We start from the raw sequence: 106,561 nt of genomic DNA, 5'->3' as shown, positions 1-106,561 counted from the left end.
GAAGATGTTGGTGCTTGTCTGCTCGATCAGCGTGTTGGAGGCGCGCGAGCGGACGATGTCGGCCGCCGACTGCGTGCCGAACCCGATGATGCCGTTCTGCTTGCGGATCGTCTTGAGCTTATCGCGGATGAAGAAGGCGAACACCTCGTCGTCGAGCAGCCGCCAACCCTCGTCGAGGAAGATCATGACGGGGTCGCCGGTCAAAAGCTCGTCGGTGCGGTGGAAGATGTACATCAGGGCCGCCGTGCGGATGACGGGGTCGTCGAGCACGCGCGTCATGTCGAAGCCGAAGATGCTCGAGATCGCGAACTGGTCCTCGTCGTTGTTGAACAGCCAGCCGCGCTGGTCCGGCCGCATCCAGCTCTCGAGGCGGGCCAGCAGGTCGCCCTCGCCCGCCCTGATGCGGCCGCGCAGCAGGGTCGAGAACGCCTTGAGCGTCCGCCCTTCCGGCCCCGCCGCGAGCGCGGCGGCGATCGCGTTGCGGATCACCTGCTCCTCCGACGCGGAGAGGTCGCCGCCCTTGGCCGGCCTCAGCATGAACGCGAAGAGCTGGTAGAGGAATTCGCGGTTCGCGGCCGAGTCCGGCAGCGACAGCGGGTTGAAGCCCGTCGGCTCGCCGGGGACGAGCGCCTCGTACTGGCCGCCGAGCGCGCGGATGAAGATCTCGGCGCCGCGGTCCTTGTCGACGAAGACGACCTTCGGACGGGGCTCGATCCGCTGCGTCTGCGCCGCGATGAAGGAGAGGAACACCGTCTTGCCGGAGCCCGTCGGGCCGACGACGGTGAAGTTGCCGATGTCGCGGACGTGGTGGTTGTAGTAGTAGGCCGTCTGCGATGTGGTCTCGAACACCGAGATCGCCGGCCCCCAGTGGTTTCCGTCCGGCTTCCCGCTCGGGTAGTTGTGCAGCGACGCGAAGCCGGCGAAGTTCTTCGACGAGATCACCCCCTTGCGCGCGATGTAGGCGAAGTTGCCCGGCAGCTGCGCCCAGAACGCCGGCTCGCAGTTCAGGTCCTCGCGCACCCAGATCACCGAGCGGTCGGTCAGCGCGGCGCCGGCGGCGGTCACGGCTGCCCCCACCTCCGCGAGGTCGCGGCCGAGGCACATCACCGTCATGTGGTGCTCGCCGTAGATCGCCTCGGAGGCGAGCAACTCGTCGCGCGCCTCGTCGAGGTGCTCCGCCACGATCGAGCCAGCCTCGTCCGACATGTCGACCTGCCGCGACACGCGGTCGATCTGCTTGGCGGCGACCGGCCGGTCGACGATGGCGAAGGTCTGCGTCGCGATGAACTCGTGCGGGACGCGCAGCAGGTTGTCGAACGAGCCCGGCCCGCTCTGCGCCGGGTACTCGCGGATCGAGATCATCGCGGCGAAGCGCGTGTCCTCTGGCCCCGCGCCGCGGACCTCGATGGCGTTGCGGCCGAAGAAGACGCGCTTCAGCGACAGCGCGTCGGCGAGGTTCATGCGCGGCAGGTGCATCGGGCGAGGCAGCCCGCCGTCGACGATCTGGACGAGGAACTCGAGCGGCTCGGAGAACCACACGCCGTCGCGCCGCACCACGCCGAGCTGCCGCGCGCCGTAGGCGGCGAGGTTCTCGCGCACGGCTGTCGCCGCGTCCCTGAGCTCGTTGAGCGCGGTCTGCATGGCGACCGACTCGCCCGCCGCGTCCCTGCGGCCCAGCGCCTTCGTCATCAGCGCGTCGAAGGTCCCCGCCTGCCCCTGCAGCGGGCGGCGCACGATGGTGAGGTAGATGTCGTTGACGAACATGCGCCGCTTCGACAGCGCGGCGTCGTAGCGCTCGTCGATCTCGCGGCAGAGCGCGTTGTCGAAGGTCGAGGCGATGCGCGGCTGCACCTCGCGGCGCACGATGTGGGACGCGAGCGCGAAGCGGGAGTTGGCGAGCGTGCGGACGATGTCGTTGCGGCCGAGGAGCCTCGCGTTGACCTCGCTCATGTCGGAGGTCTCGAACGAGTAGCCGTCGAGCTTGAGTACCGTCAGGACCAAGCCGTCACGCGTCTTGACGATGTTGTCGTCGACGTGGCGCGTGTAGGGGATGTGGGACGCGACCGGCCGCTCGCGCCGCGACACGGCGCCGAAAGTCAGTTCGTCCAGGAGCGCGCGCGCGACCATCGGCGCCTCACGGGGAATAGCTGTCGGCGCCCCAGAAGGCGCGCGTGCGCGGCGGGCACTTCGTCGAGCGCACGAACAGGATCTCGAAGATCCTGTCGTCCCTCAGCGTCATGACGTAGCCGAACAGGTGCAGCGGGATGGCGACCAGCAGCATCAGCAGGTTGTGGGTGACGAGGAAGCAGACGCTCGACACCACGCCGTTGAACATGAAGTACATGTACGGCACCCCCATCAGCGTCGGCGCGCGCGTCAGCGCCTTGACCAGCGGCGTGATGAGCGGGTCGTCGAGCTCCTCCCCTGTCATTGGCCCACCGCCGACTGGAAGAACTGGACGATCTGCGCCGATCCGAACACCAGCACGATGCCGAAGATCACGCTGCCGGCGATGCCCCAGGTCAGCCGGCCCGACCACGCGAACAGGCCGCAGGCGATCACGGCCAGTGTCGCGAGCGCCGTCGCGATCGGTCCGGTCAGCGCCTGCACGAGCTGCGTCAGCGTCGACTGCACGGGCTGGAGCGTCCCGCCGGACTGCGCCGCGGCGTCGACGGCGCTCAGCGCCAGCAGTGCGAGCGCGGCCGGCCCGCGCGAAACCAATCGCCTCATAAAGTCCTCCCTGTCAGTCGACGTGCATGACGAAGCCATCGCTCCACTCCCCTTTTCCTGGCGGTTTGCTTGAGGCCGGGCGAGGAAGCTCGTCCTTGGGCCTGACCTCGACCACGTCGGGCTGCGCGGCCGCGAGCGTGCCGGCGGCACCGCGCTCGGGCGCGCCGGGGCCGGGCCAGCCGTAGACGTCGTTGACGACCTGGGCGACGAAGCGGACGGTCTCGGGATATGGCGGCACGCCGCGGCTTTTCGCGACCGCGTCCTCGCCGGCGTTGTAGGCGGCGAGGACGAAGAACGGGTTCTTGTACTTGTCGAGCAGGCTGCGCAGGAATCGGACGCCGCCGCGGACGTTGCCGGCCGGGTCGCACAGGTCGACCTTGAAGCGGTCGGCGGTCTGCGGAAGCAGCTGCATCAGCCCGAAGGCGCCCTTGTCGGAGAGGGCGACGGAGTCGTAGTGGCTCTCGCTCTTGGCCACCGCCTGGACGAGGTCGGGGTAGAACCCCTCCTCCCCGGCGATCCGCGCGACGAGCGCCCTCGCGTCGCCGGGCGCCATCGCGCTCGCGGCCGGGCACGGTCCTGCCGCCGCCGGAGCGGCCACAAGTCCGGGTGCGTCGAGAGGCACGACGCGGCCCGAGGCGTCGACGGCTGCGAGGCGCGGCTGTCTCGGCAAGTCCTGCGCCCGCGCGCCGGCGCAGACGGCGAGAACGCCCAACCCGATTGCAGCCACCCCCACGCGCATGCCAGCCTCCACTTTTCAATAGACAATATATTAGATGTTGTTACCTTGGCAACAGCTTGTTGCCCGACGTCCCCAGTTCGATCGGGAGGGATGGATGAACCGCTTCGCAGCCTTGTCGGCCTTGCTTTGCCTCGGCCTCGCGCCCGCCGCCGCCCCGCCGGCCGCGGCGCAGGACGCGTCGTTCGGCTGCAAGGTCCTGCTGTGCGCGGCGGCGAGCAGCCCGGGCTGGTCCGGCATCCCCTACTGCGTTCCCGTGATGCAGGAGCTGTTTCACCGGCTCGCGCACGGCGGCGGCTGGCCGTCGTGTTCGGAGGGCCACGCGAGCGGGCCGGGCTACGAGCCCTACCAGGCCTGCCCGGCCGGGCTGACGGCCGCCACGGGCACTGCGGGCGGCGCGGTGACGCCCTCGCCGGACGGCGAGCTCTGCGCCGACCTGTCCAAGCCGCAGAACGCCTGCGGGGGCGGCGACGGCGGCTGCACCACGACCTATCCGGCGACGCCGCGGGAGCGCCGCACCGACCCCTACTTCGTGGACATCAGCACCGCGAACGGGGTCCAGCGGTTCTACTTCTCGCTGCAGGGCTATTAGGGTGGCGCGCGCGACGGCCTCGGCGGCAGTCTTCGCGGCGCTCCTCTTCGCCGCGTCGGCGGCCGCGCAGGGGGCGTCGCCCTGGTTTCCGATTCCGGACGACGCCGTCTACCTGACCGGCGACAGCTGGTCGTCGTCAGGCGTCACCTACCGCCTCTACGGCGTGCAGGCCTGCCTCAGGGGGACCGACTTCACCAATGCCCACGGCCTCAAGCGCGACTGCGGCGAGGCCTCCCTCGCCATGCTCGCGGCGCTCGCCCGCGACCTGCGCCCGCAGTGCTACGACGCGGCCGAGTCGCGCCGGCTCCGGACCGTCTTCGTCTTCTGCCTCGCGAACCCGACCAAGGGCGCGGCCGCCGGATCGCGCATCGACCTCGGCACGGCGCTGATCTCGACGGGCTTCGCCTTCGCCGCACTGAAGCCCGACGGACAGCCCGTCCACACGCCCTACTTCGTCGCGCAGCTCGTCGCCCAGCGCGCCAAGGCCGGCTTCTGGGCCTTCGCCGACGTGCCCGACCCCAACGCGATCATCCTGCGCGCGCTGCGTCAGGACCAGGCGGGCGCCGAGCCAGCGGCCCCGCCGGATGCGGCGAAAAAGCCTTGAGCCACCACTGCAAACCAGAGGAGCGAGCATGCGAACCACAAACCTTTTCATCGTCCGCGGTTTCGTCGGCCAGGCGCCGAAGGCCTTCAACAAGTCGGCGAAGGTCAACATCGCCACCGACCGGGCGTGGACCGACGGCAAGGGCGAGCGCCACGAGGAGACGGACTGGGTCACCGTCAGCATCCTCAACGAGAAGGCCGCCGCCTGGGTCATCGCCAATGTCGCGAAGGGGAACCCCGTCTACGCGGAGTGCCGCATCGCCGACGGGTCGTACAAGAAGGACGGCGAGACGGTCTACACGACCGACATCATCGCCAGTGTCTTCAACAAGCTCGACCTCGGCGCCCGCGACGATGCCGCGGCGTGACCGCGTGCTGCTGCTGACAGCCATCCTACTCGCCGCGGCGGGAGGCGGCGTGGCCGCCTCGCAGCCGGCGGAGCGGGACGCCGGCATCTACGCGCCGAAGATCCCGCCGCAGTCTCCGCCGCTGCGCGTCGAGGTCGTCGACGGCCAGCGCTTCCGCGACATCGAGACGGGCCAGGCCTACCGGCTCTACGGCATCGACACCTGCGCGCCGGGCCAGTCGGCGCGCCTCGGCCGCCAGCCGTGGCCGTGCGGGACGATGGCGACGGCCTGGCTCGTCACCGCGACGCTCAACGCGTGGCTCGCCTGCGCGACGCTGCGCGAGGAGGCGGGCGAGCGCCTCGTCCGCTGCGCGACGGCGGGCCACCCCGACCTCGCGGCGGACATGCTGCGCGCGGGCGTCGCCGTCGCCAAGCCCGGCACCGACGCGGACCCGGCCATCCGCGCCTACGCGCTGGCGGAGCAGGAGGCGCGCAAGGCCTACCGCGGCCTCTGGTCCAGCACCTTCCAGATGCCGTGGGACTGGCGCGCCAGCTATCCGGCATCGTCCCCCGCGCGCAGCGAGGCGACGCGATGACCCGCTCAGCCTTCGCCCTTGCCGTTCCCTTGGCGCTGTCGCTCTGCGCCTGCGCCGGGCCGCGCCCGCCGGCGGCCGAACCAGGCCCGCCCTTGCCGGAGCCGATGTACGCGCCGGCGCAGGTCAAGCCCGGCCGCCTCGAGTACGCCCCCGACCGCTCGACCTTCGCGCCGATCCTGACCGAGCGTTTCCCCTATCCGACCCAGCCCGAGGCGAACGCGGCGTACCGCCGCCTGCTCGCCTCGGCTCCGCCCGACCGCACGTACCCCGTGTCGGTCTGGCTGTTCGGCTGCAAGCCCGGCGCGCTCGACGCGCAGACGGCGCGCGTGACCCGCTACGGCGGCCCCGTCGTGCACTGCGCCACCGACTTCCTCGACGCGGGCGGCCGCCGGGTGCGGCGCGAGACGGCGAACTTCTACTACTACGCGGACGTGTGGAACATGCAGCCGGCGTACCCGCCGCGCACCGCGGTGCCGTGGCGCAACCGCGAGCGCTCGCCGAAGGACTTCTGGTGGTGGGTCCCGGGCCGCGACCGCTACGAGTAGCGGCCTGTGCCATGCGGACGCGATTGGGGTTGAGACAGTATATTAGATGTTGTAAGATACGACAGGCGTTTGCGCGGAAGGCTGCGCTCGCCTCGTTCTTGCTGGCTGGGCTCGCTATGTCGGACGTTCGATCTCTCGCGCAATCGGTGACGCCCGACCCGGGCGCCTGGCGGCCGATGTCCTACGCCGACCTGCAGCGCCCCTCCCCTGCGACCGCCACCTACGCCGACATCTGGAAAGAGGCAATCGAGCGCAACAACGAAGGCTACCGCGCGCGGGGCGACCGCCGCTTCGCCGGCGGCAACGCGCCCGTCACCGAGGCGCACTTCGTAATCTGGAGCAGCCGGCGCTCCGTCGTCCTCAGCGTCCTCGACACCGCGATCGGCTGCACGGTGAAGTCGGTTGCGCCCGACGCGCGCGCGACGGTGAAGCTCTGCCCGCTGCGCATCGCGGTGTACGAGGGACTGCAGGTCCGCACCATGGACGGAGGCCGCGCCTGCTTCCTCGAGCTCGCCCCCGGCGCGCCGCCCGACCCAGACGCGTCCGCCGCGTACGCGTCGTACGACGTGCAGACCCGGACGCTGAGGACCGGGATGATCGTGAACCACAAGGCGGTGGACGGCTGCTCGCTCGCCATACCGCTTGCGCCGCTCGCGCCCGCCGCGGGTCCGCAGTGAGAAGGAGACCGCCCATGCGAAGCCACGCCATCCCGCTGCTGGCGGCTGCATTCCTTACCGCCGGCGCCGTCGCCCCGGCTTGCGCCGCCGACGCCGCCTTCGCCTACAAGACCACCTACCGGAACGTGGAGCACGACCCCGACAAGGTCTGGGCGGACGACGCGCTCGCGGGCGGTCCCGGCGGCGCGACGATCCACGAGTACGAGCTGCGCAGCGCCAAGGGCGACCTCCTCGTCTCGCAGGTCTGGAACGACGACTGCTCGTCGAGCACCTGCCCGACGCGCCTCGTGCGCATCGGGCCGGGTGGCCGCCGCACGGTGCTCGTCGACGACATGATGCACCAGGTCATCCCGCCGGACGACCCGCGCTTCGCCGGCCTGTCGAAGACGGGGCCGGCTGCGGCGTTCGCCGAGCACCCCTTCCTCCTCAGCGCCGACGGCAAGACCCTGGTCAACGGCGACTTCAAGTTCGAGGTGGGGGCGGGCAAGCCATGAGCCGTGCCGTCAAATCGGTTTTGTTCAACGCAGGCGTCGCGCTCTGCCTGTCGGCGACGCTCGCGGTCGCGGGCGAGTCGGCCGCGAGCCTGACGTCGGCGGGCATCCCCGCAAACTGCGCCGACTTCGCCGCCAAGGTGTCGAGCAGCGAGGGGAATTTCGGGTCGGTCAACCAAGCCGGCTGCCTCGGCGCCTTCCAGTTCTGCCCGGGCACGTTCGAGCGCTACTACAACGGCAGCGCGCAGAGCTTCCTCTCCAACCCGCAGGCGCAGACGGTCGCCTGGACGCAGTACGAGCAGAACTCCTGGTCGCAGGCGCAGAAGAACGGCCTCACCTCGCTCGTCGGCCAGCAAGTCTGCTCGGGCGGCCGCTGCGCGACGATCGACCAGTCCGCGATCCTGATGGCGTGCCAGTTCGGCTGCGGCAAGAACGGCAAGCTCGCGAACTACGCCGCGAGCGGCGACTGCAACGCGCGCAACGTGAAGGACGGCAACGGCGTCAGCGTCTGCAGCTACCTCATCCGCGGCGCCGGCTACGACGCGTCGTGCTTCACCGGCAACCAGCCGGCGGTGTGCCAGGAGAGCCCGAGCGGGCCGGGCGACTTCCCGACCTCGACCGGCATCGCCGTCAACCCGCCGACGGCTTCGAGCGCGTCGATCGTCGTCAACCCGACCGACGTCTAGACGACCGCGCTCAGTTCACCTCCGAGGGGTCGGGCACGATGAAGGACGCGAAGAAACGCAGTTGCTCTTCGGTGGAGGCGCACAGCTCTCCGCCGCAGTAGTGCGCGTGGACCAGCGCCCAGAACACGACCTCGTCCGAGCGGCCGGCGAACAGCGCCTTCTGCATGGTCCTGCCGATCAGCGTGACGGCCCTGAGGTGGTCGTAGCGGGCGTGGAGCTCGTGGGCGACGATCTTGGTGTCGGCAGTCCGGATCACAGGCATCTCCTCGGTTCGAGTCGGTTGTTCACGCGGCCTCGGCGAGGACGGGCTCGCCCGTGCCGCGCGCCGCCTGGATCGCGTCGAGGGTCTCGCGGTTGAAGGACATACGCAGCGCGACTACCTCGTCGCGGCCGATCCGCTTCGGGAATCCGAGCGGCCGCACGAAGAAGCGCAACTGCATGGCGATCACCATCAGCCGCCAGTCGATCGCGACCGTGACGGTGTCGACCTTGCTCGCCATCCCCCACTCCACGACGCCCTGCGCGAGCTCGAGGAAGGGGCTCTCACCGCACGGGCGCACCTCGCGGTGTCCCCGCGCGACGCAGAAGCGCGTCCACTCGAAGACGCGCGGGCCGCGCGGCGGGCGCCGCCGGCACAGATCCCCGAGCACATCGGTCAGCAGGTGCGGGCGCGTCGTCGGCAGCAGGCGCTGGTAGCCGACGATCTCGTCGCCGCGCATGCAGAGCTGGTGGACCGCGTGCGCGTCGTCGAACCTGTCGCGCTCGAGCCCGTCAGGCTGGCGCAGGTCCTCCCAGCCCTTCTCCTCGACGAACACCGCGTGGCGGAAGCGGAAGGCCCGGTCCATCAGCGCCGCGTGGCGGCTGACGTCCGAGCCGGTGATGACCAAGAGCATGGGCGTCTCCTCGGCTTGCTGGACGAGCCGAGTTGGCCATGCGTTGCGCAGCGCCGGTATGGTCAGAAAAGACCATTGCCGTGCGGAGCCTTGGATTCGACCGGGATTGCGAGAGTGCGCGCAGGCTCGGCGGGGGCGCAACGGCAGCCAGCTCGCGGAGGCGATCTTAGCGGAGCGCCGTGACAGCCCGATGACGGAGGGGCGGACTCGAGGCGGCCGCTAGTTTCCGCGCGCCGGGCACTCTGTGGGCGGCAGGGCGACCCCGTGCCCCCTGGGCACGTAGCCGAGCTCGTCGCACAAGTCGCGGAACACGACGCGGCGGCGCTCCTTCTCGGCCTCGGCGAACGCGCAGCGCGCCGCGTGCTCGCTGTCGGTCGCGTCTCCCGCCCGGCAAGCGGGGCAGTTCGCGGCGTGGAACGCGCGCTCCCACTCTGCCAGCGCCTCGACGTAGGCGCGGTGGGCGTCAACTGCCTGCGACTCGAGCGAGCTGCTGGCCACTCGAACTCTCCCCGAAGAGAACAGTGTCTGCGGTACGCCCCCGCAAACGAACCCTCTCTGACTGGTGATCGGGGAGTTCGAAACCGTACGAGACGGCCCTATGGCCTTTAGTTCGGGTGAACCTGTTGCATACGCCACAGGCTCCCCGACCATAGGTCAAGGAGTGCGGCGCCGTAACGGCCGGCACCAAACCGCTCGTAGGGGTTTCGACGCCCCAGGGCAGCGCGTACTGCCCCAAACGACTCATAACCCCTTGCCGCGCCGTGTTCCAGATGGATTCGCCTGCAGATCTCCCGGCGCGACGCGCAAGCAAGCGTTTGGGCGGGCGGGAGAATCCGGCGAGGCGCCAAGCAATCTGCCGGAGAAGCTGCGAGACGGGTCAGCGAGTCTCACGTGCTGCGCAGCGCGGAAGGCCTGGGCGTCGCCCCTGCGGGGCCGGGCTGGCGGCTGCGCTGGAGCCCCGCCTCGCGGGTCTCCCCCCAGAGGGCTGCCATCCCTGACGCAAGCGAGCCGGCAGGCGATTGGATTCAGGCCCGTCGAAGGTAAACTCTGCTCTCGGCGGACGATTCGCCTTCAGCCGACGCAGGTTCGCCAGACGATCGCAGACACCGACAACGGGGCTAACGGGCAAGGAAACGTGGCAGAAGCCGCACTCAAACTCAGGGCGCCGGACGCGCCCGCTTCCCGCGAGCTCCCGCAGAACATCGAGGCGGAGCAAGCGCTGCTCGGCGCCATCTTCATCAACAACGACGCGTTCCACCGCGTCGCCGACTTCCTCAAGCCGAACCACTTCTTCGAGCCGCTGCACGGCCGAATATTCGAGATCGCCACCGACCTCATCGGCTCGAACAGGATCGCGAGCCCGATCACGGTGAAGACGTTCCTGCCCGCGACGCTCGACGTCGCCGGCCTGACCGCCGCGCAGTACCTCGCGCGGCTGGCTGCGGAGGCGACGACCGTCATCAACGCGCCCGACTACGCCCGGACCGTCTACGACCTCGCGGTGCGCCGCGAGCTTATCAAAGTGGCCGAGGACATGCTCGCCACCGCCTTCGAGGCGGATGTCGACAGCGCGCCGGCAGACCAGATCCAGAATGCCGAGCAACTCCTGTACGAGATCGCGGAGACGGGCCGGTACGGCGGCGGGTTCGAGACCTTCGACGCCGCGATGGACACGGCGATCGACCGGGCCGCGCAGGCCTACCAGCGCGACGGCCGCCTGTCGGGGCTCGCCACGGGCCTCAAGGACCTCGACGCGAGAATGGGCGGCCTGCAGCCCACCGACCTCGTCGTCATCGCGGGCCGGCCGGGCATGGGAAAGACCTCCCTCGCCACCAACATCGCTTTCAACGTGGCGAGCGCCCGGCAGCAGGCGACGCAGGCCGGCGCGACGGCAGACCCGGCAGGCGGCATCGTCGCGTTCTTCTCGCTCGAGATGTCGTCGGAGCAGCTCGCCACGCGCGTGCTGTCGGAGCAGGCCGAGGTCTCCTCCTCCAGCATCAGGCGCGGCGAGATCGCGGAGGCGCAATTCGACAGGCTCCTCCACGCTCGCGAGAGGATGCGCCGGCTGCCGCTGTTCATCGACCAGACCGGTGCGCTCTCCATCGCCCAGCTCGCGGCGCGCGCCCGCCGCCTGAAGCGGCAGCGCGGGCTCAACCTCGTCATCGTCGACTACATCCAGCTCATGCAGGGAAAGCCGCAGCGCAGCGCGCAGAACCGCGTGCAGGAGGTCACGGAGATCACCACCGGCCTGAAGGCGCTCGCCAAGGAGCTCAACGTCCCGGTCGTGGCGCTCTCCCAGCTCTCGCGAGGCGTGGAGAACCGCGACGAGAAGCGGCCGCAACTCTCCGACCTCCGCGAGTCGGGCTCGATCGAGCAAGACGCCGACGTCGTCATGTTCGTCTACCGCGAGGAGTACTACCTCAAGAACAGGGAGCCGAAGCCGGGCACCGAGGAGCACCTCGCCTGGGAAGCCGACATGCGCGACGCCCGCGGCAAGGCCGAAGTGATCATCGCCAAGCAGCGGCACGGCCCGACGGGGACCGTGGCGGTGACGTTCCAGGGCGAGTTCACCCGCTTCTTCGACCTGGCGAGCCAGAGCCACCTGCCGGAGCGGGCGGAGTAGCGGAGGCGCGGGCTTCCCCGCGCCGCGGGCGTCTCGCCCGGCAGCCGACGTCGACGCGGTGAGGAAGGCACACGCCGCAACGCGAACGAGACGGCGGCAGACCCGGCGGGGCCGAGGCGGCGACAACCGCGCCCCCATGCGTCCGGGGAAGGACCACCCCGCTCTCGAATAGGCTTTCCTTGGTCCGGCCACGCCCTTCCACGATCAACCCGCGAGGGGTTCGCTACGCAAGCGTGCGACCTCTGCGGCTGCGCCTGCGAGGTGACCGCGGCCGCGCCCGGACACGTCGGCGCCTGTCGAGCGGGGATGGTCCCCGCCCCAAGACGGGAGCCCAACGATGTCGCAGAACCTCAACCTCGCCCAGGAGAACGCCTTCAACCTCGCCCGCACCCTGATGGTCCCCGTGGTGCTCTTCCAGGTCGACGACGCCTTCGGCGTGATGGTCTCGAGCGAGTACGACGGCGACGAGGACACCATCGTGCACGAGTACGACCCGTGGTCCCCGGCTCACTGAGCCGGCCGGTGCCGCTGGCGCTGCGCCCGATGCAAGGGAGGCTGCGCCGCGGTCGACTCCGAACCAGCGCAAAGGGTTGCCATCGCGCCCTTGCATCCGGCACGCTTCGCGGCAGGCGGGTGGCGTGCCGTCGGTGTGGAGACGGGCGTCAACCGAAGAAAGGACCGGGCTGGGAGCCCGCGCAGTGAAAACCATGGAGAAGACTGAAATCGAGGAGTTGAGAGGCAGGGTCGGCTGCGCCGCCCTGCTGGAGCACGACGGCTGGAAAGTCGACGTGAAGGAGAGCACGCGGCGCGCCGTGAAGTACCGCCGCGACGCGAGGATCGTCATCGTGATCCACGACGGCCGCGGCTGGTTCGACCCGCTGTCGGCGGCGAAGGGCGACGTGTTCGACCTGGCCGTACACTTGGGCGCCCACGGCTTCGTGGAAGCCTCGGCCCGCGTCGCCGCGCTCGCGGGGTTCGTCCCCACGGCGCCGGCGTGGGAGCGGCCGAGCCGCCCGGCGCCCGTCCACACCGTCACCGCGCGCTGGTCCCGCCGCGCAAAGCCCCGTGCGGGCACCGCGACCTGGCGATACCTGACGGGGGAGCGCGGAATCCCGGAGTCGGTCGTCGCCGCCGCGGTCCAGCAGGACGCGCTACGGGAAGGGCCGCACGGCAGCATGTGGGCGGCACACCGCGACGGCGGCGGCTTGCTCCTGGGATGGGAGGAGCGCGGCCCGCAGTGGCGCGGCTTCTCCACCGGCGGCGCCAAGGAACTGTTCCGGCTCGGCCCATCGGCGGCAGCGCGGGTCTGCGTCACCGAGGCTGCGATCGACGCGATGAGCCTCGCCGCAATCCAGGTTCTGCGCCCCGACACCCTCTACGTCAGCACAGGCGGCGGCTGGTCGCCCGCAAGCGAGCACGCCATCCGCCGGCTCGCCGAGCGGCCGGGCACCCGGCTTGTCGCCGCGACGGACAACAACCGCCAAGGCGACGTCTACGCCGACCGCATCCGCCTAATCGCGTCCGAGGCTGGCGCGGCCTTCGCGCGCTCGCGGCCGCGCGCCGGCGACTGGAACGAAGACCTGAAGGCGCTTCTCGCGCGCATCGACAGCGAGCCCCTGGCCAAGGCGGGATAGCGGCATCGGCGGAGCACGCGGCGAGAAGTCCAAAAGACGGTGCCGCGCGTCCACGCGGCGATGCTCCCGCTAGGCCCGCGCGCTCTCATTGTGCAGTAGGGATTCCTAGATTGTTTTCGGGACCCCTCCGCGCCCGGCGACCGTCACTTGCAAGGAGAATCCAGACCGAGCCGGCGAGCAGAGAGGACGTCGCGACGACTGCAGCGCGAACCTTGCTCTGTGCGATGGAGGAAGCGGCCCATGGATTCGTTCGAGATCAACAAAATACTCGGTGCCCTGCTCGGGGCCGCCTTCGTCGTCTTCACGATCTCGCTTCTGTCCGACGCGATCTTCGCCAATCCCCCGCCGCGGACACCCGGCTACATCCTGAAGGCGGCGGCGCCGACAGGTGAGAGCGCTGCGGCCGCTGCGCCGAAGCGCGTCGCAATCAGCGCGCTCCTCCTGTCGGCCGACGCCGCGAAGGGCGAAGCGATCTTCAAGCGCTGCCAGGCCTGCCACGACGGCACCAGGGGCGGCCCGAACAAGGTCGGCCCGAATCTCTGGGGCGTGATCGGGCGCGCGGTCGCCTCGCATCCCGGGTTCAACTACTCGCCGGCGATGAAAGCCTTCTCGATGGGCGGGAAGGCTCACTGGGACTACCAGATGGTCAGCGACTTCATCACTGCGCCGCGGGACTACGTGAAGGGCACACTCATGACATTCGCGGGCCTGCCCGACGGGAACGACCGAGCGAACGTCATCGCATTCCTCCGGACGCTCTCCGACGATCCGCTTCCGCTCCCGAGGCAAGCCTCGGCTGCCGGCAAGTAGCGCCCGTCGCGAGAAGCAGCGCGGCGACCGCCGTCCAAACAGCGTGAAGGAACGAGCGAGACGAAGAAGGAGATGCCGGCAGAGGGTGTCCGCTGCCGCATGCCCGCCGGCCGCGTCAAGGGTGGAGCTTCGCCCGCGTCCCGCGGCCCTTGACCCGGCCGGGCGGAGAGGCGGCCGCCGAGGGTGTCTTGAACACCCGAAGGAAAGGGACCGCCAATGCCTGTCTACACAATCGAGACCACCTACCGCCTGCCCGTCTTCCGCCAGCGCAGCTACGACGCGCCGACCCTCGCCGAGGCGTGCCGCCTCGCCATCGAGGACGACGATTGGGAGAAGGAGGCGCGCGACTACGAGTCCGCCGGAGAGACCTACGTCACAGGCGCCTGGGAAGGCGCGGACACGGCCTACAGCGGTCCAGCGCTGCAAGTGCCGTCGCACTACGACGAGACCCTGCAGCGCAAGGCTGACCACTTCGAGGTGCTGCTCGGCCTGGTCAAGGTGCTGGCCGGCACGCACGACGCGGCGGCCCGCGCCTACTGGGCAGACCGCGCGGCGCTCGCGGCCGCCAAGGCCGAAGCGATCCTCGCCGGCGCGCGGGACCCCGATGTCGACGCGACCCAGCCGCGCGCGCACATCCTCCTGTCCTTCGACGAGCAGGAGGCGCGCGCGGCCGTCGAGGAAGTCATCGCGAACGACGACGCCGTCACGATGTCGCCGGCTTCCGTCGCCGACTCGGACGTCCACGCCGCCTGCGTCGCTGTAGCGGCCGCGTCGGACCTTTCGGAGGAGCGCGGCTCTGCGCTGTTCAGGGCTGCGCTCGCCGCCATCCGGAGCGCTGAGCAGCGGCTTGCGAGAGTGAAGGAGGGAGAAAGACGGGGAAGGGAAAAGGAGGAGTGACCTGCCGCATGCCCGGCCGGCGCGTCAAGGGAGGCTTCGCCCGCGTGCCGCGGCCCTTGACCCGCCGGACCGGAGAGGCGGCCGTGAGGGAGGGTCAGAAGGGCTGAAGAGGATGGCGAGCCGAAGGAGGCGAGCCGCGCTCCAGCCCGACGAGGCTGAAAGGAGCCCGCTCATGACCCTCACGTCCATTCGCAAGGTCTACCAAGGCATAGCCGACCGCCGGCAGATGTTCAGCATGTTCGACCGCCACGCGCAGCGGCCGACCCGCTGGCAGAACGATGACAGCGCCCTTCACTGCGGCGAGTGGTTCGAAGTCGGCCAGGCCGAGTACGACTACATGCTCGAGATCCTGCCGCCGCGGTGGATGCGCGCCGACATGTTCGCGATGCGCGAATTCCTCACCGGCAGCGTCACCGGCGTCTTCTTCTCCCTGACGATCGATGGCCGCCAGCGGTTTTTCCACGGCTACTGCGATCTCGCGGACCGGGCCTCCCCCGACCGGATGCGCGCCGTCATCGTCGACCGCGAGTCGCGGCCGGTGAAGGCGATGACGCGGGAGGAACGGCTCGAGCACATCTGGTCGAGCACGCACGGCGACTACCGCGGATACGCAGGCGAGAATTGGCCCGCGCATCTGCGCGGGCTGCGCACGGTGCTGGTCTACGGTGGAAAGCAGGGCACGGTCGCGAAGCTGCTTGACCGCCTGACCGACGCGGAAGTCTCGGCGAAGCTGCCCGTGCACTTGCGCTACCTCCCTGACGCGATCGCAGCGTGAGGAGGATGCGCCATGGCCGACTACCACTCACCCACCGTCGTACAGCCGAGCATACCAGCTGTCGACATCACGCCGCTGGAGCGGCTGATCCTTGGTCTCGCCTTCGACACGGAAGACGACGCGGGCGGCGTCTACTTCCATTCGTGGTGCGGGCCGAGCGACGTCGTGACACTCTCGGTCGACGATCTGCGCACGGCGCTCGAGGCGTCTCGCACGGAGACCGAAAGCTGCATCGCCAAGCACGTCGGCATGCTCCTCGCGCGCCACGACGAGGATGCAGGCGACGATCCGCCTGACGACATCGACGTCGACCTCACGGATGGCGATGCCGGTTGGGACCGGATGCTCCAAGACATCGTGCGCCGGTCCACTACGACCGCCGAGATCGTCGTCACGACCGCCTTCACCTGCACGAAGATGCGGCCGGACGGATTCGGCGGCAGTGTCATGCTGATCACGGCCGAGGCTGTCCGCTACCGCTCCACGACCGACATCCTCGAGGAGTTCTGGAACGAGGCCGCAAAGGCTTCCCCGGAGTCGCAGCCTCCGTCGCCTGGAGCGACACCCTAGGCGGCACTGAGCCACACCCACGACAAGCCCGGCCGCGCGCCGGTCTTCGCGTTTCCGGGCCGGACGATCGTCCGGCTTCTCCATCCACCCTCACTGCGACTGCCAGAGCCTGCCGCCGGCGGGCCGATGGCGCGCGCCCTCACCACAAGGAGACATTCCAATGGCGCACGACGATCCCTTCACCCTCGATCTCTTCAACAACACCGTGCTCTCGTCGGGCCTCGGCCTCGGCGTGACCGCATTCGCCGGTGACATGCCCGTCGAGCCGGACGATGACGATCCCGATCCGTCGACGCCAGCACCCGCGCGTCCGGCTGCGGCCGTCGGCCGTTCGATCTCGACCGCGCACCGGACGAGAAGCGCCAACTTCCATCTCGCCGGCGATCGCGTCCTGGCGAAGGGGTGGAAAAGTCGCGCGCGCGACAACATCAACGCGATCCGGCTCGCCGCCGCGATCATTTCCGAGGATCGCCCCGCCAGCCCCGAAGAGCAGGAGCAGCTTATCCGCTTCACCGGGTTCGGCGCTTCGGAGCTCGCGAACTCCGTCTTCCGGCAGCCTGGCGAGCCCGGCTTCCGCAAGAGCTGGGAGGCGATCGGCGAGGAGCTGGAGGAAGCGGTCGACGATCTCGACCACGCCTCGCTCGCCCGCTGCACGCAGTATGCGCATTTCACGCCCGAGTTCATCGTCCGCGCGATGTGGGCAGGACTTCAGCGTCTCGGCTGGCGCGGCGGCCGCGTGCTCGAGCCCGGCGTCGGCACCGGGCTGTTTCCGGCGCTGATGCCCGAAGAGCTTCGAGCCACCTCGCACGTCACCGGCATCGAGCTCGACCCGGTGACGGCGCGCATCGTGCGCCTGCTGCAGCCACGGGCACGCATCGTCACCGGCGACTTCGCGCGCACCGAATTGCCGGCGGCCTTCGACCTCGCCATCGGCAACCCGCCCTTCTCCGACCGCGCGGTGCGGTCCGATCGCGCCTATCGATCGATGAGCCTGCGGCTGCACGACTACTTCATCGCGCGCGCGATCGACCTCTTGAAGCCCGGGGCGCTCGCGGCCTTCGTCACCTCGCACGGCACAATGGACAAGGCGGACTCCTCCGCGCGCGAGCACATCGCCAGGTCGGCGGACCTCATCGGTGCAATCCGTCTGCCGGCGGGCAGCTTCCGCGCCGCCGCCGGCACCGACGTCGTCGTCGACCTCCTGTTCTTCCGCAAGCGCAAGGTCGGCGACGCAGAAGGCGATTTGTCGTGGCTCGACCTCGAGGAGGTCCGGTCCGCGGCCGATGACGAAGGTGCTATCCGCGCCAACCGCTGGTTCGCGCTGCACCCAACATCCGTGCTCGGCGCGCACGCGCTCACCTCAGGTCCCTTCGGCGAGGCTTACACGTGCCTGCCGCATCCGGATGTCGATCTCGATCAGGCTCTCTCCGCATCGATCTCTCTTCTCCCGGAAGCCATCTACGACGGCGAGCCCGACGCGATCGATCCCGAGTTGGAAGACATGGGTGGTCTCGGGGACGTCGACCTTCCTTCCTGCGCCCAAGTGCGGGAGGGCAGCTATTTCTTCGACCAGTCCCACGGTCTGATGCAGCTCCTCGACGGCGCCGCCGTCGCCGTCAAGGCGCGGAAGGGGCGCAGCCCGGACGGCATTCCGGAGAAGCACGTCCGCATCATCCGGAAGCTGATCCCGGTCCGCGACGCCGTGCGCGAAGTGTTGAAGTGCCAGGAGCTGGACCGGCCGTGGAAGGACGCGCAGGTCCGCCTGCGCATCGCGTGGTCGGGCTTCGTGCGCGACTTCGGCCCGATCAACTTCACCACGGTCTCCATGACGGAGGACCAGGAGACGGGCGAAGTGCGCGAGACGCACCGCCGGCCCAACATCCAGCCCTTCCTCGACGACCCCGACTGCTGGCTGGTCGCCTCGATCGAGGAGTACGACCTCGAGACCAACACCGCGAAGCCCGGGCCGCTCTTCACCGAGCGGGTGATCTCGCCGCCGGCGGCGCCGGTGATCTCCAGCGCGGCCGACGCGCTCGCCGTCGTTCTCAACGAGCGCGGCCACGTCGACGTCGAGCACATCGCTGAGCTGTTGCACCGTGATCGCGACAACGTCGTCGCCGAGCTCGGCAGCGCCATCTTCCGCGATCCGGCCGACGGCTCATGGCAGACGGCCGACGCGTATCTCTCGGGGCCCGTCCGCGACAAGCTGACGGCGGCGGAGGCGGCCACGGCGCTCGACCCCGCCTACGAGCGCAACGTCACCGCGTTGCAGGGCGTGCAGCCTGCCGATCTCAAGCCGTCCGACATCACGGCGCGCCTCGGGGCGCCGTGGATTCCGGCCGCCGACGTCGTCGCCTTCGTCAAGCAGACGATGGATGTGGAGATCAAGATCCACCACATGCCGGAGCTCGCGTCGTGGACCGTGGAGGCGCGGCAACTCGGCTGGTCCGCCGCGGGCACATCGGAATGGGGCACCGACCGGCGGCACGCCGGAGAGCTGCTCGCCGACGCGCTCAACAGCCGCGTGCCGCAGATCTTCGACACGATCAAGGACGGCGACAGCGAGCGTCGCGTCCTCAACGTCGTCGACACCGAGGCCGCGAAGACGAAGCTCTCGAAGATCAAGGACGAATTCCAGCGCTGGATCTGGTCCGATCCCGACCGCACCGACCGCCTGGCGCGCGTCTACAACGACCGCTTCAACAACATCGCGCCACGGGCCTTCGACGGCTCCCACCTGAAGCTTCCCGGCGCCTCTGGCGCCTTTTCTCTTTATGGGCACCAGAAGCGCGGCATCTGGCGCATCGTCTCGGCCGGCTCGACCTACCTCGCCCACGCCGTCGGCGCCGGCAAGACCATGACGATGGCGGCTGCCGTCATGGAGCAGCGCCGGCTCGGCCTGATCGCGAAGGCGATGCTCGTCGTGCCGGGCCACTGCCTGGCGCAGGCCGCCCGCGAGTTCCTGGCGCTCTACCCGAACGCCCGCATCCTCGTCGCCGACGAGACGAACTTCACCAAGGACAAGCGGCGCCGCTTCCTGTCGCGCGCCGCGACCGCGACCTGGGACGCGATCATCATCACGCATTCGGCCTTCCGCTTCATCAGCGTGCCGTCGGCGTTCGAGCAGCAGATGATCCAGGACGAGCTGGAGCTCTATGAGACGCTGCTGACCAAGGTGGAGAGCGACGACCGCGTCTCGCGGAAGCGCCTCGAGCGTTTGAAAGAGGGCTTGCAGGAGCGGCTGGAGTCGCTGTCGACGCGCAAGGACGACCTGCTGACCATCTCGGAGGTTGGCGTCGACCAGATCATCGTCGACGAGGCGCAGGAGTTCAGGAAGCTCTCCTTCGCCACGAACATGTCGACTTTGAAAGGCGTCGACCCGAACGGCTCGCAGCGCGCCTGGGACCTCTACGTGAAGTCGCGCTTCGTCGAGACGAAGAACCCGGGCCGCGCGCTCGTGCTCGCATCCGGCACGCCGATCACCAACACGCTCGGCGAGATGTTCTCGGTGCAGCGCTACCTCGGCTACGCCGCGCTCAGCGAGCGCGGCCTGCACGAGTTCGACGCGTGGGCGTCGACCTTCGGCGACGTCACGACCGAGCTCGAGCTCCAGCCGTCCGGCAAGTACAAGCCGGTCACGCGCTTCGCCACCTTCGTCAACGTCCCGGAGCTCATCGCGATGTTCCGCTCCTTTGCCGACGTGGTGATGCCTGAGGACCTGCGCCAATACGTCAGGGTGCCGGCGGTCTCGACCGGCAAGCGGCAGATCTTCACCGCGAAGCCGTCGGCGGCGTTCAAGCGCTACCAGACGCTGCTCGGCGAGCGCATCAAGGCGATCGAGGAGCGCGACCGGGCGCCGGAGCCCGGCGACGACATCCTGCTCTCGGTCATCACCGACGGCCGGCACGCGGCGATCGACCTGCGCCTCGTCGACCCGGACAACGACAACGAGGCCGGCAACAAGCTGAACCAACTCGTCGGCAACGCCTTCCGCATCTGGAGTGAAACGGGGGAGAGCATTTATGTGCGCTCCGACGGCAAGCCGTTCGAATTGCCCGGCGCGGCGCAGATGATCTTCTCCGACCTCGGCACCATCAGCGTCGAGAAGTCGCGCGGCTTCTCGGCCTACCGCTGGATCCGCGACGAGCTCGTCCGCATGGGCGTGCCGGCGTCCGAGATCGCCTTCATGCAGGACTACAAGAAGTCGGAGGCGAAGCAGCGCCTGTTCGGCGACGTGCGCGCCGGCAAGGTCCGCTTCCTGATCGGCTCGTCGGAGACGATGGGCACCGGCGTCAACGCGCAGCTGCGCCTGAAGGCCCTGCATCACCTCGACGTGCCGTGGCTGCCGTCGCAGATCGAGCAGCGAGAGGGGCGCATCGTGCGGCAGGGCAACCAGCACGACGAGGTCGACATCTTCGCCTACGCGACCGAGGGCAGCCTCGACGCGCAGATGTGGCAGAACAACGAGCGCAAGGCCCGCTTCATCGCCGCGGCGCTGTCGGGCGACACCTCGATCCGACGGCTCGAAGACATGGGCGAGAGCCAGGCGAACCAGTTCGCCATGGCGAAGGCGATCGCGTCAGGTGACCCGCGGCTGATGCAGAAGGCCGGACTCGAGGCGGACATCGCGCGGCTCGAACGGTTGCGCGCCGCGCACATCGACGACCAGCACGCGGTGCGACGGCAGATCCGCGACGCCGAACGCGACATCGAATATTCGACGCGCCGCATCGGTGAGATCGGCCAGGACATCGCGCGTCGCACCCGGACCTCGGGCGACGCCTTCGCAATGACGGTGACCGGAGAGACCTACGCCGAGCGCAAGCTCGCGGGCCGCGCGCTGCTGAAGGAGATTCTCACCCTCGTCCAGCTTCAGCAGGAGGGGGAGAGCACCATCGCGTCGATCGGCGGCTTCGACCTCGAGTACTCCGGCGAGCGCTTCGGCCGCGATGGATACCGCTTCGCCACGATGCTTCTGCGAACGGGTGCGGAGTACGAGATCGAACTGCCGGTGACGGTGACGCCGCTCGGCGCGGTCGCTCGCCTCGAGCACGCGCTCGACGACTTCGAGGGCGAGCGGGAGCGCTACGGCCAGCGGCTGGCCGACGCGCGCAGGCGGCTCGCCTCCTACGAGTCCCGCGACGCCGGCGACTTCGCCTTCGCCGGCGAGCTCGCCGACAAGCGCCGGCAGTTGGCCGAGGTGGAGAAGGCACTGGCGGAGGACGACGGAAGCGCCGGCGGGATGCAGGCAGCGGCCTGAAAGGAAAAAGAAAAGAAGAAGAGCGGGAGAAAAGCCCGCTCGCAGATCGGGCGGGCCGCTGCCGCTGCGCTCAACCGCCGCCTGCGCGATCCCGGCCCGTCGTCCTGCGCAGGGCTTCGGCCCTGCTGGTCCAGCCGGGCAGGGATGCTCGGCCGCAGTTGCTCCGGCCCGACCGCTCCGCGGGCCGGGAGGTGTCTTCGGGAAGAAGACGAGAAAGGGCCGGGGAAGCCGGTCCGCAACCCCAAAAGGAGCACTTCCATGCAACTCATCAAGGTCGACCCGCGCGCGCTGAAGGAGAATCCCGACCGCATGCGCCAGACCAAGTCGACGCCGCAGGCCGACGCGCTGCTGCTGGCGACGATCAAGGCCGTGGGCATCGTGCAGCCGCCGGTGATCACGCCGGAGACCGGAGGCGGCAACGGCTACGTCATCAACGCCGGCCACCGCCGCGTAAAGCAGGCGATCGCCGCCGGGCTCGGCGAGATCGACGTCCTCGTCGACGACGCGGCGAACGACAACGGCGCCATGCGCTCCATGGTCGAGAACATCGCCCGCGAGGCGCTGAACCCGGTCGACCAGTGGCGGGCGATCGAGCGCTTGGTCGCGCTCGGCTGGACCGAGGAGGCGATCGGCGTCGCGCTCGCGCTGCCGGTGCGCCAGATCAAGAAACTCCGCCTGCTCGCCAACGTACTTCCGGCGATGCTCGACCACATGGCCAAGAGCGACATGCCCGACGAGCGCCAGCTCCGCACCATCGCGGCTGCGTCGCTCGACGAGCAGAAGGAGGTTTGGAAGAAGCACAAGCCGTCGAAGGCCGACCCGCAGGTCTCGTGGTGGAGCGTCGCGCAGGCGCTGCAGAAGACACGCATGTTCGCGCGCCACGCAAGCTTCGGCGACGACCTCGCGCAAGCCTACGGCATCGCGTGGGTCGAGGACCTGTTCGCCCCGGCGGACGAGGACAGCCGCTACACCACAGACGTCGAGGCCTTCCTCGGCGCGCAGCAGGAGTGGATGACGGCCAACCTGCCGAAGAAGGGCATCATCGCTGAGGCCACGCATTACGGCGAGGTGAAGCTGCCGCCGAAGGCCGAGCGCGTCTACGGCAAGCCGACGAAGTCGGACTGCACGGCGATGTACCTCGACCGCGACGGCCGCGTGCAGAGCGTGCACTACCGCATGCCGGCGGCGAAGAAGCCGAAGGGCAAGGGCGCAACCAGCCCGGACAACGCCGCCGACGACGTAGGCGAGGTCTCGAAGCCGCGTCCCGACGTGACGCGCAAGGGCGTCGAGATGATCGGCGACCTGCGCACCGACGCGCTGCGCGAGGCGCTCGGCCGCGCGCCGATCGAGGACGACACGCTGATGGCGCTGCTCATCCTCGCCTTCGCCGGGCAGAACGTCTCCGTGACGACGGGAGGCGGCGGCACCTACTATGGCCACAGCCGGCTGGCGAAGAACGCGGCGGTGCTGTTCGACGCCGACGGCAAGCTCGCCTTCGACATGGACACGCTGCGCGTCGCGGCGCGCACCATGCTGGTCGACGTCTTCTCGTGCCGCGAGAACGCCACCAACAGCGGCGTCGTCGCCCGCGTCGCCGGCGAGGTCGTCGGCGCGGACGCCTTCCTGCCGAACATGGGCACCGAGGAGTTCCTGGCCTGCCTCTCGCGCCCGGCGCTCGAGGCGTCGTGCAAGGACACGCCGGTCCTGCCGCGCCAGCGCGTGAAGGACACGCGCGCCGCGCTGGTCGAGCACTTCAAGAAAGGACACTTCGTCCACCCTTCCGCGCTCTTCGCGCCGGACCCCGCGAAGCTCGCCGACTGGCTGTCGTCCGGCGCGACGTCGGCAGACGACGAGGCGGATGGCGACGCCGAAAACGTCGACGACGGCCTCTCCGATGAAGAGGCCGAGGCTTTCCAGGAAGCTGCCGAGTAGCTGTCCGCTCCCTCTTCCGAACGATCCGCCGCCGCCGGCCACGCCGGCGGCGGCTCTGTCTCAACGCTTGCGCAAAAGGAGCACACCATGTCCGCGCACACCATCTTAGACAATGCACCGATCGGGTCGCTGATCGCCTGGTCCGACGGTACGCCGCGGCCGCCGGCGCGCTTCAACAAGAAGCTGGCCGCCTGGCGGACCAACAACAGCCGCGGCCGGCTGATTCGGAAACAGGGCGCGCGCGGTGTCGGCAACATCTCGTTGTCCGCGTGCTTCACGCTGCACGAGGCGGACTACGGCGCTGGCGGCGTCATCGCGATCCGCGTCCACCGGACGTTCTCGCTAGACTCGGGACTGGCCTTCACCCTCGTCGAACGGCCGGCGATCGGATCGGTCCGCGTTTTCGATCGCGCCGGCGCCGGCGCCGAGCTCGTCTATCTCGGAGCGAACGAGGCGGACGCGCGCGAGTGGCTGACGGGCCACGGCTATCCGCACGCCGCGCTCCAAGAGGTGGCGGCCGATGAGGCCGGCGCCGATGTCGTCGAGGGGAGGACCGCGGCATGAACGCGCCATCTCCCCTTCCCGACCACGTCTCCTTCGGTCGGAGCGCCGACGGTCTTCTCGTCGCGCTCGTCGGCGACACGGCGTTCGCGATGGCGCCGGCGAGAGACGGACGGCACTTCCTCGTCACCGGCTGGCGCATCCGCCGCCCGATGGAGGAGTGGAAGCGCGACGATTTCTACGGCCACTCCGGCGAGCTCGCCGACGAGGCGGCGTTTCGCGCCCGGGTGCTCGAAAACGCCGAGCACCAGCGCGAGCGCAGGATGCTGGGTCGCGTCGAAGAGCATTCGCGCGCGCACACGCCGTGGGGCGCCTCGCAGGGCGCGACGGTCTACGCCGAGGGCGTGACCTCGCATTCGACCGCCGGACACGGCGGCATCAAGCTCTCGGCCGCGCGCAATCGCAAGGTCCATCCCATGCTCCGCTCGAAAGGCGGGTGGTACGAGGAAGATGCCGAGTGGGCGATCGTCGCGATCACTTTCTCGCACCTCTTCACGGCGTTCGAGCGGCGCTGCGCGGAGCGAACCGTCAAGGATTCGTGGCCGGACGCATGGGAGGCGATCTTCGGTACGATCCTCATGCCGGGGGAATCGCGCGAGAAGGATCGCCGTGCCTTCGAGGCGGCTCACGCCAACGATTGGGTCGTCGCGTCGGCCATCACATCGAAGCTCGAGCCCGGCTTCGTCGAGGTCGTCGCCACGCTCGGCGGCAAGCGCGGGCCGGGGACTGAGGAGCGCCGCTTCCTCGTTGCGTGCGACGAGTACCACGTCGGCCGCTTCGGCTTCGTGATCGACGAGGCCCGCCACCAAGTCTACGGCGGCCCCTCCGACTTCGCCGGGTGGAGGTGACCATGCCCTGGCGCCTCATTGCCAAAGCCTTCGGCTGGCGAACCGCATTCGACGAGGAGTGCGAAACGCCGCTCCTCGTTGTCTGGCATCCGCGCCTCAGACGGCACTTCACCGGCTCCGACGCATGGAGGCGCGCGGTGCGCGTCTCCGTCCGCGCGCCGGAGCCCTATCCCGCCGACGCAGACGCAAAAGAGGTGCGGTCGTGAGAGCGTACCTCGTCGCCGTAAACCTCCTGGTCAACGCGCACCACAATCCAGAGAGCGCCATCGCCGAGGCGCTCGACGGCATCCTGACGCCCGACATGCGCAGGCACGCGAGCGACCACGCGGCGCTGATCGACTGGGCGGTCGCCGGCGACGACCTCTCTTCATCCATCGCGGGCGTCTCCCTCCCCGACGACTACACAGCAGACGAGTCCGCCTTCCCCCTGTGGCCAGGAGCAACGGTGCGATGACCGGGCCATCGCACAGCGGCCTCACGATTGCGCGCATGGAAATTTCGAAGGCCGAGACCCAGCGCCGTCTCGGCGTGATCGAGCGACAGATCGCAGCCCGCGCCGAGCGGATGACGGTCACGGAGCGGGCGAAGCGCCGGCGGCACGGCCGCAGCGCGTCGAGCTGGACGAACGCTGACGAGCGCCTGCTTCAGCAGCACCTCGCAGGGCTGGCCCTCGCCCGCCAGGGCGAGATCGACGCGCTGACGCGCACGCTCGACCGGCAGGAGACGGCGATCGCCGAGTTTCTGGCCCGAGACCGCGTTTCCGCTGCGGGGCAATGAGAGACCGAGCCCCTCACCATCTCGACGGCTAGCAAGGACCCGACGCGCGTCGGCGGCGGGGATCGGTCGGATGGCCTGCGGTGAATTCCCCGGTTTCGGTGGCGGGTGACCCTTTGCCGTCGCCCCCTCGGTTTGTGCTGCGGTCTGAACCGTCCGCGGTCCGCTTCAAGGGCAAGTCGCGAAGCGATCGGCGGCCGCCGTCTCGCGATGGGGTGCCGCGTCCTTCGCAGGCCTGAGGGCCCGCTTGTCCGCAACCCGCCCATGCTCGCCCTGGCAGCCGCCGCCCCCTGAAGCGGCCCGCTGGGGCCGGTTCTGGTCGACCGCACCCGAGGGAGCGACGGCAAAGGGCCGACAGCTCCCGAGGTGAAACCGAGAAAGGATCACACCATGACCAAGACCGCCCGCTCCCCTCGTTCCGCCGCCCGCGTCATCCCGCTCCGCCGCGGCACGACCCTCGAAATGGTCCGCCTCGCCTGCCCCGACGCAGCGCAGACGCTGCGCATCTCCGAGAGCTTCGGCCTGGCTGTCCTCGACAGCGACGGCATTCGCGACCTGCACGAGCGGCTCGTCGTCGAGACCGCCGACGCCCTGAAGGACGGGCTCAGCGACCGCGCGATGGAGATCCACCTCCAACGCATCGTCGGCTCCTACGTCGGCTCCGCGCACGGCGCCGGCCAGTTCTACTCCCGCGCCGTGACCGAGGCTCGCGAGGCCACTGCAAAGCTTGCGAACGACGCCCGCGACGAAGACCTCGACGGCCCCGTCGGCTTCGACAGCCAGGCGCAGCGCAAGCGCGAGTTCGCGGCCGACATGGGCCTTCAGGCGCACGCGCTCCGCATGGCGGCCGAGGGCGCCGTCGCCGCCTACGAGCAGGTCATCGGCGAACCCTGGAAGCCCTTCGAACGGCAGGTCGAACACGCCGGCGAAACAGTCTCGAAGAAGGCCGCAGCGGCCCAGATGTCGGCTTTCGAATAAGCCTCAGGGCGGGGCTTCGGCCCCGCCTTTCACTTTGCTCTTTAAGGGCCGGTCTTGCGACCGGCCTTTTTCGTGTCGCCGATAAAACCAAGAAGACCATGAGAATGAAGAGAGCGGCGCTCCGCGCCCGCGGCCCCTCCCGGTTCGGGGTCGATGCGGCGGATGCGACGCACGCGCAACGGCTGCGCCGTCCTCCGCTCCGCTGCGGCCCGATGGGTGCGCGAGCGCGCGGTGCCGCCGCCGCGGACCCCCGTGAGGGGCCGCGACAGGCGCGGCCTCCGAAACGGAGGCTACTGAAATGAGCAGCAGAGAAGAGAAGCCGCGCGCCGGCGTCTACGCGCGCATCACTGATCGCATCGTCGCCGACCTGGAGCGCGGGGTTCGGCCGTGGGTGAGGCCGTGGAGCGCGGCCAACGCCGCCGGCCGTATCACGCGGCCGCTGCGCCACAACGGCATGCCCTACCAAGGCATCAACGTCGTGCTCCTCTGGTCGGAGACCGTCGCGCGAGGCTTCGCGTCGTCGACGTGGATGACATTCAAGCAGTCGCTCGAGCTCGGCGGCCACATCCGCAAGGGCGAGAGCGGGACGATGGTGGTCTACGCCAGCAAGGTGAGCAAGACCGAGACGGACGACAACGGCGACGACGTCGAGCGGACGGTGCCTTTCCTGCGCGCCTACACGGTGTTCTGCGTCGACCAGATCGACGGGCTCCCCGAGCAATACTACAAGCCCGCGACTTCTGCTCTTTCCACGCCGCCGGCGCAGCGCATCGCGCGCGCCGACGCGTTCTTCGCCAACACAGGCGCGACGATCCGGCACGGCGGCGACAAGGCTTACTTCGCGCCGTCGCTCGACCTCATCCAGATGCCGCCGTTCGAGAGCTTCCGCGACGCGGAGAGCTACACGGCGACCCTCGCGCACGAGTGCGTGCACTGGACCGCGCCGGCGCACCGCGTCAACCGCGACCTCAGCCGCTACAGCAGGGATCGCAGCGAGCGCGCCCGCGAGGAGTTGGTCGCCGAGCTCGGCGCCTGCTTCCTCAGCGCGGACCTCGGGATCGTGCCCGAGCTGGAGCCGCGCGCCGACCACGCGAGCTACCTCGCATCGTGGCTGGAGGTGCTCTCCAACGACAAGCGCTTCATCTTCTCGGCGGCCGCGCACGCGCAGCGCGCGGTCACGTACCTGCACGGCCTTCAGCCGAAAGCGGCCGACGTCGACCAGGCGGCGTGATCGAGACCGGCCCGCGCTGCGAAATCTTTGCGTTACGCCGCTCGCCTTTCACGAGCCCACCAAGGCCCCGCCTCGCGGCGGGGCCTTCGCATGTGAACCACTGCAGATGCTCGGCGACCGGAATGGCGAGGCTTCCTCGCCACCTGCCCTGACGCGTGGCAGGTCGTGGCGCGACAGGCCGGCACTTGCAGCCCGAGGCGATCGGGTTCGGCAGGCCCGGCGTCTTCCGGAAGCGGCGAGAGCTCGGGGAGCCGCGAAATGCTTTTGTTGGGCCTTTGCCCGTGCATTGGCCGCTGGGGTGTCCTTCCTGCAAGGTGCGCGGTTCGTCTTCGGGATGCCGGCCGTAGCCGTGGTAGAGTTGCCGTCGCCAGTTATATCCTTTCGGTGGCAGCCGCGCCCAGTGCGTCCTCGATTTGGCATGTCTAACCGAAGGCCGTCGTCGCTGCGCTCCGCCTCGATTCCAAGACCGCAACGGCCGTTCTCCGCTTTCTTCCCCTGTTCGCTGCGCGCCCATTCCTCGCGGGCCAAGAAAGCCTCGCCCTGGCCGCCCTCTACTGCGTGGCGGCCCTTCGGGTGCGGTCCAATCGCCTCCGGTCAACGACAGCCATCGAGGCCGCGGTGGTCGCGGCCCGAGAACCGAAAGAGGATACGAACATGGCTACCATCGGCAACTTCACCGTCAACGGCAACGGCTTCGTCGGCTCCGTCAAGACTCTCGCCCTCGGCACCGTGAAGGCCAAGATCGTCCCGGCCGAACGCTCGTCGGACAAGGCCCCGGACTTCCGCATCTTCGCCGGCACCATTGATTATGCGTAGCGCGGGATTATGCGGAGTCGTTGGCTGGTAGCTGCGGTTTTCCAGGGCTTTTGCCGCTGTGTCGCTCCGCATAATGACGGGGCGCTGTCCGCGGCGCCTCGCACGAGGTGAGGCGCCGCAGCGGCGCGGGTCAGCGCGACCAGACCAGCGCGTAGCCGTCATCAACCGCGACGAGGTTAGCATAGATCGGCGCCGGGAAGGACGGGTCGTCGAGCTTGACCGAGTGGTAGACGGTGTTGTTGTCCTTGGAGGTCCGCTGCCACGCGGCACCTATCTCGACATTACCGACCACCACTCGCAAGTTCGGAGCCTTCTCGTTCTCGGAGGGTTCGGCAGGAAGAAAGCGCGCCTTGAAGTTGAGTGAGAGCGTCTTGATGGTACCGGTATATGAGCCGTCTTCGGCGCGGGTGAAGGTGCCAATCTGAGCCATGGTAATCTCCTGTTGCTGTTCCCAAGCCCGCGACCATCGCGGCCTTGATGGCGATCTCTGAGCGCCGCAACGACCGGCCCGCAGCCTCTGGCCCGCAGCGCAGCGGAGGATGGCGGGTTGAGCGATCTTGTTGCCTCGCGAGGAATGCCGCCGCTTGGCGGCAGGGGAAGAAGATCGCGAACAAGCCATTGCGGGTAAAGGTCGGCGAGCGCAGTGAGCGTATTGTGGCGCGTGATCCGCCAGCAAAAGGCCGGTATGGACGTGGGCCAAACAGCCCGACAGGAGAGTAACGGCTCAAAGGCCTCACCACCGCCGCGACGGCGACACCATCACGGCAAGCGCGATTGAGCCACAGCGCTTTGCTTCGCCGATCCCAACCTAATGGAGAAGCGCTCGGTAGCTCGTGCGGCACGGGGCGGTGATGCCGCGACGTCACAGCGCATCAAAGGTATTTCGTCGTAACGATCGGCTGCCCGACGCCTCTCACCCTGAAGGCAGAGGTGCTTTCTCCAACAGCGAGGCAATCAGCGCGTCTGGTGCCTTGAACCGTCCACGCCGCAGCGCCGGCGGAATGACCGCTTCCACCGCCTCCAGCTTTTCAGAGGGATTCATGCGGAGATAAATCTCCGTGGTGCGGATATCGGCGTGGCCAAGCCAGAGCGCGACCTTGCGGATGTCGCGTGTGGCCTGCAACATCAGCACCGCACAACTGTGCCGCAGAAGGTGTGGCGATAGCGTGCGGCTGCTCAGGGTCGGGCATCGAGCCGCGGCGGCCTTTGCGTGCTTTTCGAGGATATACTCAAAGCCGGCGCGGGTCATTGCCATCCCTTGGGCGTTGACGAACAGCTCTGTCGCTGGCGGCTTTCCTCGCACTGATAGCCAAGCGCGCAGGTCGCGAGCGGTTTCCTTCCATAGCGGAAGGCTGCGTTCACGCCGGCCCTTGCCGAACACCAGGATGCTTGGCCTCGGTTGCAGCGTAACGTTTTCCAGGGTGAGGCCGATCAACTCGGAGACGCGCAGGCCGCCGGCGAAGCACAGATGCAACATCGCCCGATCCCGTAGTCCGAGGCGTGTCGTCGCGTCGGGAGCATTGAGCACGGCGCGGATCTCGTCCATGGTCAGATGGCGGATGAGCTTCTGGTCATGACGCTTGCCTGGGATCGCATTGATCTGGGCGACCTGCTCCAAGGCGCCGGGATGCCGCAGCTCGACGTAGCGCATGAACGACTTGATCGCGGCGAGCCGCAGGTTGCGAGTCGCCGGACTATTGCCGCGGTCATGTTCGATGTGATGCAGGAACGCGACCACCATGTCTGCATCGATCTGCTCGAGCTGGAGCAGAGAGGGGCGCGTGTGCAGGCGCCGGGCGACGAACGCCAACAATAGCCGGAAGCTATACGCATAGGTCTCGCAAGAATGCGGACTGTAGCCGCGCTGCTGCGGCATGTGCTCTCGCATGAAGTTGGTGATGAGTGGGGCGATCGGCGTCATGCGACCTCCCCGGCGATCAGCGCCTCGGCAGCACCTGCAATATCGGCCATGAGGTCCGGGGTGGCTTCCATATACCAGTAGGTATGCCGGATGTCCGCATGGCCGAGATAGGTGGAGAGAGCGACGAAGTCGCGCGCAACATCATCACGACGCATCGCGCATTGCTCCAGCACGCGCGTCGCGAAGGTGTGGCGCAGATCATGGATTCGCGGACGTCGCGATCGATTCTGACCGACGTCAGCCTTGCGCAGGATCACATAGAAGTTGCTCTGGGCGGTCCGAAGCGACATCGGCTTGGCATCCACGGACAGGAACACATGGTCATCCATTCCGGCGAACCGCCGCCGGACCTCAAGATAGGCCTGCAGCGCCTCGACCACGCTGGGGTGCATCGGCACGAGTCTGCTCTTGTTGAACTTGGTCAGGCGGATGTGCAGCACGCCGTCGGGCAGCAGATCGTCCAACCTCAGGTTCAGAGCCTCGGAGATCCGCAGACCCGTCGACGCCAGCAGCCCGATCAGCATCACATAGATGTGGCGCCTGAGCGGGCTGGGCTTTTGGCGCCGCAGATTGCCCGCAGCGTCGAGCATGCGAGCCAGTTCCTCTGGCGTGTAGATATAGGGCGCGGGACGTGTTGCAGGGCTGCGGGGATGATGCGGCACTTCATGCTCGCGATCCTCCGCGTAGAGGAAGCGTGCAAAGAGCGCGATCTCCTGAAGCCGTCGCTGGTGACTGCGCGGCGTCGACGAGACGGCCGCCGCCCAGGCGATCGCGGTCTCGCGGCGAACATGGGTATCGCCCCGGTCGACGGCATAGCGCGCGAACGCGGTGAGGTGTCGGGCCGTCTTTGCGAGCTTGAAGCCGAGCGAGCGGCGCAGCTCGATGTAGCGATCAACATCATCGATCAGCATGGCGACCTCCCCGGCCAAGGCTGCGCGATGGCCGATAGCAGCGCGATATCGACCTTGGCGTAATGCGCCGTCATCGCCTGCGACCGGTGGCGCAGCACCGTGCTTACGCCCGGCAGGCTGACGCCGTGGCGGAGCATCGCCGTGGCCGCAGAGTGGCGTAGGATATGCGCACCCTTGTAGCGGCTCTGGACGCCCCCACGCTTGAGCGCGCGCTTGACCAGGTCTTTGACCGTGATGCGGTCGATTGGCCGCAGTGGCGCATATTCGGTGATGAACAGGGATGGTATGGCCAATGCCGGCCGTCCGCGTTCTATGTAGGCGAGCAGCGCGTCGCCGATCTCCTGGGTGAGCGGCAGCAGTTCCTCGCGCCGGCCCTTGCCGCACAGGCGGATGCTGCCCTGCCGCCAGTCGATGTCGTCGAAGCTGAGCCGCGCCACCTCGCTCGCCCGAAGCCCGAGCCGCACCAAAAGCAGGATGATAGCGCGATCGCGCAGGCGCCGCTCTCCGTTGCACGCACCGATAATCCGCGCGATATCAGCATCAGGCAGGAACCGGGGGATCGATGCTAGCCGCCATCCCGCAACATTCGGCATGGCGTGGTCGAGTCCAGCCGGACATCGTCCTGTCGCGATCAGGAAGCGAAGGAATGCGCGGATGCCGACCGATATGCCCTTCATGCGCTCGACCGATACGGCTTTCGTGTGATTTTTCGTGGAATGAGGACCCTGTTTAAGGGGTGATTTTCGTCCAAACGGGCCCCCTTAATGTGGGGTCATCAAGATGCCCTCCGGTTTGATCGGAGGCATTTGTGTTTTGGATGTTGATCGTGGAGACGATTGCAAAGATACGCCGGCTGTCGCTGGTTCAGGGGAAGTCAATCAAGGCGATCTGCCGAGAGTTGGGGATTTCCCGCAAGGTTGTTCGGAAGGTTCTTCGGTCGGACGAGACCGAGTTCCGCTACGAGCGCAAACGCCAACCTTATCCGCGGATGGGAGCCTGGCGCGAGAAGCTGGATGAGTTGCTATCCGCGAATGCGTCGAAGCCGCAGCGTGAGCGTCTGACGCTGATCCGGATCTTCGAGGAACTCCGTGGCCTCGGCTATGACGGCAGCTACAGTTCGGTGTGGCGGCATGCGCGGGATTGGGAGGAGCAACGCGGCAGCGCCGCTGCCGAAGCCTATATCCCGCTGAGCTTTGCGCCTGGGGAAGCCTACCAATTCGATTGGAGCCACGAGATCGTCCTGCTGGATGGCGTGACGGTCACCGTGAAGGTGGCGCATATGCGGCTCTGTCATAGCCGCATGTTCTTCGTCAGGGCGTATCCGCGCGAGACGCAGGAGATGGTGTTCGACGCGCATGACCGGGCGTTCGCCTTCTTCCGCGGGGCCTGCACGCGCGGCATCTATGACAACATGAAGACGGCGGTGGATGCGATCTTCATCGGCAGGGATCGCCGCTATAACCGCCGCTTTGCGCAGATGTGCGGGCATTACCTTGTCGAACCGGAAGCCTGCACGCCGGCGTCGGGTTGGGAGAAGGGACAGGTCGAGAACCAGGTCGGGCTGGTGCGCGAGCGCTTCTTCACGCCAAGGCTGCGCTTCAAGACGCTGGAGGACCTGAACGGCTGGCTGGCCGACAAATGCGTCTCATACGCCAAGGCACACCGGCATCCCGAACAGGTCGCGCGCCCGATCTGGGAGGTGTTCGAAGAAGAGCGGGCCAGCTTCATTCCCTATGCCGGACGCTTCGACGGCTTCCACTGCATCCCCGCCTCTGTCTCGAAGACCTGCACGGTGCGCTTCGACAACAACAAATACTCGGTGCTGTCGAGCGCCGTCGGCCGGCCGGTCGAGATCCATGCCTATGCCGACCGCATCGTCATCCGCCAGGATGGCGCGGTTGTTGGAGAACATGCCCGCTGCTTCGGCCGCAATGAGGTGATCTACGATCCCTGGCACTACGTGCCGGTGCTGGCTCGCAAGCCTGGCGGGCTGCGCAACGGCGCCCCGTTCCGGGACTGGGTCTTGCCGGCGGCCATGGAGAAGGTGCGCCGCAAGCTCAAAACTGTCGATGATGGCGACCGGCAGATGGTGTCGATCCTCACCTGCGTGCTGAGCGACGGATTGAATGCGGTCGAGGCTGCCTGCCAGGAAGCCATTGAGCATGGCGTCTCCTCGTCGTCGGTGATCCTCAACATCCTGGCCCGCGGCCGCGACCCGGCGCCGGGCGCGATCCTTTCCATTCCCCAGGCGCTGAAGCTGGCTCATGAGCCGATCGCCGACTGCGCTCGCTATGACAGTCTCAGGAGGACGAGCAGCCATGGAACGCATCGAAGTGCTGGAACTGATGGGAGCGCTGAAGCTCTACGGGATGCGCTCGGCCTATGACGAGATCATGGGCGTCGCCATCAAGCGGCAGCACGAGCCTCCAAAGATCGTCGGCGATCTGCTGCAGGCCGAGATATCGGAGAAGCAGGCGCGCTCCATCAAATACCAGCTCACCGTCGCGAAGCTGCCGCTGGCCAAAGATATCGACGACTTCGACTTCACCAGCACGCTCGTCAACGAGGTCCTGATCCGTGACCTCGCCGGCGGCGCCTTCGTCGCCGATCAGCGCAACATCGTCCTGGTCGGAGGCACTGGCACAGGCAAGTCTCACCTGGCCATCGCCATTGCCCGGGCGCTAATCCGCAACGGCGCGCGCGGCCGCTTCTTCAATGTCGTCGATCTGGTCAACAGGCTCGAGACTGAAGCCCGCGCCAACCGTCAGGGCCGCATCGCCGACTATCTCACCCGGCTCGACTTCGTCGTCCTCGACGAACTGGGCTACTTGCCTTTCGCCCAGGCCGGAGGGCAGTTGCTCTTCCACCTCGTCTCAAAACTCTACGAGCGCACCAGCATCATCATCACCACCAACCTGGCGTTCGGAGAATGGCCAACCGTCTTCGGCGACGCCAAGATGACCACCGCGCTGCTCGATCGCCTGACGCACCATTGCGAGATCGTCGAGACCGGAAACGAATCCTGGCGCTTCAAGAGCCGCTCACAGAACTAAGGCCGTAGTAGCCAATCACACGCGCCCGATCAGGCTGCGCAACCCTGACCAGCTTCGCCTGATCGGGCGCTAGCCAATGCGCCTTTCAAAACAGGGGTCCCTTTTGCGCGAAAACGCAGGGGCCCAATTCCGCGATCATTGACAGGCTTTCGCGCGTTCGATCATGTATGCTCGGATCGAAACGGCGTCGTAGGCCGTCGGGATATCCCCCAGCGCATCGACGAAGGGAGTAATCGTCCCGAGATACGTGGCCAGCGTCGTTTCAGCCAGGCCGCGCTGCTCGCGGGCCCAAGCCGCAAACTCGACAACCAGTGGCGCGGCCGGCTTAGCCGGCAATCGCGTCATCACGCCCTGATCCTCAAGGTAGGCGATGAACAGCTTGGCGCACTCGACCGCGTCCTTGTTGAGGTCGCCGCGGAAGCGCGGCCGATGTCCCGCTTCGATCAAGGCGAACGAGGCCGCGTGCGCCTCACGGATTGCAGCCAGCCTGTAGCCTTCCTCGCGCGCCCAGTGCGTCCAGCTCGCAAGCAGCCGTGTCCTCTCGACGATGGTAAGTGGCGTGTATCGGCGCCCGCGGAGCCATTGAGCAAAGTCGGCCGCGTGGTCTGCGGCCATTCCCGCCTTCAATCGGTCACAGACCGCGTTCTGACGGACATAGACACCTGTTGGCATGTCGCCCCCTTCTGCATGTGGAGGCTGGACTATGGTCGAGGTGGTTGCTGTTCGGAACGTCAGTCAGCGGTTGTGTTGGGCGCGCTCGTGCCGTGCGTGTCCGATTGGAGCCGGGTGGTTCTCCGGGCGTGCCGTGATGCCCTGCGACCGACGGACCTTGCTGGGCGGATCTGCCCCGAGATGCGGTCTGCGACCCGGCCTGTTCCCCGCAACAGCGTGCCGGCGATCTTCTTCCCCGCGGCTGCGCCGCTCCTCGCGCAGCAACAAGATCGCCGCACGCCGTCCTTCGCATGCGCTGCGGCCTGACGGTGCGGGTCGGCCGTCCCGGGGCTTTCGATCGCCACAAGGCCGCGATGGTCGCGGGCTTGAACACAGCACAGGAGATCCACCATGTCCCAGATCGGTTCGTTCACCCGCAGCAACGATGGCACCTACACCGGCACCATCAAGACGCTCGCGATCGATGCCAAGGCGCGCATCGTCCCCAGCGATCCCGCCTCCACCAGCGACAAGGCGCCAGACCTGCGCGTGATCGTCTCAGGCGTCGAGATCGGTGCCGCCTGGCGCCGGACTTCGAAGGACAACCGCTCCTACCACTCGGTCAAGCTCGACGATCCGTCCTTCACGGCGCCCATCTACGCCAATCTCTTCGAAGGCGACGATGGCGAGTGTGCGCTGATCTGGTCGCGCTGACCTGCACCGCGGCGTCTCGCAAACACGCGAGGCGCCGCGGACAGCGCCCCGTCATTATGCGGAGCGACACAGCGGCAAAAGCCCTGGAAAACCGCAGCTACCAGCCAACGACTCCGCATAATCCCGCGCTACGCATAATCGGTCTTATGCGGTGCACCGCATAACGCGGAGTTCGGCGCCGCCTGGAAGAAAAAGTCGCAGGAGCAGAACCGCGACTACCTCTCGGTCAAGCTGGACGACCCGAGCTTCGCGGCTCCGATCTACGCCACGCTGGTCGAGGTCGAAGGCGAGGAAGGCCACTCGCTCATCTGGTCCCGCCCGAACCGCGACTGAGGTTCGGCGACGAAGGCCCCGCCGCGAGGCGGGGCCTTCGAGCGTGTGCGGAAAGGAGAACGCAAATGTGCAAAGTGTTGAACGCGCGGAACGTCGGCAAACGCTCGGACCGGTCGCGGGTCTACATCGGACGGCCCAGCAAGTGGGGCAATCCGTTCGTGATCGGGCGCGACGGCTCCCGCGCGGACGTCATCGCGAAGTACCGCGCCTGGATCGTCGCGCAGCCGGATCTGATGGGCGCGCTCGAGGAGCTGCGCGGCCGCGACCTCGTCTGCTGGTGCGCGCCGCTCGCCTGCCACGGCGACGTGCTCGCCGAGCTTGCGAACCGGCGTTGAGCGGTCTCCACTAGATGAAAGGCTTGCCGCCCGTCACCGCGACCGTCGTTCCCGACGTGTAGCTGGAGAGCGGGTCGGCAAGCATGACGTAAGCAGTCGCCAATTCCGCCGGCTGCCCGGGCCGTTTCATCGGCACCTGCTTCCCGAACGACTTTACGGCGTCCTCGGGCATCGTTGACGGGATGAGCGGCGTCCAGATCGGCCCCGGCGCGACCGCGTTCACGCGGATGCCTTTCTCCGCCAGCATCTGCGCTAGGCCGCCGGTGAAATTCTGGATGGCGCCTTTGGTGGTCGCGTAGGCGAGCAGGATCGGGTTCGGCATGTCGGAATTCACCGACGCCGTGTTGACGATCGCACTGCCCGGCTTCATGTGCGGGACAGCGGCCTTCGCGAGATAAAACATCGCGTGGATGTTGACCTCGAACGTCGTCTGCCACTCCTCATCGCTGATATCGCCGATGTCCTTGAAGGTCGCCTGATGCGCGGCGTTGTTGACGAGGATATCGACGCCACCGAGTTCGTCGACTGCGCGCTTGACGATCGTCCTGCAGTGCTTTGGATCGCGGATATCACCAGAGATGAGGACCGCCTTGCGTCCCTCTTTCTCGACAAGCGCCTTCACCTCCTGCGCGTCGTCATTTTCGCTGAGATAGGCGATCAGGACATCAGCGCCCTCCCGGGCGTAGGCGATCGCGACTGCCCGCCCGATGCCGCTGTCGCCACCGGTGATGATGGCCTTCAGGCCCTTCAGCCTGCCCGACCCCTTGTAACTCTCTTCCCCGTGGTCGGGCCGCGGGTCCATTTTGCCGGTCGAGCCCGGCATCGGCTGCTTCTGCGACGGGAACGGCGGCTTCGGGTGGTCGGACGTCATTTCAAATCACTCCGGTTGTCCGGCTTCGCCAAGCTGGCGCTGCCGCTATTCGACGGTGAGCACGACCTTGCCTACCGAGTGGCCCTTCTCGACGTCGCTCAGCGCCTGGGTGCTCGTTCGAGAGAAAACGTCTTTGCGACGTGCGGCTTCACCTTCCCGGCAGTCACCAGCTCTGCGATCTCCGCGAGCTCGGCGCCATCGGCCTCAACCGTATAGCGCAATGCGCGCACACCATGCTGCTTGGCCTTGTCCTGCGAGGGATCGGTCAGAGTCGACACGAGCACCCCTCCCCGTTTGAGGAGCGGCCAGGAGCGCTCGCGCGTCTCGCCGTCGATTAGGTCGAAGACCATATCGAGGTCGGACGCGTGGTCCTCGAAGCGCTGCGTCTTATAGTCGATCACGACGTCGGCGCCGAGCGACCGCGCGAAGTTGACGTTGTCGGTTGAGACTGTCGTCAGCACCCGCGCGCCTTTCGCCTTGGCGAACTGCACGGCGAAGTGGCCGACGCCACCGGAGCCGCCGTGGATCAAAACGGACTGGCCGGCCTTCAGCTGGCCGTGGCGAAACAGGCCTTGCCACGCGGTCTGTCCCGCGAGCGGGATGGCCGCAGCGTGGACGTCGTCCAGCGCGGCTGGCTTGCGCGCCAGTCCCTTTTGGTCGAGCACGGCTTTCTCGGCGTAGCCGCCGCCGTTGATGCCGACCATGCCGAAGACCTCGTCGCCGACCTTGAACGCGGTCGCCTGCGCGCCGCACTTCTCGACGACACCAGAGACGTCGCGCCCCAGTGTGTAGGGCAGCCGGTCTTCCTTCACCGCCGGGTATTTGCCGTTCCGGATCTTGAAGTCGACGGGATTGACGCTCGCCGCTTTCACCGCGACCAGCACTTGCGAGGCATCTGGAAGCGACGGCTCGACCTCGTCGGCCTGGAGGACCTCGGGGCCGCCGAAGCGGTGGATGCGGAATTCGCGGATCGCAGTCATTGATCTACCTCACGACTTGACCATTAACTTGCGGGCCGACCGGTGCGTTCCGGAACTAGCCTGCTCTGCTTCCGTTTTCTCTAGATGCTCTGAGAACAGGAGGCCGAAATGGCTGAATCCGCACGGCAGAAGCGCATCACCGGCCGCGTGATGCACGAGTTCAAGCACGGCGAGCTGAAAAGCGGTCCCGGCGGCAAGGGCGGCCCGGTCAAAAGCGGTAAGCAGGCGATCGCGATCGCCTTGGAGGAAGCTGGCGATTCCAAGTACGAGAGCGAGGGGCGCAACAAGCGCAATCTGCGCCGCACCGAGAAAAAGGAAGCCGAAGGCAAGACCGGCCAGCAGGAGCGCGAAGGCAAGTCCCGCGTCGGCGGGTCTGGGAAGCGCGAGAGCACGCGGTCGATGGGCGGCAAGGACGCGCGCAAGACGACGGCGCGCGGCGAGAAGGCTGCCCGCGCGCGAGCGCATTCTGCCGACGGGCACACACGCGACGAGCTCTACGCGCAGGCGCAGCGACAGCACATCGCCGGACGGTCAAAGATGACGAAACGGCAGCTCGAGAACGCGCTCGGCGTTCACTGACCGCCGGAATTCTGCTGCGGATCGGCGTCGATCAGCGCGATGCCGAGCGCGGGGCGCTTGCGCCGCCGCAGCTTCGCCGGCGTCTCGGTGAGCACGACCTCGAGCGTCGGGTGGACCGTCCCCTTGAGCAGGTGGCCGCCGCGCGTCGACCCGTCCGACAGGCCGAGCACGACGTGGACGTGCAAGCTCGCCTTGCCGTCGTCGCCCACTGCGACGTCGCCGATCGCGCTCAAGACTTCGCACTGCTCGTCGACGGCGATTTCCTTGTAGGACTTGCTGGCGAAGTCGAACCAACCAACGGTCGCGCGCGAGAACGCGCCGATCGCCGTGAGCGAAGCGGCGGACACGCCTTCCTTCCGAGCGAACTCCTGAAGGCGGGAGAACGCGTCCTCGCCGTCGTCGAGCACGACTATAAGCGTCTCGCCCCTGCCCTCTTCTGCTATCCGCTGGCTTCTCATGGCTGCCTCACGCCGCCATCGCGCTGCAGGATTTCGCGCAGGCGCGGCACGCAGCGACGCAGTCCTCCATCCCGTCGAGCCGCTCGCAGTCCTTGGCGCACTCGGTGCAGATCTCCGCGCACTCCCGGCAGGTGTGCTTGTGGTGGGGCGAGGAGATCAGCATGAAGTGCGCCGAGGTCCGGCACATCTCCGCGCAGGCCATTATCAGTCGGAAGTGCGGCGGCGCGACGTGCTCGCCGCCTGTCTCCAGGCAGTGGTTCATCGCCATGCCGAGGCACGTTTTGTAACAGTCGAGGCAGGCGTCTACGCACTTTTGCATTTCCGGGGACAGGGCCATGTCACACCTCGCACGGGTTTGAACAGCAACGCGACGCAACTCGGCTCGTTCCCAGCTGGGACTGCCTGACGCGAGCAGGGGGAAACCGGCCGGCGCCGTGGGCGCTGAACGCCCTTTCTGGTTGCGGCACGTGCACGAGTCTTTTTTCTGATAAAAATCGGTGCCGCTGCCGGTTCAAGGTAGGTTGAAGCGCCTTAATGCTCGAGCAAGTGCACGACGCGCTGTGGATCGCCGAAGGGGAGAACGTCAGCTTCTATGGCGCGCCCTACCCGACGCGCTCCGTCATCGCCCGATTGGAGAACGGCGATCTGTGGGTTTGGTCGCCCGTCAGATTGACTGTGGATCTGCGCGCCGATGTTGACCGTCTGGGACCGGTCCGCCATCTCGTGAGCCCCAACAAACTCCACCATCTCTACCTGAAGGAGTGGAAGGCGGCCTATCCGGAGGCGGCGCTATGGGGGCCGCAGTCGACAATCAAGAAGCGATCCGACTTATCGTTTCGCGAGCCGCTCACGGACAATCCGCCGCACGACTGGCATCCCGACATCGACCAGGCCTGGTTTCGCGGCTCGTTCGCCATGGACGAGGTTGTGTTCTTTCACCGGCCGTCGGGCACTGCCATCGTTGCCGACTTGGTCCAGACTTTCAGCGATCGCTTTCTCCGCAAGCACTGGGGTTGGTTTCGCTTCCTCGCGCGCCTCGACGGCCTCACGCAGGACCAGGCCTGTGCGCCGCTGGAATGGCGGTTGTCGTTCATCAACCGCGCACCAGCACGAAAGGCGCGAGGGAAGGTGTTCAGTTGGAATTGCCAGCGCGTCATCGTGGCGCATGGCGAGTGGGTCCGTACGGGCGGGCACGCCCTTCTTCGGAAGTCGTTTCGCTGGCTCGGCGCTTGATGGCGCTTTGCTTCATCGGATGGTGCGAGCGGGCGCAGCACGATCCCGAAGTTGATCATCTGGTGGCTGCAGATTCTAGCTTGCGATTTGCAAAAGATGTTGTGAACACGTGGCTAACCGCCTTGCTGATCCAATCGCGCCAGGCGGTCCGGCATGTCGAGCAGCTTCATCGCCGCGGCGGCGATGGCTTCACCAACTGTCGGATAGGTTTCGTCAGAGCTGATGGAGACGCCGTCGGGAAATGTTACGGTCGCTTGATAGCCATTGCCTTTGGGCGTTGCTGAAAGCTGGATGGTAGGCATTTCACGAATCGTCCCTGGTCGTTGCCAATGTCCACGCTAGGCCGACCCTTCTACGTCGATTGCCCAGCGGAAATTTCTTGAAGGAATCTAGCCAATATCACTTCAAGCGCGTCGTGCGCGAGAGGCGCCGCTTGGACTCAACGCTCGACGCGGCTGCCAAGAGTGCGCTCCACGTGTCTGGAGGGTTCCCGCGATCCAACATCTTCCTGAAGACAGCGTAAGCGTCCGTTGCGCTCTCGTAGGCCCGCAGCGTTGTATCATCGTTCACCCATGCGAGGACGATGATCTTGGCATTCTCTGATTGTTGGTAGCGAAAGAAGAGGCGGAACTGCTGAAGGAATTTGGCGCGAAACCAGTGCTTATAATCGTCGCCGAGCGTGCTCCCCTGTCGATAGACGTCGCGAGTGGGGTCGCCGGGAACATCCTCGAACGCAATCTTCAAGACGGCCGCAAGAAGTTTCGCCGCGCGCTTTTTCTTATATGTCTTCGGGTCCTTCTGCCGGGCCTTTTCGACCGCTTCGATCATCGCCTCGAGCTGGTCGAGAAACAGCGGGTGCGCGTAAATCGTCCACCCGTTGATCTCAACGATCTCTTCGCTCATGCGTCGTCGTCCGGGAGGGCTGCATCAAGGTTGACCTTGACGCCCTTAACCAAGGCCTTGCCTCGCGTGAGCAGAGAATTCGGCACGGGCCGAATCCGTGCGGGTACGTCGGTCATATCTCGCGCTAGGAATGCGAGAAACTTCCCGATTACGGGATCACCCTCCTCCGCGCGCACCTCCTTCTTCGAGATCATGACGGTGCCGTCCGCCAGTCCGCGAAATACGACCTGGTCGCGTTTGCCAAGGGCGAGCATCTTGCGGATGGCGGCGGGCACAGTGGTCTGGCCGCGGTCTGTGATGGTCGCGGGGATCTCGAGGATTTCGGCGGTCTTGGCCATAGCCGGCTCCTTGCGTCGTCACGCTATCCCATGTAATGCATTTGCATTGTAAGTCAAGACCGTCCGCAGAGGACACGGGGATTTGGGCCCGGACTGCCGGGGACCACCGGTTCCCTGCACGTTTTGGTGGCCAGCGATCTTGGGGGAAATGGTATGGCGCTGGTTCGGGTACTTGAGATCGAAAACTTCCGGGCGGTCAAAGGCCTTCGCTGGCTACCGGGATCGGGGATAAATTGCCTGATCGGGCCGGGAGACAGCGGCAAGTCAACCATCCTTGATGCGATCGACCTTTGTCTCGGCGCTCGGCGGTCGCTCTCCTTCACTGACGCCGACTTTCACGCTCTCGATTTCGGTCATCCCATCCGCATTGCACTTACTCTCGGCGCTTTGGACGATCCCTTGAAGAACATTGACGCCTACGGCGACTTCCTCGTGGGCTTCGATGTGGCTACCGGGTTGGTAGAACCGGAGCCGGGCGCCGGCCTCGAAACCGCGCTGACTCTGCAGCTCACTGTCCAGGACGACCTTGAGCCGGAGTGGACGCTCATCTCGCCGCGCGCACAGGCTGCAGGTCGGGTCCGAAACCTCAACTGGGCAGATCGCACACGCATCGCTCCCGCAAGGCTGGGCGTCACCGGCGACACGCATCTGACTTGGCGACGCGGATCCGTGCTGACCAAACTCACCGACGGCAAGACAGACGCATCGAAGGAGCTGACCCGCGCGGCGCGTGAGATGCGCGACACCTTCGACCAAAAGGAGCTCAAGGAGCTCGAGGAGCCGCTCAAGATCGTCAAGGCAGCCGCCGGGGATATGGGTGTACCCGTTGGCGCCGCTGTGCAGGCGCTAATCGATGCCGGCTCGGTCACCTTCACGGGCGGGACCATCTCTCTCCATGACGAGGAGGGCGTGCCGCTACGGGCGCTCGGCCTTGGTTCGTCGCGCCTACTGATCGCCGCCTTGCAGCGCAAAGCAGCAAAGAACGTTACCACATTTCTGATTGACGAGCTGGAATACGGACTCGAGCCGCACCGCATCATACGACTACTCGCTGCACTGGGCGCGAAGGAAGAGAACTCGCCGCTGCAGGTCTTTGCGACGAGCCACTCGCCGATCGCCGTCACCGAGCTGAGCGCACACCAGCTTCAAATCGTCCGCGCGAAGAGCGGACAGCATACTGTCAGCCGCGCGAGCGATGCTGGAGATGTGCAAGGTACGATCCGCGCTCACGCCCACGCGTTGCTCGCGTCTTCGATTGTGGTGTGCGAGGGCGGAAGCGAAATCGGCCTGATGCGCGGTCTGGACCAGCACTTCACCGCGAGCGGGGAGACGTCACTGTCCGCCTGCGGTGCGGCCTTGGTCAACGGCAACGGCGACGAAACCTTCAGCCGCGCTCTCGCTTTGCAGTCCCTCGGTTATCGGATCGCCATTCTAAGAGACAGCGACAAGCCCGCTCCAACAGCGGCCGAGGCAGCTTTTATCAGGGGCGGCGGCAGGGTCTTCGCATGGGCCGCCGGGCGCGCGCTCGAGCAGGAGCTGTTCGCTGCACTGCCGGACGGTCCTGCGAACGAGTTGCTTGAGCTCGCTATCGAGACGAAGGACCGCGCGTTGATTGAAGCGCACATCAAGTCGATTTCCGGAGGCTCCAAGGCGCTGGGCGATCTGGAGACGGAAGCAGTTATAGACGGCCTGTCTCCCGACAGCCGCGCTCTTTTGGGGAACGCCGCAGCGCGCTTTGGATGGCTAAAGACAATCAGCACGATGGAGACGGCAGGGCGGACCATCGTGGGCCCTGCCTACGCCGCTGCCGACGGCAGCCTCACCAGCGTCATGGACGGCGTTCTTGACTGGGTCGAAGATGGCAGCCGCTGAAATCGACTTGCGTTCGATAAGCCGCGGGCTGGTGGTCGCTCCGGCGGGCTGCGGCAAGACCCAACTCATCACCGACGCTCTCGCGCGACACGCCGGGTCAAAGCCGATCTTGGTGTTGACGCACACCAACGCGGGGGTCGCGGCGCTCCGTGGCCGCCTCGATAGAGTTGGCGTGAGGCCAAGCGCTTATCGCGCCACCACACTCGACGGCTTCGCCATCAGGCTGATCTCAACGTTTCCGCAACGCGCGGCGCACGATCCTCGAATCATCAACGCAGTCCGGCCGAATTACGAAGCAATCCGCGACACGGCAGCGCGGCTCGTCGCTGCCGGCCACTTGAACGACATCCTCGCTGCGAGCTTCTCGCACCTATTCGTCGACGAGTACCAAGACTGTTCGATCCGCCAGCACTCCCTCGTAACATGGCTGGCACAAAGCCTGCCTACTGCCATCGTCGGAGATCCCTTTCAGTCGATTTTTGGATTCGGCGGCGATCCGTTGGCGAACTGGCAGACAGACGTCGTGCCGTTTTTTCCGGTTGCGGGAGAACTCGCGACCCCTTGGCGATGGATCAACGCGGGCGCCGACGACCTGGGAAATTGGCTGCTGGCCATACGGCCCGGTCTGGCGACCGGCAAGCCGATCGACGTTCGGGCCGCGCCCAGCGGCGTCGAATGGGTTCAGCTCGACGGCCGACGAGACGATTCGCTGCGGCAAGCGGCCGCCGCTGTGCACGCGCCGGGTGAGATGAAGGTCTTGATCATTGGTGACAGCACCGACCCCCGCGGGCAGCGCCGCTTCGCTCGGCAAGTCGAGGGAGCGGTGACCGTGGAGGCCGTTGACCTGCGCGATCTGACTGATTTCGGCGGCGCGCTCGATCTCGCCAGCCCGGGTGCGCTCTCCGTCGTGGCCGATTTCGCAGAGAATTTGATGAGCGCCTTTTCCGCAGACGACCTCGTGCGGTCGGTCGCGGCAGCGCGCGCAGGCAAACTCGGCCGGGCCCTTTCCGACATCGAGCAGGCGGCCGTGAAATTCGACGCATCGCAATCGCTCGCGGGGGTCGCCGATCTCTTCGCCGCGATCAATCGTGCGGGCGGCGTCCGATGCTACCGCCCCGCGGTGCTGGCGGCCGCGCAACGAGCGCTGCAACTAGCGGCCTCGGCTGGGGGACCATCGTTCCGAGACGCGACGGTCACGATCCGGGAACAGTCCAGGCTGATTGGCCGGCCGCTTGCCAGGCGTTCCGTCGGAAGCACCCTGTTGCTAAAGGGTCTCGAAGCCGACATCTCGGTCGTCCTCAACGCCGGCGTGCTCAACGCGCGCAATCTCTACGTCGCGATGACACGCGGCTCGCGCCGGGTGGTTGTCTGCACTCCGACACCAATACTGAATCCGCCCTGGTGACGCTACGTGCGTTCGATCCAGGATACTTGGCCTGGGGTCATGTAGACGACGGCACCCCGTTCCACATTCGTGACGCGAAGGTAGTCGCGCAGCTGCGCTACGTGCGCGCCATGCGCCCCCGGGGTCGGATTTACGTCCGATTTCCAGTCGACGATGAGCGCAATGCGGCCCTCCTTGATCGCGGCCGCGTCTGCGCGCCCGGCGAGGTAGTGCGGTGGATTTGCCGCCCAGACCGGAATTTCGGGAACAAGTTGGTGGAGAAAGGGTGCGAGCTCAGGGAGAGCCAACGTGCGCAGGGCCGTCTCCGCCATTTCGAGCGCGTCGGGTCCTCCTTCATCCGGCTTATCGCGGACGTTCGCTTTCAATTGGACGAGCAGCTCGGCCGCGCGTGCTGCCGCCTGGTCTCGGGTCGATCCAAGCTCGCCAGTGAGGAGTTCTTCCATAAGCTTGTGCAGGATCGAACCGCGCAGCGCGCCCGCGCCATCGATCTCCGGCAGCGCATGCGGCGCGTCGTCGATAACAAACGCGTCCACGATCTCGGCGCCGCGATCCGCATCGCGTTCGCTTGGTCGGTCCCATATGATCGGCGGTGACGCATCTGCCAACGTCTCCCCTTGGGCCGCGAAGACGGTCTCAGTCTGATCATTGGCGATGCGCTGCAGAACGCTCGGGACGGGATCAGGCAAGATGTCAGCTTGGATTTCGGGAAGCTCCTTTTGCCCGAGATTCATGACCCTCGACCATGAGCGTGAGGGTGCGCCCGGCAGCTCCGGGATCACCAGCAGATCGCGAGCGCGCGTCGTCGCGACATACCAGAGCCGTTCGCGCTGCCGTGCCTCGTTAAACTCCTCCTCTTCGCGGGCTGCTGCGAGCGCAGGCGGTTCGATGCCTCCAACGATCCAGTGGATCGTATCGTCGGATTGCCGATATACAAACTGGTCCTGAGGCTTGAAGCGGGTCGATGAGTTCACCGTAATGACAACGGGCCATTCGAGACCCTTTGAGCTGTGCATGGTGACAATTTCCACCGAGTCTTCGGACGCGTCGACCCTTCCCTCCGGATGGCGACGTTTGCCCTGCCACCCGCGTTGAAGATCGAGCGCGAAGGCGCGAAGACCAGCTACGTTGTAGGGTCTGGCGAGTTCGACGATAGCGTCAAGGTTCGCGAGCGCACGCGCGTTCCGCTGGCTGTGCCGTGCGGCCATGACCACTCGCAAGTTAAGGCGCTCGATCGCGAAGGCGACGAGCTGCATCGGCGTGAGTTCTGCGGCAAAGCGATGAAGCGCCTGAAGCTTCACCAGAACCTCCCTGGCGAGGGGATGGACCACCTCGTCCGACGGCGTGCGGAGCTGGAAGCGCCGGCGACCGTCCTGGTCGGGAGAGAGCGCCGCCGTGATATCGAGGAGGTCTTCGTCGCGTAGCCCGACCACGGGACCTCGCATGAGCGCCCCGAAGGCCAGCGTATCCAATGGATCCGAGATCGCGCGAATAAGTACGAGGACGTCCTGAAGCTCCTGGCGCCGGAATAGCGCGTGGCCCGCTTGAGAAGCCACCGCAATGCGCCGGCCTTCAAGGGCACGCTCGTAGCGCCAAAGGTCGGTGTGTGTCGGCGCGAGCAGCGCGATGTCGCCTGCGCGCAAATACCGCTGCGTCCCGTCCGGCCGACTGATCTTCAGTGCGCCGATCAGGCGCACGCACAGCTCGGCGACGGCGGACGCTTCCGCTTCGCGCTGTTCCTCAGCGTTCGCGTCTCGCTGAACGTCGATGGTCAGTTTCGCGGCCGCCGCGAAAGGCAATGCCGGCAGTTCGAGGGTCGGCGCGAGCGGTACGAATCCCGGCTGGCCTGCTTTCTCCAGAACGTCCTGAAACACGCGATTCACGTGCGCGATAATTTCCGGGCGGGACCGGAAGTTCGCCGTGACCGCAAGCAGGCAGCCATTCTTAGCCTTCGTAATGACGGACTTGGCGAGCGCGTAGGACTCCACGTCAGCGCCGCGAAAGCGATAGATCGCCTGTTTGGGGTCACCAACGAGGAACAGCGCACCGGGTCGCAAGACGGCGCTGCTCCAAGTCTCGGGCTGGGATTGCGCGGCGATGCAGAAAACGATTTCCGCCTGCACGGGGTCGGTATCCTGGAATTCATCGACCAGCAGGTACGCATAGCGGCCGGCGAGCCAGGCGCGAATATCGGGGTTCTCGCAGATCAGCGCGCGCGCCTGCCGCAGCAAGTCATCGAAGTCGAGGACGGCCGCCTCGCGCTTGCGCCGATCATAAGCATCGATCACTCCGGTTAGATGCGCAGCCAGTTCGTGCACCAACTTTTGCGCAATGGAGCCAATCAGGGTTCGGTAAGCCTCTCGTACCTCTTCGTAGCGTTCCGCTGCTTCCTGTCCTCGACGCCGCCCGTCTGATTCGCCGAGCGCCTGCCTCCAGGCGCGCATTCTGTCGTAAGGCAAAAGGTCGATGCTCTTCTGCCGCATCATGTTGATGCGCGGCGGTTTAGTCAGGCGCCAGAGCGCAGAAAATCCGGCATGCGCGTGATCGCCATTGAAAAACGCAGCGAGGCGCTCGAGATCTACTATGAGATCCGCTGTCCCGGTCTCTCTGGGTCCCGCCGCGTGCCAGCGGGAAAATGTGCTGACGGCGTCGGCGAACGTGCGGTCCGGCCGAGTCGAGAAATCCGGCGATGGCGCTGTCGCGGTGCGATGCTTTCGGCGAAGGTCTGCAAGCTCGCGCAGCCGCTCAACCACGCCCAGTGGATCGTCCTTTGCAAGAACCGCCACCGGACCGTCCTGTTGGGCGCCGCGCCCCAGCATCTCCCTCAGCCAGGTCGCAAGCACTTCATCAAAGAGGGTATCGGCAATGGTCTCATCGATCACGCGCGAACCGGGGTCCAGGCCGGCGTCGATCCCGTGCGAACGAAGGATGCCTTGGCAAAACCCATGGATCGTCGTTGCCGTGATCTCTCCGATGCGTGGTGTGGCCAAATCGAGATGCGCGCTTGCAGCTTTGTCCAGGGGCAACGAGACAATCCCGGATAGGGCGGGCGGCAGCCGTCCATTGCGGAGCTCGTCGATGGTCCAGCGTATCCGCGCCTCAAGCTCGCTCGCCGCAGGCTCGGTGAAGGTGATCGCGGCAATCTTTGAAGGATCAATCCCGTTTGCGACCATCATCGCGACGCGGGCGGCCATCAACGACGTCTTGCCGGTGCCCGCGGCGGCCTCGACCAGCATGTTGGATTCGAAATCGGTGAGTACGCGCCTGCGGGCGTTGAGATCGGGCACGCTCACGGGCTGCTCCAGAGCTTGTCGAGCGCTGCGTTCGCCTGGGCAAACACACGGCGCTTCACACGACGGTACGTATCCACGTCCGTCGGCAGAGCAATCGAAAGCGGATCGAAGAACACCGGCGCTGGACCGGGGGCGATCTGGCCACTGCGTTGCAGGTGTACACCTGCCGCGGTGAATGCGACGGCGTGGTCGATGGCGTTTTCAAGCTCTTCGTTCATCAATCTGAGGGTGCGCGCAGGGTCGTGCTTAAGGTACGTCAGCTGCGAACTCACGTTTCGAGCATCAGGAAGAAGGGACCGCACCGCAAGCGCATAGAAGACCCGCTGAAGTTCAGCACCACGATCGAACACAACTGGCTTCTTTCGCTCAGGCGCTGCTCCAACCTTATAGTCAGTAATGACGACTGCGCCGCGCGCCGTATCTTGGTCAAGGCGATCGATCCGCCCTCGGAAGGAAACACCGGTTTGTCCGATAGCGACGGGCGCCAGTGTGGTCCATGGATGAGGCTCGTTCCGAGGTTCACCGAAGGAAAGCTCTGTCCAGGCCGCTCCGCGATCTTCGCCCAGAGCGTCTGAGAGCCCTCGAAAAGCGCGCTCGCGGGCCATTGCGATGGTGTGCTCCCAAAGAAGGCCCGGTGGGACGGCCCTAATTATCGGCCAGGTTCCGGTCAGGAGCGCCGCCTCTCGATTCAGGGCGATCCCAATCTCGTCGCCGGTGCGGGGGACGCCGCCCCGCAGCACGCCTCCGATGAGCGCATGAACAAGTTCGCCAAACGAGCGATGATCGAGCGCAAGCGGCTGCGGGTCGAGGTTCTGCGCGCGCCAGTGAAGCGCGTATTCCCAGACGAACCCCAGCGGATCGCAGAGAAGCCGGTGGAGCGACGTCGTGGATTGAACTTCGGCGAGGGCCTCGACGATAAGCGGGTGGTCGGGACGGACCCGCCCGTCATGTGTGGTGTGCTGCTCGCCGTCCCACCATGCGTGCCAGCAGGCACGACTTGCGCGCACCTGCGAGTCCTTACCGGCGTCAACGGGGCGCGCGTAGAGACGATCGCTCTCGCTGAAGGCGTGTGCAGGGATCGCGCTGCGCCCCACAACCCGCTCGCGATCCTTCGGCCACAATATACTCGAGGCCTGCAGGGAGCCCGTCGCACTTCTGTAAGCGCGCGACAGCGTGTAATTCTGCGATTGGTCGATGATAATGTCATGCATCACCTGGTCGCCTTCGGCTGCGTCCGCAGACGGAAGTCGGAGGTGTCCGAGAAGGTGCTGCGGTAACAATGCATTCTCGCTCGACCGTCTTGGCCACGCGTTCGCGTCGAGCCCAATGAGGCGAACATGAGCGCGTGGCGCGGCCGCGACGTGACGGGCAGGTCCCCACGCGATCGAATTTCCTGGCTCGCGTCCATCGGCGACGCGTAGAGCCTGCAAGGAGAGCTCGATGGCTTGCGGGGGAGCCATACGCAAAGCGTCCCGCCACAAGGTGAGTGCCGATCCCTTCAAGAGACGGCGTCCGACCATGTCTGCTGATGCAATGCCGCGGGCCAATTCGTCAAGAATCGGCAACAATGCGCGTTCGGCAAGGTCGCCATCGACGCGCTCGCCGCGCGTCTGCTCAAGCGCATGCCGCCAAAGCCCTGGGCTTGTCAGCGCCGCGCTCCGGCGCAAGCCTTTGGCCCAGTCAGCAGGCAGGTTCTGTTTGGCTGGGTTACGCGGGAGACGGGCAAACAGAAGTCTCACACGCTCCTGTGACAGCCCACGTAAGAGGATGTCCGCGAGGGCAGCACAGGTCTGTCCTTCGCGGGTCGCAAGCGCTGGGATTCCGTGTGTGAAATGCACGGGGAGCCCGGCTTCGCGCGAGAGAACCAGAAATGTATCGTCCCAGGCCGTGGGCGAAGCGGATGAGATGGCAATCTGATCGGGAGGGACTCTCTCGGTCGTCACCAGCATGCGTGCCCAGCGCAGTGCTTCCCGCACTTCGCTTCGTGGGTCGGCACAGAGATCGACGGACAGAAGCGAAGCTGCTCCTGGAGGGTGCGTTTCGATCTCTCCACTAAACCAGGACCGTCCGCTGTGTCGCGATGCAATCCATCGCACCGGCACGACATCGCCGAGCGCCGCGATGAGCGGACGCCAAATGGGCTTGACGTCCGGAACGCCTTGTATGGTCACCGCTCCGACCAACTTTGGCGCGAAATGAACGCGCTCCAGGGCTGCTTTCACCAGATCGGGTGGTGACAGCATTCCGGGCGGCAGCGCGCCTCGCACGCGGTGCTCGAGCAAGGTGAAGTCTCTGAGACGCGCATTGTCGGGCAACGAGGCTGGGACCTCCATGTCCCACCAGTCTCGAAGCGCGGATAGCACAGCTGCGGGCATACCAGGCAATTGGCAAACCTTATCGATGTCCTCGTATCCGCCCGCCTCCAGCGCCTGCCTTATGGCCGGATATAGGATTTCTTGCGTCGCCGGCGCGATAAATCCCCCAGCAAGCCTCGCGGCGAGAAGAGGAAGCGTCAGGATCTGGCGGCCGGTGGCGCCCGCGCGAGCGGCATCGAGCCGCCGCATTCGCAGCGCCAGCGGGCCGTCAACAACCTCTGTTTCTATCCGCATCTCGCCTCTAATGCCCGGCGCTCTGACCTATCGGTGTTCCGGGCTCGGAGCCGCCTTCGTCTGCGCGCTCGCCCTTCGCCGCGGACGCGCTTGGGACTGATTTGCCGCACGCATCGCCACAAGCTCGCGCTCGGCCCGCCGCAAGTTGTCGAGCCCCAAGAAATGTCCGGTCACCCATCGGTCGATATATTCGCGTAAGTCCCATGACGCTCGGTCCTCGACGAGCGCAAGCACCAGGGCCCAGTCGTTACTCCGAAAACGGGTCAATTGCTCCAACAGTATGCCTGTTGCCCGCATGGTTCGAAGCTCAGCGGCAGTGCCGTTCCGCCATATCTGATGCAGGAACGCGAGAGAGACCGAGAGATGCGACATGAGATCGGCATTGCGAGTGCCGATGAATGCGCTGGCAGCCCGGTAGTCGGCAAGCTCCACGCTTGTATCCGCGTGCAGTACGTTCAATAATGTTTCGGCGTCGAGCGAGAGGTGACTGTGCCGCCGCCAGGCCAGCTTAACCGTAATTTCGGCTTGGCGCTTCGCGTCGATCAGTGACGCCTTCCTTGCAAAGGCAAAGATTGGCTGGAGCCAGACTGTCTTGATTTCGCTGCTGACAGCCGCCGTCGCCGCTTGTCGATAGTACATATCCTCCGATACGAGGACGTACCCCTCCAGCGCGACATACGCCTCGTCAAGTACGTCCGTTCCGAACGTCTCGGACAGCATCGAAGCAAGTTCAGACATTGTATCCGGGGCTGCGCCGGGAATGATCGCGCAATGTTCCTCGATCTTTGCGATCTGAGCAGAAATGAAGTTTCGTCGCGCCTCTACGTCCGCGCGGGTATGCTCTTGCCGAACATACTGTCCGTCGTGCCAGGCGATCGTCATCGACCGGTCCTCGCCGCCGAACTCGTTGTTGTCGCGGAGCGCGCGAAGCTCATCGATGCAGGACCGCGGAATCACCACCTTCCCGAAGACCGCGATCAGAACGTCGAATGCGTCTAGAGTCGCGACGGTCCAGGCTGTGTACGTATCCAAGACGACGCCGGCCGCACGGTGCTGCGCGATCACTTCCTGAGCGGCGTCGCGTTCCTGTGCTGTGCCAACGCAGGCAGCAATGTCGTGATCGAGCGATCGGACATAGTCGGCGAAACTAATTGCGTCACCTCCGAGTCGGCTCGCCACCATGCCCATCGGCAAGTGCTGCAGCAGATAGAGATCAGCGAGCTTTCTATTTCCCTCGGAGACCCTCTTGATCTCATCCAGCGCAGGCTGAACATCGCCCTCTTTCATTTTGAGGGTGTAGAAACCCTTCGCGTCGGGGAAACGCGTTTGAAAAGTTTCCATGACGTCGTGCAGCGCGTGCAGGTATTTGTGCTTTATCTCCGCCACACGCCAAACCGCGTCCGTGCCGAAGGCGGCCTTGACGGTGAACTCCTCCCCGACCTTTAGGCCCATGGCTGCAGCCGCAAGCTGGTGTTTGGGACTCACCACGCGATCTGCCGGCCGATCCGGTCCGTCGGCGATCACGAAGTCTGTTGACTCGCCATGGGTGCCTCCCAGCCTAACCCAAGCGTCCAGCCCGACCACCGTCGGTCGCGGCGTTTCACGACCGTTGAGATCAAACATCATCAGTCCGAAATAGCGCAGTGCGGCATCGGGATCGTTTTTGGCCGATTGCAGCACGCCATACGCAAATTCAAGCGCCGGCCTATGAAGGCCCTCAGCGAACATCGCCTGGGCGAGGTACATCTTCTGACCGGCCGTCCCTTTCACAGTAGAGAGATCGATCCCTTCCAAAATGGGCTTGATCTCGCCACGGCGATCCTGTCGCCGGAGCGTGGAGAAGAGCGTCAGGTAGTTCGTCAGATCTGCACTGAGTGCTATCGCTTGTCGAAGGCACGTCTCCGCCTCCTTCAGCGCACCGCGGTTGTAGTGCAGAAGGCCCTCTGCATGGAGATAGAACTCGAGGCTCTTGATCGTGGCCGGAAGCCTCTCGAAGAAGCGGATCGCTCGCTGCCGGATCGGACTGTCATTGACGAGGGCCCGAGCGAGCGATCGGAGTGCGTCATTGTCGTGATCTTCCGCAACATGCCCGTCGAGCAGGTCCGCGACGATATCGGCATCGCCACGGCGCGCGGCGTGCATTGCAACCATCAGCCGTGCGGATATGTGGCTGTCCTTCGAGATCAACTGCAGCGCCGAACGAAAAGCAGAGTCCGCGACGGCCTCCAAGCCCTCCATGTGCGCAAAGTCTGCGACGACGATGCTGGCGCGCGCATCATCGTGGGCCTCTTCGGCGATCGCTGTGATCTTCGCTTCTAGATCGTCCGGCCGCTGAATCTTCAGCTCTGCCAGTCGGCAGGCAGTCACAACAAGTCTACGCTCCACATCGGGAATGGAGTCGCTCTGGTCACGACCTATCCGTGCGACCTCGCTCCAGTGGCCGCGCGCCGCGTGGTAGCGAAAACCGAGAATGGTCGCGTCAGGTCCGGCAGGGAGGCGCCCAAGCAGATCGCGCGTGAGTTCGTCATCGTTCCCTTCGACGGCTGCCAATGCGGCGCGCTTCGCGAGCTCCACGTCCTGCGGTGCCGCCGCGAGACCCTGCCGCGCGGCTTCAAGAGCAGCGGGAAGATCATCAAGGGCGATGTACGCCACAACGAGATTGCTGCAGACAGCGGCGTCTTCCGGCCGCACGGCGCCTTCAGAGGAGCGAGCCCGGTCCCACTCGCCGCGTAAGACACCGGTTCCTGCCGTGACCCGCGCTCGCTGCTCAAGCGTCAGCAGATGGCCGTGCTGCACTTTCTCGTCACGCAAAATCTCATCGAGGTCCGCGTCTGCCGCAAACAGCCGCGCATGGCGATCATCCGGATGCGCGGCGAGCGCCTGCCGCGCGGCCTCCCACCACGCCGGCATCATCCCCCTATGGCGAAGCGCGTCGACGCGACCGACTGCGACCGCGGCTGTTCCCCTCAACTGGGGCGGAATGAGGTCAATCGGATCACCAATGGAGGCATCGAAGCGCGCAGCTTGGACAAGGTAGCCGGCGACGCCTTCGTTGGTGGGATCGGCATCCAGTGCGCCTTTCCCGAACGCCAACATCTCCTGCCACCGGCCTTGCAGCAGAAGCGAAAACGCTTTGTTGGCGACCGCTTTCGGCTCCGTCGGCGCATGGTCGTATGCATCAGACAGTAGCCGCGCTGCTTTCTCGTCGTCGCCCAAGGCCAACACGCACGAGCCGATGTTTGCCTTGATCCGAAACTTGATACGGCCGGACGCCGTGTGTTCGACGCGCGCGAGCAGGCGTTCCAGCAGTGGTAGCGCGGTGCGCGGTTTGCCGGCGTTGGCAAGGTCGCGGTATTCGCTGATCTCTGCATCCAGCTGCGCTTCGAGCGCGCTCGTGCCGCTTGTCGAGTCGCCCGGCGCGAGGCGAATGCTTTCCAGTCTCGCAAATCGGGCGTCGAGACGGGAGAAACCGGTTTCGAAAGTGGCCTTCGTCTCTTCCTGGACGAGCGCGACCTTTTCAACCTGCTCGAGAATGCGCTCGCTGAACGCGCCGTAGTCCGGATCGAACTGCTTGCGCGCCTCTGCATTTTCGCTGATCCGCTCCTCGAGCGTGTTCCAGCCCCAGACGTAGATCAGGATGGCGCGGCCCTTGGCCTTCTGCTCAAGCGCGAGTTCGCGCACCAATTCCTGGAGCGCAACGTCATCAGGGGAGGTCGTGATGATGAAGTATTCCCGGAGATCCGGCCTGAACGTCAGCGCTTTACGGACCTCCTCGCGGACCTCGTCCGCGGTTAGCGCGTGGCCGTCGCTTTTCAATTTGCATTGAATTCCGACGTGATGGGCCGGATCGCCGTTTCGCACCCCGAACAGGTCAACGCCGTTCTGGCGCTGACCGCGACGACCGTTTCGCTGGACGTTGGGGTCATCAAGAAGGCCGCGCCAAAGCACGATTGAGGCGCGCTCGAACGCCTGTTCGTCAGCGGGTTTTGGGATTTGGGTGGCGGCGAGCAATGACATTTCGAATCACACTCTACCGCCGTCGACTTTGTCGCGTGTAGTTCTTCAAAGTATTCCCCACGCCCGATATCGTCCCCTGCCGGTCGCCTCGCGCAGGCCGAGCTCCGCGACCATGTCCTGGACGGCACGCGGCGTGACTCCCAATTCCTCTGCGATCATGCCGGCAGATGCGATCGGCCGCGTCAGCACGTAGTCGAGCAGCGCCGGCAGCCGGGACGTGGAGCGGCGGCCGGCGAGCTTGCGGGCGAGCAGAGTGCGGGCGGTCAGCCAGCGGTCGTGGTCCTTCAGGCCGGCCTTGGCTCCCGCGGCGATGGCCTCGAGCTGGACCACGAGGCGGCCAGCGCGATCGTGCGGCTTGCGCCGCTCGCGCGGGATCGCCTTCAGGCCGTCGTGCAGGCAAGCAAGGTGGGCGCGCGCCTTGCCGCGTTCCCGCAACAGCGCGGCCGCCAGAAGTCGGCCGAGCCACGGCGTGTGCTGCAGCGGCTCGATCGCGGACCAGGCGTCGGCAGCCACCGCAGCCGCCAACGTCGGTGGCAGCGTGCGGGTCTGCTCGACGACGGCGCGCCACGCGTCGAGCCGTTCGTCCTCGTCCCAATCGAGATCATAGACCAGCGGGTCACGCTCCCGTGTGCGCCGCGCCCGCGTCACGGCCTCACCGGCCAGCGTGCGGTCGGTCTGGGCGATCGCGGCGTCGACCGCGGCGAAGACCTCTGACATCCGCTCGTCCGCGGCCGCTAGGCGGAGCGGCTCGGGCGCATTTGCCGCGTCATCCCCGTCATCGAGGCGAAGCCCATCGTCTCCATCATCCCGATCGCTCGTCTCGGCTTCGCGGGTGCGCCCTTCCCTGCCCCGCAATCCGGCGAGGCCTGTTGCCGACAGCGCCCAATCGGGCTTTGCCTCGGCGATGCGTCGACGGGCGCGGAGCACGGCGTGGGCGCGGGTCAGCTCGTGGGTCGGCGTGCGGACGTCCATGCCGGCGTCGTGGAGAACGAGGTCGTCGAGGTGGACGAGCTCGCCTTCCAGCCACAGACTGGCGCAGGCATCGGTGAAGTGCGTGCGCGCGGCCCAGCCCTCGCGGATTGGGCTTTTGGCGAGGCGCTCATCCAGCCGCGCCACAGAATCCTCGGCGGCCGCCAGCGGTCCGGCGACCTGGCTCCAGGGCAGCGCGTCGGGGATTTGGTAGGCGTGGCTCAACGCTTTGATAACCTTAACGGGAATCGCGGAAACGGAAGCTAACACGACTTTCGCTTCCGTCATAGCGATGCCTTTTGGCGCACGTTTCTCACTATCGATAACAACCCCTTATCGATAGTGTTGGACATAGAATCGCAAATCAACGATTCTGGCCGCGCTCAGCCCGGCACATCACGCCCGCCGGGCCTCCGATCGACGTGAGGACACGCTGCCAGCCCCCTGCCCTCTTCCGGACGCCGTCGGCCGCCGCAGGCAGCCGTCACTTGGTGCGCGGCACTTGGCGCAGCCGGCCGGCCTTGGCGAACTCCCGCAGTTTTTCCCGCGCGGCCGTCGCCAGCTTGGGCGGCAGCGGCCCGTACCAGACGCTCGGCGGCGTCTGGCGCCCGGCTGCGCGCAGGTCCGGACCCGGCCAGGCGAAAACGTTCGCCTCGTTGCAGACGATCCACGACCGCTCTGCATCGAGCCCGAGGCGCGCCTTGGTCACGGCGGGGATCTCGATCGCGGTTGCCGGGTCGGCCGGCGGGCTGTGCGTCACCGGCACCACGATCGCGACGATGCGGTCGCCGTCGCGGCGGGTCGCTGCGACGAGTGCGCAGGGCCGGTTCTTGATCCCCTCCTCCGCGCCGCGCTTGTGTTCGTCGGCCCAGAGGTAGCTGTAGCTGAGGAGCCAGCCGACCTTCGGCTCAAGGCTCACTTCGCCTCGAGCTCGGCGTTCAGGTGCTCATACCCCGGTGCCATCTCGCTCGCCTCGAGCGCGGCGATGTCCTCGTCGGTCAGGTCCTCGGCCTTGACCGCGCGCCGGTCGCGGGCGCTGAGCCGCTCGTATTCGTCGTACGACAGCACGACGTTGCGCGGCCGGCCGTGCTTGGTGATCAGCACCGGCTGGCTGAGCGAGCGGTCGAGCGCCTCGCCGACCCGGTCCTGGAACTCGCTGGCGCTGAGCGTGACGGGTGCCATGAGAAATCTCCGTTTCCGCCAAAATAGCGAAAATCGGGATAAAGTTCAAGCGCGGGTCTCCGAGGCACCCGCTCTAGTCTTCGTCTTGCTTGGCGGCGGAGGGAGCGGGATGTTCGGGGTCCGACGCCATCTCGGCCGCTTCGATTGCGGCGATCTCCGGCTCGGTGAGCTCGATAGTGCGCTGGACGAGTCGATCCCGCCTGATCGCGCGCGTACCCTCCCTAGATGCCTCGCCCGCTGTCCGTGTGCCCATACGGCGCTCTCCTTCATCCTGAAATGTGCGGAAATCCCGCTAATCCCGCAAGAGGTCCTGCCATGACCCCTCCTCCCGTCCGCCTGCCCGACTCGGCCTCGATCCAAGCGGCACTGGCCGGCCTCGACCCGGCCTCGATCGACGCCGACCTCGTCCCCGCCCTCGCCGCCGCCTTCCCTGGCTTCGACTTCAGCCTCGCCCGGGTCGACGACGACTACTGGCGCGACACCCGATCGGTCATCCAGCCGGACGGCACGCGCGTCGGCGAGCTGCGGCCGTGGATGACGGGCGAGCTCGCCAAGGATGGCGGCGACGTCAAGGCGACCTGGGAGCGCCTGAAGGACACCGGCCTGCAGATCACCGAGTGGCGTGGCGCCAGCGCCTTCGTCTTCGCGCCGACCGGCCCCGCTCCGGCCGACTACATTCAGATCGCGCTCGGCCGCGAGGTCGAGTGGCGCGCCGGCCCGGTCGTCAACCCGGACTACCGCCCGTGGGGTGAGCAGGAACTGCTCGACCCGAGCTGGCCGCGCCGTGATCCCCTGCCCGACACGGACCGCCTCGCCGGTCCGGTCTACCGCCTCCTCGACCGCGCCGGCGGCGCTTTCGTCCACGTCCGCAGCTTCCTCGACCGCTGCGGCCGCATCGAGCGCGAGAAGCGCGACGCCAAGCGGCCCGAGATGGAGCGGCGCGTCGTCCGGGAGACCGGACCGGGCGGCGCGACGCGCGAGACCCCCTTCCTCGACCTGGTGCCGGACTACTTCGAGTTCGTGCCGCGCGAGCTGCGCTTCTTCCGAGACTGGGAGGACTCGAGCGCCCGGTCGCAACGCGTCTTCGCGCACTGGGCGCTCGACGCCCGCGACTACACTCACAAGGGCGAGCGCGAGGTCGGCTTCATCCCGCGGCCGCTGAGGATGCCGAAAGAGCGCCTCCTGATGACGCCAGAGACGTCGGTCCATCAGCTCATGGACCGGATCGAGGCGGTCGACGGTGAGGTCGGCCTGCCCTTCGGCTGGTTCTTCCTGATGACCCACGGCCACTGGGTCGAGCCGGATGTCGGCCTCGCGATCGCGGAAGGCCTCAAGGCGCAGCGCGTCCGCCTTCCTGACCCGGACGCGGCGGTGCTGCTGCGCTGGGCCGAGCGACCTTACGGCTTCTGAGGCTCACCATGGACGACATCGCCAAAGGCCGATCCCTCGACGCCGAATCCCGGCGCGCCCTGGACCTCGACACACTCTCGGCCATCCTGCCGATGGACCGGCGCGACCGGCTGGCGCAGCTCCTCACCGACGACGACGTCGCGACACTCAAGCACCTCGCGCGCGAGGGCATGGGCGAGAACAGCCTGCGGGCCTTGGCGTCCGACCTGGCGTACCTCGAGGGCTGGGCGGTAGCTACGACCGGAGCTCCTCTGCCGTGGCCGGCGACGGAGGCCTTGGCGCTGAAGTTCGTGGCGCACCACCTGTGGGACCCGGCACAGCGCGAAACCGATCCGCGGCACGGCATGCCGGTGGACGTCGCGGCGGCGCTCCGTTTGGAAAGTCTGCTGCGCAGCACCGGGCCGCACGCGCCGAGCACCGTGAAGCGCCGCCTGGCGAGCTGGGGCACGCTGCACCGCTGGAAGGGAATCGAGGGACCGTTCGGCTCTCCGGCCTTGCGCTCGGCCGTGCGCCTCGCGGTGCGGGCCTCGCCGCGACCGCGCCGGCGAAAGAGCAAGCGCGCCGTGACGCGCGAAGTCCTCGACCGGCTGGTTGCGACGTGCGCGACGGACCGGCTCGCGGACACCCGCGACCTCGCCGTCTTGCTGCTCGCCTTCGCCTCCGGTGGGCGGCGTCGCAGCGAGGTGGCGCGGCTGCGGGTCGAGCAGCTGAGTGACGAGCCGGCCGTCCCGCTCGATCCGACGGACCCGAAGTCGCCGGCGCTGCCGTGCGTCTCGATCCAGCTCGGCCGAACCAAGACCGGCGACGCCGACGACGAGGGCAGGGTGTTCCTGGTCGGGCCGCCGGTCGAGGCGCTGCGGGAATGGCTCGAGCGGGCTGACATCCGGAAGGGTCCAATCTTCCGCGCGATCGACCGCTGGGAGGCGATCGAGGAGCGGGCGCTGACGCCGCAGTCGATCAATCTGGTGGTCAAGCGGCGGTGCTTGATGGCCGGGCTGGACCCGAAGGACTTCGCCGCCCATGGGCTCCGGTCGGGGTATCTCACCGAGGCGGCGCGGCAGGGCGTGGCGTTGCCCGAGGCGATGCAGCAGTCGCAGCACCGGTCCGTTCAGCAGGCCGCGAGCTACTACAACGAGGCGGAGCGCGCGCAGGGGAGGGCGGCTCGGCTCGGCTTGTAGGGGGCCGTTCGATGCGGTGGCTCCTAGGAGCTTGGGGCCGACGCGGCTTCGGCGTGTTCTCCCGGAACGCGGATCGGGCCGGCAATCGATCTTCCGGCGACGCTAGTGTTGGCGGCATTTAGGCCGGCGGAACGATTGTCAGCTGACAATTCGTTCCTGCTGGGCAGTCCGTCGGACGAGAGAAATTGTCAGCTGACAATTTTCCCGGAGCGACGCTCCGCTGGCGTTAACCTTTCGTTTACCCAATAATCCTTGACGTACGGCCCCGACTCGCGATCATTTGCGGTAAATGAAGTGATTCGCCTCAGAAAGCGTGAATGTCGATGTCGAGCCCCAAACACGCTGTTGCGGAACAGTCTACTGAGCGCGCAATAGATCAGCTCATTCAAGCGGACGCTCACGCATTGAGCGCCCAACTTCAGACACTTCGCGAGAAGCTCTTTCCCCCCGAGGCGAAAAAAACGCTACGCCGGTTCAGCAGCGGTGAGGTCGCGCGACTCATTGGCGTGACCGACAGCTACCTACGGCATCTCGCAGCTTCGGGTGAAGCGCCAGAAGTCGAGAAGACCCCGCAAGGGCGGCTTTCCTATTCCTTGGATCAGGTCCATGCGTTGCGAGCCTACCTCGCCAAGGCGAAGCCCTCTTACGGGCGCTTCCGCAGCGGAAACGAGCATCTCCAAGTCATTGCTGTCACCAACTTCAAAGGTGGATCGGGGAAGACGACCACCGCAACGCACCTTGCGCAATATTTTGCTCTGCGCGGCTATAGGGTTCTTGCGATCGACCTCGATCCGCAAGCCTCGATGTCGGCGCTCTTTGGCTACCAGCCCGAATTTGACGTCGGCGACAATCAAACGCTGTACGGCGCTATTCGATATGACGAGCAACGGAGGCCTCTCAAAGAAATCGTCAGGCCAACGTATTTCACGGGCCTCGATCTCGTCCCAGGCAATCTTGAGCTGCACGAGTTCGAGCATTCCACACCGAAGATGCTCGCGTCGACCGACCGTGACCCGCGCGACTTGTTTTTCGCCCGTGTTGCGATGGCGCTCGAGACGGTCGACGCAAACTACGACATCGTCGTAATCGACTGCCCGCCACAGCTCGGTTTCCTGACCCTGTCTGCGCTATGCGCGGCGACGTCGGTTCTCATCACCGTCCACCCTCAGATGCTCGACATAGCGTCGATGAACCAGTTTCTTGCGATGGCGTCCGATTTGTTGAGCGTCGTCCGTGAGCACGGTGGCAACCTGAAATACGACTGGCTGCGCTATCTGATGACGCGTTACGAGCCGAACGATGGCCCGCAGGCCCAGATCGTCGCGTTCCTCCGCAGTCTGTTCAACGAACGCGTGCTCACTGCGATGATGGTGAAGTCGACTGCGGTCTCTGACGCCGGCCTCTCTAAGCAAACGATCTACGAAGCGGGTCGGGAAACCATGCATCGACAAACCTACGATCGCGCCGTCGAAGCGATGGACGACGTGAATCGCGAGATCGAAAAGCTCGTACGTGAAGCGTGGGGGAGACCGGCGCAATGAAGGGACGCGACGCACTACGCGAAATGATGAGCGGTACTCCTACCGAGAGCGCCGCCGTGCCGGCGAAGCGTTCGTCGGGCGCGGTGCGCGCGATGAGCCTCGAATTGCAGCAACTCGGCAGCGAAGCCGCTGCCGCCAAATCACTGCGTGAGCAGCTTGCCAATGGTGAGGTTAGTGTCGAGCTCCAGGGTGAGCTGATTGACGCCTCACTCGTGACTGATCGCATTCCGACGGAGCACGATCCGGCGTTTGACGAATTGAAGTCGGCGATTGCGGATAACGGCCAGCAGGTGCCGATCCTGGTTCGGCCCCATCCCGAAACTAAAGGTCGATACCAGATCGCGTACGGACGCCGCCGGTTGCGTGCCGCGCTCGAACTTGGGCGGCCCGTGAAAGCATTTGTTCGCCAGCTGTCCGATCGAGAATTGATCATCGCTCAAGCGCAAGAGAACGGTCCGCGCGCAGATCTCTCTTTTATCGAGCGCGCCTTGTTCGCCGCTAATTTGAACGGCCATGGCTTCGATCGAGATACGGTTTCGCTCGCGCTGGGCGTCGACAAGCCCGAACTCTCGCGCTTGTTCACGGTCGCGAGCGGCATCACGCCAGCGCTCATCACGGCAATCGGTCCGGCGCCGAAAATAGGACGCCCGCGCTGGCTCGCGCTGGCCGAGAAGCTGACCGATGCTTCGGCGCTCAAACGCGCGAGGAAAGTGACGGAGCAGGAGGTGTTTCTACGCGCGGACACTAACGCGCGTTTCAATCAGGTGCTTGCGGCGGTCAGTTCGTCTAGCAGCGGCACCGATCGTAGGTCCGCTTTAAGCACGCCCAAAGGCCGTGCCGTCGGGTGGGTCGAGAAGAGTAAGAAGGGCCTCCGCCTTTCCACCGACGAGCCAGCATTCGCCGCCTTCATCGAGAAGCGTCTTCCTGCACTGATCCAGGAATTCGAAGCCGAGGAGGCCCGCACCGACACCGGAGACGAGAAAGGAGGACACTAGCGATTCGCAGGCATCTAAGCGGATTGTCAGATGACAATCCGTTTCCGCAAACCACCATCTGAAGGAATCAAACCGGCAAAAGAAAAAGGCCCCCAAAACGTCACCGTCCCGGAAGCCTTCTCTCAATGTTTGGCGACTGACAGAGAATCACTTCCGCGAATCATAGTCAAGAGTCTCAATCGAGACGGCGTCGTTCTGGCGAGCAGATTTCCTTTGCCCTGACCGAGGCAAAGACATGGAACCGTATCAATCAACGACGCCCTTTGGGCGGCGATCGCTGACGCTCGCCCATGTGGCAACGCAGATCGCGGCATCGTCGCGCCCGCCTGAGAAGGTCGTACACAAGTGGAAGATATACCAGGCGATCTGCCGGGCTCGGCCGAGCCTCGGCGTGACGGAGCGCGCGCTGTCGGTCCTGAACGCGCTTCTCACGTTCCACCCCGAGACCGCGTTGACGGGCGAGGACGACCTCGTCGTCTTCCCTTCGAACCAACTCCTGTCGCTCCGCGCGCACGGCATGCCGGCGTCGACGCTGCGACGCCACCTCGCGGTCCTGGTCGACGCGGGCCTCATCGTCCGCCGCGACAGCCCCAACGGCAAGCGCTACGCGCGCAAGGGCGCATCGGGCGAGATCGAGCTGGCGTTCGGCTTCGACCTCTCGCCGCTCGTGGTCCGCTCCGAGGAGTTCGAGAGCCTGGCGGCGGCCGTGGAAGCGGAAGCGCGCGCGATCAAGCTCGCCCGCGAGCGCATCACGCTGTGCCGGCGCGACATCGCCAAGATGATCGCAACGGGCATCGAGGAGGGCGTTCCGACCCGCAGGGGAGGGCAGGGGCCTGCGGATTGGGCCGAGGTCCACGCAGGCTTCCGCTCGATCGTCGAGGGGATTCCGCGAACGGCGACCCGCATCCAGCTCGAGGGGGCGGCCGAGGAGCTCTCGCAACTCGCCGACGACGTCCTCAACTTGCTGGAAAGCCACGTCAAAACACAAGATATGAGCGCCAATGAGTCCCGAAGTGAGCGCCATATACAGAATTCAAATCCAGACCCCTTAATTGATCTTGAACCTGGCTTTCGAGGAAGCCGGGCGGCGAGGGCAGTGCCAGAGCCTGAAACGCCGAGGGTTGCCGAGACGGCCTATCCCCTTGGGTTGGTGATGAAGGCTTGCCCCGACATCGCCGACTACGCGAAGGGCGGGATTTCGAGCTGGCGTGACCTACTGGCGACGGCGACGGTGGTGCGGTCGATGCTCGGGATCAGCCCCAGCGCCTGGGAGGAGGCGCAAGCCGTGATGGGCGAAATGCAGGCCGCCGTGGTGGTGGCGTGCATCCTCCAGCGCGGCGCCGCCATCCGATCGGCCGGCGGCTATCTGCGCGGCCTGACCGAGAAGGCGAGGGCCGGGGAGTTCTCGCTCGGGCCGATCCTGATGTCGCAGGTCAACGCCCAAATGCGCACCAAGCGGTCGGCGTGACGGCGTGGCGGTCTCGAGGGGAGGCGCGCGCCCGGCGCCGGCGGGTGGGATCGAGGTTCGCGGCGGTTGGGCCGGGATCCCGCGGGCCGGGTTCGGGGTGTGCCCCGGCGTTTGCGCAACTCTCCTGCCGTTCGGCCAGAGCGCATGGAGACCGGTCGCTGTTGCTGGTTCGGTTCGACGTGCCGTCGATTGCTGGGATCGTTCCAAGGTCCAGCGCAGCGTGTTCTCACTGGCGCCACGTCCTTGAGGGATTTGCATCGACAACGCAGGTCCTTCCCGCCGAATTTTGGCCCGACGTGGGGCGATGGCGGCACGGCGACGGCTGCTCGCCTCTCCCGTCGGGCAGCGCTCCCGGTTGCATGGCTGGATTCCTATGGCCGTCGTCGGCACGGCGGCCCCTGCGCCCGAGAATTTTCCCCTGCCGCCACCCGCAAGCGGGGCCCGTCGGCATTCCTCGCCCACGCGCCTTCGGCGCCAAAATTCACGGCCTGACGGGGCGCAGCGCTGCGCTCGCCCTCCGCCCGCGTCTCGCGGGCTCCGGCTCTGTGCCGCCTTCCCGGCCATGACGGATCGCCATCGCAACGGGGCGCAGCCCCACAAGATGGAGAGAGACTATGCGCAACATCGCCGAATTCACCCTCATCGGCCGCGTCGGGACCATCAAGCAAGTCGGCAAGACGGTCCGCGTCACGGTCTGCGCCAACTACCCCTTCAAGGACAAGGGCGGCGAGTGGAAGGACGACCAGCACTGGAACGAGGTGACGATCTTCACCAAGTCGATCCAGGACTACGTGAACGAGCACGTCAGCAAGGGCGACCTGGTGCACGTGCGCGGCCGGGTGCGGCAGAACAGCTACGAGCGCGACGGCCAGCGGATCTACACCGTCGACCTGATCGGCGTCGAGTTCGGCCGGCTCGCCCAGGCTGCGGAGCGCTCGGCCGCGTAGGCCGGCGACGGGGAGGCGCGAGCCTCCCCAGTCGCTCCCCCGAGCGTCAGGACGGCAGCTTCCGGGATCTCGTCTGACGCGCCAGCGCGCGATCGGCGCGGTTCTTCTTGGTGATCGCCGACATCAGCTCGTCGTAGTTGACGCCGCTCTTCTTCAGGGCGCGGCGCGCGTCGGCGACGTCGAAGCCCAGGAGCTCGAACACGCTCATGTTGAGGCTCGACGCGATGCGCTCGATCGTCCGGATGGTCGGATTCCCGATGCCGCGCACCATCGTGTAGTACGTGTGGCGGGCGAGCCCCGTCTTGGCCAGGAACGCCTCCGCGCCGCCGTTCTCGATCTCGAGTTGCTGCATCCGAATCGCCAGCATCTCGTTCAGGACCGAGTGATCGAGAGACTGGGGCTTTCGGACGGGCGACATCTCGGCCGGCTCTGCTACGCGTTGGGCACGCCCCAGCATCACCACACCTCTTTGTCAAAGTCTAGAATATTGGACATTGACCAAGCGAATTTCTTGTTGAGGCGACTCGACTTAGCGCGCGCCGCCGCTGAATCGGCGCGTGCCTTGGCCGGCCTTGCCCAGGAACGCGATCGGCTCGACGCCGGCGCGCTCGGCGATCAGCTCGATGTAGTCGAGGCTCGGGTTCGCCGCCTCGGTCATCAGGTGGAAGTAGCTCGAGCGGGGGATGCCGAGACGCTCCGCGAACGCGCAACGCGTCAGGCCCATCTCCCTGCGCAGGCGCTCGAGCGCATCCTGGAAGGCGACGAGCAGCGTGTTGCCGCGGGCCGCGTGGGCGGCCTTCCGGCCGGAGACATTCGTGTTCATCGAGTCAATCGTGTCCCTCGCTGATCCGAGATGGACGCTCCCGCGCGTGTAACTCACACGTTGGACTGTCGTCTAACATTCAATATAATAGACGGATTCGATTCAACAACAGGAGCGCGCTCGGACAAAGAAAAACCCGGCAGAGCCGGGTCTCTCAAGAGGGTGAGCGGGCTGGCGACGCCAATCGCCAGCGGTGCCTCGTAAACGCTACAGCATCCTAGCCCGCGCCACCCGACAGATCAAGAGACTCGCGCGTTTTCACGCCACGGTCTTTGTTTGCCACGCGCTCTCGCGAAGAGAGGACGCGAATGCAGATGCCTGGCCTCAATCCAACCGCCCCCTTCGGGCCGCGGCCGCTGTCCGCGACTGCACTTCGCGCGCAGCGGGACGTCACGCTGTGCCCGGCCGGCAAGGCCGCACACAAGTGGAAGACGTTCCGCCACGTCTGCGAGGCGAGGGCCGAGCTCCGGCTCTCCGACCGGTCGCTCACGGTGCTGAATGCGCTGCTGAGCTTCCACCCGGACACGGTTCTCACGCTCGGGTCGGACGACCTCGTCGTCTTCCCGTCGAACCGGGAGCTCTCGGTGCGGTCGCACGGCATCCCCGCGTCGACGCTCCGCAGGCACATCGCGGCCCTCGTGAACGCTGGCCTCATCCTCCGAAGAGACAGTCCGAACGGAAAGCGTTACGCCAGGCGCGCGCCCGGCGGCGGCATCGAGCAGGCTTTCGGGTTCGACCTCAGCCCGTTCGTGGCGAGCGCGGACGAGTTGGCTGACCGAGCCGCCCGCATGATCGAAGAGCGCCGGGCCGCGGACTCGCTGCGCGAGCAGATCACGCTCGCCCGACGCGACATCGCCAAGATGCTCTCGTACGGCGTCGAGCATAACGTCGACGCCGACCTTCCGGCGCTTCACCGCGAGTTCAGGGACCTGCTCGACGGCCGACCACGGGTCTCGCGCAGAGAGACGCTGGAGCCGCTCGCTTTAGCATTGATCGAACTGTCGAAACGGATCCTCGGCATCCTCGAAAGCCACGTCGCGCCTGCAACTCATCCTGACGCTGGGACGGAGCCACAACGGCCGGCGGCTGAAGATCCGAACATTAGCGACACTCCCGGCGCTGAAACTTCGCATGCCGATCGGCAAGACAACGCCGCGTCGCCGGTCCCCGTCCGGCTCCTTGCCGAGACCTGCCCCGACTTCGTCGACTACGCTCGCCACGGCCTGCGCACGGCGCGCGACGTCACCGACACCGCGACGATCGTGCGCCCGTTGCTCGGCGTTAGCCCGAGCGCCTGGGAGGAAACCTGCGCTGCGATGGGGGCGGGCCCCGCGAGCGTCACGCTCGCCCTCATCCTGCAACGCGGCAGCGCCATCAGGAACCCCGGCGGCTACCTGAGGACATTGGCGCGACGCGCCTCGGCCGGCCAGTTCTCGGTTTGGCCGATGCTGATGGCGCTCGGCGCCTCGCAACGTCGAAAAGACGTCCCCGCCGCACGAAAGCTATCGTCCCCTTCCTTCCCGGACGAAAGCGCGTAGGGGTCTTTGTCCCCGCGCGGCCGCTTTCGTTGCGCCGGCGGCTACGGTTCGTCGACAGGAGGCAACCGCCCGAGCCGTTTGAGGAGGTCGTGGATGGCGCGGTCGACGATGCGCAAAGGCTGCGTGCGCTCCTCGGCGGCGAGCTGGCGAAGCGCGAGGTCAATCGCGTCGGGCAAGCGCAGCGCGTAGGGCCGCGACGACGCACGCTCGCCGTAGGCCTCGAACGGATTGCGATTGCGGTCGCGCGGCGGCCGAGGGGTTTTCTTCGGCTGGCCGGGCTCGCCCGTCTCCGGCGACGGTCTCCTTTGCGCGGGCGGCGCCGAAGCGACTGGGTCGTCGTATGACGGCGTGACGACCACTGGCTGGAGCACGGTCTTTTGGGCGGGCGCGGCCCCGACGCGCTGCGCGCGAAACGCGTCGCGGGGCAGGGGAGGCCGGTCCGGCTTCTCGCTCGGCGCGGCGTCACTCATGCGGCGGTCTCGTCGTTCGTCGCGCCCTGGCTCGCGGCGAGCAGCTCGCGCACGACCTGGTCGGCGTTGTAGCGCGCCTTGCGCACGGACTCGTCCTTGTCACTCATCTGGTAGAGCGTGCCGAACTTGTCACTCATCTGGTAGAGCGTGCCGAAGCCGCTGGTCATCGTGCGGAAGGTCACGCGGCGGTAGAGCGCCGTCGCGCAAACTGGGACGTGCTCCGAGTCGAGGTAGGCGACGACCTCGCGCAGCGGGCGCGTGTTGCGGTCGAGGCTGTCGTACTCGTTGAACAGCACGCGGTGCTGGCTCATCGGCAACTGCGCCGTGGCGGCGTGCTGCTCAAGATTGCGGATCGTCCGGACGACCTGCGACGCGTCGAATGTGTGGACCTTGCAGGGCAGCACGACGAGGTCAGCCCGCAGCGCGGACTGGATCAGGACTTCGCCGTAGTATCCGGGCGTGTCGATGACGACGACGTCGTAGCCGGCGAGGCGCTCGACCGCTTGGATCAGTGTGCCCTCGTCAGGCGCGCGGACGAGGTCGACGCCCTGGGGGCTCAGCCCGCGCGCGACGGACGACGCGTGCCACTGGTAGGAGGACCCTTGCGGGTCGGCGTCGACGATCGCGGCGGAGTAGCCGTGCTTGGCGAACTCGCCGGCGAGAATGATCGCGACCGTGGTCTTGCCACTGCCGCCCTTCGGGTTAGCGACGGCGAAGACGCTTGGCACGCCCACCTCCTGCTTCTCGTGGAATCGAGCACCTAACATACAATATAATAGACATACCGCAATGCCGCAGTTCGTCATTCCGGCAGTGCGTGATTGCGGTGTTGCGGTGTTCGCGCGTTGCGGTGCTGGGACAATGCGCTATTACGGTATTGCGGCAGTGTGCGAAGGCGGCAATGTGGCAATACAACGCTGCGGTTTTGCAGCATTGCGGCATTAGTGGCGTACCTCGTTGCGGTATTGCCGCACTAGCGCACTTCGTCATTGCCGAGTTGCGGCGAGACTATCCCGAGGGTCCGCGTCGGGTGATGGGCTCGCCTCCCTTGTCGTGGGCGCCCTTCTTGAGGTGGTGTCTTATAGTCGATTTATTAGATATTGGTTGACAAGATACCGGTTTGTGGGCCAAACCGGGTGACGACTGCTGGACGCAGTCGGAAAGCGCTAACGCGCGATGGCGGCAAAGCCGCGCGAACGGGAAGGGAAGGGGAGCGCCGATGGCCCGCTCCGCCACAGCACCGCGACGCAAGCCGAGGCTTCGAACGGAGTTGTCGGAGGCCGACGAGGCGCGGCTGCAGGCGGCCGTCGCGCTGTTCGGCGTGCCGAAGGCCGAGGTCGTGCGGCGCCTGATCCGCGCGTCCGTGCAGGCAGGGCCGGCGTTGTCGGCCGAGAACACGCGCGCCGTCGTCGAGCTCGCCCAGCAGGTCCGGATGGTCGGCCGCAACCTCTCGCAGGTCCTGCGCGCGATCCACCGCGGCCAGGCGGTGCGCATCGAGGACACCGAGCCGGTGTGGCGCGGGCTGCACGAGGTGGTCGCCGCCATCAACGACGAATTGACCGAGATGACCGTGGCCTACGGCTCGAAACTGCGGCGGCAGGCCGGGCTTCCGCTGCCGTCCGAGATCCCGGCCGAGGAGGCGCGATGAACCGCGCAGCCCAGATCGCCTGGTGGGTGGCGCAGGTCGAGGCGGCCCGGACCGCCGTCGGCGCGGCCGCCCAGTCGCGGCGACAGCCGCGATCGTTCGGCGGCCTCGAGGAGGAGCCGCGCGCCCGCGCGGCGCGCGTCGCGCCGCTTGCCAAGGCGCCGCCGGCACACGAGGTCATCCGCGGCCAGACGATCACGGGCGACCGCGACGAGGAGCGCATGCGGTCGCTGCCGGTGTCCTCCGGCGGGGGAGGCGGTGGCGGAGCAGTGTCGCCTCGTGCCGCTATGTCTGCGCCGATCGCCGGAGGCTTTGGCGGGGCAGGGCAGGGCGCGGTCGGGCGCGCGCGCCAGCTCGCCTCCGGTTACCAGCCGGCCGTCATCAAGGTGCTCTCCTACGCCCACGGCACCGTCCGAGCCACCAAGACGGGGCAGTACGCGCAGCGCGAGGACGTGCCGCTCGAGACCCACGACGGGCGGATGCTGACCGACCGCGAGGCGGTCGCCGACGAGATCAAGGCCTGGTCGGTCAACTTCTCGAAGCGGGCGGAGAGCCAGGACGTCGGCGCCGTCCGCCTGACGCTGCACGGCGTGAAGGACAGCGAAGAGGGGCGCGAGACCTACGAGAAGGCGATCGCAGCAGGCTTTGCCGGGCACCGCTACGCCTACCGGCTCGACACCACGGCGTCGGGCGAGCTCGAGGCGCGCCTGGTCGTCGCATTGGCGGGATCGCCGAAAGAGCGGTTCCGCGTCCGCGAGGAACGCGTGGGCGATCAGGAGAACGGCTTCACCCGGAAACGCTTCGACATGGCGTCGGAAAGGAAGATCGAGGACCGCATCCACGCGGCGACCGGCGTCGACACGGCGGCGATCGACGCGTCGCCCGGGATGACCAACCACGGCCGCAACGGCGTCACCTACCGGCTCAACAGGCTGGTCGAGCATGGCGCCGCCGTCGACGACAAGGGCAAGGCCATCGCCAACGTCGCCGACACCCGGATGGCGGCGCGCGAGTGGGGGCCGTCGCTGCGCTCGCAGTCGGTGCGCGACACGATGCACCTGATGCTGTCGGCGAAGGCGGGCACCGACGTCGAGGCGCTGCGTCGCGCGGCGCGGAGCTTCCTGCACGACCGCTTCGGCGACCACAAATTCATGTTCGGCATCCACGTCGACAAGGAGGCCGCCGGCCACATCCACGTCCACGCCGTCATCGCCGCGAAAGGCGAGTCCGGTCAGAAATTGCACCCGGGACCGGAGACGTTCCGCGAGTGGCGCACGGCCTACGCGCAGCACGCCCAGGCGGAAGGGCTTCGCATCGTCGCGACGTCGGCGCGCGAGCGCGCCTCGTCGCAGAGCTACGGCCCCAAGGACAAGGCCATCGTGGACGCCGCCGACCGGCCGCGTCCGGCGCGCGAGGCGCGGGACAGGGCCTACGCCGCCGACCCAGCCAACCGCAGGCTCATCGACAATGCGCGCCAGCGCATCGCGGTCGCGCGGTCGAACCCGATCCGCTTGCCGATGTCGCCGCCGGCGCGCGCTGCTGTGAACGAAAGCGTGGTCGCGTGGCGCGCCGTGGCGGCCGAGCAGCCGGAGAACCCGCAGGCGAAGGACATGCTCGAGCGGCTGCTCCTGGCGCAGGCCGTCGGCGGGATCCTGCAGGCGATCGGGAAGCGTGTAGAGCATTTGACGAAGGAGGATGCAGCGATGGCGATTACGTCGGAGCAGATGGCGAAGGACCTGCGTGTCATGAACGAGGCGGTGTCGCGGACAAGCGACCTGCTCGACGGCCAGACCAAGCAGCAGTTCCGTGAGACGTCGGCGCGATACCTGGAGACGCTCGCGAACAGGATCGACCTGCAGCGGGCGCAGGAGCGCGACGTGGAGCAGCTCAGCCGAACCGAGGTCGAGGCGATCGTCGGCGAGAACGCGGACAGGCTCGTTGCCCGCGCGCAGGAGGTCAGCGCGCAGGAGCGGCGCGAGGCCGTCGCGGCCGAGCGCCTCGCCGATCGCGCTCTCAATGCGGAGCGGCGGCAGGAGGCCAACGCGGCGCTGGATCCAACGTCGCAGCGTGAGCTCCGCGCAGAGAGGGCAGTCGTCGCCGGTTCGCAGCAGTCGGCCGCGCGAGAAGCCCGCGAAGCGGCGGCCGCCGCGGACGCGGCGCGCATGATCGCCGAGCACCCCGGCCAGAGCATCCCCAACGCCCTCATCCAGACCGACGCGCTCGCGAAGCTGCGGGCCGAGCAGGAGCGTATCGTACAGGAACTGGAGGCGGCGAAAGGCGAGACGCAGTCGATCAAGGGCCAGCGGCAGCGTTGACCGCCTGCGCGTCAGCGGATGATCTTCCGGCGGATCGCCTCGCCGATGAGGTGGGCCCGGTTCATGACGTCGAGCCTCTGCCGAGCGGCCAGCAGGTGCTTCGCGACAGTCGGCGGAGAGATGCCGAGGATGACCGAAATCTCCCAGTCGGTCTTCCCTTCGGACGCCCACAGGATGCACTCCCGCTCGCGCGGTGTCACAAGGCGTTCCCGGCTTTGCGGCTTGTGGCGCAGGCGAAGCAGGTGGCCGACGGCGAAGTTCGCCGCGAAAGCGAGCTCGGCGAGCGCGTCGGGATTCAGATCCGCGTGACAAGCGCCAAACGAGACCGCAGCCAGGAGGCCTCCGACGAGTTGGATTGGTATGACGTAGCCGGTTCTCAGTCCGAATGCGGCCGCCTCGCCACCCACCAGCTTCACGTCCTCACGCCGCGTCGCGGCTGCATAGGATTCGTCCCACGTAAACGGAACCCGCTTGCGCTGGAGGTGACGCACCACCGGATCACGCAATGCGTAGTGGTTCGTGTTGTAGCGTTCAGCCCAGCCCTCGGGAAATTCTTGGAAGAGCACGTGAGAAGCAATGTCACGGGGCTTTGTCGTCGCGCTCGGAACATGGCCGGCAAATGCCCATCTGAACCCCGATGGAGCCGCCTGTCTGAGCAAGAGTTGCTTGACCGCCGCCTCGTTGTCCGAGTCCTCTATGGACTTTATGAAGTTCCAAGCATTAGAAGTGACGAACATTCCCCATGCATCCAGCCATCATTGCGTGGGCACGCCACGCCTTCGCCAAGCCATATCGCCAAAGGCGCTCGGCGAGCAGACAGAGCATGTTCCTGAGGTCGAGATCTCTTCCGGTTCGCCCTGACAGGTTCGAATGTTGGGCCATCGTCAGCCTTAGTCTGAAGTCTAATCGCCGGGCCGACGCAACTTGCGCGGCAATGGTCGTGTGCCGAAATCAACCGTAGTGTGCTGAACGACTTGCCCCGTCCGATTGACCGCCAGTCGGAGCCGGCGGTTCAGATAGAAGAAACTCAGACGGTATTGGCCCTCGTGATCGTCGATTCCGCGTTCGCACAAGCTGGTAATTGCTTGGCTGTGCATCAAGTCTGGCAGATCGGCCGCTGAAACGTTCAGCAATTGGCTCAGCAGCTGTGCGTCGATCACGATATCGCCATTCGTAATTTCAACACGCATGATCAGTGATCCTTATCGCTTCGGAGTTACCAGGTCGCGGCGGGGGCGGCTAATCCAGCTTGGAGGATCGCTGGCGAGGAAGACTCCCGTGAAGCTTGCGAGACGATATCCCATTCGGACTCCACTTCATCGGCAGGAGCAACGCCGTCGGCCATGGACGGAGCGCCAACGTCCGACTTTACCTGTGCGCCCATGATGCAGTTCCTTGCCATTCCGACTAAAAGATATATTCTAAATATATGTTAAGATGCCTCATGGAAGATTGCAATGACAAACCATACCGAGACCCGCGTCATAAACGTTTTCGCTCTTGCGATCGTGGTGCTGTGGGTTGGCCTGCTCGCTGGCGTGTCTTTTCTGGCGACACCCGCGAAGTTCCTGGCGCCCAGCCTGACGTTACCCGTGGCCCTCGATGTCGGCCGTCACACTTTTGCGATTTTCAACAAAACGGAATGGCTACTGGCGGTCGCCGCGCTGCTCGTCGTTCTGCTTTCGCGGCCGCGGAGTGGCATCGCAAATGCCGGCTGTGCCCTTGCCGCGCTGCTCGTCGCGCTGGAAACGGTGTGGTTGCTTCCCGTGCTCGATCAACGCGTTGGGTTGATCATCGCCGGTCAACAGCTGCCGGCATCCAACCTGCATAATATCTATATCGGCATCGAAATGGCAAAGCTGCTTGGGCTCATAGTCATCAGCTTCGTGATCGGCCGACGCCTCGCCCACCGATGATGTTAAAGGTTTCGCGGTAGATTTCAGGAGATGGCGCTATCTTCCGCTTTTCGGTAGAACTCGATGTAAATTCGTCCCGCCTGGCTAAGGGCGACATGATGAGGAACTTCAGCCTCGATCACGATCGTCTCGCCGGCGCGTGCTCGCCGCTCGCCGCTGTATGGCGGCTCGAGCTGAAAGAGCACTTCACCCTCAAGGACGTGCAGCAATCCCCATGTGCCGGCTTTTGTTGCATGCGCGGCCTGAAGGCGAGCCGGCAGCGTCTCAGGGGTAAAGTCCGGCGAGCGCGCATAGGCTTCGAAACCAGCCGGCATTTGCAAGGGGATCGTCATCCTATTGCCACTCCTAGCGTCGCTCTACTTGTGTTGTATCGCCTCTCGTCACACGGCACCCGGCCGCTCTGTTGCAACCCACTTCAGAATGGTCTGCACCGCCGTCAATCCAGGATCATCCGCCTTGCGGATGACCGTGAGCATCTGGAACCATAGATCATCGTCAGCACTATCGATGAATGCGCGGACCGCCCCGGCGACAAATTCCGCAGTCGCCATCGACGCGTCGGCTGCGCGCATTTCGATGGCAATCGCCAGATCGGGATTCAGCGTATCCAGCACTTGCGCCGCCAAGTCTGGCCGATCCAGTTGAGCAATGAGGGCTCCAAGCATCCGCGTTCCTTCACGAGATGGGCGACACTATGGCGTCGTACTCATTCGACGCAACCCAGTTGGTTAAGTGAAGATCATGACAACCGCCATCCCGAAGACGATCAGGACGAGACCGCCGATCAGCATCGGCAGGAGCGTAGCCGGCGAAGCGGACTTCGTATCTTGCTCCTCGCGACGCAGGTTCTGCTTGTCGCCGTTGTCGTCAGCCATGGCGTGCTCTTTCCGCGCCACATCGGGTTCCGACGTCACCCGTCATCGGACTCAGGCGATGCAGCAATCCGTTGAACTTGCCCCATCGCCCCGGATTCTCCTTGCGAAGTGCGGCACAGGCGCGTGCTGCGAGGCGGCATGCTGCTTCGGACTGCCCTGCGGCGGCTAGGTTTTGAAGGCTGTTGCGCAAGATCTCGCACAACTCATCCTCTATCGATGAGGAAGCATTCTCAGCTTCCGTTCGGCTGTTATGGCTCACCATCCTCCTCCATCGGAGATGCCGAGGTGGCGTTTCGCCTCGATGCTCATCATCTCCGGGGTCCATGGTGGTTCATAGGTGAGTTTCACCTCGACAAATTCGATGCCGTTGACCGCCCATGCTGCGTCCCGCGCGCCATCCTTGAGATAGTTCGTTGCCGGGCAGCCGCGTGTCGTCGTTGTCATGGTGATATTAGCGATAGCGCCATTTTCAATCGCAACATCGTAGACCAGGCCGAGGTCAACGATATTGTAGCCAAGCTCTGGATCGATCACGAGCCGCAGCGCTTCCTTGACGGCTGCGACGATGACTTGCTCTTCCGTCGAGCCCACCTCGCCGGTGTTCCTGAGGGGTTCGAGAACCACCGGCGCCCCCGACATGAAGTGTTCCATGATGACGCCGAGCAGCGCGGGCTTCAGATGCTGCCAGTCGCCGCCGCGCTTCGTGATGGTGATGGAGTCGGCCGCAAAGGACAGCGCCGTAACGCCATCGACATCAAACAGCCTGACTGCAAGCGGGGATCGGGCGGCCGCCTTCCGATCGGAGATTTGCAGCGTTCCTTGCGCCATGACCTGGCGGCCGGGCAGGAATTTGAGGCTTGCCGGGTCTGCCGTCGCTTCGGTCTGAATGAACATGTTGCTGTCTCCCGAGAGGGCGTTGAAGGTCAGGCGGCGGCAGGTGGCGGCGTGCCGCGAGATCCCCCGATACGCACAAGGATCTTGTAGGTGGTGCCGTCGGGCTCAAAACCTCCGTCCCACGCGTGCCCGCGCTTGGCGAGTTCTGGAAGCAGAAATATCGGCTCGCGGCAAAGCAACGCCGACAGCACTTCGCCGGGTGCCATCTCCTCCGTTGCCGCCAGTATCCTGACCATCGGCTCCGGCGGATCGAGGTCACGATTGTCCATGTGTCGAAGCGGTTCCGGCCACGCGCCCTCGGCTTTCGGCACATCCGCCTCTGCAGGCTTAGGTGCGGTAGCCGATGGCGAGAACAGAACTTCCCAGTCCCCATCGTCCAGTTCTCGCATTTCGTGTTCGAACCCTTTGGAGCCGAGGACACTCAGCAAGGGCACCGGCTTGAATGTCGCAAGCAGGCGCAGCCCTTGGCCGGGTTTGAGAGCGGTCACAGCGTCCATGATCTCGCCGAACGGCTCACCGCCGGCACGCAGGGTCGGACGGACGTCGACGTCGACAAAAGATGTCGTCATGATTACCTCCTGTGATCTAGTCATGTCGCACCGAGCAAAGAAGCAACCGCGGCACGCTTACGCCTGGCGGCAGACGCATGGTCACACTGACGTCGACGAGCCGGCGGATTCGCACCAATTGAACGATGATGCCGAGGCTGGCGATGAGCATCAGACCGGCGCAGGTCTGGAACACCGCCGGCATCTCAAGCAACAATGCGGCGGTCGCAGTCCACACGGCGAGGAAATAGAGCAGGAACCACCTGATGGCTCGGCGTTCGACCGCCAGGTCCTGCACGCGCGGCGTTGCCGTCTTGCCGAGGACCGGCCCATAACATTCGAGCCAAGTCAGGAAGGCGGCGATTTTGTAAAGCTTCGCCAATCCCAAGCCTGACAGCCACCCGAACGCGACCAGAAAGATAACAGCACCAGCATGCTGTGCCAGGACGCCGCGAGCGGCCAGCACGACGATCAGGATCACGCTCGCGGCGAGGCCAGCCATCGCAAATGCCGCCATCCGGCTGTTCAATTCGATCACACGGCGTTTTCGCGCGCGATAGAGATGCAGGATGTCGGCGCCGTAGAAAAGAATCGCGCACAGGCCGAACAGCCCGGCTGCGAACAAGACCAGGGTCAGGCTTGCCGCGAGACAGATCGCCGTCACGCCGCCAACGATGGCGACCGTAAGCGCCGCCGTCCCGCAATAAAAGCCGGCATGCGAACGCGGTCCACCCAGCTCGGGGGCGAGCATGAACATCGCAAGAAGGCGATATGTGACCCCCATTGCGGTGAACGTCAGCCAGCCGCCGAGACCGGCGATTGCGTGGAGCGGCACGCCGCTGGCGACAACGTCGACAAGATGCGGGTTGTCGGTGACCCCGCCGAGCACCAGGGTAAAAATGATCCCTAATGTGACGGTCGCAGCGATGCTGCAAAGACCGACGGCGACGAAGCGGGCGGGTAGCGGCAATGGACGGGCAGGCCAGAGCGTGCGACCCAGATTCCACAAGACAAGGCCAAAGCCGATGGCAAGCAGAGCAGCGGCCGGGGGAAAGAAGGCAAACGTGATGGTGAGGATACCGCCCATCTGCAGGAAGCTGAAAAGCAGCGCCGCAAGCCCCGTCACCAGGCATGCGAGCGTCGGCAGCGGCAGCGAGTCGCTGTAGAGGGGACGCGCCACCAACACTGGGACGAACTGGAACAGCGCGCCGCACATGAGCAGGCTAAGCCAGCCCAACGCGACCAGATGCACGAGCACGAGCGTCTCGGCGGCTTCGACCGGTGCGCCCGGATAGCCGTATCCGAACGTCATCAACAGCTCGGCGGCGACCAGCGCGATCAGCGCAGCCGCGAAGTAAGACATTGTCCAGCGGGAGAGCGTTGCGCCGAGCACGTTTCCATTCCTTCCGTGCGGGAGCGATGCCGGCCGCGTTACCTGCCGGCACCGCTATCCGGCAAACTCAAGCCGCTTTCAGCAGGCGTCCGATCTCGACCCGCCAGACCTGTGGACCCTGCTCCAGATAGGTCCAGGAGAACTGTTGCGGATGCTCGGCCTCAAGCTGGTAGTACAGTGGTTTTGGGTCGTGATCATTGACCAGGACGAACGAACCGCCTGGTGTGAGCTGATCTACAAGATCAAAGATTTTCGCGTGCCGCTGCGCGGGCACGAGGCTTCGCACATCGATTTCGCTGGCGGTTGAAGCCGGTTGAGTTTGAGTCATGATGTAAGTGCTCCTTTGATCGCATCAGCGCCGATCGGCTGGAAGGAAATCGGGACTGGAGACGTTCATCGCCCAATAACGCGCCAACCCAGGGTATACGTTTGCGCCTAAAACATATATTGTCAATGTATCTTTTATGGTCGGCTGGAGTCCACGGTCGCCGGCGATCGGCGCATTCTTGCAAAAGATATCTTCTACGGTCATCTTTGCAGACTGGATTCGTCGGAGTGTAGGAAACAAGCGGATGCGATTGACCAATTTCTCCGACTACGCGCTACGCGTGCTGATGTACGCGGCGGCGCAAGAGGATCGGCTGATCACGATTGAGGAAACGGCGGAGGTCTACGATATCTCTCGTGCCCATCTGATGAAAGTCGTCAATCAGCTAACCCGTGCAGGATACCTGAAGGCCGTGCGTGGCCGGTCAGGTGGACTGGCGCTCGCCAAGCGCCCAGGACGCATCAATCTGGGCGACGTCCTGCGCACAACGGAGCCGGATTTCGCCCTGGTCGAGTGCTTCACCAAAGATAATAGCTGTGTGCTGACGCCACGTTGCCGTCTGCGCGGCGTCCTGCATGAAGCTCTCGCGGCGTTCACCGGAACGCTCGACCGCTACACGCTCGCCGACCTCATGCTCAGTCCCGACGACTTCGGTCTCCAGCCCGCTGCCTGAGATTGACTGAACTGGCCTTGCAGCAACTTCGATAAGACCTGATGGTCCCCAACTAGAGCATCGGCTTTGCAGCTCGCGACACAACACCTCGCGCGCAAGGTGATGATTTTTCTCCAGGGGTTCTGCCGCGTCGATCCGGCAAGCAAGTCTTCTGCGACCGCGACGATTTTGCCCTTGCGAGTCCGGCTAAAAGATATATTCTACATGTATCTTTTAGGAGGCGACTATGCTGCTTGAGATTGAAGCGGTTGCGGGAAGCGCGCTCGAAGGCTCGACGCTGAGCCGCGAAACGGCATCACCACAGAGCGTGCCGAGCGAAAGCTCAAGCACAAGGGCCACGCCTTCTTCTTCCAGTGTGGCGATTCCGGAACTGACATTTTTCATAGTGGCGGCGTTTCGACGTCACCCGCATATCAACAATGTCCTGACGCATATCTCCGGCGGAAGTTGGAGCCGTATCGAGGAGGCGCTCCAAGTGATCGTCGATCCCGATACGAGCGGTTGCGATCTCTCCCCACTGGCGCGCAACATCATCGACTTGATATGCGCGGATCGCGGTGTAACCGGCCGAATTGTCAAACCCTACTATCGTCAGCTTTTGGTTGGGGCGCTGGGCGAGACCATCGCAAGACGTCTGATCACTCACGTCACTTACCTCTTCATCGAAAGCGAAGCCGTGGCGTGCCAAATCGCGCCGCCGAGCCCTGCTATCGCGGCCACATCTTCGAGCAGAGGAGTGGATGGATGACCCTGATTTCCGCGGCAACGGAACGTGTCATCGACGTCAAGGACGTCGATCCTCGGTATCGCCACACGATCATTCAGCAATTGGTCGCCAATCTCGCTCCGGGAGCAACCCTTCAACTCGTCGTAGATCACGATCCGAAGCCGCTGCGCTTCCAGCTTGAAGCGAAACACGGCGCGCACTGTCAATGGACCTATCTGGAACAAGGTCCGGACATCTGGCGGGTGCGCCTGCAACTGCGAGCGAGTCCGGGAGACTGATAATGCTTGGATTTCTCACGAGACAATTGGGCATCTCACCCCGGGTCGACATTGTTCCGACCGATCCACATGAGACCGCGCTGCCTCCGACGCGCGCGGAGCGTCTTGAGATGCTGTTTGCCGCTGCCAGTCTGGGGATCGGGGAATGCCCTTCATGGATCATCCAGGCTTTTGAGGCCGAGAAGAGAGCGGATCGGGAACTGTATGCCGAAGAAAGGAGCAGATCATGTTGAGCAACTCTCACGATTTCGTCCGACCGAAGGACGACGCCGAGCGCATCTATCTCGAATCGCTAGTCCGCGAGGACTACGACCAATGCCATCCCGGTGAGACGTTCGACGACATGAAGCGACGCATCTCGTTCTCCAAGGAGGACCGCGGACTGTACCGGGACTGGCTCGCTGTCGCTGCGGCGCGCGACGCGGCGCTCACCGCCGCACACCTGCCGTTGATCGCCGCCGAATGACTGGGACGGTATCCAGCAATCGGCTGCCGCCGGTGGAAGAAGCTTCTGCTCATGAGCCTGCGGATGCGGCGACACATGAAGGTGGTTCAGCACGGCGCGCACGCATCACGCGGGAGATCATGGAGAGGACCGGTATCGATGAAGCGATGATCGAACGTCTTGTGCGAAGGTTCTATCGGCAGGTTCAGGCAGATCCGTTGCTTGGACCTGTCTTCGCCCCGCGCATTCCCGACTGGGAACGGCATATCGTTAAACTCTGCGCCTTTTGGTCTTCGGTAGCGTTGATGTCCGGCCGATACCATGGCCAGCCGATGCAAGTGCACGTCGATCTTCCTGTCGACGCTGCTCATTTCGATCGCTGGATCGCTTTGTTCGAAAACACCGCTAACGAAATTTGCCCGCCAGCCGCGGCACAACACTTCATCGAACGTGCGCGGCGCATCGCCGATAGCATCGAACTGGCCATGGCGGGTCGCAACGGAAAAATCCAGAGCCCGCGCTTCGCTGCTACCGGGCGCGGCAACAACCCCGCCGAATCGACCTAGAGATTGCCCAACGCCCGATCGGCTTACTCAACCCGGAGCCACTCCATGAGCGCAGACATGCATCCCAAGCCTACACGCGAATTGGCCGAACTGCGGAGAAGCCTGGGACCTGACACCGAGGCCGCATTCCAAGCCTTCAGTAAATCGGTATTTTCGGAAGGAGCGCTCTCGAGCAAGACCAAGCAGTTGATCGCGGTGGCCGTCGCGCACGTTACGCAATGTCCATACTGCATTACCGGGCACACCAAGGCGGCCCAACGCGAGGGGGCGACGGCGCAGGAGTTGATGGAAGCCGTCTGGATCGGGGCAGAGATGAGAGCCGGCGCCGCATTTGCGCATTCCACGCTTATGCTGGACACGCTCGATCAGACAAAGGCCTGAAGCAATACCGGTCAAAGGCCTTGAAGGAGGCATTCATGAAACGGGTAGCCGTGGTGCAGGGATCGCCGAGTTCGGTCGTTCAAAGTCTGTTTCGGGAACTGGCAGAGCGTTGGCAATCCGATATTCGCATTGCTGGCGTCGTCGAGGAGCCGCACGGTCTTGCGGATCGGAAATGCAATGCCGGGTATTTGCGCAGCATCGCCAGCGGCACCCTCTATCCGATCTTCCAGGACCTTGGCCCCGGCGCCGAAGCCTGTCATTTGCAAGGCACTGGCGCCATCTCGGCAACCGAAGCCATCGAACAGGATATCGCCGCCGGCTGCGATCTGGTCATGCTGAGCAAGTTCGGCAAGCTTGAAGCGTCGCGCGAAGGCCTCTGCGGGGCGTTTGCTGCCGCCATCGATGCCGGATTGCCAGTTCTCACCTCCGTCTCACCCGCATTCGAGCGGGCATGGGAGATATTTGCGGCGCCTCTGTTTCACGTTCTGCCGGCTGATCCGAATGAGATCGAAGCATGGCGCCGAGCCATACTCAACAGTACGGCCGTTGGAAGATCCTTGCAGGCGTGACTGATCTGATCGACTTGCGATCGAATTTCGGACCGCCGACGACTTTGCGTATCGAGCAAGACAGTGCTGCTGGCGCACACGGTGATTAAGCATTGTCGATCGTTTACTGCACCAGGGGCGTTTGCGTGCTGTCGAGGTCTACCCCCAAGAGTGTCGCCTGGCCGGCGAGCACGCTGACATACTGGCGAACGGCCTTCTCCTCAACATTTGCACGCAGTCGCTCGGCGATCTGTCCACTAACGGTTTCAAAGGGTAATTTTTTGCCTGGGATGCTTCGATCGACGGCGACGATATGGAACCCGTAGCGCGTCTTGATCAGGTCGCGGAGAATCCCTGACGCGCCAAACTTGAAGACGGCCTGTTCGAATTCAGGCACGGTGTCGCCGCGGCCGATCTGCCCCAAATTGCCGCCCTGTTGCCCTGATGGGCAGTTCGAAAGCTCACGCGCCAGAGCGTCGAAGCGGTCGGGCTCGCGTAGCAATTGGTTGAGCGTGTCCTCGGCACGGGCTCGAATTTCCGGAATGCGTACCTGTGGAGTGACCTGAAACAGAATGTGACGGGCGTGCACGAGATCGCCGCTCTGAAATTCTCGCGGGTGCGCGTCATAGTAACGGCGGCATTCCTCCTCGGTGGGTGAAGGCGTCGTAACCTCGCTCTCCAACAGTGCTTCGATCGCCGCATCGATCTTCGCTTCTTCACTTGCGGTCTCGGCCAGCAGGTTGACGGCAATCGCCCGTTGCCGCAGAAGCTCGCGCGCGGCGGCAAGCTCGCTCGAACCATCCGGTTCGACCGGGACCTCGACGCCATTGACGGATACTGTCACGACCGGACGGGCTCCTTGGCCCTCGTTTTCGGTGTGCGCACGATCTGATACGGCCGGAACAGATAGGCCAGCGCGCCGCCGCCGCTCCAGATATGGATCATGCGCGTGAACGGAGAAACGAGGAACAGCGTGAAACCCAGCAAGATATGGAGCTTGTAGGTCAGGGGAACATCGACCATCAGGGCGGCCGCACCGCCATCCAGAGTTACCACGCCCTTGACGTAGCTCGTCAGCGTCTCGAACAACCCGCCATCCATGTGATAGGCGGAGAGCGGCACGGTGAGCAGACCAAGGGCAAGTTGCAGCCACAACATCAGGGTGATTGCGATATCCCATTTGCGGCTATTGAGCCGGATGCGTGGATCGGCGAGTCGACGATAAATGAGGATCGAGAGCCCAAAGATGGCGATGGCCCCGGCGATACCGCCCACCACCATGGCGAGAAGCTGGTGTGCGACCGGATCGAGTGCCCAGTCAACGGCCCAGTGCGGCGCAAGAAATCCGGCGAAATGGCCGAGAATGACGACGATCACACCATAGTGAAACAGGTTCGATCCGAGCCGGAGCTGGCCCTTGCGGAGCATCTGCGAGGAATCGCTTTTCCAGGTGTAAGGTTCGCGGTCGAAGCGGATCAGGCTGCCGATCAGCAGAACAACAAGACAGATGTAGGGGTAGACGCCGAACAGCAGCGTGTTCACATAAGTGTTGGAGAGCATTGCCAAGTCCTCCTCTATGCAGCCGGCGCGCCGGTCGCTGGATCGGTAGGTGCGGGGGCCCCGCCGAATGCAGGTTGCTCGGCCCATTCCCGATCGAGTGTTTCCATACGCTCCTTCACAGGGGGCACCTTGTCGACTTCGATCGGATTTTCGCCTGCAATGACAAGCAAGGCCTGCAAGACTGCCGCGTAGCCGCTGCGGCGCGCTACGAGCGAGCGGCCGATCGTTGTCAATATCTGGGCGCAGTCCACCAGCATGTCGCGCGCTTCGGCGAGGTCACGACAGCTCAGATATTCGAGCACGACGGGAAGATAGTCCGGCAGCTCACGTGCGCTGAGTTCGAACCCTGCATGCTCGTAAAGCTGCTTGAGTTCGACCATGGCCTCGCCGCGGTCGCGACTCTCGCCATGGAGATGTTCGAACAAATGCAGAGAGAGCGCGCGGCCACGGTCGAAAAGATCGACATAGCGCTCTTCGACAGTGAGCAGATCCCCGTCCCCGAGTTCGCCGATTAATGCGAGGAGATCATCGCGGCGGCCTGGATCAAGCAATGGCGCTGTCCGGATGACGTCCGCGATCTCCGGCAGGGCTTGCCGCATATCTTCCGAAGGATACGAAAGCAGGGCGCTGAAAGCTTTGAACAGCAGCATTATCGCCTCCTCACGTATCAAGTGGCCGCACGGGATTAAGCTTGCGCCGACCCATCTTGCCACCGAACAGCGTCGAATGCGGCGGTCCGAAATCGCAGCCATTGCCAAAGGTGAAGCCGCATGAGCCTTTCAGGCCGTAGGCGTCCTCGGCCTCCTCACGATGGCTGGTCGGGATAACGAAACGGTCTTCGTAGTTGGCGATCGACAGGTAGCGGTGCATGTCCTCGACCTGCGCCACCGAGAGCCCAGCCTGATCGAGGACCGACTGGCCGCCACCCTCGCCAAGCTGACGTCTGCGAAAATATATGCGCATCGCGAGCATACGCTCGAGCGCCGTGACAACCGGTTCCTCCGCGCCCGCCGTGAGCAGATTGGCGAGATAGCGGACGGGGATGCGCAACGAGCGGACATCGGGAATCTCCCCGTTCGTCTCGATCGCACCGGCGTTGGCGTGCGACTGGATCGGCGAGAGCGGCGGCACATACCAGACCATCGGCAGCGTGCGGTATTCCGGATGCAGCGGAAAGGCGATCTTCCAGTCGACGGCCATCTTGTAGGCCGGCGAGCGCTTCGCGGCCGCGATCCAGTTGTCGGCAATGCCGTCGGCGCGCGCCTGTGCCTCGATTGCCGGATCGTTCGGATCGAGGAACAACTTGAGCTGGGCTTCGTAGAGATCTCGTTCGTCCTCGACAGAAGCGGCTTCCTGGATACCGTCGGCGTCATAGAGCAGCACGCCGAGATAGCGGATACGGCCGACGCAAGTTTCCGAGCACACCGTCGGCTGGCCGGCCTCGATGCGCGGATAGCAGAAGATGCACTTCTCGGCTTTTCCCGACGTCCAGTTGTAATAAATCTTTTTGTAGGGGCAGCCCGATACGCACATACGCCAGCCGCGGCACTTGTCCTGGTCGATCAGGACGATGCCGTCCTCCTCACGCTTGTAGATCGAGCCGGAGGGACAGGAGGCGACGCAGCTCGGGTTGAGACAGTGCTCGCACAGCCGCGGCAGATACATCATGAAGGTGTTTTCGAACTGGCCGTAGATGTCCTTTTGCACCGCCTCGAAATTGTAATCCTTGGAGCGCTTGTCGAACTCGCCGCCGAGGATTTCTTCCCAGTTCGGGCCCCATTCGATCTTCTCCATCGGCTTGCCGGTGACGAGCGACAGCGGCCGCGCCACTGGCGCCGTCGGCAGTTCAGGCGCCTTTTGCAGATGCTCGTAGTCGTATGTGAACGGTTCATAATAATCGTCGATCTCGGGTAGGTGCGGATTGGCGAAGATCTTGGCGAGGATCGAAAGCCGTCCGCCTTGCTTCGGCACGATCTTGCCGTTCTTCTTGCGCTTCCAGCCGCCTTGCCAGCGTTCCTGGTTCTCCCAATCCTTCGGGTAGCCGATGCCTGGCTTGGTCTCGACGTTGTTGAACCAGGCGTATTCCATACCTTGGCGCGAGGTCCACACCTGCTTGCAGGTCACCGAGCAGGTATGGCAGCCGATGCACTTGTCGAGGTTCATCACCATCGCGATCTGGGCGCGGATTTTCATGACGCAGTCTCCTCGACGGCACGATCGACGGGGTTGGAATGATCGAGCCAATCGATCTCGTTGAGCTTGCGCACGATGACAAACTCGTCGCGGTTAGAGCCGACGGTGCCGTAATAGTTGAAGCCGTAGGAAAGCTGCGCATAGCCACCGACCATATGCGTCGGCTTGAGCACCGTGCGGGTGACGGAATTATGGATTCCGCCGCGCAGGCCTGTGATCTGCGATCCAGGCACGTTCACGATCTTTTCTTGCGCATGGTACATCATGCACATGCCTTCATGGACACGCTGGCTGACCACGGCGCGCGCCGCGATGGCGCCGTTCAGGTTGAACAACTCGATCCAGTCGTTGTCGACGATGCCGGCCCGTCTTGCATCGGCCTCGGACAGCCACACGATCGGCCCGCCTCGCGACAACGTCAGCATCAGCAGGTTGTCGGTATAGGTCGAATGGATGCCCCATTTCTGGTGCGGCGTGATGAAGTTCAGCACGATCTCCGCTTCGCCATTGCTCTTCTTGCCGAGCATTTCGGAGACCGTGCGGGTGTCCACCGGCGGGCGATACACCGCGAAACTCTCGCCGAAATCGCGAAACCAGCGATGATCCTGATAGAATTGCTGGCGGCCGGTGATGGTCCGCCACGGGATCAGTTCGTTCACGTTCGTGTAGCCAGCCGTGTAAGAGACGTGCTCGCTTTCGATCCCGGACCAGGTCGGCGAGGAGATGATCTTGCGCGGCTGCGCCTGGATATCGCGAAAGCGGATTTTCTCGTCTTCGCGCATCCGGGCCAGATGCGTGTGGTCGCGGCCGGTGATCGCACCAAGCGCCTCCCAGGCTTTGACCGCCACCTCGCCGTTGGTTTCGGGAGCCAGATACATGATGACTTCCGCCGCATCGATATCCGTCTCGATGCGCGGACGCCCTTGCGTCGGGCCGCCGTCATTGACGCGGTAGTTCAGATCGCCGAGACCCTTGACCTCCAGCTCTGTATTCCAACCGATGCCTTTGCCGCCATTGCCAAGCTTGTCGGCCAACGGCCCAAGCGACGTAAAGCGGCGATAGGTGTTGGGATAGTCTCGTTCGACCACCGTTATCTGCGGCGCGGTGATGCCCGGAATGAGATCGCATTCACCCTTTTTCCAGTCCTTGACCTCGTACGGTTGAGCAAGCTCGCTTGGAGTGTCGTGTTGAATTGGCGTGAGCACGACGTCGCGTTCGACACCGAGATGACCTTCGGCCAGTTCGGAGAAACGCTTTGCAATTGTCTTATAGGTCTCCCAGTCGCTGCGTGATTCCCAGACCGGATCCACCGCTGTCGACAGCGGATGAATGAAAGGATGCATGTCGGAGGTGTTGAGGTCGTTCTTCTCGTACCAAGTCGCGGTCGGCAGCACGACGTCAGAATACAGGCAACTCGTCGACATGCGGAAGTCGAGCGTGACGACAAGGTCGAGCTTGCCTTCCGGCGCGGGATCACGCCACGCAACTTCTTCGGGCTTGAGGCCATCCATCTCGCCAAGGTCCTTGCCCTGGAGGCCATGCCGCGTACCAAGAAAATGTCGCAGGAAATACTCGTGCCCCTTGCCGGACGAACCGAACAGGTTCGAGCGCCAGATGAATAGATTACGCGGAAAATTGATCGGATTGTCCGGGTCCTCGCAGGCCATCTGCAGGCTCCCCGATTTAAGTCCGGCGACAACGTGATCCTTGACCGGGACACCTGCCCGATCGGCCTCGGTTACCAGCGTTAGCGGATTGACCGCAAGCTGCGGAGCGGAAGGTAGCCAGCCCATGCGCTCCGCTCGCACATTGAGATCGATTATGCTGCCACGATAGGCAGCGGGATCGGCCAGCGGCGAAAGCAGTTCAGAAACGTCGAGCTTCTCGTAGCGCCACTGATCGCTGTGGGCATAGAAGAACGACGTGCCGTTCATCTGCCGTGGCGGGCGCACCCAGTCGAGCGCGAACGCGAGCATGGTCCAGCCAGTTTGTGGCCGCAGTTTCTCCTGGCCGACATAGTGCGCCCAGCCGCCGCCCGAGACGCCGACGGTACCGCACATCATCAACACGTTGATGATCGAGCGGTATCCCATATCCTGGTGATACCAATGGTTCATGCCGGCGCCGATGATGACCATCGAGCGCCCCTTTGTTTTTTCGGCGTTATCGGCGAAGCCGCGCGCCAAGGCGATCGCCTTGTCTGCGGCGACACCCGTGATCGATTGCTGCCAGGCCGGCGTATACGGAACGTCGTCCTCGAACGAGGTGGCGCAGGCGCCGCCAAGGCCGCGGTCGAGCCCGTAATTGGCACAGAGGAGGTCGAACACCGTTGCGATACGCGCCTCTCCGTCTGCGAGCACGACACGGCGCACCGGCACATTGCGTAACAGCACGTCACCGCCCTGGTCGTTCTCGGGGAAATGGTCGTGCAGCTTGCCGCCGAAATAAGGGAATGCCACAGGCACGACCTCGTCCCGACGATCGATGACGCTCAGCGCAAGGAGGATATCCTCCCCGGTTTCCCCGTCCTTCGGCTCGAGGTTCCAGCGCCCCGGCGCGCCGTCGTCGCCCGGCCAGCGATAGCCGCTCGATCCCTGCGGAATAACGAGATCACCGGTTTCTTCAGCGATCGCCACCGTCTTCCAATCCGCACGGTCGGCCTTGGGCACATCGACGAGATCACTCTGCCGTACGTAGCGATCCGGTATCCAACGTTCGCCATCCTGGCGCAGCCGCACCAGCATCGGCATGTCGGTGTAACGGCGCGTGTAATCCTGAAAATAGGGAACCTGGCGGTCAAGGAAAAACTCCTTGAGGATGACATGGCCCATCGCCATGGCGAGTGCGGCATCAGTGCCCTGCTTGGGGTGAAGCCAAAGGTCGGAGAGTTTGGCAACTTCCGCATAGTCAGGCGTGATCGCCACGACCTTGGTGCCGTTATAGCGCGCCTCGACGAAGAAATGCGCGTCGGGCGTGCGCGTCTGCGGTACGTTGGAGCCCCACGCAATGATGTAGCCGGAATTGTACCAGTCCGCCGATTCCGGCACATCGGTCTGCTCGCCCCACGTTTGGGGACTCGACGGCGGAAGGTCGCAATACCAGTCGTAGAAGGATAAAAGCGTGCCGCCGATCAGGCTGAGATAGCGCGCGCCGGAAGCGTAGGAGACCATCGACATGGCTGGGATTGGCGAAAAGCCGACGACACGGTCCGGTCCCCATTTCTTGATGGTGTGGACGTTCGAAGCGGCGATGATCTCGCTTACTTCGTCCCAGGTGGAACGAATAAATCCACCACGGCCGCGCATCGACTTGTAGGATTTTGCAATATCGACGTTTCCGACGATCGACGCCCATGCCTCGACCGGCGCCAGCGCCTTGCGTGCTTCGCGCCACGCCTTGATCAGACGCCCGCGCACCAAGGGATATTTGATGCGGCTGGCGCTGTAGAGGTACCAGCTGTAGGACGCGCCGCGCGAACATCCGCGCGGTTCATGGTTGGGCATGCCGGGACGCGTGCGCGGATAGTCGGTCTGCTGGGTTTCCCAGGTAACGACGCCGCTCTTGACGTAGATCTTCCATGAGCAAGAGCCGGTGCAGTTTACTCCATGCGTGGAGCGGACGATCTTGTCATGCTGCCAGCGCTGCCGGTATCCCTCCTCCCACATACGGTCTTCATCGCGCAATTCGCCATGGCCTTCGGCAAAGCTTTCACGCTTGCGGGAAAGGTAGGTGAGGCGCTCCAGGAAATGGCTCATTCTTGCTTCCCTTCCCGATCAAGTGCGCGATGAGGATTGCGTTGGCGGCGCGCCCGTAGGCTCGCCCATGACCGGCGCACGCCGCACCTCCGTCATGAAATTCAGGACCAACGATACTGCGACGATGCCGTAGAGCAACATAAAGCAGCTCGAATTAATACCGAGCCGATCCAGGATCGCGCCAAACATGATCGGCAGCAGGAAGCCGCCAAGGCCGCCGACCATTCCAACAATTCCGGAAACGGCACCCATGGAATCGGGAAAATCATCGCCGATATACTTGAATGTCGAGGCCATGCCGCAGGCGAAGGCGATACCCAGCACGAATAGCAGCACAGCGAAAAGCCAGATCGGCAGTGCAATTCCGAAGTGGGCCGGGCCATCAACAGTGTGAATGATCAATTCCGTCTTCGGATAGGAGAGCAGGAACAGGCAGCCCCATGCGGCCCACAACACCCACCACGTGACCGCATGCGCGCCAAACCGATCCGACAGCCAGCCGCCCAGCGCGCGAAAGGCTCCTGCAGGAAGCGCAAAGCATGCCGCCAACAGCGATGCCTGCGCGATCGATAGCCCATATTCCGACTTGAAATACTGCGGCATCCAGATAGACAGGGCTGTGAAGCCGCCGAAAACGATCGAGTAATACTGACAATATTTCCAAACCCGCGGCTCACGGAGCACGGCGAGCTGCGCGAACAATGACGGCGAGGTCGCGACCCTGGCGGGGTCCGGCGCAGAAAATACCCAGAAGATGACCGCCGTGACGATGAGCGCCGCGGCGTAGACCTTCGGGACGATCTCCCAGCCATAAGCATCGATCAACCACGGTGCGACGAACATGTTGAGCGCCGCGCCGATGGTCCCTGCCCCAAAGAAGCCCATGGCAAATCCGCGTCGCTCCTTGGAAAAGAAGCGTGCCACGTACGGCGTTCCAACCGAGAAGGAAGCGCCGACCAAGCCAAGCGCTAAACCGAGCAACAAAAACTGCCAGAGGGCCGTAGCGTAAGCTGAGAGCCAGACCGGTATCGCGCATCCAAGTAGCAGGACCAGCATGATACGCCGCCCGCCGAGCCGATCGGTACAAATGCCAAGCGGCAACCTGAACAGCGCGCCAGTCAGCACGGGCGTCGCAGTCAGCAAACCGAACTCAAAAGAGTTGAGCCCCAATTTCGCACGGATCGGTATGCCGGTCACCCCGAACATCATCCAGACCGCAAAACAAACCGTGAATGCCCAGGTCGTCGCAACCAGCACAGTTAAACTTCGACGTCCCCGCATCCACATCTCTCGCAAGGCTCGGCTGGTTTGCCACCAAATCGCTCCAGGGACGATCGTCTCGAAACTGGACCTACTCGAAACTAGCAGTTTTCTTGACGCGGCGATTTGCGCTGGAGCAAACGGCGGCCGCTAAACGATGTCATGCCCGATGCGGCGTACAGGTCCAGGAAAAGACCCCTTGCCGGTGTTCCAGCGGGGCGGCCTTTTTTGTGAAAGAACCGCCGCAACGTGAGCCGTACCAAACAAGCGTCGGGTCATCGACCTCCTCCGACACTAAACTTCACCTGACTCTTCCGAGAATTCGTCGTCCGCAATTTGCGCTGGAGCAAACGGACTCGATCTGCGCGCGCAAAATCGCTAAACTTGCAGAATGACCGCACCCTATCATTTGACCCGTCGCAACCTTGCGGGACTTGATCTCTTTCGTGGCTTGTCCGCGGCAGCCCTCGACGAGGTACTGGCAAAGACGCGGTGCCGCCTCCTTGGCCGGGATTGTCGTGTATTCAACCAGGGCGATGGCCGTATCCGCGCGCACGCCCTTCTCGAGGGCAGTGTCAGGATCTCCCAATCCGGAAGCGACGGGGGACAGATCGTCGTGCGATTCATTGCCGCGGGCGAAATGTTCGGAACGATGGCGTTGTTCACCGATCGCCGCTATCCGGCTGACGCGGAGACTCTGACCGAAGTGGTCGAGGTGAGTTGGAGCGAGCCTGATCTTCTAAAGGTGATGACGCGCTATCCCCAAATAGCGATCAATGCGCTTAAGATCGTCGGAAGAAGAATTCAGGAAGCGCAGTACCGCGTGCGCGAGCTGTCGACCCAACCCGTGGATCGGCGTGTGGCGCACACCCTTCTCCGGTTGGCTAAACAGGCTGGTCGACGAGCGCAGGACGGGGTGACCATTCCCTTCCCCCTACGAAGAAAGGATATTGCCGATATCTGTGGAACAACACTCTACTCGGTAAGTCGGGTCCTGACGGCTTGGGAGCGGCAAGGTTTCCTCGTTTCACAAGACCAACGGCTGACGATCACCAAGCTTTCTGCCATAGAGCGTATCGCGGATGACGAGCACACATAGTCCTGTCTAAGCTGATTGTCCCTTTCACGCCCCCAGATGTCAGCGTGATGTGCATCATTCGCCCTGTGCACGAGATAAATCACGCAGCGGGCACAACTGTTGTCGCTCTCCTCTACGCTTATGCAGTCCGCAGCTGACGATCAGGTTTATTTCGTCTTCTAACGGAAATCCCGCGTCTTCACCCTGATCGTGTCGATGTGGAGGTCTGGAATGTAGATGTCTCGGCTGCGGAGGCCTTTCGGCGGCAGCTCGCGCGGATCGGGTCCGGAGCCACCGTGGCGGACCTGATCCCCTCTGCCGTGCGACAACGGAAACGCGATGTCGCGATCTCCTGCACTGGCCAGCTCGGCCGACAGGTCGGTGATACGCTGGGCGACGAGGTGAACGACCTCACCCTCCCGCTGCACTCGGCCGCGCACGCCTATCATGCTGGCCGAGAGGATGGCTCGCCTGTTCGCTTCGAACACCTTCGTCCACACGACGAGATTGGCGATGCCAATCTCGTCCTCCAGCGTGACAAACATGACGACCGCGCGGCTGAACGACTTCGATCCCGAGGCCTGGCTTGCCGATGTCCTTGCACGCATCGCCGACCTTCCGGCCTCCCGCCTGCATGAATTGCTGCCGTGGCGGTGGAAGGAACAACTGACGACAGCTGTCGCGGCGGCCGCGCAAACAGGGACCGAAACAGCTTCTCCGACCGCTCCAGGCCCTCATCCGTCAGGACCAACGACTTCGACTTTTTCACCGGATCGCCGATCATACCTTTTTTGTGGAGCCGATCTGTCGTTGCCCAGTCGAAACGCTTCCAGGCGTAGCGCTCGTCATGAAGCGTGATCCACAATAGCGCCAGCACAACATCGTCGATTTGTCTTCATCGATATCCATGTCCTGACGCTACCACGCGCGGCCACCGAAATTCTGCGGCCCTCGTCGGCCTCGTCGGATGTGTACGTTGAGCGTCTTCGAATGACAAGTACTGGGCCCCGCGCACGCCATTGCTGAGATCGGTCGAAAACGATTGGGAACTTGCGGGACTTGCAAAGCGGAGGAAGGTACGGTGTGGGTCCTCCGCACAATGCGAAATCTATTGGCCAACACTGGGTGATCGCGGCCGGGCGGCAGGTGACCAGATTAACGGTAGCCGATACCCATGACGTAATCGCGAAGGAGATCCTCCTCGTACTCAACCTCTCCCAGCAGCGCCTGAAGAGCATCACGAGCGTGGAGCGTCCCAAGCGGACAGCCATTTTCATCGATGACAGGGATGCGGACGAACTCTTTTTCCTTCATCGAGTTCCATACTTGTTGAAGCCGATCATTGGGACCGCAACACACGACGTCCCGCGTCATCACCGCCGCGACCATAGTTGTGCAAGCGTGCCCTTGGCACTGGCCGATCCGTGTCACGATGTCTGTCTTGCTGACGACGCCCACCATCTTGTCGTCGGAGTTGCAGACCACGATGAGGCCAGCGCGCGTCGAACCGAAGAGCGCGGCGGCTTCAGTGAGTTGAGACGCCTCGCTTATCCTGACGAGCCGGGCTCGAGCGGCTGGCAAAACACTCTCGACGTTCATGATCAACTCCTTAAACGGGCTTCGGTCGCCGTTATTTCCTCGGCTTCATCTCGATCACTCGCGCGCCAAGTCCACATTGGGAATGCACTTCTGTGAAGCGAGCTCATCGAGCTAGGCGATCGTGCGAAGAATCGACACGAGACCGGCAATTGCGAGCGCGAGGCATCCGAACTGGATCGATATGAGCGCGCAAAGCTTTAGGCGGTCGGTGTGCACATAGTCTCCGACAATGACCTGAAGTCCAAGCGCCAGATGGTAGAAGAGCATGATGACAAACAGAATCATCAGCGTCGCGTTGAACGGCGAGCCGATCCACCGCGAATAGGCTCGGTAGTCGGCATCGATAAGCACTGCAAATGAGATAACGAACCAGATGGTCAACGGCGCCAACGCCAAGGCGGTGACGCGCTGCAGCCACCAATGGTGTGAACCGGACCGTGCAGAGCCAAGCTCTCGGCTGCGGACGCGCGTCTGCGTATCGGTCACCTTCATAGCCGAACCGGTGCGATGAAAAGGCCGATGGTCCATAGAACGATGGTCAAAATTACGCTTGTCGCGATGACCGCCCAACCGGACGCATAGATCGTTCGCAGGTCAAACCCGCGGCCCGCGTCCCAAAAAAGATGCCGCACGCCGTTACAGAGATGAAAAAACATCGAGAACGTCCAGCCGAACAACAGCGCGAGTCCGATCCACGAGCGCAAGATGCCGAGGAATTGCTGATAGGCGGATTGGCCGGCAGCGCCGGTCACCAGCCAAGCGACGATGATGATCGAGCCGACGCCTAATGCAACGCCGGTCAAGCGATGCGTGATGGATAGCACCGAGGTCAGCTGTGGTCGGTAGATCTGAATATGAGGGGAGAGCGGGCGACGATCGGGCGACATGCTTCAGGTTTCCCGCTGTACAACCATCTTCTTGATTTCGGCGATCGCCTTCCCCGGATTTAATCCTTTGGGACATGTCCGCGTGCAGTTCAGGATTGTGTGACAGCGATAGAGCCGAAATGGGTCTTCCAAATTATCAAGGCGCTTACCCGTCGCCTCATCGCGGCTGTCCGTCAGCCATCTCCATGCCTGCAACAACACGGCTGGCCCGAGAAACCGATTGCCGTTCCACCAATGGCTTGGACAGCCTGCCGTACAGCAGAAGCACAGGATGCACTCGTAGTAGCCGTCCAGCTGCTCGCGCTCGTCGGGTGCCTGCAGCCGTTCGCGCTCGGGCGCCGCGGAGCTGGTCTGAAGCCAAGGTTCAATCGAGGCATATTGAGCGTAGAGATGGCTCAGATCAGGAACGAGATCCTTGATGACGCGCAGATTGTTAAGTGGATAGACGGTGACCGGGTCCCCGGTCTCAGCGATAAATCGGGTACAGGCCAGCCAGTTGCTACCGTCAATATTCATCGCGCATGAGCCGCAGACACCCTCGCGGCACGATCGGCGGAATGTCAACGTCGGGTCGATCTCGTTCTTGATCTTAATTAGCGCGTCGAGAACCATTGGGCCACAGGTTTCGAGGTCGACCTCGTATGTGTCTAATCTGGGATTTTCATCCCTGTCAGGATCGTAACGATAAACGTCGAAGCGTTTGACGCGACTTGCATCACGCGCAGCCGGCCAGGTCTTGCCCCGATGCACGCGAGATGCTGCGGACAACCCAAGACCCTTTGGTATCGGAAATCGCTTGAGAAGCGTTCGGCGCGGTACCTGATTAGACGAGCGGATCAACATGCAGTCTATTCCAATTGCTTATGCTTCATTTTTGCGCTTCAGGAGGTTCGCGATCTTCGGGCGCTGGCGCGCCACCTTCGTTTTCCCAGCGTTCGGGGCAGCCGCATGTATATTCCTCCCGCACTGTCCGTCCGCATCGCGGGCACGTTCTCTCATCCGTAGTTCCCGCTATCGTTGTCTTCGCTTTCGGAGGCTGACTAGCGTCGGGTGCAATTCGCGTCATGGTGCGATCCTTCGCTTGAGGTTTGGAAACCGTGCCGAGCCTTCTCGTGCGCTACAGCGTGACCAAGGAAGATCGTTAGAAGAAGCGATGAGTCCATGATCGCCTTGATCGAATGCGGCACGCCGCCCTCGAGATAAACCCACTCGTTGGCTTTTAGGACGATCGGTATCGGATCCACACCGAGCTCAACATGCCCCTCGAGGCAGTGCAGCGTGATCTCACCGGGGACCTTATGTTGGCGGATTTCACTGCCGGCATGGACGATCAACCGAACGGCCTCGAAGTGATCAGTCTTGATGATCGCTGTGGTCTTCGCCTGTCCGAGCCCCGATCCCTTCGGTCCGAGATCGACGATTTCACCGGGGTGCGCGTGGTGTAATGCCATATTCGCTTCCTCGTTGCGGCTCGTATGATGCAGGTCACGGCGATCACGCTGCTGATTGCAGATCGACGACCTCGCTCTTCGGATAAGGCGGATTTTCTCTGTCGGACAACGCCGTCGCCTCCCTTGCGACTGCAGAACGGCGTGTCCTCTTGCCTGCACGACTTGGCCCGAGGCGCGCCGGTCTCGAACCAATCCTCAAGAAAATGACCATCCGTGAACTCCCGCTACGGTCCCCAAAATCGTCACGACGCTCAGCGCGAGCAACAATCCATGCGCCCGATGTAGCCAAGTGAAAGCGGTCGTTGGATGTGCTGCCACCCAGCGGGGAAAATGACGGTGAAGGATGAAGGGCTCCGCGACGAAAAGAACGACTGCAAAAAGGAACCAGACGCAGACCATGGCATGCATCCACCAGAAGCTGGCGTTCTGAAACCGTTCCCAAAGGTCTAACCGCCAAGTCATGTAGAGGCCGGTTATCCCCACTACCATAACGGCCGTGCGGGCCTGCCAGACGAAACGGCGCTCGATCGCCTGGAACGCGTGAAGCCGATTCTCTCCGAGTTCACCGCGCCGCACTGCGGGCAACGCAACCGTGGTCGCCATGGAAACGCCGCCGATCCAAATGACCACAGCGAGTACATGCAAAGCCCGGGCAAGAACTACATCGTCTACCAACCTAAGACACCCTGGCACTGATACAAGCGCTTTGACACGATCCGAAAGCGCTCAAACGTCAACGTTACGCTTGGACGGACAAGCCCGTTGTATTGTAGCGCCGAAAATCTCCCGCCGATTTGCGCTAGCGCAAATCGGTTTCTCATTTCGTCGCGTGTCCAGGGGCCGTCATATTAGCGCTCGGAGCGTTAGAGCCGCCAGCCGCGTCGCTGGGGTGATGTTGACGCCGTTCCTGCCGCGTGTCTTGACCGGATCGTTCGAACAGACCCTGCACCGTGACGGTGTCAGTGCCGGCGCCGTGATCCTGGCAATGAGGACACCTTGGAGCTCAGTTCGCGACGAGCGACTTGATCCTATCAAGCCCCGCCGCGAAACATTTGAGGGAGATGGCAAAGGCGATATCCTGCTCAGTGTCGCTCGACTTAGCCCTGAGCTTGAGAGTGGTGCCAGCGCGCAGCTTGGCAAGATTGCTCTGGTCCAGATTAAGCGTCACGATACAGTCAGCAGGCAGGCAGGTGCGGAATCGAGCCGGAGGCATTGCCGGCTGTTCATCAATTTGCAGCGTCACGCCGGCGTCGAGCAGAAGGCCGAATGGCAGGACGAGATTGCCTGTGGTGGTATTGGCCGGGCCGGGTTGCAGTTCGATCGCGAGCAGAGGCTGGCCATTCTGCTGCGCCTGCTGCTGAGAAATAACGCAGCGCTTCACCGCCTGCACGATCTGGCAGGCAACGCGCCAATCCTGATAGGCTTCGTGTAGGGAGGACGCCCCGCCCGGGAGGGAAGGCGCGGCCTGACCAAGCGCGATCGAGGCTGGCAGCGTCATGGCGCCGGCGATGAGCAAAGCGGCGATGCGAAAGATCCGGTTAAAGTTCGAATGTCGAAAAATCTTCATAGTCAGAACTTCACCGCGAGATTTGCCTTGAAGCCGTTCTGGCTGGCGCCGCCGCCGAACTGGCCCTGATAGCTGACGCCAAGCGTGGCGTTCGGGGTGAGGTTGAGATCGAGGCCCGCCTCGATGAGGGCGCTGTCCCTGGCGATCGGCACGCCGGCGACGGTGAAGGCGTCGGAGCCGGTAAAGGCCAGGGTAGACAGCGGCGTGGTGTCGCCGAAGGCGTGACGCCAGCCAAGCATGCCGCGCGCCATCGCCTGCATCGTGCCGAGGTTGAACCCCGTCGAGGCCCTGAGGCCAAGCGTGGTGAAGGTGGTGTCGGTGGTCTGGCCGGCTGCCGTCAGCGCGGCCGCGCCGCCGTTCTCGGTGAAGCCATCGGTAAACGGCCAATTCCGCCAATCAGACCACGCTCCTCTACATCTTCGGCATCGTGCCCAATATGTTCAAAGCGGCCGCAAACACACCTGAGCGCTTGCCGGAATGTGAGGCTCGTGCGGTGCCCTATTCGGCGGCAATTTGAACTTCATCATCAAAATCGCTACCGCAGGCGTGCGTGCGGCGTTCACAAGGCGAGTCGTCTTGCGTCACGACGTTGCGCTCTTAACGGCTACCGCGGCTATTTTTGGTCGTCACCGAACGACCGATGCAGTGCGTCTAGTGTGTCGACGGCATGCCGGACTTTCGGCCCATGGTCGCCGCTAAGCGCGGCCGTCATCGCCTTGAAGCCGTCGTCCTGCTCTTCCGCCGCGGCCGCCAGGATCTCGCGCACGTCGCAGCTCTCTCCCGGGGGAGCGGCAGGCTGCGCGCCCAGGCTGAGCGTCTTGCGCGGCTCTGGCTTGGGCGAAGGAGCGCCAGGCCGCCGCGGCGTGAGCGCCAGCGGCGCTGCCTCCCTTTGCGCGGCGGGCGCGCTCTTGGTTTTCGCGGCCGGGCGCTGCGGCTGTCGCCGCGCGGGGGGCTTGCGCGGCCGCGATGCCGTCGCGAATTCCTCTTGCGCTTCCTGCTGCTCGGGAGCCGGGTTGATCGCGCCCTGCAGAGCCTCGTCTTGCCAGGCGCGCAGCCGGGGGAGGACCGGGGGCGAGCCCTTCGCGCGCTCGAAGTAGGCGCGGTACGGCTTGTCGAGGTAGTGCCTGATCTTCGTGAGCTCGAAGGAGGGAGAGTTCTTCACCATCAGGATCGAGAGGCGTGACGACATCTCGCGCAGCTCGAGCGGGCTGCGCAGCGGGCGCGGCGTGTAGTGCGGCGCCCAGACGCGGGGCGCGAAGATGCCCTGCCCCGGGCGCTGGATCGGCGTCTTGTAGACCTGCGTCGTCTCGCCGAGCATCTCCGAAACGAACTCCGACGTCTCGAGGTCGTTGATCTGGATGAACAGCTTGATCTGCGAGCCCGACACCGTGGTGACGCGCGTGTTCTTGCCGTAGAGCTCGTCGAGCTGCGCAAGGTCCTGCATGACGATCGCCATGCGGAAGCCGTAGCCGGCGCTGATCGTGATCTTGGAGATCAGCGAGTCCATGCGCCCGACGTGGTAGAACTCGTCGAGCATGAGCAACACCTGGTGCGGCTCGTCGTCGCCCGGGATCTTCACCATCAGGAGGTCGTGGATCTGCTGGAAGAGGATGCGGATCAGCGGCCGGAAGATCGAGAGCTCCGCGATCGTGCAGCCGATGAAGATCGTCATCGGCGTGCGGCGCAGCTCGCGGATGTCGAAGTCGGACGTCTCCGTCGCGGCCGAGATCAGCCCGTTGTTCCACAGCGACATCGCCATGTTGACGTTGAACACGGCGCTGTTGCGCGTCTCGGGCTCCAGCGCGATGTACTGGTTGAAGCTGTCGACGACCCAGGTCGGCAGGTGCTGGCGCTCCGTCTTGACGATGGCGCGCAGCACCGAGGAGATGTCCTTGCCCGTCGTCGTCATCCGCGCGACCGTGCGCATGTGCTGCGCGCCGGCGATCAGCGGCGAGGCGAGCACGTAGCCGATCAGCGCCGACAGGAGCAGGCGCCCAGCGCCGGCCCAGGTGTCGTCGGCCTTCTCGGGGATGACGAACGACGCGACGACGAGGCAGTCGGTCGCCATGCGCTCGTCGCGGCGCACGAAGTCGAGCGGGTTGTAGCGGTGCGTGTCGTTCGAGCCGGGCGAGAACATGAACACCTTGTTGCCCATCGCGGCGCGGTGGTTTGCAAGAGCATCGAAGTTCTCGCGCTTCGGGTCGAAGAAGACGGCCGAGCCCTCCCACAGGTAGCCGTTCGGCAGCACGAAGCCGGTGCCTTTGCCGGACCGCGACGGCCCCACGACGAGGACGTGCGCCGGCTCGTCGGAGCGCAGCGTCGCGCCGCTGAGCGTGCCGAGCACGATGCCGCGCCTGGAGGTCAGGCCTTGCTTCGCGGCCTCCATGACGCTGCCGAAGCGCGCCGCCCCGTAGGGCATCTGGCGCCGGTTGACGTAGGCGAACAGTGCGCCGCCAAGGCCGAGCGCGACGACAGCCCCCGCGGCGTAGGCGCCCCGGACGAGCGCCTCAGCCCGCGTCGGCGCGTAGAGCAGCCGGTCGTGGAAGTGCCGCCAGGCGACGAGGAAGAAGTCTGCCGATCGGTCCGCGTTCTGCATCGCGAACAGAGCCCAGCGCGAGGCGCCCTCGCTCGGGAAGCGGTGCGGCGCCCAGCGCAATGCGACCACCACCTCGTAGGCGAGGCTCCACAGCAGCCAGAACGCGAGCGCGCAGAGGAGCCCGACGCCGACACGGTATGCGACGACGCGGCTCACGGCGCGGCCTCCCGCTTCGCGCCCTCGCGCCGCCAGTCGGCCATCCGCGAGAAGTACACCTCCGACGTGCCGCGCCAGCCGCCGACTTTCGTCTGCTGGATGACGATCGGCAGCACGGACTTGATGTAGGCGATGATCTCGTCGCGCCGCAGGCCGAGCGCGGCCTGCATCACCATCAAGGCGAGCTGCTCGAACGCGCCGGCCGAGCTGTCGGCATGGACGGTGGTGATGCTGCCGGGGTGGCCGGTGTTGATGGCGCGCAGGAAGGAGTAGGCCTCCGCGCCGCGGATCTCGCCGAGGAAGATGCGGTCGGGCCGCAGCCGCATCGAGGCCTGCAGCAGCGTCTCGACCGTGACCCTCGCCTCGCCCTGGTCGCCCTTCGAGGCGACGAGCGGCAGGTAGTTCCTCTGGATCGGGTTGACCTCGCGCGTGTCCTCGATGGTGATGATGCGCTCCTCCGCCGGCACCTCCTTCAGGATCGCGTTCAGGAACGTGGTCTTGCCTGAGCTCGTCCCGCCCGAGAGCAGGATGGAGTAGCGGTTGACCACGGCGAGGCGGATGAACTCCTCGATGCGGCCCGCGTCGAGGTGCTCGCACAGTGCGCGGTCGACGTCGGACAGGGCGCCCTCCTCCGCGGTCCTCACCTTCGCGAAGGAGCCGAGCCGCCTGTAGTCGTCGAGCCGCATCTCCTTGATCACCTGCTTGCGGATGGCGAAGGCGCCGCCGGCGGTCGTCGCTGGCGGGATCACGCCCTGGAAGCGCTCGCCGGTCGGCAGCGCCGCCGACAGCAGCGGGTGCTCCTCGTTGACGCTCTGCCCGGAGTGTCCGGCGACGCGCTCGGCGAGGTGGCGGATCGCGTGCTCGGTCAGGGCCGGCACGTCGTGACGCTCCATGGCGGACTGGCCGAAGCGCTCGACCCAGACCTCGCCGGGGCCGTTGGCGCAGATCTCGACGACCTGGTCGTCCTCGAGCCAGGGCCGCACCGGCTCGAGCGCGCGGTCAATGAAGACCGTCAGGCTTCGCGCCGGCGCGTTCACGCTTGAGCTCCCTCAGTGCTTCCTTGACCGGGTCCGGGTAGAGCGCCGAGAAGTCGAGGTCGCGGCGCACGAACACGATGATGCGCGTGCCCTGGTCGAGGTAGATCGTCGGCGGGATGTTGATCGAGTTGCGGAGCGCCTCCTGCGCGATGTTGGTCAGGGTCTGCGAGATGTTCTGCGCGGCGATCTCGCGCGCCTGCAGCGACAGCTGATTCTGGTTCACGCCCGTCTGCGTCTGCGTCACCACGCCGGTGACCGGGTCGGTCGACGTGATCACCGTGCCGTTGCCGTAGCCGTTGGTGTTCTGGCCATAGGCGCTGAGGAACTGCGCCGCGCCGCCGACGAGCGACAGCATCACCGCGGAGCCGAAGCGCTCGAGGTAGTGGTTGTCGACGAAGCCGGCGTTGCCGGCCCGCCCGAGGTCGTCGGCGCCGTTCGAGCCGAGCTGCACCGACACCCCGTCCGAGCGCAGCATGCGGGTCCAGACGATGAACACCCGCGTCTGGCCTTGCGCGATCCCGGACTTGTACTCGCCGATGAGGCGGCTGCCGGCGGGGATCAGCACGCGGCGGCCGTCGAAGGACCACACGTTCTCCGTCACGACGGCGCGCACCATTCCCGGCAGGTCGCTCTGCACGGCCGTCTCCAGCACCCCGCGGATGAACGTGCCCTGCGCGACGAGCGCGTCGATCCGGTTGTTCTTCGTCGCGCGGGCGACCTCGACGCCTGCCGAAGACACCGACGCGAGGAAGCGCCGGTTCGGGTCGTCGTCGGCGCCGGCTGCGGCCCGGCCGCTTTCGTCTCCGTTGGGCGCCGCTGCGGCCGCCGCGGCGTTGTCGTCGATGACCTGCGGCGCGCGCAGCCGCTCCCAGCGCCTGCGCTCCTCCTCCTGGCGCTGGCGCTCGAGCTCGGCGAGGCGGCGCGCCTCGTCGTCGTTGGGGGGCGCTGCCGCCAGCGGCGGCTCCGGCGCCGGCGGGGGCGGCAGCGCGAGCGGAGGCGCGACCGGGGGAGCTGGCGGCGGCTGCTCGGGCGGGGCCGGCGGGATGACGATCGTTCCCTGGTCGGTCTGCGGCCGCGGCGTCGACAGCGACGGAGCCGGAAACTGCGTGGTGGTGAACTCCTCCTTGTCCGGCGTCGTCATCGTCGAGGTGCGCCGCGACAGCGTGCCCCAGACGAGCCAGCCGGCGACGGCGAGCGCGCCGAGCGGGACCGCCACCTTCAGGAAGCGCCCGAGCGCGGTGCGGCCGCGCGCGACGGAGGTCGCGGCGGCGGCGTCCATCTCCAGCGATCGGTATTCGTCGGCGGTCGGCATCGGCGCTCAGCCTCCCGAAGTCGTCGCCGCGCCGACGCGCTGGGGCGCGTAGGGCTCGAGCCCGTTCGGCTCGTGCACGTTCGTCAGGCGGCGGTTGAAGATGCAGGTCGACTCCTTGCCGTTGCGCAGCGTCCACTGCGGCGACACCTTGTCGACGACGACGTAGGGCCCTTCGGTGCGGTAGTTGACGAGGCTCTCGTTGCGGTCGGCGTCGACGATGTAGATCGCCGGCGTCTCCCCCTCGAAGCGGAACCAGGTCTTCGTCCCGTCGTCGAACACGGCGACCGGCTTGTTCGCCGACGACCCCTTGTAGCCGTAGTCGCTGTTGGCGTTGGCGATGTTGAGCGCCGTCAGGTTCGGGTTGGCCGCGCGCTCCTTGGCTTCAGCGAGCAGCCGGGCGTTGGCCTCGTCGTCGGGGAAGCGGAAGCGTACCGCGTAGATCTGGCCGGCCGCCGGGCGCGTGTTCGACCGCAGCAGGAAGGTGTAGATGCGCTTGTCGGTCACGACGTTCAGGTTCGACTGCGCGTTCTTCTCCACCGGCTTGACGAAGATGATGTCGCCCTTCCGGTTCGGCTCCACCCTCCAGGCGATGGAGTCGCCGAGCGCGAGCGTCTCGATCTTCTCGTCCGGCTGCAGCTCGATCATCGTCGACGTCCCGTAGGACGCGTCGATCGCCGTGACGTTGTCCGGGCTGTAGACGACGTTGCGGATGCGCGAGTCGAGGCGGCCCGGGCGGGGCGTGGACTCGGCGAGGGCCGCGCCGGAAGGGAGCGCCATCATGAGCGCGATCGCGACGACAAAACGCTTCATTGCTGCGCACCGACCGTGCGGGGCGTCGGCGCCGACTCCTGGTCGCGCCGATACTCGAGCACCTGGAAGCCGAGCGGGTTGTCGAAGCGCCACTCGTTGCGCATCGGCGACGAGGTGTAGCGGAAGCGCACGAGCGACACCCAGTGCCGGGTGACGATGTTCGTCGCGGACTTCTCGTCGGTCGAGAAGCGCACCAGCGCGGTGCGGTTGTTCGGGAACGTCACCGACTTGATGTCGACGCTGACCTCCGTGTTGGTGCCGTAGAGCTTCACCGGGTTGCCCGGGTTCGCCGGCGAGTAGATCTCCGTGAGCTCGCGCGCGGCGTCGCCGGCGGCGAGCAGCTGCGCGAGGTCGAAGTTGTCCTTCAGCGCCTTCGGATCGTAGGTCTCGCGCGCCTTGATGTAGCGCACGACGTTGAACATCGTGACGGCCTCGTCCTGCGTCAGCGGACCCTCCGCCATCGGCCGCTTGACCTCGACGAAGCCCGTCGTCTTGTCGACGACGACCATGTAGGGCTCGTAGGTCTTCAGCGGCACGAGGAGCGCCAGCACGCCGAGCGCCGTGACGGCAACGACCGTCATCGCGGCGGCGACGATCCAGGCGAGCGCGCGCGAGTTGCGGTTGCGGCGCGCGATGTCGCGCTCCCACGTCGCGCCCTCCGCGTAGTAGCGCGGGTCGACGCGCGCCTCCCCTGCCGTGCCATCCGTCATGGCCGCCCTCCCGTCTGCGCCGGCGGCGGCGCGCCGGGATTGCGCAGCTGGTCGGCGAGCCGCCGGAATTCCGCCGACTGCGCCCAGCTCGCCGCGCGCAGGCCGACGCGCGCGCGCTGCCGCGAGGCGAGCTCCTCGCGGCGCGACATCGAGGCGGGGTTGAGCGGGTTGCGGAACGCGAGGCGCGCGCGGTTCGCGGCGGCGCCGAGCCTGTAGCCCGACGCCGTCGCCAGCACCGAGCCGATGCGTGGCGAGAAGATCGGGATGCCGCCCGCGATCGCGGCCGCCATGTTGTTGATCTGGCTGAGCAGCAGGATGCCGATGATGGCGAGCAGCACGACCGGGCCGATGGTCGCCCAGGTGGCGGACTTGGAGTTGGCGACACCGTTGAGCGTGTCGATCGACTGCTGGATCAGCGAGACGTAGAAGGCGAGGAACGCGTAGACGAGCACCTGCACCAGGAAGTACTGCGCGAGCGAGCTCATCCAGCCGCTGAAGAAGCGCGACGTGACGCCGAAGAGCAGCAGGATGATGAAGAGCGGCGCGAGCGCCAGCAGCAGCCACATGAACATCTTCGACAGCACGATCAGGAAGATCGCGAAGCCGATCAGGATCGCCATGACGACGTAGAACACCGCGGCGAAGATGTACGGCCCCCAGTTGGTGATGCCGGCGTTCTGCAGGAAGGCCTCGGTGGCGGTGTTCGTCGTGTCCCACATGTTCTGCAGCGCCGTCTGGACGCCGTTGACCGACGTCAGGTTTGCCGACGTCCCGGTATTGTTGGCCGAGGTCACGGCGCTCAGCAGCGCGTTGCCGATGGCCGAGGGGCCGTCGTTGAGCGCGGTGTAGACCAGCGTCTGGAAGTCGCCCCACTGCGTCGCGAGCACGTAGATCATCGCCGCGCGGAACAGGCGGAAGGCGTGGTCGGCAGGGCCGCCGGTCGCCGTGCCCTGCCAGATGCCGACGCCCCAGAAGATGACGTAGAGCGTCAGCAGCAGCCCCGCGACGCCGGTTGCGCCGCCCGAGGTGGCTGCGTTCGCGAGCGCCTGGTAGGCCGTCGAGACGTAGTTCTGGCCGAGCTGGTCGACGGACTGGAGCAGCGACGTGATGTTGAAGCCGTTCGCCATCGGTCCCTCAGATCGGCCGCATCGGGCCGCACGAGTCGAGTGCGCGGACCGCTGCCGCGGCCGGCGGCGTTGGAGGGAGGTCCGTGTAGGCGAGCGGCGTGCCGCCCTCGTCGGGCGAGCACGGCGCCTTCAGCGGCCGGTAGGCGCAGCCGCCGAGTGCGAGCACGGCCGCGAGGGTCGCGAGGAGGGCCAACGCGCCCCTCACTTCCCGGGTGCCTTCGGCTGGGTGAACGTCATCGCGCGCGAGGCGGACTCCGCGGCGCTGTCCTGCGGGCCCGGCTGGCTCGCCGTGGCGGCGGGCGGTGCGGCGGGGCGCAAGGCGTAGCGGCCGACGACGACGCCGATGATTGCTGCTGCGATTGCGGTCGCGATGACAGTGGCTTTCGACATTCCCCTCGTCACTCCCATGTTGCCGGCCAACGCCGCTCGCACTTCGGCGGGCTCACTGCGAAAACTTCATCGCGCGCGCGGCCGCCGACTCAGCGGCGATGCGGTCGAGGTTGGCCTGGTTCGCGGCCGCCGCGGCGTTGTTGACGACGCCGTTGAGCTCGTTGATCGTCAAGCCGGTCTGGACCTGGACCTGGGTGTTCTGGTCGATGCTCCCCTTCAGGTCCTGTGCCTGGCCGATCTGCTGGCCCCCCTGCTTGAACGCGCTGGACCGCTGCTGTATCGCGCCCTGCGTGGAGTTGATGAGCCCCGACAACGTCGCCGCGACGTTCACCGAGTTCTTGTAGGCCGTGTCCACCGGGTGGGTCTGGCCGCTGGCGAGGCCGGTGATCGTCTGCACCAGCTGGAGGCCGTTGATCAGCGTCGACACGATGTTCTGCGAGTTCGAGCCCATGCCCGCGAACGAGAGCGCGCCGCCCGAGATCACGGACCCGAGCGACGGGGCCTGCGCCATCGAGAAGCCGCTGCCGAGCGCCATCTGGGCCAGGGTGCCCTGCGCCTGCGAGGAGCGGTCGCCCCGTCACCGCCTGCAGCGTCTTCTGCGTGAACTGCATGATCTGCTGGTCGGCGCTCAGGATCTTCTGCGTGCTCGTCGCGATCTCCTGGGCCTTCTGCAGGTTGGCGTTGTCGATGACGGGCACCTGCGCCATCGCTTGCGAAGCGAGTGCGGCGAAGGCGAGTCCGGCGACGAGGGGCAGGATGGTCCGCATGAGGTCCTCCCTAGCGGCTGTTGGCGTTGATGGCGTCGAGCGCGGCGGCGACGTCGGCCACGGTCAAGAGCGCATCCCCTGCGGGCGCGCTCGCCGCGGCGTCCTGCGCCCGCGCGAGGTAGAAGACGACGTTGCCGTCGGTGTCGATGGTGCGGGCGGTGACGCAGCCGGGGTCGGGCGGCGTCCCCGGCGGCGTGGTGGAGCAGCCGGCGGGAGCGCGGCACGGGTCCGACGCCGTGCCGCTGCCAGCCATGCCGGACGGGCATGACGGACCCCTCGGCTGGGGGCTTGCGGCGGCGGCCCGCATCCCGCCCGCCGCGCGGCTGGTGTCGCTCGCCATGGCGAGGTTCAGCGCGTTGAGCGCGGTGACCCAGAGGTTGGTCGAGCCGGTGACGCCGTTCCAGGCGAAGTCGTTCTGCAAGCGCGCGGCGCTGTTCATGTCGATCGCCGCCATCACGGTTGTCGCGGTCCCGACCTGCTGGCCGGCCGCCTTGAAGCCCGACTGCGCCGCAGAGAGCGTCGAGCGGCTGGCGTCGACGCCGGCGACGACGTCGCCGCTCGACTTGAACAGCGTCTGGCTGCTGAGCGCGGCGCCCTGCGCGGCCGGGTCGGGCGTCGCCGGCTGGTCCGGCGCGTAGGCGTGGATCTCCTGGCTGCCGGCTGCGTCCTGTGGCTTGACGGTCGGGTCGGTGACGCTGGCCTTCTTGCCCGTGGTGACCGCGCACTTGACCCCGTTGTTGGCGTCCTTGCGCTGCGTCGTCACCGGGACGAGCTTGACGGTCGTGCTCGCCGTCACCGAGTGCTGGGTGAGCTGCGCGGCGTCGTCGACGGGGATCGAGGCGCGGGCCTGCGCGGCGAATGCCGTGACCAGGGCGAAGGCGAGGACGGCTCGTCTCACGGTTGCTCCCTCCCGAGGAAGATCGGCAGCCAGGCCGCCGGGTCGTCGCCGACGCGGGCGCGGAGCGCGTCGAGCTCGGCGACGGTCTCCGTCCTGCCCGAGAGGACCTTGATCAGGTCGGGCATGCTCGACAGGTTGAGGCGCGCGACCACGCTGTCGCGGCCGTGCTTGATCAGGAACGAGCGGCTCTCCGGGACGGTGCTGCGGATCCAGTCGACCTCGCGGCCGGAGAGGCGGAAGGCCTGCCGGTAGCTCTCGTCGTCGGCCTTCGGATTGGG

General features: G+C 65.4%; 112 protein-coding genes and 7 pseudogenes. 54 read left to right on the top strand and 65 right to left on the bottom strand.

The window, feature by feature from the left end; translation table 11 throughout:
- The 4 genes from QFZ88_RS29510 to QFZ88_RS29495 all read right to left on the bottom strand — a co-directional run.
- Nucleotides 1–2,127 (bottom strand): VirB4 family type IV secretion system protein (locus tag QFZ88_RS29510; protein WP_307421015.1); only part of this gene is annotated, 2,127 nt, incomplete at its 3' end.
- Between the two features lie 7 nt (nucleotides 2,128–2,134).
- Nucleotides 2,135–2,431, bottom strand: a complete 297-nt coding sequence (locus QFZ88_RS29505) for a type IV secretion system protein VirB3 (RefSeq protein ID WP_179654478.1) — start codon at nucleotides 2,429–2,431, stop codon at nucleotides 2,135–2,137.
- A complete protein-coding gene (locus tag QFZ88_RS29500; protein ID WP_179654476.1) occupies nucleotides 2,428–2,730 on the bottom strand; it encodes a TrbC/VirB2 family protein in 303 nt (100 codons plus the stop codon). Before QFZ88_RS29500 ends, QFZ88_RS29505 begins: the two co-directional genes overlap by 4 nt.
- Before the next feature lie 13 nt (nucleotides 2,731–2,743).
- Complete coding sequence (locus QFZ88_RS29495) at nucleotides 2,744–3,469, bottom strand: lytic transglycosylase domain-containing protein (protein ID WP_179654474.1); 726 nt, start codon at nucleotides 3,467–3,469, stop codon at nucleotides 2,744–2,746.
- Between the two features lie 94 nt (nucleotides 3,470–3,563).
- Here QFZ88_RS29495 and QFZ88_RS29490 point away from each other — a divergent pair, with 94 nt between their 5' ends.
- The 8 genes from QFZ88_RS29490 (at nucleotide 3,564) to QFZ88_RS29455 (ending at nucleotide 8,002) form a co-directional block, all read left to right on the top strand.
- A complete protein-coding gene (locus QFZ88_RS29490; protein WP_179654472.1) occupies nucleotides 3,564–4,058 on the top strand; it encodes a hypothetical protein in 495 nt (164 codons plus the stop codon).
- A gap of 1 nt (nucleotide 4,059) precedes the next feature.
- Nucleotides 4,060–4,662: a thermonuclease family protein gene (locus tag QFZ88_RS29485; protein WP_179654470.1), complete on the top strand. Its 603-nt coding sequence runs from the start codon at nucleotides 4,060–4,062 to the stop codon at nucleotides 4,660–4,662.
- A gap of 28 nt (nucleotides 4,663–4,690) precedes the next feature.
- Complete coding sequence (locus tag QFZ88_RS29480; RefSeq protein WP_179654468.1) at nucleotides 4,691–5,029, top strand: single-stranded DNA-binding protein; 339 nt, start codon at nucleotides 4,691–4,693, stop codon at nucleotides 5,027–5,029.
- Between the two features lie 4 nt (nucleotides 5,030–5,033).
- Nucleotides 5,034–5,603, top strand: coding sequence for a thermonuclease family protein (locus tag QFZ88_RS29475; protein ID WP_307421012.1), 570 nt, complete (start codon nucleotides 5,034–5,036; stop codon nucleotides 5,601–5,603).
- Complete coding sequence (locus QFZ88_RS29470; protein ID WP_179654464.1) at nucleotides 5,600–6,148, top strand: hypothetical protein; 549 nt, start codon at nucleotides 5,600–5,602, stop codon at nucleotides 6,146–6,148. Before QFZ88_RS29475 ends, QFZ88_RS29470 begins: the two co-directional genes overlap by 4 nt.
- 176 nt (nucleotides 6,149–6,324) lie before the next feature.
- The gene (locus QFZ88_RS29465) at nucleotides 6,325–6,825 is read left to right on the top strand and encodes a hypothetical protein (RefSeq protein ID WP_307421010.1); all 501 of its coding nucleotides are present in this window, start codon (nucleotides 6,325–6,327) and stop codon (nucleotides 6,823–6,825) included.
- 14 nt (nucleotides 6,826–6,839) lie between these two features.
- Nucleotides 6,840–7,319, top strand: coding sequence for a hypothetical protein (locus QFZ88_RS29460; protein ID WP_179654460.1), 480 nt, complete (start codon nucleotides 6,840–6,842; stop codon nucleotides 7,317–7,319).
- Nucleotides 7,316–8,002, top strand: coding sequence for an acyltransferase (locus tag QFZ88_RS29455; protein WP_179654458.1), 687 nt, complete (start codon nucleotides 7,316–7,318; stop codon nucleotides 8,000–8,002). The genes QFZ88_RS29460 and QFZ88_RS29455 overlap by 4 nt, the downstream gene beginning before the upstream one ends.
- Nucleotides 8,003–8,012: 10 nt before the next feature.
- On the opposite strand, the gene QFZ88_RS29450 is transcribed toward QFZ88_RS29455, so the two are convergent.
- The 3 genes from QFZ88_RS29450 to QFZ88_RS29440 all read right to left on the bottom strand — a co-directional run bounded on the left by QFZ88_RS29450 (nucleotide 8,013) and on the right by QFZ88_RS29440 (nucleotide 9,393).
- Nucleotides 8,013–8,258 (bottom strand): hypothetical protein, encoded by a 246-nt coding sequence (locus tag QFZ88_RS29450; protein WP_179654456.1) that lies wholly within the window; start codon nucleotides 8,256–8,258, stop codon nucleotides 8,013–8,015.
- A 28-nt stretch (nucleotides 8,259–8,286) separates the two neighbouring features.
- Nucleotides 8,287–8,895, bottom strand: coding sequence for an acyl-homoserine-lactone synthase (locus QFZ88_RS29445; RefSeq protein ID WP_179654454.1), 609 nt, complete (start codon nucleotides 8,893–8,895; stop codon nucleotides 8,287–8,289).
- 219 nt (nucleotides 8,896–9,114) lie between these two features.
- Nucleotides 9,115–9,393: a transcriptional repressor TraM gene (locus tag QFZ88_RS29440; RefSeq protein ID WP_179654452.1), complete on the bottom strand. Its 279-nt coding sequence runs from the start codon at nucleotides 9,391–9,393 to the stop codon at nucleotides 9,115–9,117.
- A gap of 637 nt (nucleotides 9,394–10,030) precedes the next feature.
- On the opposite strand from QFZ88_RS29440, the gene QFZ88_RS29435 reads away from it, so the two are divergent.
- The 17 genes and pseudogenes from QFZ88_RS29435 to QFZ88_RS29355 form a co-directional block, all read left to right on the top strand.
- Entirely contained in the window at nucleotides 10,031–11,518 is a 1,488-nt protein-coding gene (locus QFZ88_RS29435; RefSeq protein ID WP_179654450.1) for a replicative DNA helicase, read from the top strand.
- Between the two features lie 337 nt (nucleotides 11,519–11,855).
- Complete coding sequence (locus tag QFZ88_RS29430; protein WP_012564801.1) at nucleotides 11,856–12,032, top strand: hypothetical protein; 177 nt, start codon at nucleotides 11,856–11,858, stop codon at nucleotides 12,030–12,032.
- Nucleotides 12,033–12,225: 193 nt separating this feature from the next.
- Nucleotides 12,226–13,152: a DUF3991 and toprim domain-containing protein gene (locus QFZ88_RS29425; protein WP_179654598.1), complete on the top strand. Its 927-nt coding sequence runs from the start codon at nucleotides 12,226–12,228 to the stop codon at nucleotides 13,150–13,152.
- A gap of 240 nt (nucleotides 13,153–13,392) precedes the next feature.
- A complete protein-coding gene (locus QFZ88_RS29420) occupies nucleotides 13,393–13,962 on the top strand; it encodes a c-type cytochrome (protein WP_179654448.1) in 570 nt (189 codons plus the stop codon).
- Between the two features lie 216 nt (nucleotides 13,963–14,178).
- On the top strand, nucleotides 14,179–14,859 hold the full coding sequence (locus QFZ88_RS29415; RefSeq protein WP_179654446.1) for a hypothetical protein: 681 nt from the start codon (nucleotides 14,179–14,181) through the stop codon (nucleotides 14,857–14,859).
- A 172-nt stretch (nucleotides 14,860–15,031) separates the two neighbouring features.
- Entirely contained in the window at nucleotides 15,032–15,634 is a 603-nt protein-coding gene (locus QFZ88_RS29410; protein ID WP_179654444.1) for a DUF1419 domain-containing protein, read from the top strand.
- A 12-nt stretch (nucleotides 15,635–15,646) separates the two neighbouring features.
- A complete protein-coding gene (locus tag QFZ88_RS29405; RefSeq protein ID WP_179654442.1) occupies nucleotides 15,647–16,204 on the top strand; it encodes a hypothetical protein in 558 nt (185 codons plus the stop codon).
- Nucleotides 16,205–16,364: 160 nt separating this feature from the next.
- Nucleotides 16,365–21,464: a DEAD/DEAH box helicase family protein gene (locus QFZ88_RS29400; protein WP_179654440.1), complete on the top strand. Its 5,100-nt coding sequence runs from the start codon at nucleotides 16,365–16,367 to the stop codon at nucleotides 21,462–21,464.
- A gap of 258 nt (nucleotides 21,465–21,722) precedes the next feature.
- Nucleotides 21,723–23,396, top strand: coding sequence for a ParB/RepB/Spo0J family partition protein (locus tag QFZ88_RS29395; RefSeq protein ID WP_179654438.1), 1,674 nt, complete (start codon nucleotides 21,723–21,725; stop codon nucleotides 23,394–23,396).
- An 87-nt stretch (nucleotides 23,397–23,483) separates the two neighbouring features.
- The gene (locus QFZ88_RS29390) at nucleotides 23,484–23,960 is read left to right on the top strand and encodes a hypothetical protein (protein WP_179654436.1); all 477 of its coding nucleotides are present in this window, start codon (nucleotides 23,484–23,486) and stop codon (nucleotides 23,958–23,960) included.
- Nucleotides 23,957–24,805 carry a DUF7007 domain-containing protein gene (locus QFZ88_RS29385; protein WP_179654434.1) on the top strand — a complete coding sequence of 283 codons (849 nt, stop codon included), beginning with the start codon at nucleotides 23,957–23,959 and terminating at the stop codon, nucleotides 24,803–24,805. The genes QFZ88_RS29390 and QFZ88_RS29385 overlap by 4 nt, the downstream gene beginning before the upstream one ends.
- A gap of 2 nt (nucleotides 24,806–24,807) precedes the next feature.
- Nucleotides 24,808–25,011 (top strand): hypothetical protein, encoded by a 204-nt coding sequence (locus tag QFZ88_RS29380; protein ID WP_179654432.1) that lies wholly within the window; start codon nucleotides 24,808–24,810, stop codon nucleotides 25,009–25,011.
- Nucleotides 25,008–25,259, top strand: a complete 252-nt coding sequence (locus tag QFZ88_RS29375; RefSeq protein ID WP_179654430.1) for a hypothetical protein — start codon at nucleotides 25,008–25,010, stop codon at nucleotides 25,257–25,259. Before QFZ88_RS29380 ends, QFZ88_RS29375 begins: the two co-directional genes overlap by 4 nt.
- Nucleotides 25,256–25,582 (top strand): hypothetical protein, encoded by a 327-nt coding sequence (locus QFZ88_RS29370; protein WP_179654428.1) that lies wholly within the window; start codon nucleotides 25,256–25,258, stop codon nucleotides 25,580–25,582. The genes QFZ88_RS29375 and QFZ88_RS29370 overlap by 4 nt, the downstream gene beginning before the upstream one ends.
- 387 nt (nucleotides 25,583–25,969) lie before the next feature.
- Nucleotides 25,970–26,557, top strand: a complete 588-nt coding sequence (locus QFZ88_RS29365; RefSeq protein WP_179654426.1) for a hypothetical protein — start codon at nucleotides 25,970–25,972, stop codon at nucleotides 26,555–26,557.
- Nucleotides 26,558–26,855: 298 nt separating this feature from the next.
- Entirely contained in the window at nucleotides 26,856–27,788 is a 933-nt protein-coding gene (locus tag QFZ88_RS29360; RefSeq protein WP_179654424.1) for an ArdC family protein, read from the top strand.
- 618 nt (nucleotides 27,789–28,406) lie between these two features.
- Nucleotides 28,407–28,586 (top strand): annotated as a pseudogene (locus tag QFZ88_RS29355) (DUF736 family protein); the annotation flags it as partial.
- Nucleotides 28,587–28,734: 148 nt separating this feature from the next.
- Here the strand turns inward: QFZ88_RS29355 and QFZ88_RS29350 are convergent.
- From QFZ88_RS29350 to QFZ88_RS29335, 4 genes are all read right to left on the bottom strand, one after another.
- A complete protein-coding gene (locus QFZ88_RS29350; RefSeq protein WP_057196369.1) occupies nucleotides 28,735–29,034 on the bottom strand; it encodes a DUF736 domain-containing protein in 300 nt (99 codons plus the stop codon).
- Nucleotides 29,035–29,517: 483 nt separating this feature from the next.
- Nucleotides 29,518–30,525, bottom strand: a complete 1,008-nt coding sequence (locus QFZ88_RS29345) for a tyrosine-type recombinase/integrase (protein ID WP_179654422.1) — start codon at nucleotides 30,523–30,525, stop codon at nucleotides 29,518–29,520.
- Complete coding sequence (locus QFZ88_RS29340) at nucleotides 30,522–31,436, bottom strand: tyrosine-type recombinase/integrase (RefSeq protein WP_179654420.1); 915 nt, start codon at nucleotides 31,434–31,436, stop codon at nucleotides 30,522–30,524. Before QFZ88_RS29340 ends, QFZ88_RS29345 begins: the two co-directional genes overlap by 4 nt.
- Entirely contained in the window at nucleotides 31,430–32,113 is a 684-nt protein-coding gene (locus QFZ88_RS29335; protein ID WP_307420988.1) for a tyrosine-type recombinase/integrase, read from the bottom strand. Before QFZ88_RS29335 ends, QFZ88_RS29340 begins: the two co-directional genes overlap by 7 nt.
- 140 nt (nucleotides 32,114–32,253) lie before the next feature.
- On the opposite strand from QFZ88_RS29335, the gene istA reads away from it, so the two are divergent.
- On the top strand, nucleotides 32,254–33,822 hold the full coding sequence (gene istA / locus QFZ88_RS29330; RefSeq protein ID WP_179654612.1) for an IS21 family transposase: 1,569 nt from the start codon (nucleotides 32,254–32,256) through the stop codon (nucleotides 33,820–33,822).
- On the top strand, nucleotides 33,755–34,489 hold the full coding sequence (gene istB, locus QFZ88_RS29325; protein WP_179654594.1) for an IS21-like element helper ATPase IstB: 735 nt from the start codon (nucleotides 33,755–33,757) through the stop codon (nucleotides 34,487–34,489). The genes istA and istB overlap by 68 nt, the downstream gene beginning before the upstream one ends.
- 135 nt (nucleotides 34,490–34,624) lie before the next feature.
- Here the strand turns inward: istB and QFZ88_RS29320 are convergent, their stop codons facing one another.
- Nucleotides 34,625–35,104, bottom strand: a complete 480-nt coding sequence (locus tag QFZ88_RS29320; RefSeq protein WP_179654593.1) for a hypothetical protein — start codon at nucleotides 35,102–35,104, stop codon at nucleotides 34,625–34,627.
- 447 nt (nucleotides 35,105–35,551) lie between these two features.
- On the opposite strand from QFZ88_RS29320, the gene QFZ88_RS29315 reads away from it, so the two are divergent.
- The 3 genes and pseudogenes from QFZ88_RS29315 (at nucleotide 35,552) to QFZ88_RS29305 (ending at nucleotide 36,522) form a co-directional block, all read left to right on the top strand.
- Nucleotides 35,552–35,854: a DUF736 domain-containing protein gene (locus QFZ88_RS29315; RefSeq protein ID WP_100951628.1), complete on the top strand. Its 303-nt coding sequence runs from the start codon at nucleotides 35,552–35,554 to the stop codon at nucleotides 35,852–35,854.
- A 162-nt stretch (nucleotides 35,855–36,016) separates the two neighbouring features.
- Nucleotides 36,017–36,187: pseudogene (locus QFZ88_RS29310) on the top strand (DUF736 domain-containing protein); the annotation flags it as partial.
- Nucleotides 36,188–36,252: 65 nt separating this feature from the next.
- Nucleotides 36,253–36,522: a DUF4326 domain-containing protein gene (locus tag QFZ88_RS29305; protein WP_179654592.1), complete on the top strand. Its 270-nt coding sequence runs from the start codon at nucleotides 36,253–36,255 to the stop codon at nucleotides 36,520–36,522.
- A 10-nt stretch (nucleotides 36,523–36,532) separates the two neighbouring features.
- Here the strand turns inward: QFZ88_RS29305 and QFZ88_RS29300 are convergent, their stop codons facing one another.
- Nucleotides 36,533–37,393, bottom strand: a complete 861-nt coding sequence (locus QFZ88_RS29300) for an SDR family oxidoreductase (protein WP_179654591.1) — start codon at nucleotides 37,391–37,393, stop codon at nucleotides 36,533–36,535.
- Nucleotides 37,394–37,491: 98 nt separating this feature from the next.
- On the bottom strand, nucleotides 37,492–38,373 hold the full coding sequence (locus tag QFZ88_RS29295) for an NADP-dependent oxidoreductase (RefSeq protein ID WP_307420986.1): 882 nt from the start codon (nucleotides 38,371–38,373) through the stop codon (nucleotides 37,492–37,494).
- 108 nt (nucleotides 38,374–38,481) lie between these two features.
- Here QFZ88_RS29295 and QFZ88_RS29290 point away from each other — a divergent pair, with 108 nt between their 5' ends.
- Complete coding sequence (locus QFZ88_RS29290) at nucleotides 38,482–38,952, top strand: DUF6496 domain-containing protein (RefSeq protein ID WP_179654590.1); 471 nt, start codon at nucleotides 38,482–38,484, stop codon at nucleotides 38,950–38,952.
- Here QFZ88_RS29290 and QFZ88_RS29285 read toward each other — a convergent pair.
- Both QFZ88_RS29285 and QFZ88_RS29280 read right to left on the bottom strand, forming a co-directional pair.
- Nucleotides 38,946–39,410: a PPC domain-containing DNA-binding protein gene (locus QFZ88_RS29285; RefSeq protein WP_179654589.1), complete on the bottom strand. Its 465-nt coding sequence runs from the start codon at nucleotides 39,408–39,410 to the stop codon at nucleotides 38,946–38,948. The genes QFZ88_RS29290 and QFZ88_RS29285 overlap by 7 nt on opposite strands.
- A gap of 7 nt (nucleotides 39,411–39,417) precedes the next feature.
- Complete coding sequence (locus QFZ88_RS29280; protein ID WP_179654588.1) at nucleotides 39,418–39,747, bottom strand: four-helix bundle copper-binding protein; 330 nt, start codon at nucleotides 39,745–39,747, stop codon at nucleotides 39,418–39,420.
- A 197-nt stretch (nucleotides 39,748–39,944) separates the two neighbouring features.
- Between QFZ88_RS29280 and QFZ88_RS29275 the strand changes: the two genes are divergently transcribed.
- On the top strand, nucleotides 39,945–40,643 hold the full coding sequence (locus tag QFZ88_RS29275) for a DUF4336 domain-containing protein (RefSeq protein ID WP_179654587.1): 699 nt from the start codon (nucleotides 39,945–39,947) through the stop codon (nucleotides 40,641–40,643).
- 113 nt (nucleotides 40,644–40,756) lie between these two features.
- Here the strand turns inward: QFZ88_RS29275 and QFZ88_RS29270 are convergent, their stop codons facing one another.
- The 3 genes from QFZ88_RS29270 to QFZ88_RS29260 form a co-directional block, all read right to left on the bottom strand.
- Nucleotides 40,757–40,945, bottom strand: a complete 189-nt coding sequence (locus tag QFZ88_RS29270) for a hypothetical protein (RefSeq protein WP_179654586.1) — start codon at nucleotides 40,943–40,945, stop codon at nucleotides 40,757–40,759.
- 97 nt (nucleotides 40,946–41,042) lie between these two features.
- The gene (locus QFZ88_RS29265; protein ID WP_179654584.1) at nucleotides 41,043–41,546 is read right to left on the bottom strand and encodes a type II toxin-antitoxin system YhaV family toxin; all 504 of its coding nucleotides are present in this window, start codon (nucleotides 41,544–41,546) and stop codon (nucleotides 41,043–41,045) included.
- Entirely contained in the window at nucleotides 41,543–41,884 is a 342-nt protein-coding gene (locus QFZ88_RS29260; RefSeq protein ID WP_179654582.1) for a type II toxin-antitoxin system PrlF family antitoxin, read from the bottom strand. Before QFZ88_RS29260 ends, QFZ88_RS29265 begins: the two co-directional genes overlap by 4 nt.
- A gap of 153 nt (nucleotides 41,885–42,037) precedes the next feature.
- Here QFZ88_RS29260 and QFZ88_RS29255 point away from each other — a divergent pair, with 153 nt between their 5' ends.
- The gene (locus QFZ88_RS29255) at nucleotides 42,038–43,756 is read left to right on the top strand and encodes an ATP-dependent nuclease (protein ID WP_179654580.1); all 1,719 of its coding nucleotides are present in this window, start codon (nucleotides 42,038–42,040) and stop codon (nucleotides 43,754–43,756) included.
- Complete coding sequence (locus QFZ88_RS29250; RefSeq protein ID WP_179654578.1) at nucleotides 43,743–45,161, top strand: UvrD-helicase domain-containing protein; 1,419 nt, start codon at nucleotides 43,743–43,745, stop codon at nucleotides 45,159–45,161. Before QFZ88_RS29255 ends, QFZ88_RS29250 begins: the two co-directional genes overlap by 14 nt.
- 2 nt (nucleotides 45,162–45,163) lie before the next feature.
- Here QFZ88_RS29250 and QFZ88_RS29245 read toward each other — a convergent pair whose 3' ends face one another.
- The 6 genes from QFZ88_RS29245 to QFZ88_RS29220 all read right to left on the bottom strand — a co-directional run bounded on the left by QFZ88_RS29245 (nucleotide 45,164) and on the right by QFZ88_RS29220 (nucleotide 57,228).
- On the bottom strand, nucleotides 45,164–48,451 hold the full coding sequence (locus QFZ88_RS29245) for a UvrD-helicase domain-containing protein (protein WP_307420982.1): 3,288 nt from the start codon (nucleotides 48,449–48,451) through the stop codon (nucleotides 45,164–45,166).
- Nucleotides 48,448–51,060, bottom strand: coding sequence for a PD-(D/E)XK nuclease family protein (locus QFZ88_RS29240; RefSeq protein WP_179654576.1), 2,613 nt, complete (start codon nucleotides 51,058–51,060; stop codon nucleotides 48,448–48,450). Before QFZ88_RS29240 ends, QFZ88_RS29245 begins: the two co-directional genes overlap by 4 nt.
- 27 nt (nucleotides 51,061–51,087) lie before the next feature.
- Nucleotides 51,088–55,077 carry a PIN domain-containing protein gene (locus QFZ88_RS29235; protein ID WP_179654574.1) on the bottom strand — a complete coding sequence of 1,330 codons (3,990 nt, stop codon included), beginning with the start codon at nucleotides 55,075–55,077 and terminating at the stop codon, nucleotides 51,088–51,090.
- A 45-nt stretch (nucleotides 55,078–55,122) separates the two neighbouring features.
- Nucleotides 55,123–56,334 (bottom strand): RHE_PE00001 family protein, encoded by a 1,212-nt coding sequence (locus QFZ88_RS29230; RefSeq protein WP_179654572.1) that lies wholly within the window; start codon nucleotides 56,332–56,334, stop codon nucleotides 55,123–55,125.
- Between the two features lie 196 nt (nucleotides 56,335–56,530).
- Entirely contained in the window at nucleotides 56,531–56,965 is a 435-nt protein-coding gene (locus QFZ88_RS29225) for a hypothetical protein (protein ID WP_179654570.1), read from the bottom strand.
- Nucleotides 56,962–57,228 (bottom strand): type II toxin-antitoxin system prevent-host-death family antitoxin, encoded by a 267-nt coding sequence (locus QFZ88_RS29220; RefSeq protein ID WP_179654568.1) that lies wholly within the window; start codon nucleotides 57,226–57,228, stop codon nucleotides 56,962–56,964. Before QFZ88_RS29220 ends, QFZ88_RS29225 begins: the two co-directional genes overlap by 4 nt.
- 315 nt (nucleotides 57,229–57,543) lie before the next feature.
- Here QFZ88_RS29220 and QFZ88_RS29215 point away from each other — a divergent pair, with 315 nt between their 5' ends.
- The 6 genes from QFZ88_RS29215 to QFZ88_RS29190 all read left to right on the top strand — a co-directional run bounded on the left by QFZ88_RS29215 (nucleotide 57,544) and on the right by QFZ88_RS29190 (nucleotide 64,767).
- Nucleotides 57,544–58,638 carry a hypothetical protein gene (locus QFZ88_RS29215; RefSeq protein ID WP_179654566.1) on the top strand — a complete coding sequence of 365 codons (1,095 nt, stop codon included), beginning with the start codon at nucleotides 57,544–57,546 and terminating at the stop codon, nucleotides 58,636–58,638.
- An 8-nt stretch (nucleotides 58,639–58,646) separates the two neighbouring features.
- Nucleotides 58,647–59,816, top strand: coding sequence for a site-specific integrase (locus tag QFZ88_RS29210; protein ID WP_179654564.1), 1,170 nt, complete (start codon nucleotides 58,647–58,649; stop codon nucleotides 59,814–59,816).
- Between the two features lie 323 nt (nucleotides 59,817–60,139).
- Nucleotides 60,140–61,357: a plasmid partitioning protein RepA gene (repA, locus tag QFZ88_RS29205; RefSeq protein ID WP_179654608.1), complete on the top strand. Its 1,218-nt coding sequence runs from the start codon at nucleotides 60,140–60,142 to the stop codon at nucleotides 61,355–61,357.
- A complete protein-coding gene (repB, locus tag QFZ88_RS29200) occupies nucleotides 61,354–62,352 on the top strand; it encodes a plasmid partitioning protein RepB (RefSeq protein WP_179654562.1) in 999 nt (332 codons plus the stop codon). The genes repA and repB overlap by 4 nt, the downstream gene beginning before the upstream one ends.
- Before the next feature lie 235 nt (nucleotides 62,353–62,587).
- The gene (repC, locus tag QFZ88_RS29195) at nucleotides 62,588–63,820 is read left to right on the top strand and encodes a plasmid replication protein RepC (RefSeq protein WP_179654560.1); all 1,233 of its coding nucleotides are present in this window, start codon (nucleotides 62,588–62,590) and stop codon (nucleotides 63,818–63,820) included.
- 614 nt (nucleotides 63,821–64,434) lie between these two features.
- Nucleotides 64,435–64,767: a single-stranded DNA-binding protein gene (locus QFZ88_RS29190; RefSeq protein ID WP_179654558.1), complete on the top strand. Its 333-nt coding sequence runs from the start codon at nucleotides 64,435–64,437 to the stop codon at nucleotides 64,765–64,767.
- Nucleotides 64,768–64,813: 46 nt separating this feature from the next.
- On the opposite strand, the gene QFZ88_RS29185 is transcribed toward QFZ88_RS29190, so the two are convergent.
- Together QFZ88_RS29185 and QFZ88_RS29180 are read right to left on the bottom strand one after the other, a co-directional pair.
- Nucleotides 64,814–65,224 carry an XRE family transcriptional regulator gene (locus QFZ88_RS29185; RefSeq protein ID WP_307420974.1) on the bottom strand — a complete coding sequence of 137 codons (411 nt, stop codon included), beginning with the start codon at nucleotides 65,222–65,224 and terminating at the stop codon, nucleotides 64,814–64,816.
- Nucleotides 65,225–65,296: 72 nt separating this feature from the next.
- Nucleotides 65,297–65,590 (bottom strand): helix-turn-helix domain-containing protein, encoded by a 294-nt coding sequence (locus QFZ88_RS29180; protein ID WP_179654556.1) that lies wholly within the window; start codon nucleotides 65,588–65,590, stop codon nucleotides 65,297–65,299.
- Between the two features lie 308 nt (nucleotides 65,591–65,898).
- On the opposite strand from QFZ88_RS29180, the gene repC (QFZ88_RS29175) reads away from it, so the two are divergent.
- Nucleotides 65,899–67,128 carry a plasmid replication protein RepC gene (gene repC / locus QFZ88_RS29175; RefSeq protein ID WP_307420969.1) on the top strand — a complete coding sequence of 410 codons (1,230 nt, stop codon included), beginning with the start codon at nucleotides 65,899–65,901 and terminating at the stop codon, nucleotides 67,126–67,128.
- 41 nt (nucleotides 67,129–67,169) lie between these two features.
- Here the strand turns inward: repC (QFZ88_RS29175) and QFZ88_RS29170 are convergent, their stop codons facing one another.
- A complete protein-coding gene (locus QFZ88_RS29170) occupies nucleotides 67,170–67,598 on the bottom strand; it encodes a hypothetical protein (RefSeq protein WP_179654554.1) in 429 nt (142 codons plus the stop codon).
- The gene (locus tag QFZ88_RS29165; protein WP_179654552.1) at nucleotides 67,595–68,326 is read right to left on the bottom strand and encodes a ParA family protein; all 732 of its coding nucleotides are present in this window, start codon (nucleotides 68,324–68,326) and stop codon (nucleotides 67,595–67,597) included. The genes QFZ88_RS29170 and QFZ88_RS29165 overlap by 4 nt, the downstream gene beginning before the upstream one ends.
- Before the next feature lie 491 nt (nucleotides 68,327–68,817).
- Between QFZ88_RS29165 and QFZ88_RS29160 the strand changes: the two genes are divergently transcribed.
- Together QFZ88_RS29160 and QFZ88_RS29155 are read left to right on the top strand one after the other, a co-directional pair.
- The gene (locus QFZ88_RS29160) at nucleotides 68,818–69,246 is read left to right on the top strand and encodes a hypothetical protein (RefSeq protein ID WP_179654550.1); all 429 of its coding nucleotides are present in this window, start codon (nucleotides 68,818–68,820) and stop codon (nucleotides 69,244–69,246) included.
- The gene (locus QFZ88_RS29155) at nucleotides 69,243–71,558 is read left to right on the top strand and encodes a relaxase/mobilization nuclease domain-containing protein (protein WP_179654548.1); all 2,316 of its coding nucleotides are present in this window, start codon (nucleotides 69,243–69,245) and stop codon (nucleotides 71,556–71,558) included. The genes QFZ88_RS29160 and QFZ88_RS29155 overlap by 4 nt, the downstream gene beginning before the upstream one ends.
- 11 nt (nucleotides 71,559–71,569) lie before the next feature.
- Here QFZ88_RS29155 and QFZ88_RS29150 read toward each other — a convergent pair whose 3' ends face one another.
- The gene (locus tag QFZ88_RS29150) at nucleotides 71,570–72,295 is read right to left on the bottom strand and encodes a helix-turn-helix transcriptional regulator (RefSeq protein ID WP_179654546.1); all 726 of its coding nucleotides are present in this window, start codon (nucleotides 72,293–72,295) and stop codon (nucleotides 71,570–71,572) included.
- A 165-nt stretch (nucleotides 72,296–72,460) separates the two neighbouring features.
- Nucleotides 72,461–72,748, bottom strand: coding sequence for a DUF6522 family protein (locus QFZ88_RS29145; protein ID WP_179654544.1), 288 nt, complete (start codon nucleotides 72,746–72,748; stop codon nucleotides 72,461–72,463).
- Between the two features lie 267 nt (nucleotides 72,749–73,015).
- Between QFZ88_RS29145 and QFZ88_RS29140 the strand changes: the two genes are divergently transcribed.
- Nucleotides 73,016–73,474, top strand: coding sequence for a hypothetical protein (locus QFZ88_RS29140; protein WP_307420965.1), 459 nt, complete (start codon nucleotides 73,016–73,018; stop codon nucleotides 73,472–73,474).
- Between the two features lie 23 nt (nucleotides 73,475–73,497).
- Here the strand turns inward: QFZ88_RS29140 and QFZ88_RS29135 are convergent, their stop codons facing one another.
- From QFZ88_RS29135 to QFZ88_RS29105, 8 genes and pseudogenes are all read right to left on the bottom strand, one after another.
- Nucleotides 73,498–73,806 carry a DUF1971 domain-containing protein gene (locus QFZ88_RS29135; RefSeq protein ID WP_179654542.1) on the bottom strand — a complete coding sequence of 103 codons (309 nt, stop codon included), beginning with the start codon at nucleotides 73,804–73,806 and terminating at the stop codon, nucleotides 73,498–73,500.
- Between the two features lie 48 nt (nucleotides 73,807–73,854).
- Complete coding sequence (locus QFZ88_RS29130; protein ID WP_179654540.1) at nucleotides 73,855–74,139, bottom strand: hypothetical protein; 285 nt, start codon at nucleotides 74,137–74,139, stop codon at nucleotides 73,855–73,857.
- Between the two features lie 63 nt (nucleotides 74,140–74,202).
- Nucleotides 74,203–74,349 carry a hypothetical protein gene (locus tag QFZ88_RS29125; RefSeq protein WP_179654538.1) on the bottom strand — a complete coding sequence of 49 codons (147 nt, stop codon included), beginning with the start codon at nucleotides 74,347–74,349 and terminating at the stop codon, nucleotides 74,203–74,205.
- Between the two features lie 255 nt (nucleotides 74,350–74,604).
- Nucleotides 74,605–74,973: a metal-sulfur cluster assembly factor gene (locus QFZ88_RS29620; protein ID WP_373426423.1), complete on the bottom strand. Its 369-nt coding sequence runs from the start codon at nucleotides 74,971–74,973 to the stop codon at nucleotides 74,605–74,607.
- 66 nt (nucleotides 74,974–75,039) lie between these two features.
- Nucleotides 75,040–75,177: pseudogene (locus QFZ88_RS29615) on the bottom strand (NifU N-terminal domain-containing protein); the annotation flags it as partial.
- 95 nt (nucleotides 75,178–75,272) lie between these two features.
- Nucleotides 75,273–75,812: a DUF2249 domain-containing protein gene (locus tag QFZ88_RS29115; protein WP_179654534.1), complete on the bottom strand. Its 540-nt coding sequence runs from the start codon at nucleotides 75,810–75,812 to the stop codon at nucleotides 75,273–75,275.
- A 16-nt stretch (nucleotides 75,813–75,828) separates the two neighbouring features.
- Nucleotides 75,829–77,184 carry a hypothetical protein gene (locus QFZ88_RS29110; RefSeq protein ID WP_179654532.1) on the bottom strand — a complete coding sequence of 452 codons (1,356 nt, stop codon included), beginning with the start codon at nucleotides 77,182–77,184 and terminating at the stop codon, nucleotides 75,829–75,831.
- Nucleotides 77,185–77,251: 67 nt separating this feature from the next.
- Nucleotides 77,252–77,512 (bottom strand): DUF2249 domain-containing protein, encoded by a 261-nt coding sequence (locus tag QFZ88_RS29105; RefSeq protein ID WP_179654531.1) that lies wholly within the window; start codon nucleotides 77,510–77,512, stop codon nucleotides 77,252–77,254.
- A gap of 244 nt (nucleotides 77,513–77,756) precedes the next feature.
- Between QFZ88_RS29105 and QFZ88_RS29100 the strand changes: the two genes are divergently transcribed.
- The 8 genes from QFZ88_RS29100 to QFZ88_RS29065 all read left to right on the top strand — a co-directional run bounded on the left by QFZ88_RS29100 (nucleotide 77,757) and on the right by QFZ88_RS29065 (nucleotide 81,151).
- A complete protein-coding gene (locus QFZ88_RS29100) occupies nucleotides 77,757–78,185 on the top strand; it encodes an RrF2 family transcriptional regulator (protein WP_179654529.1) in 429 nt (142 codons plus the stop codon).
- 226 nt (nucleotides 78,186–78,411) lie between these two features.
- Complete coding sequence (locus tag QFZ88_RS29095; RefSeq protein WP_179654527.1) at nucleotides 78,412–78,933, top strand: hypothetical protein; 522 nt, start codon at nucleotides 78,412–78,414, stop codon at nucleotides 78,931–78,933.
- Nucleotides 78,930–79,190 carry a DUF2249 domain-containing protein gene (locus tag QFZ88_RS29090; protein WP_179654525.1) on the top strand — a complete coding sequence of 87 codons (261 nt, stop codon included), beginning with the start codon at nucleotides 78,930–78,932 and terminating at the stop codon, nucleotides 79,188–79,190. Before QFZ88_RS29095 ends, QFZ88_RS29090 begins: the two co-directional genes overlap by 4 nt.
- Nucleotides 79,191–79,192: 2 nt before the next feature.
- Nucleotides 79,193–79,423 (top strand): hypothetical protein, encoded by a 231-nt coding sequence (locus QFZ88_RS29085; RefSeq protein WP_179654523.1) that lies wholly within the window; start codon nucleotides 79,193–79,195, stop codon nucleotides 79,421–79,423.
- Complete coding sequence (locus QFZ88_RS29080) at nucleotides 79,417–79,656, top strand: hypothetical protein (RefSeq protein WP_179654522.1); 240 nt, start codon at nucleotides 79,417–79,419, stop codon at nucleotides 79,654–79,656. Before QFZ88_RS29085 ends, QFZ88_RS29080 begins: the two co-directional genes overlap by 7 nt.
- 119 nt (nucleotides 79,657–79,775) lie before the next feature.
- Entirely contained in the window at nucleotides 79,776–80,201 is a 426-nt protein-coding gene (locus tag QFZ88_RS29075; protein WP_307421018.1) for a group III truncated hemoglobin, read from the top strand.
- A 45-nt stretch (nucleotides 80,202–80,246) separates the two neighbouring features.
- Nucleotides 80,247–80,582, top strand: a complete 336-nt coding sequence (locus tag QFZ88_RS29070; RefSeq protein ID WP_179654518.1) for a carboxymuconolactone decarboxylase family protein — start codon at nucleotides 80,247–80,249, stop codon at nucleotides 80,580–80,582.
- Between the two features lie 35 nt (nucleotides 80,583–80,617).
- Entirely contained in the window at nucleotides 80,618–81,151 is a 534-nt protein-coding gene (locus QFZ88_RS29065) for a DUF2478 domain-containing protein (RefSeq protein ID WP_179654516.1), read from the top strand.
- Nucleotides 81,152–81,254: 103 nt separating this feature from the next.
- Here the strand turns inward: QFZ88_RS29065 and QFZ88_RS29060 are convergent, their stop codons facing one another.
- From QFZ88_RS29060 to QFZ88_RS29035, 6 genes are read right to left on the bottom strand one after another with little or no spacing between them, the layout of a single operon-like run.
- On the bottom strand, nucleotides 81,255–81,974 hold the full coding sequence (locus QFZ88_RS29060) for a peptidylprolyl isomerase (protein WP_179654514.1): 720 nt from the start codon (nucleotides 81,972–81,974) through the stop codon (nucleotides 81,255–81,257).
- Entirely contained in the window at nucleotides 81,971–82,672 is a 702-nt protein-coding gene (narI, locus tag QFZ88_RS29055; protein ID WP_307420956.1) for a respiratory nitrate reductase subunit gamma, read from the bottom strand. The genes QFZ88_RS29060 and narI overlap by 4 nt, the downstream gene beginning before the upstream one ends.
- A 32-nt stretch (nucleotides 82,673–82,704) precedes the next feature.
- Nucleotides 82,705–83,340, bottom strand: a complete 636-nt coding sequence (gene narJ / locus QFZ88_RS29050) for a nitrate reductase molybdenum cofactor assembly chaperone (RefSeq protein ID WP_179654511.1) — start codon at nucleotides 83,338–83,340, stop codon at nucleotides 82,705–82,707.
- Nucleotides 83,341–83,350: 10 nt separating this feature from the next.
- A complete protein-coding gene (narH, locus tag QFZ88_RS29045; protein WP_179654510.1) occupies nucleotides 83,351–84,883 on the bottom strand; it encodes a nitrate reductase subunit beta in 1,533 nt (510 codons plus the stop codon).
- Nucleotides 84,880–88,638 (bottom strand): nitrate reductase subunit alpha, encoded by a 3,759-nt coding sequence (locus QFZ88_RS29040; RefSeq protein ID WP_179654509.1) that lies wholly within the window; start codon nucleotides 88,636–88,638, stop codon nucleotides 84,880–84,882. The genes narH and QFZ88_RS29040 overlap by 4 nt, the downstream gene beginning before the upstream one ends.
- Before the next feature lie 18 nt (nucleotides 88,639–88,656).
- Nucleotides 88,657–89,895 carry an MFS transporter gene (locus QFZ88_RS29035; RefSeq protein WP_307420952.1) on the bottom strand — a complete coding sequence of 413 codons (1,239 nt, stop codon included), beginning with the start codon at nucleotides 89,893–89,895 and terminating at the stop codon, nucleotides 88,657–88,659.
- A gap of 394 nt (nucleotides 89,896–90,289) precedes the next feature.
- On the opposite strand from QFZ88_RS29035, the gene QFZ88_RS29030 reads away from it, so the two are divergent.
- The gene (locus tag QFZ88_RS29030) at nucleotides 90,290–90,997 is read left to right on the top strand and encodes a Crp/Fnr family transcriptional regulator (RefSeq protein WP_179654507.1); all 708 of its coding nucleotides are present in this window, start codon (nucleotides 90,290–90,292) and stop codon (nucleotides 90,995–90,997) included.
- 158 nt (nucleotides 90,998–91,155) lie between these two features.
- Here the strand turns inward: QFZ88_RS29030 and QFZ88_RS29025 are convergent, their stop codons facing one another.
- Nucleotides 91,156–91,521, bottom strand: a complete 366-nt coding sequence (locus tag QFZ88_RS29025; RefSeq protein ID WP_179654418.1) for an OB-fold nucleic acid binding domain-containing protein — start codon at nucleotides 91,519–91,521, stop codon at nucleotides 91,156–91,158.
- Here QFZ88_RS29025 and QFZ88_RS29020 point away from each other — a divergent pair.
- Nucleotides 91,520–91,636, top strand: a pseudogene (locus tag QFZ88_RS29020) (transposase domain-containing protein); the annotation flags it as partial. The gene QFZ88_RS29025 and the pseudogene QFZ88_RS29020 overlap by 2 nt on opposite strands.
- A gap of 22 nt (nucleotides 91,637–91,658) precedes the next feature.
- On the opposite strand, the pseudogene QFZ88_RS29015 reads toward QFZ88_RS29020, so the two are convergent.
- From QFZ88_RS29015 to QFZ88_RS28925, 19 genes and pseudogenes are all read right to left on the bottom strand, one after another.
- Nucleotides 91,659–91,885: pseudogene (locus QFZ88_RS29015) on the bottom strand (DUF6429 family protein); the annotation flags it as partial.
- A gap of 246 nt (nucleotides 91,886–92,131) precedes the next feature.
- Nucleotides 92,132–92,575 (bottom strand): CBS domain-containing protein, encoded by a 444-nt coding sequence (locus tag QFZ88_RS29010; RefSeq protein ID WP_179654506.1) that lies wholly within the window; start codon nucleotides 92,573–92,575, stop codon nucleotides 92,132–92,134.
- Between the two features lie 111 nt (nucleotides 92,576–92,686).
- Nucleotides 92,687–93,067: a succinate dehydrogenase, hydrophobic membrane anchor protein gene (gene sdhD / locus QFZ88_RS29005; protein ID WP_179654505.1), complete on the bottom strand. Its 381-nt coding sequence runs from the start codon at nucleotides 93,065–93,067 to the stop codon at nucleotides 92,687–92,689.
- Nucleotides 93,064–93,462, bottom strand: a complete 399-nt coding sequence (gene sdhC, locus QFZ88_RS29000; RefSeq protein WP_179654504.1) for a succinate dehydrogenase, cytochrome b556 subunit — start codon at nucleotides 93,460–93,462, stop codon at nucleotides 93,064–93,066. The genes sdhD and sdhC overlap by 4 nt, the downstream gene beginning before the upstream one ends.
- Before the next feature lie 3 nt (nucleotides 93,463–93,465).
- Nucleotides 93,466–94,305: a succinate dehydrogenase iron-sulfur subunit gene (locus QFZ88_RS28995; RefSeq protein WP_179654502.1), complete on the bottom strand. Its 840-nt coding sequence runs from the start codon at nucleotides 94,303–94,305 to the stop codon at nucleotides 93,466–93,468.
- Between the two features lie 197 nt (nucleotides 94,306–94,502).
- Entirely contained in the window at nucleotides 94,503–94,913 is a 411-nt protein-coding gene (locus QFZ88_RS28990; RefSeq protein ID WP_307420947.1) for a cupin, read from the bottom strand.
- 195 nt (nucleotides 94,914–95,108) lie between these two features.
- Nucleotides 95,109–95,516, bottom strand: coding sequence for a hypothetical protein (locus QFZ88_RS28985; RefSeq protein WP_307420945.1), 408 nt, complete (start codon nucleotides 95,514–95,516; stop codon nucleotides 95,109–95,111).
- Between the two features lie 400 nt (nucleotides 95,517–95,916).
- On the bottom strand, nucleotides 95,917–96,480 hold the full coding sequence (locus QFZ88_RS28980; RefSeq protein ID WP_307420942.1) for an invasion associated locus B family protein: 564 nt from the start codon (nucleotides 96,478–96,480) through the stop codon (nucleotides 95,917–95,919).
- Nucleotides 96,481–96,482: 2 nt separating this feature from the next.
- Nucleotides 96,483–96,857, bottom strand: a pseudogene (locus QFZ88_RS28975) (autotransporter outer membrane beta-barrel domain-containing protein); the annotation flags it as partial.
- 236 nt (nucleotides 96,858–97,093) lie between these two features.
- A complete protein-coding gene (locus tag QFZ88_RS28970) occupies nucleotides 97,094–99,232 on the bottom strand; it encodes a type IV secretory system conjugative DNA transfer family protein (RefSeq protein ID WP_179654498.1) in 2,139 nt (712 codons plus the stop codon).
- Nucleotides 99,229–100,269: a P-type DNA transfer ATPase VirB11 gene (gene virB11, locus QFZ88_RS28965; protein WP_179654496.1), complete on the bottom strand. Its 1,041-nt coding sequence runs from the start codon at nucleotides 100,267–100,269 to the stop codon at nucleotides 99,229–99,231. The genes QFZ88_RS28970 and virB11 overlap by 4 nt, the downstream gene beginning before the upstream one ends.
- On the bottom strand, nucleotides 100,232–101,581 hold the full coding sequence (gene virB10 / locus QFZ88_RS28960) for a type IV secretion system protein VirB10 (RefSeq protein ID WP_179654494.1): 1,350 nt from the start codon (nucleotides 101,579–101,581) through the stop codon (nucleotides 100,232–100,234). Before virB10 ends, virB11 begins: the two co-directional genes overlap by 38 nt.
- A gap of 6 nt (nucleotides 101,582–101,587) precedes the next feature.
- Nucleotides 101,588–102,391 (bottom strand): P-type conjugative transfer protein VirB9, encoded by an 804-nt coding sequence (gene virB9, locus QFZ88_RS28955; RefSeq protein WP_179654492.1) that lies wholly within the window; start codon nucleotides 102,389–102,391, stop codon nucleotides 101,588–101,590.
- Nucleotides 102,388–103,101, bottom strand: a complete 714-nt coding sequence (locus QFZ88_RS28950; protein WP_179654490.1) for a virB8 family protein — start codon at nucleotides 103,099–103,101, stop codon at nucleotides 102,388–102,390. The genes virB9 and QFZ88_RS28950 overlap by 4 nt, the downstream gene beginning before the upstream one ends.
- Nucleotides 103,098–104,228, bottom strand: coding sequence for a type IV secretion system protein (locus tag QFZ88_RS28945; protein WP_179654488.1), 1,131 nt, complete (start codon nucleotides 104,226–104,228; stop codon nucleotides 103,098–103,100). The genes QFZ88_RS28950 and QFZ88_RS28945 overlap by 4 nt, the downstream gene beginning before the upstream one ends.
- A gap of 201 nt (nucleotides 104,229–104,429) precedes the next feature.
- On the bottom strand, nucleotides 104,430–104,618 hold the full coding sequence (locus QFZ88_RS28940; protein WP_179654486.1) for a hypothetical protein: 189 nt from the start codon (nucleotides 104,616–104,618) through the stop codon (nucleotides 104,430–104,432).
- A 52-nt stretch (nucleotides 104,619–104,670) separates the two neighbouring features.
- Complete coding sequence (locus tag QFZ88_RS28935) at nucleotides 104,671–105,153, bottom strand: hypothetical protein (RefSeq protein ID WP_307420938.1); 483 nt, start codon at nucleotides 105,151–105,153, stop codon at nucleotides 104,671–104,673.
- Nucleotides 105,154–105,395: 242 nt separating this feature from the next.
- Nucleotides 105,396–106,283: a hypothetical protein gene (locus QFZ88_RS28930; protein WP_179654482.1), complete on the bottom strand. Its 888-nt coding sequence runs from the start codon at nucleotides 106,281–106,283 to the stop codon at nucleotides 105,396–105,398.
- Nucleotides 106,280–106,561: pseudogene (locus tag QFZ88_RS28925) on the bottom strand (type VI secretion protein); the annotation flags it as partial. The gene QFZ88_RS28930 and the pseudogene QFZ88_RS28925, both read right to left, overlap by 4 nt.

It is taken from the genome of Mesorhizobium sp. YL-MeA3-2017 (assembly GCF_030814575.1).
Taxonomy (GTDB): Bacteria; Pseudomonadota; Alphaproteobacteria; order Rhizobiales; family Rhizobiaceae; genus Mesorhizobium; species Mesorhizobium terrae.
Note: the sequence above shows the minus strand (reverse complement) of the source record. Positions and strands in the feature narration are given on the sequence as shown.

What these genes read in the sequence shown, in the direction of transcription:
- QFZ88_RS29505 (WP_179654478.1), bottom strand. Translation starts at nt 2,431, where the DNA reads ATGACAGGGGAGGAGCTCGACGACCCGCTCATCACGCCGCTGGTCAAG.
- QFZ88_RS29500 (WP_179654476.1), bottom strand. Translation starts at nt 2,730, where the DNA reads ATGAGGCGATTGGTTTCGCGCGGGCCGGCCGCGCTCGCACTGCTGGCG.
- QFZ88_RS29495 (WP_179654474.1), bottom strand. Translation starts at nt 3,469, where the DNA reads ATGCGCGTGGGGGTGGCTGCAATCGGGTTGGGCGTTCTCGCCGTCTGC.
- QFZ88_RS29490 (WP_179654472.1), top strand. Translation starts at nt 3,564, where the DNA reads ATGAACCGCTTCGCAGCCTTGTCGGCCTTGCTTTGCCTCGGCCTCGCG.
- QFZ88_RS29480 (WP_179654468.1), top strand. Translation starts at nt 4,691, where the DNA reads ATGCGAACCACAAACCTTTTCATCGTCCGCGGTTTCGTCGGCCAGGCG.
- QFZ88_RS29470 (WP_179654464.1), top strand. Translation starts at nt 5,600, where the DNA reads ATGACCCGCTCAGCCTTCGCCCTTGCCGTTCCCTTGGCGCTGTCGCTC.
- QFZ88_RS29465 (WP_307421010.1), top strand. Translation starts at nt 6,325, where the DNA reads ATGTCCTACGCCGACCTGCAGCGCCCCTCCCCTGCGACCGCCACCTAC.
- QFZ88_RS29460 (WP_179654460.1), top strand. Translation starts at nt 6,840, where the DNA reads ATGCGAAGCCACGCCATCCCGCTGCTGGCGGCTGCATTCCTTACCGCC.
- QFZ88_RS29455 (WP_179654458.1), top strand. Translation starts at nt 7,316, where the DNA reads ATGAGCCGTGCCGTCAAATCGGTTTTGTTCAACGCAGGCGTCGCGCTC.
- QFZ88_RS29445 (WP_179654454.1), bottom strand. Translation starts at nt 8,895, where the DNA reads ATGCTCTTGGTCATCACCGGCTCGGACGTCAGCCGCCACGCGGCGCTG.
- QFZ88_RS29430 (WP_012564801.1), top strand. Translation starts at nt 11,856, where the DNA reads ATGTCGCAGAACCTCAACCTCGCCCAGGAGAACGCCTTCAACCTCGCC.
- QFZ88_RS29425 (WP_179654598.1), top strand. Translation starts at nt 12,226, where the DNA reads ATGGAGAAGACTGAAATCGAGGAGTTGAGAGGCAGGGTCGGCTGCGCC.
- QFZ88_RS29420 (WP_179654448.1), top strand. Translation starts at nt 13,393, where the DNA reads ATGGATTCGTTCGAGATCAACAAAATACTCGGTGCCCTGCTCGGGGCC.
- QFZ88_RS29415 (WP_179654446.1), top strand. Translation starts at nt 14,179, where the DNA reads ATGCCTGTCTACACAATCGAGACCACCTACCGCCTGCCCGTCTTCCGC.
- QFZ88_RS29410 (WP_179654444.1), top strand. Translation starts at nt 15,032, where the DNA reads ATGACCCTCACGTCCATTCGCAAGGTCTACCAAGGCATAGCCGACCGC.
- QFZ88_RS29405 (WP_179654442.1), top strand. Translation starts at nt 15,647, where the DNA reads ATGGCCGACTACCACTCACCCACCGTCGTACAGCCGAGCATACCAGCT.
- QFZ88_RS29400 (WP_179654440.1), top strand. Translation starts at nt 16,365, where the DNA reads ATGGCGCACGACGATCCCTTCACCCTCGATCTCTTCAACAACACCGTG.
- QFZ88_RS29395 (WP_179654438.1), top strand. Translation starts at nt 21,723, where the DNA reads ATGCAACTCATCAAGGTCGACCCGCGCGCGCTGAAGGAGAATCCCGAC.
- QFZ88_RS29390 (WP_179654436.1), top strand. Translation starts at nt 23,484, where the DNA reads ATGTCCGCGCACACCATCTTAGACAATGCACCGATCGGGTCGCTGATC.
- QFZ88_RS29385 (WP_179654434.1), top strand. Translation starts at nt 23,957, where the DNA reads ATGAACGCGCCATCTCCCCTTCCCGACCACGTCTCCTTCGGTCGGAGC.
- QFZ88_RS29380 (WP_179654432.1), top strand. Translation starts at nt 24,808, where the DNA reads ATGCCCTGGCGCCTCATTGCCAAAGCCTTCGGCTGGCGAACCGCATTC.
- QFZ88_RS29370 (WP_179654428.1), top strand. Translation starts at nt 25,256, where the DNA reads ATGACCGGGCCATCGCACAGCGGCCTCACGATTGCGCGCATGGAAATT.
- QFZ88_RS29365 (WP_179654426.1), top strand. Translation starts at nt 25,970, where the DNA reads ATGACCAAGACCGCCCGCTCCCCTCGTTCCGCCGCCCGCGTCATCCCG.
- QFZ88_RS29360 (WP_179654424.1), top strand. Translation starts at nt 26,856, where the DNA reads ATGAGCAGCAGAGAAGAGAAGCCGCGCGCCGGCGTCTACGCGCGCATC.
- QFZ88_RS29350 (WP_057196369.1), bottom strand. Translation starts at nt 29,034, where the DNA reads ATGGCTCAGATTGGCACCTTCACCCGCGCCGAAGACGGCTCATATACC.
- QFZ88_RS29345 (WP_179654422.1), bottom strand. Translation starts at nt 30,525, where the DNA reads ATGACGCCGATCGCCCCACTCATCACCAACTTCATGCGAGAGCACATG.
- QFZ88_RS29340 (WP_179654420.1), bottom strand. Translation starts at nt 31,436, where the DNA reads ATGCTGATCGATGATGTTGATCGCTACATCGAGCTGCGCCGCTCGCTC.
- QFZ88_RS29335 (WP_307420988.1), bottom strand. Translation starts at nt 32,113, where the DNA reads ATGAAGGGCATATCGGTCGGCATCCGCGCATTCCTTCGCTTCCTGATC.
- istA (WP_179654612.1), top strand. Translation starts at nt 32,254, where the DNA reads ATGTTGATCGTGGAGACGATTGCAAAGATACGCCGGCTGTCGCTGGTT.
- istB (WP_179654594.1), top strand. Translation starts at nt 33,755, where the DNA reads ATGGAACGCATCGAAGTGCTGGAACTGATGGGAGCGCTGAAGCTCTAC.
- QFZ88_RS29320 (WP_179654593.1), bottom strand. Translation starts at nt 35,104, where the DNA reads ATGGCCGCAGACCACGCGGCCGACTTTGCTCAATGGCTCCGCGGGCGC.
- QFZ88_RS29315 (WP_100951628.1), top strand. Translation starts at nt 35,552, where the DNA reads ATGTCCCAGATCGGTTCGTTCACCCGCAGCAACGATGGCACCTACACC.
- QFZ88_RS29305 (WP_179654592.1), top strand. Translation starts at nt 36,253, where the DNA reads ATGTGCAAAGTGTTGAACGCGCGGAACGTCGGCAAACGCTCGGACCGG.
- QFZ88_RS29300 (WP_179654591.1), bottom strand. Translation starts at nt 37,393, where the DNA reads ATGACGTCCGACCACCCGAAGCCGCCGTTCCCGTCGCAGAAGCAGCCG.
- QFZ88_RS29295 (WP_307420986.1), bottom strand. Translation starts at nt 38,373, where the DNA reads ATGACTGCGATCCGCGAATTCCGCATCCACCGCTTCGGCGGCCCCGAG.
- QFZ88_RS29290 (WP_179654590.1), top strand. Translation starts at nt 38,482, where the DNA reads ATGGCTGAATCCGCACGGCAGAAGCGCATCACCGGCCGCGTGATGCAC.
- QFZ88_RS29285 (WP_179654589.1), bottom strand. Translation starts at nt 39,410, where the DNA reads ATGAGAAGCCAGCGGATAGCAGAAGAGGGCAGGGGCGAGACGCTTATA.
- QFZ88_RS29280 (WP_179654588.1), bottom strand. Translation starts at nt 39,747, where the DNA reads ATGGCCCTGTCCCCGGAAATGCAAAAGTGCGTAGACGCCTGCCTCGAC.
- QFZ88_RS29275 (WP_179654587.1), top strand. Translation starts at nt 39,945, where the DNA reads ATGCTCGAGCAAGTGCACGACGCGCTGTGGATCGCCGAAGGGGAGAAC.
- QFZ88_RS29270 (WP_179654586.1), bottom strand. Translation starts at nt 40,945, where the DNA reads ATGCCTACCATCCAGCTTTCAGCAACGCCCAAAGGCAATGGCTATCAA.
- QFZ88_RS29265 (WP_179654584.1), bottom strand. Translation starts at nt 41,546, where the DNA reads ATGAGCGAAGAGATCGTTGAGATCAACGGGTGGACGATTTACGCGCAC.
- QFZ88_RS29260 (WP_179654582.1), bottom strand. Translation starts at nt 41,884, where the DNA reads ATGGCCAAGACCGCCGAAATCCTCGAGATCCCCGCGACCATCACAGAC.
- QFZ88_RS29255 (WP_179654580.1), top strand. Translation starts at nt 42,038, where the DNA reads ATGGCGCTGGTTCGGGTACTTGAGATCGAAAACTTCCGGGCGGTCAAA.
- QFZ88_RS29250 (WP_179654578.1), top strand. Translation starts at nt 43,743, where the DNA reads ATGGCAGCCGCTGAAATCGACTTGCGTTCGATAAGCCGCGGGCTGGTG.
- QFZ88_RS29240 (WP_179654576.1), bottom strand. Translation starts at nt 51,060, where the DNA reads ATGCGGATAGAAACAGAGGTTGTTGACGGCCCGCTGGCGCTGCGAATG.
- QFZ88_RS29235 (WP_179654574.1), bottom strand. Translation starts at nt 55,077, where the DNA reads ATGTCATTGCTCGCCGCCACCCAAATCCCAAAACCCGCTGACGAACAG.
- QFZ88_RS29230 (WP_179654572.1), bottom strand. Translation starts at nt 56,334, where the DNA reads ATGACGGAAGCGAAAGTCGTGTTAGCTTCCGTTTCCGCGATTCCCGTT.
- QFZ88_RS29220 (WP_179654568.1), bottom strand. Translation starts at nt 57,228, where the DNA reads ATGGCACCCGTCACGCTCAGCGCCAGCGAGTTCCAGGACCGGGTCGGC.
- QFZ88_RS29215 (WP_179654566.1), top strand. Translation starts at nt 57,544, where the DNA reads ATGACCCCTCCTCCCGTCCGCCTGCCCGACTCGGCCTCGATCCAAGCG.
- QFZ88_RS29210 (WP_179654564.1), top strand. Translation starts at nt 58,647, where the DNA reads ATGGACGACATCGCCAAAGGCCGATCCCTCGACGCCGAATCCCGGCGC.
- repA (WP_179654608.1), top strand. Translation starts at nt 60,140, where the DNA reads ATGTCGAGCCCCAAACACGCTGTTGCGGAACAGTCTACTGAGCGCGCA.
- repB (WP_179654562.1), top strand. Translation starts at nt 61,354, where the DNA reads ATGAAGGGACGCGACGCACTACGCGAAATGATGAGCGGTACTCCTACC.
- repC (WP_179654560.1), top strand. Translation starts at nt 62,588, where the DNA reads ATGGAACCGTATCAATCAACGACGCCCTTTGGGCGGCGATCGCTGACG.
- QFZ88_RS29190 (WP_179654558.1), top strand. Translation starts at nt 64,435, where the DNA reads ATGCGCAACATCGCCGAATTCACCCTCATCGGCCGCGTCGGGACCATC.
- QFZ88_RS29185 (WP_307420974.1), bottom strand. Translation starts at nt 65,224, where the DNA reads ATGCTGGGGCGTGCCCAACGCGTAGCAGAGCCGGCCGAGATGTCGCCC.
- QFZ88_RS29180 (WP_179654556.1), bottom strand. Translation starts at nt 65,590, where the DNA reads ATGAACACGAATGTCTCCGGCCGGAAGGCCGCCCACGCGGCCCGCGGC.
- repC (WP_307420969.1), top strand. Translation starts at nt 65,899, where the DNA reads ATGCAGATGCCTGGCCTCAATCCAACCGCCCCCTTCGGGCCGCGGCCG.
- QFZ88_RS29170 (WP_179654554.1), bottom strand. Translation starts at nt 67,598, where the DNA reads ATGAGTGACGCCGCGCCGAGCGAGAAGCCGGACCGGCCTCCCCTGCCC.
- QFZ88_RS29160 (WP_179654550.1), top strand. Translation starts at nt 68,818, where the DNA reads ATGGCCCGCTCCGCCACAGCACCGCGACGCAAGCCGAGGCTTCGAACG.
- QFZ88_RS29155 (WP_179654548.1), top strand. Translation starts at nt 69,243, where the DNA reads ATGAACCGCGCAGCCCAGATCGCCTGGTGGGTGGCGCAGGTCGAGGCG.
- QFZ88_RS29150 (WP_179654546.1), bottom strand. Translation starts at nt 72,295, where the DNA reads ATGTTCGTCACTTCTAATGCTTGGAACTTCATAAAGTCCATAGAGGAC.
- QFZ88_RS29145 (WP_179654544.1), bottom strand. Translation starts at nt 72,748, where the DNA reads ATGCGTGTTGAAATTACGAATGGCGATATCGTGATCGACGCACAGCTG.
- QFZ88_RS29140 (WP_307420965.1), top strand. Translation starts at nt 73,016, where the DNA reads ATGACAAACCATACCGAGACCCGCGTCATAAACGTTTTCGCTCTTGCG.
- QFZ88_RS29135 (WP_179654542.1), bottom strand. Translation starts at nt 73,806, where the DNA reads ATGACGATCCCCTTGCAAATGCCGGCTGGTTTCGAAGCCTATGCGCGC.
- QFZ88_RS29130 (WP_179654540.1), bottom strand. Translation starts at nt 74,139, where the DNA reads ATGCTTGGAGCCCTCATTGCTCAACTGGATCGGCCAGACTTGGCGGCG.
- QFZ88_RS29125 (WP_179654538.1), bottom strand. Translation starts at nt 74,349, where the DNA reads ATGGCTGACGACAACGGCGACAAGCAGAACCTGCGTCGCGAGGAGCAA.
- QFZ88_RS29115 (WP_179654534.1), bottom strand. Translation starts at nt 75,812, where the DNA reads ATGACGACATCTTTTGTCGACGTCGACGTCCGTCCGACCCTGCGTGCC.
- QFZ88_RS29105 (WP_179654531.1), bottom strand. Translation starts at nt 77,512, where the DNA reads ATGACTCAAACTCAACCGGCTTCAACCGCCAGCGAAATCGATGTGCGA.
- QFZ88_RS29100 (WP_179654529.1), top strand. Translation starts at nt 77,757, where the DNA reads ATGCGATTGACCAATTTCTCCGACTACGCGCTACGCGTGCTGATGTAC.
- QFZ88_RS29095 (WP_179654527.1), top strand. Translation starts at nt 78,412, where the DNA reads ATGCTGCTTGAGATTGAAGCGGTTGCGGGAAGCGCGCTCGAAGGCTCG.
- QFZ88_RS29090 (WP_179654525.1), top strand. Translation starts at nt 78,930, where the DNA reads ATGACCCTGATTTCCGCGGCAACGGAACGTGTCATCGACGTCAAGGAC.
- QFZ88_RS29085 (WP_179654523.1), top strand. Translation starts at nt 79,193, where the DNA reads ATGCTTGGATTTCTCACGAGACAATTGGGCATCTCACCCCGGGTCGAC.
- QFZ88_RS29080 (WP_179654522.1), top strand. Translation starts at nt 79,417, where the DNA reads ATGTTGAGCAACTCTCACGATTTCGTCCGACCGAAGGACGACGCCGAG.
- QFZ88_RS29075 (WP_307421018.1), top strand. Translation starts at nt 79,776, where the DNA reads ATGGAGAGGACCGGTATCGATGAAGCGATGATCGAACGTCTTGTGCGA.
- QFZ88_RS29070 (WP_179654518.1), top strand. Translation starts at nt 80,247, where the DNA reads ATGAGCGCAGACATGCATCCCAAGCCTACACGCGAATTGGCCGAACTG.
- QFZ88_RS29065 (WP_179654516.1), top strand. Translation starts at nt 80,618, where the DNA reads ATGAAACGGGTAGCCGTGGTGCAGGGATCGCCGAGTTCGGTCGTTCAA.
- narJ (WP_179654511.1), bottom strand. Translation starts at nt 83,340, where the DNA reads ATGCTGCTGTTCAAAGCTTTCAGCGCCCTGCTTTCGTATCCTTCGGAA.
- narH (WP_179654510.1), bottom strand. Translation starts at nt 84,883, where the DNA reads ATGAAAATCCGCGCCCAGATCGCGATGGTGATGAACCTCGACAAGTGC.
- QFZ88_RS29040 (WP_179654509.1), bottom strand. Translation starts at nt 88,638, where the DNA reads ATGAGCCATTTCCTGGAGCGCCTCACCTACCTTTCCCGCAAGCGTGAA.
- QFZ88_RS29030 (WP_179654507.1), top strand. Translation starts at nt 90,290, where the DNA reads ATGACCGCACCCTATCATTTGACCCGTCGCAACCTTGCGGGACTTGAT.
- QFZ88_RS29025 (WP_179654418.1), bottom strand. Translation starts at nt 91,521, where the DNA reads ATGTTTGTCACGCTGGAGGACGAGATTGGCATCGCCAATCTCGTCGTG.
- QFZ88_RS29010 (WP_179654506.1), bottom strand. Translation starts at nt 92,575, where the DNA reads ATGAACGTCGAGAGTGTTTTGCCAGCCGCTCGAGCCCGGCTCGTCAGG.
- sdhD (WP_179654505.1), bottom strand. Translation starts at nt 93,067, where the DNA reads ATGAAGGTGACCGATACGCAGACGCGCGTCCGCAGCCGAGAGCTTGGC.
- sdhC (WP_179654504.1), bottom strand. Translation starts at nt 93,462, where the DNA reads ATGTCGCCCGATCGTCGCCCGCTCTCCCCTCATATTCAGATCTACCGA.
- QFZ88_RS28995 (WP_179654502.1), bottom strand. Translation starts at nt 94,305, where the DNA reads ATGTTGATCCGCTCGTCTAATCAGGTACCGCGCCGAACGCTTCTCAAG.
- QFZ88_RS28990 (WP_307420947.1), bottom strand. Translation starts at nt 94,913, where the DNA reads ATGGCATTACACCACGCGCACCCCGGTGAAATCGTCGATCTCGGACCG.
- QFZ88_RS28985 (WP_307420945.1), bottom strand. Translation starts at nt 95,516, where the DNA reads ATGGCGACCACGGTTGCGTTGCCCGCAGTGCGGCGCGGTGAACTCGGA.
- QFZ88_RS28980 (WP_307420942.1), bottom strand. Translation starts at nt 96,480, where the DNA reads ATGAAGATTTTTCGACATTCGAACTTTAACCGGATCTTTCGCATCGCC.
- virB10 (WP_179654494.1), bottom strand. Translation starts at nt 101,581, where the DNA reads ATGCCGACCGCCGACGAATACCGATCGCTGGAGATGGACGCCGCCGCC.
- virB9 (WP_179654492.1), bottom strand. Translation starts at nt 102,391, where the DNA reads ATGAAGCGTTTTGTCGTCGCGATCGCGCTCATGATGGCGCTCCCTTCC.
- QFZ88_RS28950 (WP_179654490.1), bottom strand. Translation starts at nt 103,101, where the DNA reads ATGACGGATGGCACGGCAGGGGAGGCGCGCGTCGACCCGCGCTACTAC.
- QFZ88_RS28945 (WP_179654488.1), bottom strand. Translation starts at nt 104,228, where the DNA reads ATGGCGAACGGCTTCAACATCACGTCGCTGCTCCAGTCCGTCGACCAG.
- QFZ88_RS28940 (WP_179654486.1), bottom strand. Translation starts at nt 104,618, where the DNA reads ATGTCGAAAGCCACTGTCATCGCGACCGCAATCGCAGCAGCAATCATC.
- QFZ88_RS28935 (WP_307420938.1), bottom strand. Translation starts at nt 105,153, where the DNA reads ATGGCGCTCGGCAGCGGCTTCTCGATGGCGCAGGCCCCGTCGCTCGGG.